Raw genomic sequence first — 115,343 nt, forward strand, 5'->3', positions numbered from 1 at the left:
CCGGCTGCGCCGGGGCAAGCTGCGCCGGGGCAAGCTGGGCCGCGGGAAGCGGCGCCGCAGCCGGGCGGTCCGCCGCAAGGCCGGGCGCCAGAGCCGCCGGACCCGGACGGCGGTGCGGCGGCGCAGAGGCGCCGGCAAGGCCCGCCGCATCGCGGCGCGAAGCGCCCGCGGCGGCGGACGCAAGCGCAGAAGCCGCAAGCGCTCCGCCCGGGCGTCGGTCTAGCGGACTTCTGCGCCGGAGCCGCCCGATTTCTATTATGGCAGGAGAGTGACCTATGAAAGTAATGACGATATTGGGCACACGGCCCGAGATCATCCGCTTGAGCGTCATTATTCCGCTCCTTGACCGCTATGCGGACCGTCATATTCTGGTGCACACCGGCCAGAACTTCGCCGCTTCGCTGAGCGGCATCTTCTTCACGGAACTGGGACTTCGCCAACCGGACTACATCTTGCAGGACCGGCAGTCCGGACTCGGCGGACAGATGGCCGCCATGTTCGGCGGACTGGAGCCGATTCTCGAACGGGAGCGGCCCGACCGCGTCCTGCTGCTCGGGGATACGAACAGCGCGCTCTGCGCGATTCTCGCCGAGCGGATGGGCATCCCGGTGCTTCACATGGAAGCGGGGAACCGCTGCTACGACCTGGAGGTGCCGGAGGAGAAGAACCGGCGCGTGATTGACGCCGTCTCGACGATCAACATGCCGTACACGCCCCAGAGCAAGAAGCATCTGGTCGCCGAGGGTTATCCCAGCCGCCGGATTGTGCTGACCGGCAATCCGATCTATGAAGTCATGCGGCATTATGCGCCGCAGATTGCCGGCAGCGATGTGCTGGCCCGGCTGGGCCTGAAGGCCGACGACTATTATCTCGTCACCGCGCACCGCGCGGAGAACGTCGACCGCCCTGAATCCCTGAAGCAGATTCTGGAGGGACTCAACCGGGTGGCCGAGGAGTCGGGGCGCCGGCTGATCTGCAGCATTCACCCCCGGACGAGGTCCCGGCTGGATGCGGAGCCGGCGCTTGCCATGCACCCGCTGGTTGAATTTCATGAACCGTTCGGCTTCTTTGATTTCGTGGCGCTGGAGCGGGACGCCCGCTGCGCGATCACCGACAGCGGCACGGTTCAGGAGGAATGCTGTCTGATGAATGTGCCGACCGTAACCATCCGGCGGACGACCGAGCGGCCCGAGACCGTCGACTGCGGGAGCAATGTGGTCTCCGGCGTGGAAGCCGGAGCCATTGCCCGCTGCGTCCGGCTTATGACATCGGTCAGCCGGGACTGGGAAGCGCCGGAGGGCTACAAGGACCGGGATGTCTCCTTGAAGGTAGTCAAATTTGTGCTTGGAGGGAACCTGCATGTTCAATAATCAGAGGATTTTGGTCACCGGCGGCACCGGTTCCTGGGGGCATGAGCTGATCCGCCAGTTGCTGCCGCAGAATCCGGAGGAAATTATTATCTTCTCGCGCAGCGAATCCGCCCAGGTGGCGATGAGCCGGGAATTCGAGGACAGCCGCCTGAGCTTCGTCATCGGGGATATCCGGGACCGCGAAGCGTTGACTATGGCCTGCCGGGGCGTCGACTATGTCTTTCACCTGGCGGCGCTGAAGCATGTGCCGGTATGCGAGGATCAGCCCTATGAAGCGCTCAAGACGAATGTCGTCGGCACCCAGAATGTCATTGAGGCAGCCGTGGCCGGCAAGGTCAAGAAGGTCATTTATATCTCTACCGACAAGGCGGCCAATCCCTCCAACTTCTACGGGATGACCAAAGCGATCGGCGAGAAGCTGATCGTGTATGCCAACCTGCTCGGCTCGGAGACGAAGTTCGTCACGGTGCGGGGCGGGAATGTGCTGGGAACGAACGGCAGCGTGATCCATCTGTTCAAGAAGCAGATTCAGGACAAATCCGAAGTGCGCATTACCGATTTCAAAATGACCCGCTTCTTCCTGACGCTCCGCGACGCGATCTCCCTGCTGTTCAAAGCCTCCGAGGTCAGCGTCGGCGGCGAAATCTTCGTGATGACGATGCCGACCTGCCGGATCGTCGATCTGGCCCAGGTGCTGATCGAGGCCTCCGGCAAGCCGGATGTGCAGATTACCCAGACGGGCATCCGGCCCGGCGAGAAGATCCATGAAATTCTGATGAGCGATTTCGAGAGCCAGACGACCATCGTCTACGACAGCCAGTATCTGGTCATTCTTCCGACGCTGGATATGCCGCATCTCAAAACCCGTTACAGCGGCTACGCCCCGGTCTCGTTCAGCAGCTTCAGCTCCGAGAACAATCTGATGAATCCGCAGGAGATCCGGGACATTCTGATCCGGGGAGGATTCCTGCAATGAAGCTGCTCATTCTCGGCGGGAACGGCATGGCGGGGCATATGCTGGTCGATTATTTCCGGAGCCGGGGGCGGTACAGCGTATTCTACACGACCCGGGACCGCGGAGATGCGGAAGGGCTGCTGCTCGATGCGGACGATACGGCGGCGGTCGAGCGCGCGGTCTCGCTTGTGGCTCCCCAGGTCATCCTTAACGCGCTCGGCGTCCTGAATCAGAGCGCCGAGCAGCGGCTGATCGATGCCTACCATATCAACGGCTTCCTCCCCCACCGGCTGCGGCGGGCGGCGGATGCGGCGGGAGCCCGGCTGATCCATATCAGCACGGACTGTGTATTTGAAGGCACGCGGGGATCGTACACGGAGGACGACATTCCGGACGGAACCTCGGCGTATGCCGTTACCAAGAAATTGGGCGAAGTCCGCGAACCGGGACATTTGACCATCCGCACCTCGATCATCGGGCCCGAGATCCGGCAGGGCGGCATCGGCCTGATGGGCTGGCTCCTCTCGCAGCGGGGCAACGTTCCGGGCTACCGCCGGGTTCTGTGGAACGGAGTGACCACGCTGGAGCTAGCCAAGGCGGCGGAGACCATGCTGGACTCTCCCGTATCCGGGCTGATCCATCTTGCGCATCCGCATCCGCTCAGCAAATATGAGTTGCTGCTGGCGATGCAGGCGGCGTTCGGGCTGAAAGAGATCTCCATCGTTCCCGACGACGGGCCGGTACAGGACCGGACGCTGGCCGCGACCCGTCCGGATGCCGTCTTCAAGCTGCCGTCTTACCCCGAGATGCTGGAGGAACTGGCGGCCTGGATGAAGAACTCCGGACGGCGGTACGCATGAACGGCGGGGAGGAGTCCTTCCGGGGCCGGCGGGTGCTGATTACCGGCGCAGGCGGCTTCAGCGGCCGCCATGCCGCAGCGCTGTTTGCTTCGTTCGGCGCCGAGGTAACGGCCGTCATCCGCCGGCCCGCTTCCCGGAGAAGCGGAGGTCTGCCGCCGTTTCCGCCGATGCCGCCCGGGGCGTCCGTGGCCGTCTGCGATCTGCAGAACCGTGCGGGTGTCCGGCTGCTGCTGGAGCGCTCCAGACCGGACTATATTCTTCATCTGGCGGGCCGCAACTCGGTTCCCGAATCGTGGCGCGATCCCGCAGGCTATCTGGAGAGCAACGTCATGGCCGCCGTCTATCTGCTGGAAGCCTTGGAATTCCTGCCGGAGACCCGTCTGCTCGTAGCGGGGTCCCGGCTCAAAGTCCGGCCGGAATCGGGAGAGGGGCCGCCGCATCCCTACAGTCTCAGCAAGACGCTGGAACAGTGGGCTTGCCTGGCCTGGGGCGATCTCTTCCACCGGCGGGTCTGGGTGGCCGAACCGTGCAATCTGATCGGCCCGGGTCCGTCGACCGGCTTCTGTTCGCTCCTGGCGGGCCATATCGCCCGCTGCGAGGCGGAAGGTCCGCAGCCGGCGTTTGCCATCTCTTCCCGCAGCGCGCGCCGGGACTTCCTGGATGTCCGCGACGCCGTCCGTGCCTATGCCGCCATCCTGGAGGGGGGAGAGCCGGGCACCGTCTACCGGATTGACAGCGGCGTATCACGAACGCTGGGGGAAATGGCGGACGGTCTGCTGAAACTCTCGAAGGCTGACGTTCCGGTCGTCTGCGAAGCGGGAGAATTCTCCAACGCAGCGCGCACCGGCAGCCCCCCTCCTTCCGGGACCGAAGAAGACCCGGGATTTGCGGGACACTCCTCCGCTTCCGCCGTCCGTCTCGGCTGGGGGGCCCGGGTTCCGCTGGAACAATCGCTGGAGGATCTTCTTAACTATCAGCGGCAATGGGTTCAACGACACAACGGGAGGGAAGAGCAGCCATGAACCCCAAGGTATCCGTTATTATCCCGTTCTACAATTGTCCGTATATCGGAGAGGCGCTGCAAAGCGCCCTCTCCCAATCTCTTCCGGCTTACGAGATTATCGTGGTCGATGACGGCAGCACCCTTTTTGCGGACCGTATCGATCCCTACCGATCCCGCATTCATTATCTGGGCAAAGCCAACGGGGGCACCGCGTCGGCGCTTAACCACGGCATTTCGATGGCCTCCGGCGACTATATCGCCTGGCTCAGCTCCGACGATGTCTTCTATCACGACAAGCTCAAATTCCAGTCTGCGTTCATGGAACAGCACGGCCTGCTGATCTCCTATACGAATTTTCACTACATCAATGAGCACTCCCAGTGCACGGAGATGAACGCGAGCGTCGTCTTCTCGAATCCGGCCGATTACCTGCGCTGCTTCCTTCAAGGCAATCCGATCAACGGATGCACGGTCATGATGAGACGGGAATTGTTCGGCGCCGTGGGACGCTTCGATGAGTCGCTTCCGTTCACCCACGATTATGATCTGTGGCTGCGATGCATCGTCCGCGGATGCGCGCCCGTCATGCTCAATCAGGCGCTGACCGGCTACCGGCGTCACAGCGGCATGGGTACGCTGCGCCATTACGATACGATTCTGGCAGAGGCCGCCGCCACGGCGGCGCGCTATGCCGATCCGCTGCGGCAGCTCGTCGCTGCCATAGGCGGGTGAGGGCGGTCCCCGGGCAGCTGCTGAAGGCAAGCGAGGAGGGATGCGTCATGTACCGGGAGATCGTCGTCCAAGACTTTCTGCCCCTCTTTCTGGAACAGCTGAAATTCTGCGACAGCATATTGGATATCGGATGCGGTACGGGCGTGCTGCTGGAACGCTATCAGGCTTCTCTGGTCATTGCGCTGGAGATTCACCGCCCTTATCTGGAGAACCGGCAGTTTGAAGCCCCGCATATTATTCCGGTTAACGCGAATGCAGCGGATATCGGGAGATTGTTTCTGCCCCGGACCTTCTCGGCGGTAACCTTCGTTGATTCGCTGGAGCATTTTCCGAAGGAGGAAGGCATGCGCCTCCTGGAGGCAGCGGCTGCTCTGGCAAGAAGCCGGGTGGTGGTATTCACGCCAAGAGGTTATTTTCCCCAATCGAATACGGATTACTATCATCTGAAGGGGGAGATCTATCAGGAGCACCGAAGCGGCTGGGAGGTGGAGGATTTCCTCCGGCTCGGCTTCGAGGTTACCGTGCTGAAGGGGTTTCATACGGCTTCCAACCTGGCGTTTCTCGATTCATTCGGAGCGGAGCATCCGCCGGTGGATGCCATACTGGCGAGCAGGGAGGTGCTGACATGAACGAAATGCCTCTGGTGTCCGTCGTCATTCCATTCTACAACTGCCCGTATGCGGTTCAGGCGGTGGAGAGCGTGCTCGGGCAGACCTATGCTCCAATCGAGATTCTGGTTGTGGATGACGCCTCGGAGCGGCATACGGAGCAGCTGGCTCCTTATCTGGACCGGATCCGGTATATCCGCAGAAGTGTCAACGGCGGGACCGCCGCCGCCCTGAACCGCGGAATTGAAGAGGCCAAGGGCTCCTATTTTGCCTGGCTCAGTTCGGATGACCGGTTCCATCCCGGCAAAATTGCGGCCCAGCTGGACGCCTTGCACCGTTCGGGACGGCGCTTTTGCCACACCGGATACGCCTATATCGACGGGAACGGCAACAGGCTTCCCGAAGGGGAGGTTATCCTTGCTTATCGCGACCGGAAGGAACTGATTGCCACGCTGATGAAGGGCTGCCCGGTCAATGGGAGCAGCGTGCTGATGGACATGGAGCTCTTCCGGAGAGTCGGACTCTTCGACGAGCGCTTTCGCTATACCCATGATTACGAGCTCTGGCTCCGCGTGCTGCCGCATTACGAGTGGGAGTACATCCCGGTTCCGCTTCTGGATTACCGGGTGCATTCCGAAATGGGCTCGAAGCGGCACGGAAGCGAGCAGGCCGCTGAAATCGGCATGATCCAGCAGAAATACCGCCGGGCCTTAAGCCGGCTGCTGCGCAGGGAGGGATACGCATGCGGATCGTCTTTCCGGTTCTGACACTGTGCCGGGGCGGAGCCCAGCGCATGCTGGCTGAGCTTACGAACCGTCTGTCGTACAGAGGGCATGAGGTGATTCTGCTCATGCCCCCTCAAGGAGTGGTGGAGTATCCGGTATCCAGCCCGATTCGGGTCACGGACGGAGCGCTGAAGGCCGAGGATTTCCCCAAGGCGGATCTCATCGTCTCCAATTTCTATACCACCGTGCCGCTGGCGGAAAGCGCAGCTGCGGCCGGCAAAGGCGTTCACGCCCGGCTAGCTCTCTGCTACGAGCCCGTCTTCCTGCCGGACAATACCCGTTCCTTCGCTTCCTACCATGCCACGCCGCATTTATTCGTGCTCTCTCGCTGGCAGCAGGAGATTGTCCGGCTTCACCACGGCATCAAGGGACGGATTGTTCCCATAGGCGTAGACGGCCTCTTCACCAATCTGGGATTGCGCACTCAGCCGGGACGGCGGCTGACCGTCTCGGCTATTGTCCGGAGGCCCGAGGGCGGATTCTCCGGACACCGGGAGCAGGAATATCTGCTCCGGGAACTGCGACGGATCAAGCATACCCGGCCCGACACCGAGGTCATGCTGATGATGCCTCCGGGGGAACTGGCGGAGTCTCCGGAACTTCAAGCGCTCAGCAGGGAGGAGAGCTTCACGGTAAGGACGCCTGCCGATGACCGGGAGCTCTGCTATCACTACAACGAGAGCCATATCTTCGTGAGCGCGAGCACGTACGACTCCGGTTCTTTGCCGGGACTGGAGGCCATGCGGTGCGGCGCTGCGCTGGTCTGCGTCTACTCGGGCGGCAATCTGGAGTACAGCCATACCCGGCGCAACTGCCTCATGTCCTACCGCTATGAGGAACGGCTTGGCGCCGACGTGCTTCGTCTGCTGGAGCAGCCGGGGCTGCGCAGCGAGCTTGCCGCCAGAGGGGAGCGGGATTCCCGGCGTTTCACTTGGGAGCGGAGCGCAGACTTGTTCGAGCGAGGCTTGCTGCAGGTGCTGGAAGAAGAGTCTGGGGGGTAAGGGACTATTGGTCCTTATCCCATATGTAGCAGACTGCTTCCGTTGCAGGAAGAAGAACCAAGACACCCTCAGGAGAAGCGGTCTGTTCAATGACAGGTGGCAACCCTGAGGGTGTTTTCTTCGAGTCAATGAGGTTTGTCGGAACCGGTTATTGTAATCTGTTTGGAAAAAAATAAAAACGGCCGTTCCAGGAAGCTTCTTCTTGGACGGCCGCTTTGCGTTTTGGCTTTTCCAGAATGCTGAATAACCGGCGTAATCCCGGCGGGCTAAGTGAAAATCCCGAAGGAATTCATCATCTCCCGAAAAGAATTCGCATACCGCGCGGGATGAAAGCCCGCTGCCAGTCTGGCGGGACCTTCGCGCGCAATCCTTTCGCGGAGCCCGTGATTGGCAATGAGTTCCGTCCCTTGGGCCACGGCGGCCTGAATATCCCCGAGCGGATAGAATTTGCCGGTACAGTCATGTTCGATGAAGCTTCGCACGCCGTCGGAGTCGGTGCTGAGCACCGGGCAGCCGCACAGAATGGCCTCAGCTACCGCATAACCGAAGCCTTCCATGACTGAAGTCGAGAGCAGAAATCCCCCGGAGTCGGCTACGCGGGAATAATAATGGGGCATGCCGGAATTCGGTATCCGGATGAACTCGGCGAGGCGGTCGCCCATGCCGCTCTCTGCCAGAGCCTGGCGGAACCGTTCGTTCTCGCCGTCCGCCGCAAGCTTCGGATCATGGAACATCCACAGATGCAGATCAGGCACGCGGGAGCGGAGCGCTGAAGCGACCGCCAGCAGCTCTCGCCAGTTCTTGTTCGGCTCCAGGCGGCCCACCCAGGCGAGCACGGGATCGCGGGGCCGCTCTCCCGGCACATAACGGAAGCGTTCGACGTCCAGCATGTTGGCAATGATGTACCGGTGTACACCGGGCAAATAGCGGTTGAAGAGATCAAACAAGTGATAGGTCGGCGGGAACAGGAGCGCATCGCAGTAAGCCTGCACGTAGGGGGCGGCGAGCTGGACGGCGACCTCGGCATCCGCCGGAGCTCCGAATCCCTGGGCTTCATAGATCAGAATGCCGCCGTACCCGAGTCTCCGCAGTCTTTCGGTTATCCTGTAGTCCGAGGTGACGATGATGGCGTCGTACTGCTCGCGGGCCAGCAGGTCAGACAGCAGAGCGTCATCCGAACCGAAGAAGACGGGATAGGGACAGGAGCCTGGCTCCGGGGCGTTCCCCCCGGGCAGCAGATAGAGGGTATGGGCTTCAATGCCGACTTGAGGCAGACTGACGCAGCGAAGCCGGTTAAGGGTCTCCACGCCTCCGCTCGCGATATAGAAAATGAACAGAACCTTCATGTTGTTCTCCTCCCGTCGGATCGCGGGTAAATCCTGCCGTCTACAGCATACGCAGCGCCGGAATGGATGGTGAGGAGCGGCGCAGGAGTTCCAATATTTTTTGGGATACAAGAGCAGGATGACGGTCATTCTAAGCTTGTTCACCGGCTTTATTGCCATGATCTTATTTATAAGGGATGGAGGATGATTATGCAGCATTCCCGAATTGGCATGACTCTCGCGGCCGCGCTGCTCCTGGGAACCGCAACCCTCGCCGGATGCGGCGGCAACGGATCGAAGAATGACGCGGGTATGAAGACGAACAGTGTCAAGACGAACAGTACGGAGGGAACTTCCAATCAGGGGCGCTTTCAGACCCGTTCGGCCCAAGGCATTCACAACATCGCCAACCTGAAAATGGACCGGGAGCTGTCCGACCGGGTATCGGCAATTCCCGGGGTTCGCTCAGCCCATGTGCTCATGGCCGGACGAACGGCTTATGTGGCTGTGACGGCCGATGAGAACTCCGGCAACTCCCGCCGTTCCGGCAATGGCGCATTGGACCGCGGAACGACCATGCGCGGCACGAATCTGAGTCCGGGAAGCAGCGGTTACGGGACGGGCAACGGCACCGGATACGGTACCGGCAGCGGCACTCTCTATAAGCCGCGCAGCTCGGCCGGCGCTCATCTGACCGATGACGGCCGGAGTATGACCGGAACTCCGGGTACTGGCGGCAGCCGCGGAGGCGGACTCGGCGGTGGAATGAACGGCAGCGGAGGTTACATGAACGGCATGACTGGAACGGACGGAACGGGGCCCGCCGGAGGAGCCGGAGATCTGCTGAACGGTACAGGCACAGTCGAATCGGGACGGGGCTACCACAGCATGGGAACCGGCCGCGGGGATACGGTGAACAAAGAGTTGAAGAACCGGATTGCCGAGACGGTCCGCAGCTACGACAGCAACATCGGGTCCGTCTATGTTTCGGCTAACCCCGATTTTGTGGAACGGGTGAACGGCTATGCGGATCAGGCCCGCGGCGGCCATCCGTTATCGGGCTTCGCGAATGAATTCCGTACGCTGGTGGAACGGATCTTCCCTACCCGGGAATAGGAAGGGATCTCAAGTCCATTGAAGACACCCGATAAAAGGGTTCCAGGTTCCCGTACAAGCGGGAACCTTTTTTATGGAAGGGAGCATCCTCCGATCCACACGTTCTTCAGTTCAAGCTCTTCATCCAGCAGCACCAGATCGGCGCGTTTGCCTGCTTCGATAGAGCCGATGTCATGATCGAGGCCGAGCGATGCAGCCGGGTTGAGGCTGGCCGCCAGGGAAGCGTCCCGAAGCGAAAGGCCTGCCTCCCGCACCAGATAGCGGAAGCCGCGAATCATAGTCAGCGTACTGCCGGCCAGCGTGCCGCTTCCATCGCGCAGCCGGGCGACTCCGTTCCTGACCCGAACAGGCAGATCGCCGATGGCATATTCGCCGTCGGGCAGGCCGGCTGCCGCCATGGCATCGGTAACAAGCAGCAGGCTTTCGGGCCCTTTCATTCTGGCCAGGATGCGAATGGCTGCCGGATGCACATGAATGCCGTCGGCAATGACTTCTGCCCGAATGCGCGGATCGGCGAGAACAGCGCCTGCTGCGCCGGGGCTGCGGTGATGCAGCGGCGTCATGGCATTGAACGTATGGACCGCATGGTTCAGCCCGGCGTCGGCAGCGGCCAGGACTTCTTCATAGGAAGCACCGGTATGACCGAGCGCAGCTGTAATGCCCTGCCGGCGCAGCCAGGCAATCGCCTCCAGCGCGCCTTCCCGTTCGGGGGCAAGGGTGACCTGCCGGATGAGTCCCGGGTGTCTTCGCTCCCATTCCTCCAGCCAGTCCAGACGCGCAAGCGAAATATGCGCGGGGTTCTGGGCGCCGGCCCAGTCGGGATGGATGAACGGTCCTTCCAGATGTACGCCGGCGATGACGGCTGCCAAGGGACTGCCGCCGTTCCGGCAAGCGGCGACTCCGGCAAGAACGGTATCCAGGGCATCCTTCGGGGCGGTCATGGTGGTAGCAAGGAGCGTGGTGGTGCCCATCGAGGCATGGAAGGCGGCAATCTCTTCAAGTTCCTGCTGACCGGCGGACATGAAATCATGCCCGGCTCCGCCGTGGACATGAACATCCACGAAGCCGGGAACAATAAGCCCGTTCCGGCATGCGGCCGCATCCGGCCAGTTCCGGCAGACCGGGGGGAGCTCTTCGGCCTTGCCGGCAAAGAGGATTCGGCTTCCCTGAAACGCCACGGCCCCGCTCTCGACAAGGCCGCCGGGTGTCAGCACCTGTCCGCGCAGCAGGGCTCCTTCCTCTGCCGGCATTCGGGACAAGGCATTTGTACCGCCGTTTAATGGATAGGAATTCATAGGCTCTCCTCCTTGTGCCGAATATATCGGATCGGATAACGGAATACAACCGAGGCGGATAAAAGCTTCATTGACAAGCGAAAAGCAACCTCCTAATATAGCTTGGTATCAAGGCTCCCCGTAATCCGGACGTTCCGGGCAGGAGGGCCATTACGTATCAGGCAGGGGGGGATCGGTATGAATCCGGAACCGGGAAGAAGCATTGGAGAAGGAGGCTGTGCGGAGGTCCGCGTCTGGGAACCCGGGCGGACCATTATCAAGCTGGCCAAGAGCAATACGAGCCGTTGGGCCATGGAAAGAGAATACCGCAATCAGCAGCAGGCGTGGAACCAGGGGCTGTCTGTGCCCAGGCCCTATGAACTGCTGGAGACCGACGGGAGACCGGGGATCATTTCGGATTATATCCAAGGCCAGCCGCTGATCGAGCGTCTGTTCGGGGCATGGAGCAAGGAGAAAGCACCGGGATACGATGAAGCTGTACCCGATTACGAGGGCTGGCGAATAACGGCAAGGCTGCTGGCCGAGCTGCACCGCGTTCCCGCTCCGCAAGGTCTGGCTTCGCAGAAAGAGAATTTCGCCTTCGCCATCCGAAATGCCCCCTATTTGACGGATGCGGAGAAGGAACGCGTGCTGGAGGAATTGAGAGCGCTTCCCGATTCGGACCGCTTTTGCCATGGGGACCCGAACCCGGGTAACATTCTGCTTCCGCCGGAAGGCCGTCCCGTGATCATCGACTGGATGGATGCTTCCTGCGGCCATCCCGGAGGAGATCTGGCCGAATATGTGGTCATGATCCGGTACGCGGTTCTGCCCCCGTTCCTGCCGGAGGAAGCGCACCGTCAGTTCGATGCCGTGCGGGAAGAGATGATCGACCAGTTCCATGAGGAATACGAAGCCTGCGGCGGGATTTCGCGCGCGGAGACGGAGCCTTGGCTGCTGCCCATAGCTGCCCGCAAGCTGAACGCGGACGCCATCTCGGAGGAAGAGAAGCAGCGGCTGATCGCGTTCATCCGCTCGAAGATCGGCGGAGATAATGCGGGCGAAGAAGGAGTCTGAAGCCAGGAAGATGAAGCCAGGAAGATGAAGCCTGGAAGCTAAGGTCTGAAAGATAAGGTCTGAAAGATAAAGTCTGAAATAAGAGGTCTGAAAGATAAAGTCCGGAACCTGAAATCCAATAAGACGTTTCTCCGGCGAACAGGAGAAACGTCTTATTGGCGTACCCGCCGTTATCTATGCGCCCGGGTCCAGGCTCCGGGCCTGCGAGGCGTCCGCTGCCGTCCGGCGTGCCCGTTCCGCCCGTCTCCGAAGCAGCGATTCTCCGAACAGGAGCAGAAGCAGGGCGGCCTGGGGAATCGCCGTCTCCCAGGTCGGGTACAGACCGAGCCAGCCGACGACCGGAAGCGAGTCCGAGACATGGGCCGGCGCATGTCCGGCCACCTGAAGCGCATGGATGCTCTCCCCGAGGAAGCGGAAGACGAGATAGTAGATCAGCAGTGCGGCGGTCCGGAAGAAGGCGCCAATCGGCAGCCGGGCGCTCAGCGCCAGAATCGCATAGCCGGCTGCCCCGAGCAGCGCAAGCGCCAGGACGATGCCAAGCAGCATCTGGGAGAGGTCCATCGAAGGCGCCATTCCGGCATAGAAGATCGCCGTCTCGGCCCCTTCGCGAAGGACGGCCAGCAGGGTAACGCCGAAGACGGTCCACAGGCTGCCGCCGGCCAGCGCCCCTTCCATGCGGCTGCCGACATAGCGGTTCCATGCCGCAGTGCCGGACTTGCCGTGCAGCCAGCGGCCGACGGCCAGCATCATCACGACTGCGGCGAGGCCAACGTAGCCTTCGATCGCTTCCCGGGCTCCTCCGGCGGCAGCGGATGCGACCAGGAGGGTCAGCCCCGAGGCCAGCGCCAGACTGGCCGCCAGACCGGCGGCCGCTCCGGACCATACCCAGCGCGCAGCCGCAGGACGGCCGCTGCGTCTCGCGAAGGCGAGCATGGCGGCCAGAACCAGAATCGCCTCCAGCCCTTCGCGCAGCAGCACGAGCGCCGCATCCCAGAACGTATACCGGGCCTCGCCGGACAGAGGGGCCAGTTCATCGCGCGTCGTCTTCATCGTGGCCAGCGCCCGGTCCAGCTTGGGCGGATCGGACAGCAGGTAGCCGGCCGCTTCGGCGCTCTCATTCTCGAGGCGAGTGTAAGCCGAAGGCGAAGAGATTTGTACGCGGCCCTCGACAGACGGCCAATCGGCAATGAACCGCTCCACGGAAGCGGCCGCTTCGGCTGCCCGGCCGGCTTCGGCATCCGTAATCGCCTGATCCAGATGGCCGATCAGCCCTTCAATGGAAGCGGCGGAAGACCGGCCGACTTCCGTCTCCGCGGCGGAAGGCTTCAGCCCCTTGCTGTAGCTCTCCAGCAGGCCGCGGAGCGCTTCCGCTTCCGCCAATGCGGCCTCCGCCCGGACAGGCTCGGCCTGAAGCGCGATCCGCAGCAGGCTCATCTTCGTCTCGAGCTGGCCGTAGACCGCAGCATTGTCCTGGCGGACGGCGCGCTCCACCGGCGCCCAGCCGTCGACGAGGCTGCGGTACGCCGCCTCCGCCGCGTCCCAGTCGGCGGCGCGCGCCGCGTCCCGCGCCTGCCCGGCCGCGGGAAGCAGCCCGGCCGCCGCTTTCGGCCCGGCGGCGGCCGTCTCTTCGCCGCCGGGCGCAGCGGCGGCACTGGCGTAGGCGTCCACGGCTCCGGCGAGCGTGGACAGCGCTTGGCGGGCGGCCGGACCGCCGCCCGCCGCCAGAGCGGACGACGCCGCTTCGAGCGCGGCGTCCACTTCCCCGGCCAGACCGGCGTGGGCCGGGTCCGCTTGGGCCTTCGCCTCGCCCCAGAGGCCGGCGAAGGTTGCAAGATCGGCGGCGGCCTCGTTCCACTCGCCGCCGCCTGCGGCCACGAGCGCGCTGCCGACCGGCGGGAACAGCGCGTCGAGCCGCGCCTGCGCCGCCTGGGCGGCCGCGGATCGGTCCGCGCTGCCGGCAGGCGGAAGTCCGGCAGCAGTCTGGGCTGAAGCCGCCGCAGGCTGCCTGCCCGGCGCCGCTTCCGCCGCAGCGGTTCCCGGCGCAGCCAGAAGCGCGCCGGCGGTCAGCGCGGCTACCAGCGCGCCGGCCTGGAGGCGGCGCTTGAGTGAGGTATAAATCATCGGGATGCCCCTTCCGTAAGCCAGAGTAGTAGAAATGTGCTTCATCCCAGCAGCGCCTGTCCCAGATAGGCGCCTTCCCGCACGCCCGGGAAGCAGGCGAACACGGCGCTGCCGACATGCGCTTGGTATTCATTCAGCTTGTCGCTGGCCGCAAGCCGCCGCTGAACGGCGACGAACTGCTTCTGCAGATCGCGCTGGAAGGAGATGAAGAGCAGTCCGGCGTCCAGCTGTCCGGTCTTCAGGCTCAATCCGCTGGAATAGGAGAAGGAGCGGCGCAGCATCTTGACCGATCCGTCGCCGCGGGCAAGCGCGGAGTGCGAATCGGCGGGAATCCGGAGGTTGCCGCTGCTGTCGGTCGCCTTCGGGTCCAGCGGATCGAATTCATGGGCCGAGCCGAGCGGCGCGCCGCTGGCCCGGTGCCGTCCGAAGGTCGCCTCCTGATCGGCAAGCGAGGAGCGGTCCCATATTTCCAGCCGCAGCCGGACCCGCCGGACCGCCATATAGGTTCCGCCCTGCATCCAGGCCGGTGCTTCGCCGCCGCACCAGACAATCTCGTTCATGGCCTGGGAATCGGAGATGTCCGGATTCCCGGTGCCGTCCTTGAAGCCGAGCAGATTGCGCGGCGTTCCGGCCCGGGGATCTGCCGTTCCGGTGCGCTGGAAGCCCTCTTGGGTCCAGCGGAGAACGGCGGTTCCCCGGGCAATGCGGGCCAAATTGCGGATGGCGTGGAAGGCGACCTGAAGATCGTCGGAGCAGGCCTGCACGCACAGATCGCCGCCGCACCACTCCGGTTCAAGCTGATCGCCGTTGAAGGCGGGAAGCTCCGCAAAGGTCGCCGGCCGGCTTCCGGCCAGGCCGAAGCGTCCGTCGAACAGCGAAGGCCCGGCTCCGAAGGTCAGCGTCAGCCGGGCGGGATTCAGGCCGTCCGCTTCGCCGGTATCGGTCGGAGGCACATGGGCCCGGTCGTTGGCGTCGCCGAGCAGCCGGCCGGCCGTTAGCGCAGCGGCCGCTTCCGTCCAGCTCTGCATCAGACGGCGGAGAGCGGGAAGGCCCGAAGCCGTGACATCAAAAGACGCGAAGCAGATGAAGCTCTGCGCCGGAGTGACAATTCCGGCCTGATGGCTGCCGTAGAACGGAAGGCTTGCATCTGATGTATCGGCGGGGCCGGGAGCTGCGGACGGGGACGCTTCCCGGGCCGCCAGCGCGCCGACTGCGCCGCCTCCGAGCAGCAGGCCAAGCCCCGAGGCGGCTGTAAGCCGCAGCATATCGCGGCGGCTTACAGGCTTGTTCAGCAGGGAAGGGCCGGCGGCCTCTTCGTCTGCAGGGCGGACCGGAGGCGAATCCGGCCCGGATAAGGGTGTTACATCAGGCGGTGACTTCCAGGGCTTGCGGCGCTTCATGGACTCACACTCCCAGAAGCCGCCCCATATTGGACAGCGGTTCGGCCAGCGCGTCGAGGTTCTGGCTGAGCTTGCGGACATCCTCATCCTGAAGCTGATCGTAAGAGACATAGCCGTCCCCGGATTTGAACGGCGCGAGCTCGTCCTTCAGGGCAGCGAACCGCTCTCCGATTGTCCGCTCCAGCTCGGGGTCCTTCTCGGCCAGCCGGGGCTTCAGCAGTTCATAGATTTTCTCGGCCCCTTCCACATTGGCGGCAAAATCATACAGATCGGTCCGCGAATACCGTTCCTCTTCTCCTGTAACCTTGGAGGTGGAGACCTCGTTCAGCAGCTCGACCGCTCCCGTCACCAGGAGAGAGGCGTCAATCGGCGCAGTTTCCACCTTGGCGCGGAGAAGCTGGGCGTCCTGAAGCAGCCGGTCGGCGTATGCTTCGCTTCCCTTGGTCGTGCCCCCCGTCCAGAGTCCCTTCTCGATCCGGTGGAAGCCGCGCCATTCGCTGTCCTCCACATCCCCTTCGCGGGCATCGATGCTGGGATCGAGATCCCCGAGGGCTTCGGCAATCGGTTCGATGCGCTCATAGTACATGCGGGTCGGGGCGTACAGCTTCTTCGCCTCCTCCAGCTTGCCGGCCTTCACGGCCGCGGCGAACGCCTCGGTTCCCTTGACGAACTCGTCGCACTGGGCGATGACGAAGCTGCGGTAATCGTTCACCGCCCGGGTGAAGTCCGGCGCTTCGGCTGAAGCCGGAAGGCCGGACGCCAGAGGCGCCGCAGACGGCGCGGCGGCAGGCGCAGCCGATTGCCCGGAAGTAGCACCGGACGCGTTATTGTCGGAGCAGCCGGACAGCAGCAGCACCCCGGCGAGCAGCCCGGCGGGCAGAGCAAAGCGGTAATTCATCATGACCAACATCCCCTTTGTCTATGTAATGAACCTATTATCAATGATAATGATTATCAGTGGGAAAATATGCCCTAATCATAAGACCGCCGTTACCTGCTGTCAACGAAAAAATGTGATTTCCGTCACATCCAAGCGTCCGCCCATTTCCTTGAAGCGACCGCACCATCCTTCTGCGCGGCTCATACTATGGATTTGACTGTATCCCTTAACCTTGTTAGACCAAACATTCCCGGGCAAGGAGGGGTGACACCACCATGAAGGGGCACGAACATCACAGCAAATTTCTGTTGACACATCGGGAGCGGGAAGTATTTGAACTCCTCGTCCAGGACAAAACGACAAGCGATATCGCCGGTCTGCTGTTCATCAGCGAGAAGACAGTCCGCAACCACATTTCCAACGTTATGCAAAAACTGAATGTCAAAGGCCGTTCGCAAGCGGTTGTCGAGCTGATTAAGCTTGGGGAACTGAAGATATAGCCGGCCTGCCTGGGGAAACACCGAGAGAAGCCTTCTTTTATCCTTCGGGATGAAGGGAGGTTTTTTATTGAGACAATAAAAAGACCGCAGCCATCCGGATCGTCCGGTGCTGCGGTCGGTATGGGAGTTAACCGTTAGTGGAGAATAACGGATTTGATTCGCGATTCTTCTTCGTAGGTCAAGCGCTTCGGTGCCGGAGCTTCGCGAAGACAGCGGGCGGCGTCATACTCGATCTTCATGTAATCTCCTTCTCCCGATACTAGAGCCGGCTGCAAATTGGTGATTGCCCAATTCTTGAATTCTTTCAGTCCTGCCAGCATAATATTCATCCCCCTTGGTGGTGCTGTAACGGCTTGCCGCCGTTTATTGATTACGCTTACATTATAGCATGATCGACTGATAAATAAAATAGATGTCCGCTATAAAAATACATTTTACCCCTGCGGATCGTGATAAAATGCACTAATGGTGCGCTATGGAAGGAGAAGTGTCCTTCCGCAGCGCACATTGTTGTGAAAGCCAGGCGACCGGCCGGATCGGCGCTCCCGCCTGCTGTCTAGAGCGGGAATGCCGTCTCGACGAGCCGGATTCCGCCCTGTGTCCGAAGGCTGTGCGGCATGCCCGGAGGAAGCCGCAGCGCATCGCCGGGACCGAGCGGGTGAACGCGCTTCTCCAGTACGGCTTCCCCGCTGCCGGAGGTGACGACCCAGACGTATTCGCACTGCGCCTCGCAGCGGAGCGGCAGGGTGCAGCCGGCGTGAACGGCAATCCGGCTGATCGTCGCCCTGCGGTCTTCTTCGCTCCCGCCGCGTTCCAGCACCCGCTGCCATCCCCACTGCCGCTCGGCGTACATCGGCGGCGCGTCTTCATTCAGCATCTCCTTGATCCGCGGGCTCGCCTCCTTGTCGGCCACGAGAATGCCGTCCGGACTCGCGGCGACGATCAGGCCGGAGGCTCCCAGCACTTTGACGGGAATATCCAGCTCATTGACGATATGCGTGCCGATGGAGTCGGCGCTGACCGTACCCGGGCCGCTGACCGTCTCCCGCATCTCCTCGGTCAGCGTATTCCAGGTGCCGAGGTCCTTCCACCGTCCTTCATAGGGAAGAACGGCCAAGGAGGAGAGACGCTCGGCAACCTCGTAGTCGAAGCTGATCTTCGGCAGCCCGGCGTACCGCCGGAGCAGCCCGGCGTAGTCGGCGGGCAGGCCGCGTTCCGCAAGCAGGCCGGTATAGAAGGAGAGGCGTCCGGCGAAGACGCCGCAGTTCCACAGCGCGCCTTCGCCGATCAGCCGCGCCGCTTCGGCGGCGGAAGGCTTCTCGGTGAACCGGCTGACGGTGCGGAGCGGACCGGTGTGTCCCCCGGTGTGTTCTCCGGCATGTTCATCTATAACGATATAGCCGTATTTCTCCGACGGATGGGTCGGATGTACGCCGACCAGGACAAGCGGATACCGGGAGGCAGCCAGTGCAGAGTCCAGGAGCGCAAGGGTGCGGAAGAAATCCCCGTCGACGCAGGGGTCGATCGGCATGATGACGACCGTCTCGTCGGGGGCGGCTCCCGGAAGACCGGCCGCATAGGCGGCGGCCAGCAGAATGGCGGCGAAGGTATCCCGCCGCTCGGGCTCGAGAATCAGCGGTGCGGCTGCGCCGATCTGGGCGGCGATCATTCCGGCCTGGTCGCGCCCGGTAAGGATGTGGGCGCTCTCCCGGAGACCGGCTTCGCCGACCTGCCGCCAGAGGCGCTGAAGCATGGATTCGCTGCCTCCCCCGGGGGCAGGCAGCACGCGCAGGAACTGCTTGGATCGCGAATCGTTGGACAGCGGCCACAGCCTTTTGCCGGAGCCGCCGGAGAGCAGCATCAGTTTCACGAGAGATTCCGCTCCTTCCGTCATCTTGAGCCCGGCAGCATGCGCCAAGCTTCATTCTGTATCGTATGCACGCCGCGCTGCGCCGTCTTCCGCAGGGGGCCAGATCCGGCTGGGCTCCTATGGACCGGGAAGCAGATATTTCAATTTGGAAATATACAAAAGGCATGGACAGGTGTAAAATGGCAAGGGTCAAAACGCGCGAGGCCGCGTTACTTACCCGATATGGAGGCTTGTGAAATGCTGAACACCAAACGACGCAATCCCTTAATCCTCGGACTGCCGCTTCTTGCGCTGGCCGGCTCGCTGCTGGCGGGGTGCGGCTCATCGGGCGGCAACTCCGCCGCAGACGCGGGGGCATCCGCTTCTCCCGCCGCTTCGGCAGGCACGGCTTCGGCAGCGCCCGCAGCGCTTACGACGCTGACGCTCGGCATGCTGCCGTCGATCGACGCCATTCCTTTTGTCATCGCTCATGAGCAGGGCTTCGACGCCGAGCACGGCGTGAACCTGGATATCCAGTCCTTCAAGAGCGCCAAAGACCGCGACGCCGCTTCGCAGGCCGGGAAGCTGGAGGGCTGGAGCGCCGATCTTGTGGCGATCTCCCTCTACAACCAGGCGGGGCTTGATGTGAAGATTGCCAGCACGACGACCGGCTCCTTCTCCCTTCTGACCGGCAACGACGCGATTCAGAGCGTGAAGGATCTCAAGGGCAAGACGGTCATCCTCTCCAAAAACACCTCGACCGAGTACACGGTCGCGACGATGCTGGCCCAGGCGGGCCTGACCGAGAAGGACATCACGGTCACCGAAGTGCCGCAGATTCCGACCCGGCTGGAGCTGCTCAAGAACGGGAAGGCGGACGCCGCCATTCTGCCTGAACCCTATGTCACAATCGGACAAGCGGCAGGACTGCGGGTGCTGAGTTCCACGGGAGAAGCGGGCATCAATCCGTTCGTTCTGGCTCTCCCCGGGAAGACCATCCGCGACAAAGCGGATGCCGTACACGGCATGTACGCCGCCTACAATGAAGCGGTTGATTATATGAAGTCCCACGACCAGAGCGAATATATCGACGTGGTGGTCCGTGAAGTCGGCTACCCGGAAGAGATGAAGAGCGAAATTAAGGTACCTTCATACGAACATGCCGTCCAGGCCGACGTGAAGCAGATCGAGCAGGCCTTTGCCTGGGCGCGTGAGAAGGGACTTCTGTCCAAGGAGACGAAGCCGGAGGAAGTGATCTCGGGTGTCGAGTTTGGTTCCAAATAAAATCCCGGCGGCAGGGCTTGCGGTCCGCGGCTTCACGGTGTCCTATCCCGGACGGGCGGAGGCGGTCGGACCGATCGCGCTGTCGGTCCCGCAAGGGGCGATATGCAGCGTAATCGGGCCGTCGGGCTGCGGCAAATCGACGCTGCTGCGCGCGGCCGCCGGACTGCTCGGCGCGTACGAAGGCGAGATCGCCTTCGGGGGGCAGCCGCTCGCGGGATCGGGCGCCGTCATCGGCCTTGTGCCGCAGAATTACGGCCTGCTGCCGTGGAAGACGGCTGAGGCCAATATTACGACGGCGCTCGGCATCGCAAGACCGGGCCTTGGCCGCCGGGAGAAGCGGGAAGCGGCGGCGCGCTGGCTCGGCCTTATGGGCATCGGCGAGCTGGCGGACCGCTATCCGGCCCGCATGAGCGGCGGGCAGCAGCAGCGCGTGGCCGTCGCCCGCGCCTTTGCGCTCGAGCCGGACCTCCTGCTGCTGGACGAGCCGTTCTCGGCACTCGACGCCCTGACCCGCGAAGCGCTGCAGGAACGCTTCCTGGCGAACTGGGCGGCGCATCCGGCGACGGCGCTCTTTGTCACCCATGATGTGGAGGAAGCGATTCTGCTCGGCGGGATCATCGCTGTTCTGCCCCCATCCGGCGCGGGAAGCCCTCTGCTGCTGGACAACCCCGTCGCGGGCCTTGTGCCCGGGGAGCGGCGGACCAGCGCCGTTTTTTTTGAAATGACCCGAACGGTACGAAAGGCTATGGCTGACCTATGGTGAAACGGCGAACTTCTTATCTCTTGAGTCTCCTCTATGTATTGGCGGGTCTTCACCTGCTGTGGTTCCTGCTCGCGCTCGCCGTCAACAAGCCGATTCTTCCCGGACCGGAGGACGTCTACCGGGCGCTCCTGCGGTTAGACCGGAGCGACATGCTGGAGAATGCGGGCTACAGCCTGTTCCGGGTATTCGCTGGAGTAGCGCTGGCCATGCTGGCGGGACTGCTGGTCGGCCTGCCGATGGGGCGTTCCGCGCGCTGGAACCGGCTGCTGGATCCCGTCGTCTATTTGACCTATCCCATTCCGAAGATTGCGCTGCTGCCTGTGGCCATGCTTCTTCTCGGACTGGGCGAGAGGTCCAAAATCGTGATGATTACGCTGATTCTCGTCTTCCCGGTCATCATATCCGTCCGCGACGGTATCCGGGCCATCCCGTCCGATGCCTATGACGTTCTGGCCAGCGTGGGCGCGGGAGCCGGGCAGAAATTCCGGCATGTGACACTGCCGGGCGCGCTTGCGGCAATTCTGAGCAGCATCCGGGTGTCGCTCGGGACGGCGTTCTCCGTGCTCTTCTTTACCGAAATCTACGGAACGGAGCACGGGCTCGGCTATTTCATTATGGATGCCTGGCAGCGGATTGATTATCCGGGCATGTATGCCGGAATTCTGCTGTTCAGTCTGGCCGGATTTATCTTGTTCCTTCTGGTGGATGTGCTGGAGGCCGTCTTCATGAAATGGCGCCGCTGACGCTTCCGGCCGGCCGAACCGGCGAAGCCTCCTTGTCAATATGCTAAAAATTTGGGACAATAGAGGAATGCCGGAGCGTCTGCGGCAGGAATTTGTTTTGGTGAAATGAGGACAAGAACAGCGATGAATAAACCATCCATATATGAATTGACGTTCGGGGAGCTGGCCGGTTGGCTGGAGGAGCGGGGACACCGCAAGTTCCGCGCCCTTCAGGTCTGGGACTGGCTCTATGTGAAACGCGCAACGGCGTTCGCGGCTATGGAGGATGTGAATCCGGATTGCCTCGGCGTTCTGGAAGAGCATTTTGCCATCGAGACGCTGACCGAGCACGTGAAGCAGGAGTCGCAGGACGGCACGGTCAAGTTCCTGTTCCGGCTTCGGGACGGCAATCTGATCGAGACGGTGCTGATGCGCCAGAAATACGGGCTGTCCGTCTGCGTCACCACGCAGGTCGGCTGCAACATCGGGTGCAGCTTCTGCGCCAGCGGCCTGCTGGCGAAGAGCCGGGATCTGACCAGCGGCGAGATCGTGGAACAGATTATGAAGGTCCAGCTTCATCTGGACCGCACCGAGCCGGGCAGCCGGGTCAGCCACATTGTCGTTATGGGGATCGGGGAACCGTTCGATAATTTCGAGAACATGGCCCGCTTCCTGGAGACGGTCAAGCATCAGAAGGGGCTGGCGATTGCAGGGCGGCATATTACAGTATCCACCAGCGGTCTGGCCGGCAAAATCGTCGAGTTCGCCGACCGCCGTTTCGGCGTCAACCTGGCGATCTCGCTGCATGCACCCAACAATGAGCTGCGGACGCGCATCATGAAGATCAACAAGGCGATTCCGATCGAGAAGCTGATGGAGGCGCTCGATTATTATCTGGAGAAGTCCAAGCGCCGCGTGACGCTGGAATACATCATGCTCCGCGGAGTCAATGACGGCCAGGAGCATGCGCTGGAGCTGGCCGAGCTGATCGGCAGCCGGCGTCCCCTCGTCAATGTCAATCTCATCCCGTATAACCCCGTGGATGAGCACAGCCAATATCAGCGCCCCGACCGGGAGACGGTCAGCGCCTTCTTCGATACGCTCAAGAAGCAGAAGGTGAGCGTCAGCAAGCGGCTGGAGCACGGCGTCGACATCGACGCGGCGTGCGGCCAGCTCCGCAGCAAGCAGATCAAGGCCTCCGCCCGGGCGTAAGTCCGGCGAAGAGACAAAGAAAAGAAGAGCCCGAACGAACCGCCTCGGCGGAACGTTCGGGCTCTTCTTGTAGGAACTCTGCGAACTGTGGACTGTACGAACGGAGGGAAGGACGGGCCTTCTTATTTATCCAGCTGCCGGTCCAGTTCCCCGACCGGATTCTCGCCCTCGTGCGAAGCTTCCGAGCGGCCGCTCATGAACCAGCCGAGGACGGCAATGAGCACGAGCACAACGTAGAAGGTGGCTTTCCACCAGGTGCTGTGGGCGAAATGCTCCGACAGCACGCCTAGCGAAGGATGCGCCAGCGTAATGACGGCCAGCTTGACGCCGACCCAGCCGACAATAATGAAGGCGGCCACTTCAAGGCCCGGACGGCTGTGCAGCAGCTTCACGAAGAAGGAAGCGGCGAAACGCATGATGACCAGCCCGATGAAACCGCCGGCGAAGATGACCAGGAACACTCCGCCGTCCAGCCCGCCGATGTCCGGCAGCCCGCTGGGCGGAAGCGCCACGGCCAGCGCCACGGCGGCCAGAATGGAGTCGATGGCGAAAGCGATGTCCGCCAGCTCGACCTTGAACACCGTGGACCAGAAACCGGCTTTCTTCTTGTCGACCGCGGCATCCGAGCCGCTCCCGGCCGCGGAGTCCGTGACGCCTTTGCGCGAAGCGGCGATTTTGCGGACGATATGGTTCACGGCTATGAAGAGCAGATAGAGCGCTCCGATTGCCTGCACCTGCCAGATATCCACCAGATAAGAGATGATGAACAAAGATGCGAACCGGAAGACGAAGGCGCCGAACAGTCCGTAGAAGAGCGCCTTCTTGCGCTCGGCCTCCGGAAGATGCTTGACCATAATCGCCAGCACCAGCGCGTTATCCGCGGCCAGCAGCCCCTCCAGTCCGACGAGCACCAGCAGTACCCAGCCGTACTCAAACAATAAACCCCAATCCATGTTAGATCCTCCCTTTTGACTTAGATTGCCCATAATCCAATAAAAAAGACCCGTACCACATCCCGCAGGCCCAATTGGGCCTGGCGGATATGGTAAAGGTCTCGCTAACAATTAAGGTTACATTGTCGGTAAAGCCGGAGAAGCGGAACTTCTCGTATTGACGACTTTACCTCACAGCTACTCCCCTTTACGGAGTCTATGAAGTTGGGGGCTCCCTTCGGAACCTAGAACGATCTTAGCGTATAGCAGGATTTATTGTCAATAGCCTGTCTGATTTCTCTTCCGGCCCCGCCGCCTCCTGCCGGGCGAAGAATTGGAAACGGAACCAAGGGAGGAGCGTGTTAACTAAAATAACATGAAATATGGCAAAAGTGTAAACTTCATCTTTTTTGGCTTCAAATAGCAATTCGTATAATTGACGGTTCGCAGGCTTGAAAATATCATGAAACTAAATAAAACACACCAAGAAATATTCAGGTAAGAAAAATTAACATGAATACATTCTACGTCAAGGAGGTGGGACCATGGCAATTCAGCCGTCATCATGCCGGACCGAGCCGCCGGAGGAGAGAGTCAGCCGGCATCCCTGCTACAGCGAGGAAGCGCATCGCTTCTTCGCCCGGATGCACCTGCCGGTCGCGCCTGCCTGCAACATCCAGTGCAGCTACTGCAACCGCAAGTTCGACTGCGTCAACGAGAGCAGGCCCGGCGTTGTCAGCGAGCTGCTGACGCCGGAAGAGGCCGAGCGCAAAGTCAAGGGAGTCGCCGCCCAGTTGATGCAGCTGTCGGTGGTCGGCATCGCGGGACCCGGCGATCCGCTGGCGAATGCGGAGCGGACCTTCGGGACCTTCAAGCGGGTGCACCGCGCACTGCCGGATGTGCTGACCTGCCTCAGTACGAACGGGCTGACGCTGCATAGGCATATCGACGAGATTGAAGAGCTGGGCATCGGGCATGTGACGATCACCATCAACGCCATCGACCCCGATATCGGGCGGGAAATTTATGCCTGGGTCTACGATGAGGGAGTGAGGTATGAAGGCAGGGAAGCGGCGGAGCTGCTGATAAGGAGACAGCTCGAAGGCCTGCAGGCGCTTGCCGGGCGCGGCGTGCTGGTGAAGGTGAATTCCATTCTGATTCCCGGTGTGAACGACGAGCATCTGGTGGACGTCTCCAGAAAGGTGAAGGAGCTTGGCGCCGCCGTTCACAACGTAACGCCGCTCATCATCGCGCCGGGCAGCCGGTACGCGGAGGAGGGCCGCCGCGCGCCGAAGCCGAAGGAGCTGCACCGGCTTCAGGAGCGGATCGGCACGGAGGGCATGAAGCTCATGCGGCACTGCCGCCAGTGCCGGGCCGATGCGATCGGTCTGTTGGGCCAGGACCGCAGCGCGGACTTCCGGCTGGAGGAGATGGCGGACGATCCGGCGGTGGATCACCGGGCCAGGGAGCAGTTCCAGCAGGAGCTGGACGGCAGGGTCCGCCAGCGGCAGGCTGCCCGCAGCGGGAGGAGGCCGCTTACGGACCAGAACCGGAAGACCCGGGTTGCCGTAGCCTCCAGAGGCGGCGACAAGGTCAATCAGCACTTCGGGCATGCGACGGAATTTCTGATCTATGACACCGATGGCGAAGCGGTCCGCTTCGTGGGCGTCCGCAAGATTCAGGCTTACTGCCACGGCACCGCCGACTGCAACGGCGACAAGGGAGAGACGCTGGCGGAGATCTGTTCCCTGCTCGGCGACTGCCGGATTCTTCTCAGCTCGGGCATCGGCGATGCCCCGAAGGCGGCATTGAACCGGGCGGGTATCCTGCCGCTGGTGCGCAAGGGAGAAATTGCGGCGGAGATACTCGACAGCGTCAAGTACAGTTCTTATTTTGAGCCAATCCAAATCACGAAGGGATGATTCTAAATGACGAAGAAATTGAGACAAATCGCTTTCTATGGCAAGGGCGGCATCGGCAAATCCACGACTTCCCAAAATACGCTGGCCCAGCTCGCGACGACGTTCGGCCAGAAAGTCATGATTGTCGGCTGTGATCCCAAGGCGGATTCCACCCGTCTGATTCTGAACACGAAAGCCCAGCAGACCGTGCTTCACCTGGCCGCCGAGATGGGATCGGTCGAGGATCTGGAGCTGGAAGATGTGGTCGCAGGCGGCTTCGGCGACATCCTCTGCGTCGAGTCGGGCGGTCCGGAACCGGGCGTCGGCTGTGCCGGCCGGGGGATCATTACTTCGATTAACTTCCTGGAGGAGCAGGGCGCCTATGACGGAATGGACTTCATCTCCTATGACGTTCTCGGCGACGTCGTATGCGGCGGGTTCGCCATGCCGATCCGCGAGAACAAAGCCCAGGAGATCTACATCGTCTGCTCGGGCGAAATGATGGCGATGTACGCGGCGAACAATATCGCCCGCGGGATTCTCAAGTACGCGCACAGCGGCGGAGTCCGGCTCGGAGGACTGATCTGCAACTCCCGCAACACCGACCGCGAAGAGGAACTGATCAAGGAGCTGGCCCGCCGGCTGAATACCCAGATGATTCATTTTGTGCCGCGGGACAATGTGGTGCAGCATGCCGAGCTGCGGCGAATGACGGTGACCCAGTACAATCCGGCCCATAACCAGGCCAATGAATACAAGCAGCTTGCCGAGAAGATTCTCCACAACGACCGGCTGACGATTCCGACTCCGATCGAGATGGATGAGTTGGAACAGCTGTTGATCGAGTTCGGGGTGGTGGAGGACGAAGAAGCCGCCATCAAGAAGCTGGAGGCGGCCGGGCAGTAGTTGACATCGTCTAACAACGATAATAGAGAGGTGAAGTGGAGATGAGCCTGGATATTGAAGCAAGCAAGAAGCTGGTAGGAGACATTCTGGAAGCTTACCCGGACAAGGCGAGGAAGGACCGGCAGAAGCATTTTCAGATCAATACGGAAGAGACGATGGAGTCGTGCAAATGCTCGCTGAAATCGAATATCAAATCCCGTCCCGGCGTCATGACGCCGCGAGGATGCTCCTATGCCGGGTCCAAGGGGGTCGTCTGGGGGCCGATCAAGGATATGGTTCACATCAGCCACGGTCCGATCGGCTGCGGCCAGTACAGCTGGGGAACGCGCCGCAACTATGCGAACGGAACGCTTGGAATCGACAACTTCACCGCTATGCAGATCACGAGCGATTTCTCGGAGACGGACATCGTCTTTGGGGGCGACAAGAAGCTGGAGACGATCTGCCGGGAGATCAAGGAGATGTTCCCGCTCGCCAAGGGCATCTCGGTGCAGTCGGAGTGTCCGGTCGGGCTGATCGGAGACGATATCGAGGCGGTGTCGAAGAAGATGTCGAAGGAGCTGGATCTTCCAATTGTTCCGGTCCGCTGCGAGGGCTTCCGGGGCGTCAGCCAGTCGCTGGGCCATCATATCGCCAACGATGCGATCCGCGATTTCATGCTCGGCAAGGCGGAGCTTCCGGAGACCGGTCCCTACGATGTAACGATTATCGGCGATTACAATATCGGCGGAGACGCCTGGGCCTCACGTATTCTGCTGGAGGAGATGGGCCTTCGCGTTATCGGCCAGTGGTCGGGCGACGGTACAATGAACGAGCTGATGACCGCCCATAAGTCCAAGCTGAACCTGATTCACTGCCACCGGTCCATGAATTATATGGTCGATCATATGGAGAAGGCCTATGGCATTCCGTGGATGGAATACAACTTCTTCGGACCGTCCAAGACCTATGAGAGCCTGCGGGCCATCGCCGCGCGGTTCGACGCCACGATCCAGGAGAACTGCGAGAAGGTGATCGCCCGCTACAAGCCGCAGATGGACGCGGTTATCGCCAAGTACCGGCCGCGGCTGGAGAGCAAGAAGGTGATGCTGCTGATCGGAGGCCTCCGTTCCCGCCACACCATCGGGGCTTATGAGGACCTCGGCATGGAGATTGTCGCCACCGGCTATGAGTTCGCGCACAAGGACGATTATGAACGGACCTTCCCCGACATGAAGGAAGGCTCTATCATTATGGACGATCCTACGGCTTATGAGCTGGAGGAACTGGCCCAGCGTCTCGATATCGACCTTATGGGCTCGGGAGTGAAGGAGAAATATGTGTACCACAAGATGGGCATCCCGTTCCGGCAGATGCACTCCTGGGATTACAGCGGGCCGTATCACGGGTTCGACGGCTTCAAGATTTTTGCCCGGGATATGGATATGACCGTGAACAGCCCGGTATGGGGCCTGATGGACCGGAAGAAGGCGCTGATTAAAGAGGAGGCGGGCTTATGAGCAAGGAACGGATCGATATCCCCGACTATAACTCGTTGTTCTCGGAGGAACGCTTTGCCGTCCAGCGCGAGAACAAGAAGCAGTTCGAGGCACCCTGCAGCGCGGAGGAGACGGCCGAAGCGCTGGCGTACTCCCGCTCTGCGGAGTATACCGAGAAGAACTTTGCGCGCCAGGCTGTCGTTATTAACCCCCACAAAGCCTGCCAGCCGCTCGGTTCGGTCATGGCGGCGCTCGGATTCGAGAAGACGCTGCCGTTCGTTCACGGCTCGCAGGGCTGCAATTCCTATTTCCGCAGCCATCTGAGCCGCCACTTCAAGGAACCGACGCCAGCCGTCTCCTCTTCCATGACGGAGGATGCCGCCGTCTTCGGTGGGATGAGCAATATGATCGACGGGCTGGAGAATGCCCGGGCGCTCTACAAGCCGGAGATGATCGCGGTGTGCACGACCTGCATGGCCGAGGTCATCGGCGACGACCTGTCGGCCTTTATCGGCAATGCCCGGCAGAAGGGGGCGATTCCGGAGGACTATCCGGTGACCTTCGCCAATACGCCAAGCTTCATCGGGTCCCATATTACCGGCTATGACTCCATGCTGAAGAATATCCTGAGCCAGCTCTATGAACGTTCCGGCCTTCAGGCCGCCCGGGGAACGGGCGGAGAGAGCGGAGAGAAGCTGAATGTGCTGCTCGGCTTCGAGCCCTACACGGCGAACTTCGCCGAAATAAGCCGTATTCTGGACGCCTTCGATACGAAGTACACGCTTCTTGGCGACCACAGCGGCAACTATGATTCGCCGGCGACCGGCGAATACGAATACTATTACGGCGGCACGAAGCTGGAGGATGTGCCGAAGGCCGCCTGCGCGCTCGGTTCGCTGAGTCTTCAGAAATACACGCTGCGCAGGACGGAGGAGTATATCAGCGGAACCTGGAAGCAGCCGGTGGCTGCCCTGTCTGCGCCGCTGGGCATCCGGGCCACCGACCGGCTGCTGGAGACGATCAGCGGTCTGACCGGTCTGCCGGTTCCGGTTTCGCTGACCGAGGAACGCGGCCGCGTCGTCGACGCTTACGCCGACAGCCATCCGTATCTGCACGGCAAGCGGGTAGCGCTGGTCGGCGATCCCGACTTTCTCATCGGCCTGATCGGCTTCTGTCTGGAGCTTGGAATGGAGCCTGTGCATGTGCTGTGTTCGAACGGGGACGTCGAATCCGGCGGGGTGAAGTTCAAGCAGGAGGCGGAAGAAATGCTGGCCTCCAGCCCTTACGGATCGGAAGCCGCCGTCTATGTCGGAAAGGACCTCTGGCATCTGCGTTCCCTGCTGATCCAGGACCCGGTCGATCTGGCCATCGGGAGTTCCCATCTGAAGTTCGCCGCACAGGATGCCAAGGTGCCGCTCGTGCGGATCGGCTTCCCGATCTTTGACCGCCATCACCTGCACCGCAGTCCGATTATCGGCTACCGGGGGGCGCTGAATCTCCTGACTCAGATTGCCAACACGGTATTGGAGGAGCTTGACCGGAATCACTCCGGGTTCAACTTCGATCTGGTACGCTGACCGCCGCCCGGTCAGAACCGCTTCACAGCGAAGGAGGGAATCATCCGATGGAGCCTATGCGCAAAGAAACGCCGGACGATCAGCCCTGCGGCAGCCGAGTGCCGAAATCGAAGCCCTGTCCCCGGCCGAGGCCGGGGGAAGCCGCCGGGGGGTGCTCCTTCGACGGGGCGCAGATTGCGCTGCTGCCGATTACGGATGCCGCCCATCTCGTCCACGGTCCCGCGGCCTGCGCCGGGAACAGCTGGGGGAGCCGGGGGTCCCTGACCAGCGGACCGGATTTGTCCCGGTACGGGCTGACGACGGACCTCGGGAACAACGAGATTATTTTTGGCGGAGAGAAGAAGCTGCGGGAGAGCATTGACTATATTGCCGGGCGGTTCGCGCCGCCGGCGATCTTTGTCTATTCCACCTGTGTCACCGCGCTGATCGGCGAAGACCTGGACGCGGTGTGCGGGGAGGCTTCCCGGCGGCTCGGACTGCCGGTCATACCGGTGAACAGCCCGGGCTTTGTCGGCAGCAAAAACCTGGGCAACCGGCTGGCGGGCGACGCCCTGCTCCAATACGTCATCGGCACGGAGGAACCGGATTCGGACCTTCCGCCCGGAATCAATCTGATCGGCGAATATAACATCGCCGGCGAGCTGTGGAGCATCGAGAAGCTGATGAATCAGGCGGGCATCCCGCTGACTGCCCGCATTACGGGCGATGCCCGGTATAAGGAAATTGCCTGCGCGCACCGGGCCAGGGCCAGCATGGTGGTGTGCAGCCGCGCGCTGCTTGGCCTGGCGCGGGGGATGGAGGAACGGTACGGCATTCCGTACTTCGAGGGCTCGTTCTACGGAGCGAAGGAGACCACCTATTCGCTCCGGCAGATGGCCTATCTGCTGAACGACCGGGAGATGGAACGGCGGGTGGACCGGCTGACCGAACGCGAGGAGGCCAGACTGGCGCATGACCTGAAGCCGTACCGCAAGGCGCTGAAGGGCAAGAGGGCGGTGCTGTACACCGGCGGTGTGAAGAGCTGGTCGGTCATTTCCGCGCTGAAGGAGCTCGGCGTGCAGGTGGTGGGCGTCGGCACGAACAAGAGCACGGACGATGATATAACCCGGATCGCAGACCGGGTGGGCGACGAGGCGGAGTATATCTCCGAAGGCGGGGCGCTTCGCATTCTGAAGACCGTGAAGGAACGGAAGGCGGATCTGATGATCGCCGGCGGACGCAATATGTATGTGGCGATGAAGGAGCGGATTCCGTTCGTGGATATTAACCAGGAGCGCCACCGGGCCTATGCCGGATATGAAGGGCTGCTTCGGCTCGCCAGGGAACTGACGGGCGCGCTGACCCATCCGATCTGGGAGCTGGCATCGGCTCCGGCGCCCTGGGAATGGGAGGAGAGCGGAGATGACCGTTAAGAGACGAGAGAAGCCGTTGTCCGTCAACCCGCTCCGGATCGGCCAGTCGCTCGGCGCTGTGCTCGCGCTTCAGGGCTGTTACCGCGCGCTGCCGATTATACACGGGGCCCAGGGCTGTTCCGCCTTTCCCAAGGCGCTGCTGACCCGGCATTTCCGCGAACCGATTGCCGTTCAGACCTCGGCGCTCCAGGAGATGGACGTCATCTTCGACGCGAACCGCAATCTCGAAGAAGCGCTGCACACCGTTCTGACGAAGCACCGGCCGGATATTGTCGGTATTATCGGGAGCGAGCTGACCGATGTGGCGGGCGCGGATTATGCCGGCATGCTGAAGCAGTACAAACGGGAGCGGAATATGCGCGGCGGACTGGCCTTTGCTGTGACGCTGCCGGATTTTGACGGCTCGATGGAGTCGGGCTTCGCGGCCGCCGTCGAAGCGATGATTGACGAGCTGATCCAGCAGGGCGGAATGCTCCGGGGACAGCGGAATCCGAATCCGCGGCAGATTACGCTGCTGCCGGGTGCTTCGATGACTCCGGGAGACGTCATGGAACTGAAGGAGATCGCCGGTTCCTACGGGTTCAAGGCTATTGCGCTGCCGGATGTATCGACTTCGCTGTCGGGCCATCTGCTGACCGGCTTCTCGCCGCTAACCCGCGGCGGCGTTCCGCTCGATTCCATGATGCAGAGCCTCCAGTCGGGCTTGACGCTTGCTTTTGGCGGCAGCATGGAACGCGCCGCCCGCCGTCTGCACAACGCGCTGGGCACTCCGTATAAGGTCTTCCCGGCTTCCATGGGGCTTCGGGCCACGGATCAGCTGATGGAGACGCTGCAGCAGATCAGCGGCGTCCCGGTGCCTGTCCGCTACCGCTGGGAGCGGGAGAATCTGCTGGATTGCATGCTGGACGCCCACTTCCAATTCGCCGGAACCTCCGCCGTCGCAGCGCTGGAGTGTGACCATCTCCGCTCCGTAGCCGGCTGGCTGGCCGAGCTTGGCGTCGAGCGGAGAGCGCTGGTGGTTCCCTGCGAGACGACGGCCGTGTCGGAGCTGGAGGAAGACGTATACGTTGGCGATCTGGACGATGCGGAGGCGCTGGGGGCGAGCGCCGATCTGTGGATCGGAAGCTCGCACGGCATGGCGGGCGCAGAGCGGATCGGCGCAGCTTTTATGGCGGCGGGATTTCCGGTCTGGAACGAACTGGGCGCATATATGAAGGTATCGGTCGGCTACCGGGGAGCGATGGAGTGGACGAACCGGGCCGGCAATTTCTTGATGCGAAGGGAGGCGCAGCGGCATGAAGGTAGCGTTCGCCACAGATGACGGCGTGCGGGTCAATGCGCATTTCGGGCAGAGCCCGATGTTTGCCGTCTACAATGTAACGAGAAGCGGCAGTGAGCGGGTCGGACTGCGGCGGGTGGACGGCGCGTCCCCGGAAGATGAGGCGGGGCGGATTGAAGGCCGGGTGGAAGCCGTGGCGGATTGCACGCTGATCTTCCTGATGCAGATCGGGGCGTCGGCGGCGGCCAGGGTGACCCGGCGCCAGATCATGCCGGTGAAGGTTCCGGCCGGAAGCCGGATCGACGAACAGGTGAAGCGGTTGTCCGAGATGCTCCAAGGCAAGCCGCCGATGTGGCTGGCGAAGGTGCTGATGCGGGAAGAGGCGCTGACGGCGGAAGGAGGGAGTCCGGAGAAATGAACCCTTCATTTGAACCTGTGACTCCGGCTTCTTCCGGCGGCATCCAAGATGGCGGAGCCGTTCAGCCGGAGAGCGGCAGTCCGGCCGGTTCGGCCGGCCGGCGTAAGCGGCCTGCGCCCGATCCGCTGCTCACGGACGCCCTGCTGGCGCGGCTGGGCGACCTGCTGGGCGCCGCCGATACGCTCGGCCGGTATGCTGCCCTGGGCGCGGAGGAGAAGATCAAGGCGTCCTTTCTGGCTTCGGCGGAAGACAAGGACGGCTCGGACTGGAGCTGCCTGGCCTCCGATGCGGTGCGGCGGCAGGTGCCGCTGCTGTTCCAGGCGGTAGCCGGTGTGCTGGAGGGCAGGTGCGGCTACCTGATGCAGAGCTCGGCGGAGATCAACCGGGAAGGGTTCGGCCGTGGCCTGGTGTACAGCGGCCGCGTCATTCTCGTGATCAAGAGTCTGCGCGCCGGATTTCCGTTCCCGTTCGTCTCGCTGGAGAAGACGCTGGCGTACGGAACGGCCTGTGTGCAGGAGGGGCTGGCTTTTCTGGACCGGTATAAGCGGATCGCCGAAGGCGGAGGGCTGCTTCACATGGAGGGCTGAAGGAAGCTGCCGGGAAGTTGAAGGCAGGATCCGGAAGGGTGAAGGGAGCCGCACCAAGAGCGCCCGGCGGACGTTTAAGAGGACGGGAGGAGAGACGAATGAGCGAAGCGGAATCAGCCGCGGCTGCGGCAGAAGACGGCCGGACCGCCACCGGCCGGGCAATATCCGAATACGCTTCCTCCTGCCCGGCGGAATCAGGCCCGGCGGAATCAGGCCCGGCGGTTCCCGCCCGGTACGCCCGCCAGCTTGCGCTGCTTGGCGCTTCGGGCCAGGAGGCGTTGAGGCGGGCCACGGTACTGGTGGCCGGAATCGGCGGTCTTGGCGGAACGGCGGCTCTGTATCTGGCCGCGGCGGGCATCGGCAAGCTGATCCTGGCCCATGAGGGCGTGATTGCCGAACCGGACCTGAACCGCCAGATTCTGATGGACACCGCCCATCTCGGACTGGAGCGGATGGAGACCGCCGTTTCGCATCTGCGGCGCCTCAATCCCGGGGTGGAGATTGAGGGCTACAATGCGCGGATTACGGAGGACCAGTCCCGCTCCTGGGTGGAGAGCGCCGACATTGTCATCGACGCCCGGTATGATTTTCCGGAGCGCTATATCTTGAACCGCCTCTGCGTTCAATCGCGCACACCGATGATCGAAGCCGCCATGTACGGCTTTGAAATCTCGCTGACCACCGTTGTTCCCGGCGAGACGCCTTGTCTCGAATGTCTCTATCCGCAGGGAATGCCGCCTTGGGAGCCCCTCGGATTTCCGGTTCTCGGGGCGACTTCCGGCATGGCAGGTTGTCTGGCCGCGCTGGAAGCCGTAAAATGGATAACAAGGGTAGGGACGACCTATATGAACGTGATGCACCGTTTCCATTCGCTCGACTTTACCTCCTACAGCGTCCGTCTCACCCGGAATCCGAATTGCGCTTGCTGCGTAGAAGGAGGCTGACCGTGAAGAAGCTCAGACTGTGCGATACGACGCTCAGGGACGGGGAACAGGCTGCGGGAGTTTCATTTACGAGGGCGGAGAAGCTGAACATTGCCCGGATGTTGTCAGAATGCGGCGTTGAGCAGGCGGAAGTGGGCATTCCGGCCATGGGCCGGAAAGAACAGGAGGATATCGCGGAGCTGGCAGCGCTGAATCTGCCGATGAAGCTGATGACCTGGAACCGGGCCGTCCCGGGCGATATCGACAAGGCGCGGGAGACGGGAGTAGCCTGGAGTCATATCTCCATTCCCGTCTCCGCCGTTCAGCTCCAAGGCAAGCTGGGTCTGACGCCCGCCGAGGGACTGAACAAGCTGCTGCGGGCGTGCGAATACGGGCTTCGGCGGGGAATGACGGTATCGGTAGGCATGGAGGATTCCTCCCGGGCCAGCCTGCCGTTCCTGGCGGAGCTGATCCGCGCGCTCTACAAGGAAGGCGTGCGCTGGTTCCGGTACGCCGATACGGTGTCCGCGCATCATCCCGGCCAGATGGCGGAGCGGATCGCCGCGCTTCTGGGCGAGGTTCCGGGAGACATCGAGCTGGAGGTGCACTGCCACAACGACTTTGGCCTGGCGGCGGCGGTAACCTTGAGCGGCATCGCCGCAGGAGCCACCTGGGCCAGCACCACGGTGGCCGGAATCGGAGAACGGACCGGCAATGCGGCCATGGAGGAAGTGGCGCTGGCCTGGCGCTGCCTCTACGGCGGCGAGACGACGGTCCGGGCAGAGCTGCTGAAGCCTCTGGCGGACTATGTGATCGCCGCTTCCGGGCGGAACGTCGGCGATGCCAAGCCGGTCGTCGGCCGGCTGGCGTTCACGCACGAGTCCGGCATTCATGTGGACGGGCTGATGAAGGACCCCGCCACGTATCAGATGCTGCCTCCGGGAGACGTCGGCCGGGAACACTGCTTCGTTCTCGGCAAGCATTCCGGAACGGCGGGAGTCGAGCATGCGCTTCGGCTCCTCGGGGCGCAAGCGGACGGGACGGAGTCGGCCCGGCTGCTGGAGCGTGTCCGGGATTATGCGGAGCGGCAGAAGGCGAACGTGCCCGAGCCGCTGCTGCTGGAATGGCTGGAGGAAGACCGCCTGTCCCAGAAGGACGCGGTGTGAAGGAACTTCGGACAGATCCGGTAATTCGATTACCGGGAAATCGGATGTCGAGCCGGCCGGTCAGGGTCTCCCTGTCGGCCGGCTTTTTGGTATAAACGGAAATCGCCGCAAAACGAAGAGGAACTGCCGTTATCCCCGCGCTGCTCTGTGGTAAAGATATAATAATGTGTCTTCGGCCGGCTTCGGCCGGACTGCGCCCAGAACTCAAGGAAAGCGGAGGACTCCTATGAATCCGAAATGGTGGAAGGAAAGCATCGTATACCAGATTTATCCGATCAGCTTCATGGACTCGAACGGGGACGGCATCGGCGATCTGCGCGGGATTGTCTCCCGGCTCGACTATCTCAAGGATCTTGGCGTGGACGTGATCTGGGTATGCCCGATCTATAAATCGCCGAACCATGACAACGGCTATGACATCAGCGATTACCGGGACATCATGAAGGAATTCGGAACGATGGACGATTTTGACCTGATGCTCCGGGAAATCCACGCCCGCGGCATGAAGCTGATGATGGATCTGGTGCTGAACCACACTTCTCACAAGCATCCCTGGTTCATCGAGTCCCGCAAGTCGAAGGACAACCCGAAGCGGGATTATTATATCTGGCGCAAAGGCAAGAACGGCGGACCCCCGAACAACTGGGAATCGTATTTCAGCGGTTCGGTCTGGGAATACGACGAAACGACGGATGAATATTATCTGCACCTCTACTCCCGGTTCCAGCCCGACCTGAATTGGGAGAATCCGAAGGTGATCGGAGAGCTGCATGACATGGTGGCCTGGTGGCTGCGTAAAGGCGTGGACGGCTTCCGCTTCGACGCCATCGCCCATATCGTCAAGGCCGTCGGCCTGCCCGACGCCCACAACCCGGACAACGCCAAGACGGTGCGCGCCTACGAGATGTTCTCGAATCTGGAGCATGTTCACACGCTGCTGCAGAACCTGAACGACAAGGTGCTGTATTACTACGACATTATGACGGTTGGCGAGACGTCCGGGCTCGGGCCGGAGCAGGCCCTCGATTATGTCGGGGACGGACGCAGGGAGCTGAACATGACGTTCCAGTTCGAGCATATGTTCCTGGATGCGGCTTCGGCGGGCAGCGGCAAGTGGGACGTGGTGCCGTGGAACCTGCTGGAGCTGAAGAAGATTATCAGCAACTGGCAGACGACGCTTCACAACCGGGGATGGAACGCCAACTATCTCTGCAACCATGACCAGCCCCGGTCCGTCTCCCGCTTCGGCGACGATGTGAAATTCCGGATCTCCTCCGCCAAAATGCTGGCAACCTTTCTGCTGACGCTTGAAGGCACGCCTTATATTTATCAGGGGGAAGAAATCGGAATGACGAATGTCTCCTTCGAGTCGATCGACGATTACCGCGATGTGGAGACCCTGAATTACTATGAAGAACGCCGCAACAGCGGCGTCCCGCATGAGGAAATCATGAAGTCGATTCATCTCAAAAGCCGGGACAACGCCCGGACGCCGATGCAGTGGAGCGCGGAGGAGAACGGAGGCTTCACCACGGGCGAGCCCTGGATCAGCGTCAACTCAAACTATGCGGAGATCAACGTCGATCAGGCGCTCCGGGACCCGGAATCGATCTATTATCACTATAAGAAGCTGATTGCGCTGCGCAAAGAGCATCTGGTCTTTGTGTACGGCGAATACAAGCTGCTCCTTCCGCTTCACATGGAGATTTATGCGTATACGCGGACTCTGGAAGACCAGCAGGCGCTGGTCGTTCTGAATTTCTTCGACCGGCACCCGGTGTTCGGGCTCCCGGCCGAACTGGACGCGGAAGGGTGGCAGCTGCTGATCAGCAACTGCCCGCAAGAGAAAGGCGAGGATCTGCGCAAGCTGCCGCTGCGGCCTTACGAGGCCCGGGTCTATCTGCGGAATCTGCCGAAGGCGGCAGGTACAGACGACACGGATGAAGACAAGGCCGGCGCAACGCAGGAGCGCCAGGAAGAGCAGAAGGAAGAGCAGAAGGAAGAAAGTAAAGAAGAACAGATGGAACAGCGGAAAGAAGAAAGCAAGGAAGAACGTAAGGAAGGCATGTCGTAAACGGACGCCGCTCTCCCTTTGCAAAACGGCGCGTCTATTCGGGGGCCGGATCAAGGCTGCAAGGCCTTGAGTCCGGCCTCCTTCGCGCCGGAAGGGATGAAACGTGATATTCGTGCTTGGTGTTTGCCGCTGTGCAGAGTACAATAAGCGTTAAACTTAGTGGATCTACATAGAGAGCGCGGCCAGGCGGACGGCGGCGGAAGGAGAGAACGGGATGAGCGAGTGGTATGAGGAGAGCTTTGGCGAGGACTATCTGATTGTATACCGGCACCGGGATTTCGGCGGCGCGCGGCGGGAAGTCGAGACGATGATCGGCTGGCTGGACCTGCCGCAGGGAGCGAAGGTGCTGGATCTGTGCTGCGGGATGGGCCGTCATTCGCTGGCGCTGGCGGAGGCCGGCTACGAGGTGACCGGCGTCGATCTGTCGGAAGCGCTGCTGCGCGAAGCGCGGGCGCAGGAGGGAGCGGACCGTGTGGCCTGGGTCCGGTCCGACATGCGGAAGCTGCCGCTTGGCGGCGGTTTTGACGCGGTAGTCAATCTGTTCACGTCCTTCGGCTACTTCGAGGAGGATGCGGAGCACCTGAAGGTGCTGGGAGAAATTCGGCGGATGCTGAAGCCGGGCGGGCGGTATATTATTGATTTCTTGAGCCCGGAATATGTGGCGGCGCATCTGGTGCCGCATTCGGTCCGGGAGGACGGCGAGACGCTGATCGACGAGCGGCGGCGGATCGGGGACGGTTATGTCAAGAAGGAGATTACGTTGACAGCGAGAGCCGGAGGCGAGCCCCGGCACTATCTGGAGCGGGTGAAGCTCTATGACCTGGAGAAATTCAGCGCCCTGATCAAGGAAGCGGGGCTTGTGATTGATCAGGTGCACGGAAGCTACGACGAGGAGGAATACCGGGGCGCGGAATCGCCGCGGATGATCTTCGTCGGAAGAAGGCCATAATGACGCGGCCGACGAAGCATCCGGAAGGAATGGAAGCCCGAGCGGGAGCGGGCCTGCCGCCGGCGCAGGGGGAACGTCCGGCTGCGCCGGCACCGGGTGAAGTGACCGCCGTGGCCGAGGGCATCCGGCGGCTGTCGGTGCCGATGCTTCCGCCGCTCCGGCAGGTGAACGCCTATCTGCTGGCGGAGCCGGACGGCGGCATCAGCGTGGTCGATCCCGGACCGCGCAGCCCGGAAGCCGAGGCGGTATGGGATTCGGCGCTGGCGAAGCTCGGCCTGGTCTGGCGGGATATCCGGCAGGTGATGGTGACCCACCATCACCCGGATCACTACGGCCTGGCGGGCCTGATGCAGTCGCGGAGCGGCGGCTGCCCGGTCTATATGTCCGCCCGGGCCGCCGCCGAGGCGGACCTGATGTGGGGCCCGGCGGCGGAGATGGACCGCCGCCTGCCGGCGTTCTTCCGGCGGCACGGCATGCCGGAAGAATGGACAAGCCGGCTCGCGGAGCATCTCGCCGGCTTCGTCCCCCAGGTCACGCCGCAGCCGGACGTGACCACAGATGCCCTTCCGCCCGAATTCGGCGGGCGGAAGTGGCGGGTGCTGGAGACCGGCGGGCATGCGCCGGGGCACCGGTCCTTCTTCAGCGAGGCCGACGGGCTGGTGCTGTGCGGCGACGCTGTGCTGCCGCGCATCTCGCCGAACGTCAGCCTGCTGCCGGGCAGCGACGCCCAGCCGCTGCTGCGCTACCTAGACGGCCTGCGCGAGCTGGGCTGTCTGCCGGCGCTGCTGGCGCTGCCCGGTCACCGCGAGCCGTTCCACGGCTTCGCGGAGCGGACGGCCAGCCTGCTGCGCCACCACGAGGAGCGCCTCGACGAGACCGAGGCGCTCCTGGCAGAAGGACCCCGCACCGGCTGGGAAGTGTGCGGGGGATTGTTCCCGCCGGGGCGCGCGGCGGGCATTCACCAGCTTCGCTTTGCGATGAGCGAGACGCTCGCGCATCTGGCCGAGCTGGTCCGCCGCGGCCGGGCGGAGCAGGCGGAAGGAGAGACTGTCTTTTTTCGCTTGGGATGACCGGATTCACTGATCTTCCATATCTTCCAGATTTGAATTGACATTCCAGCAAGCACATGATATGGTGAGTGGCATTAGGCATTCCGTCTTTAGAGACGGGGTGCCTTGATCTATTTTTATGGTGTTTTTACATTTAAAGTCATAAGGGGGTGTCCGTCGTCGGGAATTCAAAGGAGAAGAATTATTATATGTTCTTTCTGTGCCTGTCTTCGATTTCAACGGCTGTAATCGTCGTGGCAGCCCTTGTTTATATAGCGATGTACGCTGCCGGCAGAGGGTAGATCTGAAGCGGAGGGAGAGACGAAAAGGGAATACGGGCATGTCGCCGTTCGGCTGGCCGGTGGCTTCTCCGGCCAAGATCCGAGAATCGCCTGCGCCGAGATCAACGAGAAGGGCGAATTCAGCATTATCGACAGAGCTTAGCGCCCTGCTCTTTGCATCTCACAAGCAGCGTCAGGTATACTGGAGCAATATCAGCGTAAATGGAGGTCTGAGCGAGATGTCTTCAACTTTGAAAGTCGGTATTGTAGGGTACGGCAATCTGGGCCGAGGGGTTCGGATGGCCCTTGAACAGAATTCGGATATGGAACTGGTGGCGGTCTTTACGAGACGAGACCCGAAGACCATGGAGCATGAGGAAGGTCTGCGGTTCGAGCATGTCTCGGCCATGGAAGCTTATCGCGGCGAGATCGACGTGATGATTCTGTGCGGCGGGTCGGCGACCGATCTGCCCGAGCAGACTCCGGCTGCCGCTTCGCTGTTCAACACGGTGGACAGCTTTGACACCCATGCCAAAATCCCGGCGTTCTTCGGTGCCGTTGACGAAGCGGCCCGGAAATCGGGACAAGTGAGCGTCATCTCGACGGGCTGGGACCCCGGATTGTTCTCGATGAACCGGCTGCTGGCCGAAGCGATTCTGCCTCAAGGCAAGGAATACACGTTCTGGGGCAAGGGCGTCAGCCAAGGCCACTCCGACGCTATCCGACGGGTGCCGGGAGTTAAAGCGGGCGTTCAGTATACCGTTCCGGTGGAAGCGGTTATCGACCGGATTCGTTCCGGCGAGACGCCGGAGCTGGCCACCCGCGAGAAGCATACCCGCCATTGCTATGTCGTGGCTGAAGAGGGCGCGGATCTTGCCGCGATCGAGCGGGAGATTGTGACGATGCCGAATTACTTTGCGGATTACGACACGACCGTCACGTTCATCACGGAGGAAGAGCTGAAGCGCGAGCACAGCGGCATGCCGCACGGCGGGTTCGTGATCCGCAGCGGCGAGACGGGCGAAGGAACGAAGCAGCTTGTAGAGTTCGGACTGAAGCTGGAGAGCAATCCCGAGTTCACGGCCAGTGTGCTGGTAGCTTATGCGAGAGCTGCCGTCCGGTTGAACCGCGAGGGCGCAAGCGGCGCCAAGACGGTATTTGATATTCCGCTGGGCTACCTGAGCCCGAAGAGCACCGAAGAGCTGCGGAGAGAGCTGCTCTAATCGGGACCACCCCGGCCTAACCCGATCAGGATCAGGACAAGCGTATCCGGCGCAAAAGAACAGCCCGGCGCGGTCCAAGTCATCCTCTGACTTGGACCGCGCCGGGCTGTTTGGGCTGTGAGCGGGTCCGGGCCGCTATTCCTGCGGCTCCTCCCCGGTGACGGCCGCCTCATCCGCCCTGCTGCCCGCCTTCGGAGCAGAGGCGGCTTCCAGTTCTTCCGGCTGATGCGGGAGGCCCAGATCCTGCTCCCGCTCCGCCTGCTTGCGGTGAGCGATCCGGCTGCTTGCCGCGGCCGCGACAGCGCCGACGATATCATCGAGGAAGGTATGGACTTCCCCGGTGCTTTTGTCGTTCAGCCTCTCCAGTACGCCCGGCTTCAGCTTATCGACATACCCGTAATTGGTGAATCCGATGCTTCCATAGACGTTGACGATGGAGAACGCCAGAATCTCGTCCACGCCGTACAATCCCTCATCGTTCTCGATCATATCCTGAAGCGGCGGGAAGAGCTTGCCTTCCTCCGCCATGACATCCAGCTGGATGCCGGTCAGCACCGCGTTCTGCACTTCGCGCTTGCTGAGCACCATCTCGACATTGTGCACGCACTCTTCCATGGTCAGGGAAGGGTAATACTTCCGCTGCAGCAGCATGACAAGCTCTGCGATTTCTTCTACTCTCACTCCGCGTGTATGCAGCCAAGCCTTGGTCGCCTGCGCGACGGCTTTGCTGTTCAGACTGTATGGCATTTTGGCCTCACCCATGAATATCACCCCAGGTCGCGAATTAGTAGCGGTAGTCCGTAAGCAAATTGTACGTGTACCGGAAGTATTTGTCGAGCGGCGTTCCCTTATGCGCCGTTCCTTTGCTTGGCGGCGGTGAAAGGGCGTACGGTTTTTTGGAGACCGGCGGGTCTTTTTCATCCCGGGGGCTCGTATACATAGCAGTACAACCCGTACGAAACGGATGTAATGAAAGGGGCCAAGAGACCATGAATCATCGCAAGAAAATGATTGGCATTTCCGCCGCCTGTCTGCTGGCGGTGCCGCTGACCCTGTCGGGCTGCAGCCTGTTCGGATCGGAGAATGCCTCCGCCATTGACCCGCCGCCCGCAGAAGTGGAGGCGCAGATGCTCCAGACGGCGGGCGGAGGCGAGGCCGGCGTCTTCTCTTCCGCAGACGGAAGCGCTCCGGATTCCACGGTCGCCGCTGCGGGAACCGGGGAATCGGCAGCTCCGACCGCTGACGAGACCGGCGCCCTTCCGGCCAGCGCTTCCGTGACAGAGGACGGAAGCGGGGGACCGGCAAGCCCGGCCTCGAAGGAGGAGGAGCCGCGAACCGCTGTATATCTCCAGAACGACAGCGGCCTCTTGGCTCCGATTGCGCTCAAGCTGCCGGGTTCGGGAAGCGCGGATGCGCTGAAGCAGTCGCTGGAAGCTCTGGTCGAAGGCGGCGCTTATGCCGCTTCCCTGCCTCAAGGCTTCCACGGCGTTCTTCCTGCCGGCACTGTCATCAAGAATGTGAGCGTGGATAAAGGGACGGCTGTGGTCGAATTCGGGGGCAGCTTCACGGATTACCGCGCGGCGGATGAACGCAAGGTGCTGGAGGCGGTGGCCTGGACGCTTACGGGAGAAGACGGCGTCAGCGGCGTCCGGCTCATGCTGAACGGCAAGAACCTGACGGAAATGCCGCTGCTGAAGACGCCGCTGGACCGGCCGCTGACGCGCAGCCTCGGCATCAATCTGGAGAAGAAGGGAATGACGACGAATTCCAGCGCGGTCACCGTGTATTTTGCCTCGGTAACGCCGGAAGGCGAGTCCTACTATGTGCCGGTGACCCGGTATGTCGATCCCGGACACGATCCGCTTCAAGCCGCCATGCAGGAGCTGATTGCCGGTCCCGATGCGGGAGACGGTCTGGAGAGCGTCCTGACTTCGGGTACGAAGCTGGAGTCGGTCCGCAAAGAGCAGAACGGCGTCGTGAATGTGGCGCTGACGGACGATATGTTCGGCGACACCGACGCGGTTCCGGCGGAATTTCTGGAATCGGTCGTGCTGACGCTCTCCCAGAATGCCGACGATTCTCTGGTCCAAGTCCGCTTGAACGGCAAGGAGACGGTCAAAGGCAGCGACAACGTCGATTACGGCCAGCCGGTGTCGGCGCCGCAGTATATCAACGAGCTGGCGCTGTAGAACAGGCCGGCGGACCGCCCATTCCCCGAGGAATGGGCTTGTTCCGTTGGGCGGTCCGGATGGAAGAAGGTGCTTTTGCGTCCGCACTTTGGTAGAATGAACCGTGCATCACCAAGATCGCTAACGATAAGCAGGAGGCATAACCTATGAGAGCAAACGGGCGGAATGAGGAACGGATACGGCCGATCACGATTACGACCCAGGTCAATAAATACGCGGAAGGCTCGGTTCTGATCGAGATGGGAGACACGAAGGTAATCTGCACGGCGACCGTGGAAGAGAAAGTACCGCCGTTTCTGAAAGGGCAGGGCAAGGGCTGGGTCACAGCCGAATATTCCATGCTGCCCCGTGCAACAGGCACGCGCAACCAGCGGGAAGCGGCCCGCGGCAAGCTGACGGGACGGACGATGGAGATTCAGCGGCTGATCGGCCGGGCTCTTCGGTCGGTCGTCAATCTGCAGGCGCTCGGAGAGCGCAGCATCACGCTGGACTGCGACGTTATTCAAGCCGACGGGGGAACCCGGACGGCGTCGATCACCGGGGCGTTCGTGGCCTTGGTCTACGCCGTGGACCGGATTGCCGTCCAGCACAAGCTGCCGGTCTTCCCGATCACCGATTATCTGGCAGCTGTCAGCGTCGGCATTGTCGGCGGCACCCCGCTGCTGGATCTGTGCTATGAGGAAGACTCCAAGGCGGCTGTCGATATGAATGTCGTGATGACCGGCAGCGGCGAATTCGTCGAGCTGCAGGGCACCGGCGAAGAGCGTCCGTTCTCGCGCAGCGAGCTGAACCGGCTGCTGGAGCTCGGCGAATCCGGGGTGCTGGAACTGATTGAAGCCCAGCGCAGGGCGCTTGGAGCCTTGGAACTCAAAATCGGCTCAAACCGGCCGTCGCGGGAGGCGTGAAGCATGGAGAAACTCCGGAACCTTCTCATCGTAGCGACCCGCAATGAGGGCAAAGCCCGGGAGTTCCGCCATGCGCTGGAGCCGCTCGGACTGGAGGTTCGCAGCCTCGCCGACTATCCCGGTCTGCCCGAGGTGGAAGAGACCGGATCGACCTTCGCAGAGAATGCCCGGCTGAAGTCGAAGACGATTGCGGAGGCGCTGGGCCTGCCGGTGCTGGCCGACGATTCGGGGCTGTGCGTGGATGCGCTGGAGGGCCGGCCCGGCGTATACTCCGCCCGCTACAGCGGGGCCGGAGCGACCGACTCCTCCAACAATGCGAAGCTTCTCGGCGAGCTGGAGAAGCTGAAGCAGGGCGAAGATACGGACCAGCCTCTGCTGAGTCCGGCCCGCTTCGTCTGCGCCCTGTCGCTCTATGATCCCGCCGACGCAAGCGAACTGACGGCGGAAGGCTTCGTGGAGGGCTGGATCACTTCCGAGCCCGCCGGGGGCGGAGGCTTCGGATACGACCCGCTCTTCTACCTGCCGGAGTACGAGAAGACGATGGCGGAGCTTACGCTGGAGGAGAAGCAGGCGGTCAGCCACCGCGGCGCCGCACTGCGTGCGCTGACGGATAAGCGGGCCGGGCGCAGGGGTTAAGCCTGGCTGGCATGTGCGGCACGGCAGGCGGATATTTTTCAGGATTCCAAGAGAAGCTAAGGATGGGATGCGGCCGGGCAACCGGCCGCTTTTTTTGATGAAAGAACGGAAGCTTCGGACAACCTTTTGCACGGGAAGGCCGCTTGCGGTAAAGTAGGGGGGAGAGAAACCAACAGGCAAGGGAGTCGAAGCACAATGACGAATAAACCCGTTTCCCCTTATGTAGAAGCGCTTGGTCTTGAACCCCATGTAGAAGGCGGATGGCACCGGGAACTGTGGAAATCCTCGGTTCAGATTTCCCCGGAGCTGCTGGGCGAAGCTTATTCCGGTCCGCGTCCCGCGGCCTCTTCGATTTATTTCCTGCTGCATCCGGACGAGTTCTCCGAGTGGCATCAGGTGCTGTCGGACGAGCTGTGGCTGTGGCATGCCGGAAGCCCGCTGAGTCTTCGTCTCGGCGGAGACGGCGATCAGCCCGGCGAGGTGACGGAACTGGTGCTGGGCCTCGATACGGCGGCCGGACAGCAGCCGCAGGCGCTGGTGCCGGCCAAGGTCTGGCAGTCGGCCTATCCGCTCGGAGACGAGCCGGTGCTCGTCTCCTGTATCGTAGCGCCGGGCTTCCATTATGACGACTTCCGGCTGATCGGCAAGCCGAAGGCATGATTTTTTGGCGCGGAACTGCTTGAACGGACGGCAGCGGTGTTAAGGGATGGTAGGACAGACAGAACTAAATTCGAATTCGGGAGGACTACCCCTATGAGTACATTCAACGGGCCGTTTACCGGCGGACCTACATTAAACGACGGATTCACAATGCCTTGGCTGGGACTGGGCGTCTGGCAGGTCGGCGACGACGAGGCTGCAAGCGCGGTACGGACGGCCATTGAGCTGGGCTACCGCAGCATTGATACGGCGGCGGCCTACAAGAACGAGGCCGGCGTCGCGCAGGGCATTCGAGATTCGGGTGTGGCCCGGGAGGAGCTGTTCATCACCACCAAGCTGTGGAACAGCGATCAAGGCTACGAAGAAACGCTGAAGGCATTCGAGGAGAGCCGCCGGAAGCTGGGACTGGAGCAGCTTGATCTCTATCTGATCCACTGGCCGGTCAAGGACAAGTACCGCGAGAGCTGGAAGGCGCTTGTCCATCTCCAGAAGGAAGGGCTCGTCAAGTCCATCGGCGTCAGCAACTTCCAGCCGCACCATTTGAACGAAATCATCGAGGACACCGGCGTCGTTCCGGCCGTAGACCAGGTCGAGTTCCATCCGCTGCTGAGCCAGCGCGATCTGCTGGCTTATGCCAAGGAGCGGGGAATCCAGCTGGAAGCCTGGAGTCCGCTTATGCAGGGCCATCTGGACCTGCCGCTGCTTCAGGAGCTCGCCGCCAAATACGAGCGGACGCCGGCCCAGATTGTGCTGCGCTGGGATATCCAGCAGGGCGTTATCACCATTCCGAAGTCGGTACACGAGAAGCGCATCCGCGAGAATGCCGGCATCTTCGACTTCACGCTGAGCGACGAGGACGTTACGGCGATCGAAGGGCTGAACAAGAACAGCCGCTTCGGCCCGGACCCGGACAACTTCAATTTTTAAGCTATATTATTCCTGTTAACAAGCGGAGATGCCCGGCATCTCCGCTTGTTTTAGTGCAGGAATGTGTAAGTTCGGACGGTTTCCTTACAAATTCCTTAGATCCCTCCTTTACACTGGCTAAGCAGAAAGGGAGGATATTAAATGACGGATCTGATTTTGTACACCGAGAATTTATGTAAGAGCTACAACAGACAACCGGCTCTGGAGCATGTCTCGCTGGCGGTTCCCCGGAACTCGGTCTATGGGCTGCTCGGGCCTAACGGCGCGGGGAAGTCAACGACGCTGAAGATGATGGCGGGTATGCTGCGGCCGGATTCTGGGCGAATGGTCTATCAGGGCCACGACTGGAGCCGGAAGGATCTGAGCGAGATCGGCGTCTTGATTGAATCGCCTCCGCTGTATGAGAACCTGACGGCCCGGGAGAATCTCAAGGTGCGGACCCTGGCGCTGGGTCTGCCGGAATCGCGGATTGCCGAGACGCTGGCGCTAGTCGATCTGGCCCACACGGGGAAGAAGCGTGCCGGGCAGTTCTCCATGGGCATGAAGCAGCGGCTCGGCATCGCGATTGCGCTGCTGAATCATCCGAAGCTGCTCATCCTTGATGAACCGACGAACGGACTTGACCCGATCGGGATTCAAGAGCTGCGCGAATTGATCCGGTCTTTTCCCGCGCAAGGGATCACCGTCATTCTGTCAAGCCATATCCTCTCCGAAGTGGAGCAGGTGGTCGATCAGATCGGGATTATCGCCGGAGGACGGCTGGGTTACCAGGGCGCTGCGCCGTATGGCGCAGAGCTGGAGGCCTTGTTCATGCGGGTGGCTGCCGCGAACCGGGGGGCGGGTGACGTTCATGCTGATGCTGCGGCTTATTAGCGCGGAGCGCCTGAAATGGCGGCGCACCTTCATTCCTTGGCTGATCTGGATCGCACCGCTGTTCACGCTGGCGCTCTGCGGCATTCTCATGGGCGGACGGTATTTTCAGACAGGGGCCTATAACTGGTGGTACACGATGCTGCTTCCCGGAGCATTGACCCTGACCTGTTCACTCGCCATGCAAAAGGACACGCAGATGAAGTGCCGCGCTCTGCTCGCGCTGCCCCTTCACCCGCAGTCCCACTGGTCCGCCAAGACCGCCGCTGTCACCGGCTGGCTCCTGTTCACCAGCCTGCTGTTCTTCGTCGGCATCTCAACCGGCGGCTGGCTGTTCGGCTCTTCCATACCGCTGACGGACAGCGCGGCCGGCAGTCTGCTGATCTTCCTGACCCTTCTGTGGCAGATCCCGCTGTGTCTGTTCCTGTCCGCACGCCGGGGACTATTCGCCGCCGTACTGGTAAATATGGCCTTGAACGTTGCAGGCGTGGTCACGTTTGACATAGGAGGGCTGTGGGATTTCATGCCCTATACGATTACGTTCCGGCTGATGTGCCCGGTGCTCGGCATTCTGCCGAATGGGCTGCCGGTTCCGTCGGACAGTCCATGGAACAGCACGAACATGATTTTGCCGAGTGCGCTGGTCTCGCTCGCCTGGTTCGCCTTGCTCTTCTTCCTTACCGGGCGGAGCTTCAGCAAGCAGGAGGCGAAGTAGCATGGCTTCTTTGTCCGCACTCTTCAAGGCCGACCTGCTCAAGACCCGGCGCACGCCCTTCCTGCTCCTTCATCTGCTGGCTCCGCTCCTCGCGGCTGCGGTCTTCCTGGCCTATTACTCCTACTCGCCGTGGAGCGCTGCCGACAAGGTGCAGGCGTATCTTCAAGTACTGGGCTGCGCGATGCCCACCCTGATTGCCCTGATCTGTTCCATGATGGCCGAGCAGGAGGCGGCGGGGCAGTTTCAGGGGATGCTGGCGCTTCCTGCCCTGCGGATCAAGGTCTATGCCAGCAAGCTGCTGCTGCTGCTGGTCTATGGTCTCGGCGCTGTCCTGGCAGCCGTCGCCTTGTTCGGCATCGGGTTTCGCGAGCTGCTGGGAGAGGACAGCCTGGGAATGGCCTTTTACTGGAGCGGGGCCGGTCTTCTGTTCGGGTGCAATATGTTTCTCTATCTGCTGCACAGCTACATCAGCCTGCGGCTCGGCCGCGGACCGTCCATCGGAATCGGAATCGGAGGAAGTCTGACGGCAGCCCTGATGCTGACCGGTTTGGGCGAGGGGATTTGGCCGTATGTGCCTTTTGCCTGGGGTGTCCGCCTGATTTCGGTCTGGACGCTTCACTGGGCAGGAACTTCGCTTCCTCTTCGCGAATTGCAGGCAGATGCCGGAATTGCCGGATGTATCCTTGCAACGTTAACGGCTGCCGTCCTGTCCGGCTTCTGGTTTAATCGCTGGGAAGGGCGGACGGCTGATCGTTAGGCCAGACTGCTTAGAAACCGGGGGGAACCGTATATGACCCAAATACTCGCTGTCGACGACGAACCCGCCATCTTGGCGCTGATCGAGAGGGCTTTGAGCGCCGATGGCCATCTCGTCACCACACTCCGCGATCCGGCCCTGGTGCGCGGGCTGAATCTGGGAATCTATGACCTGATCCTGCTCGATGTAATGATGCCCGGCATTGACGGATTTACGCTATGCCGGGAGATCCGCACAGCGGTGGATTGCCCGATTCTGTTCCTGACGGCGAAGACGCTGGAGAGCGATCTGATGTACGGCCTGGGGCTGGGAGCGGACGAGTATCTTCTGAAGCCCTTCGGAATCGGGGCTCTGCGGGCACGGATCAACGCCCACCTCAGACGGGAGCGGCGGGAGCGGCGGAGGGTGCTCTGTTTGGATCACGTTCATTTCAATCTCTCGGGGAAAGAACTGTTCGTCTGCGGCCGGAAGGTGCCCCTGACTAAGAGCGAATACGAAATCTGCGAATTCCTGGCGCGGAACCGGGGACAGGTCTTCTCCAAAGAGCATATCTATGAGGCGGTCTTCGGCTTTGAGGGCGAGAGCGACAGCAGCGCCATTACAGAGCACATCAAGAACATCCGCGCCAAGCTGAACCAAGCGGACATCGAAGCCATCGGGACGGTCTGGGGGATTGGTTACAAGTGGAAGCTGTAGCAAAAGTGTCAAAGATGCGCCTGCGCACCTTTTTTCTGCAATACCTTCTCTTCCTCAGCGCGGGCACCATCCTGCTGCTCCTCCTCTTGCTGGGGTTGTTCACGGCCGCGTTCTCCTTCAATGTAGTGCTGCCCGCCAACTACGCGGAGAAGGAGATTGCCTTCGCCAAGGAGCAGCTTGCAAGCGGCAGCCTTGGGTCCGGCTTCGCGCCGAAGCTGGCGGATTATGCCGTATTTACCGCGGAAGGCAAGCGGCTGTCCGGCAGTCTGAGCGAACGGGAGGCAAGCCGCGCCTGGAAGATCGCCCGTGAGGGCAAGAGCCGGGACTCGCACTTCTATACCGCTGTTCGAAGCGGAGAGGCCTATTGGATCTTCCGGTATAGCCTGACGCCGCAGTACGATTCGCCCTGGCTGCGCAGTCACCTGCCGAATCCGCAGCTTCTGGGCATTCTGCTCTTCATCCTCGGGATTCTGCTGCTGGCCGCCGTTCTCGCGGCCCGGTTCGGCCGGAAGCTGACGCAGAAGATGGCCGGTCTCCAGGAAGCTACGGATCATATTCGGCGCGAGAATCTGGAGTTCTCCGCGAAGCCGAGCGGCATCCGGGAGATTGATGAAGTGCTGGCTTCTCTGGAGCAGATGAAGGACGCTCTGCGCGCTTCCTTGACCCGGCAGTGGGAGCTGGAGCGTACCCGGCGCGAGCAGATCTCCGCGCTGGCGCACGACATCAAGACCCCGCTGACGATCATCCGGGGCAATGCAGAGCTGCTGCAGGAGATGACCCGGGACGAGGTTCAGCGGGAATGCAACGGGTACATCCTGAAGAGCGCGGAGGACATCGAAGCCTTCGTGCAGGAGGTCATCGATTTGTCCGGCATGCAGTCCACCGCCGTACAGAGAACGGCGCCGGTACGTCTTCGGGACTTCCTTGAAGAGCTGGAGAACCCGCTGCGGGCTCTGTGCGCGGGCAAGAACATGGCAGCGCAGGTTCGTGTTCAGGAGGCGCTGCCCGAGCGCATTCCGATGAATAAGGACCTGCTTCTGCGGGGCATCGTCAATGTGATCGCCAATGCCGTCGAGCACACCCCTTCGCAGGGGAGCGTAACCCTGGAGGTCCGAAGCGATGGGGCCGCCGTATTCTTCACCGTTACGGATACCGGCTGCGGCTTCTCCCCGGCCGAATTGCGGGAAGCCGCAGCGCAGTTCTATATGGGCGACCGGAGCCGGGCGTCCGGCCGCCACCACGGCATGGGCCTCAGCATCACGGAATCCGCCGCGCAGCAGCACGGAGGGAAGCTGTTGCTTGAGAATACCCCTGCCGGCGGGGCGAAGGTGACCGTGAGCGTGGCGGTTGGAGCGGTGAATAAGACGAATACCAGTTCCCCGCCCCCGCGCCCGGGCAGCTAGGATAGGCTGCATTCCATCAGGCTGCCGGGTTGGCAGCCCATAGCCGGACATAGCGAAACCCGCTGATTAAGCGGGTTTTTAATCGGTCATTTAGCGTTTACTCATCTAAGTCATTTAATCGTAACGTTATACGTCCGCAGCCAGAGGTCCACCTGGGCAAGATAGGCAAAGAGCTGCGGGCCGCTCATCAACTGGCCGAACCAGGGCAGGTTGCTGGAGGATTCGGGCGAAGCGGCGATTTCCCGGATCTGGGCGGCATCGACAAGCTGCAGCAGAGGGGAAGACGGATCGTCGAGCACCGCCAAGGCCCGGCTCCGTACGGCGCTTAAATAATTGGGATTATGCGTCTTGGGGTAAGGGCTCTTCTTCCGGTAGAGGACGTCGTCAGGCAGGATGCCTTCGAGCGCTTTGCGCAGAATGCCTTTCTCCCGGCCTCCGACCGTCTTGATTTCCCAGGGAATATTGAATACATACTGAACGAGCCGGTGGTCGCAGTAAGGAACGCGGACTTCCAGGCCAACGCCCATGCTCATCCGGTCCTTGCGGTCGAGAAGCGTCGGCATGAACCGGGTGATGTTGAGGTAGGACATGACGCGCATCTGCGCCTGCTTGGGGTTCTCTCCGGCAAGCTTCGGTACCTCGGCGACGGCATCGCTGTAGCGGTCGCCGAGATATTCCAGCGGCCGAATCCACTCCCGCAGTTCCGGCGAGAGCAGGCTCTCGCGCATCTTCGGAGCGACCGACCAGGGAAAAGTGCCGGAATTCAGCGCTTCTTCCCGGTGAAACCACGGATAGCCGCCGAAGATTTCGTCGGCCGCTTCGCCGGAGATGGCAACGGTGGCGTCCTTCTTGATCTCGCGGCAGAACAGATACAGCGAGGAGTCGACGTCCGTCATGCCGGGCAGATCGCGCGCGTAGAGCGCGCTGTCCAGCGCCTGCACCAGCTCGGGGGTGTCGAATGCGACATTATGATGGTTCGTTCCGAGCTCTTCGACCATTCGCTTGATCCAGGGGCCGTCCGCGCCGGGCTGGAAGGCATGGCTGCGGAAATGCTTGTCGTTATCGACGTAATCGACGGAATACGTATCGATCATGCCCTGGCCGGTGCGCTTGTAGTAGGCGACGGCCAGCGCCGAGAGCGCGCTCGAATCCAGCCCGCCGGAGAGCAGCGTGCAGACCGGGACATCGGAGACAAGCTGGCGTTCCAGCGTGTCGATCAGCAGTTCGCGGACACGGGCGGCCGTCTCTTCGGCGCTGTCGGTATGCACTTCGCTCTGCAGGCTCCAGTACGGGTAGAGCTTCAGACCGGAACGGCTGTAAATCATGGCATGGCCGGGCCGCAGCTCGGCGATGTCTTTGTACACGCCGTGCCCGGGCGTCCGGGCCGGTCCGACGATGAAGATTTCGGCCAGACCTTCCGGCCCGACGGCCGGCTGCACCGTGGGATGCTGAAGCAGCGCCTTCGGCTCGGAACCGAAGACGAGCGTATCCTCCGACTTGCTGTAGAAGAGCGGCTTGACGCCGAGCCGGTCTCGGGCGAAGAAGACCTGTTCCTTCGGACCGTCCCATACCGCGAACGCAAAGATGCCGTTCAGCTTATCCACACAGCCCGGGCCCCACTCCATGTAGGCATGGAGCAGCACTTCGGTATCGCAGGTCGTGCGGAAGACGTGGCCCCGGCGCTTCAGCTCGCTGCCAAGTCCGGAGGCGTTATATAATTCGCCGTTATACACAATGGCATACGTCCGGTCTTCATCGCGGGCGATCATCGGCTGGGACCCGTTCTCGGGGTCGATGACGCTCAAGCGCCGGTGACCCAGAGCCACAGGGCCGGAGATCCAGGTTCCCGCCGCGTCGGGTCCGCGATTCGCCAGGGTTTCAGTCATTTGGACAAGGAGCTGCGACTGGTTCGTCAGATCGCTGCGCCACTCGATAAATCCGGTTATTCCGCACATGACGGTTCATCCTCTCTAGGCCAATTAATACAGATATATGTACCAGGCGGTCATAAAATGTATGTCCATGGGATGCCCGAGAGAAGAGAAGCGCACGGCCTTATACGGAACGCTGCGTGGAGGAAGGCTGCGGACTCCGGCCCAGCCCCGTATCCGCCCGGCGCAGCTCGGTGCTGAGCAGGCCCGCCAGGAAGCAGAGCAGGAACAGCGCTCCGGCAATCGCATAGCATTTTGCGGTCCCGATATGATCGGCCAGAATGCCGACGGCTCCGTAGGTGACCGGGATGGAGAGGCTGAACCCCATGCTGCTGATGCTGTTCACTCTGCCGCGCAGCGGCGGAGGAATAAGAATCTGGAACAAGGTGCTCATGGGTATGACCGAGAAGGTGACTCCGAAGCCCAGCAGAAGATTGCCGAGGCACGCCAGCCAGAAGCCCGGAGCGGCGGCGATCAGCAGAGAGGCCGCGCCCTGGCAGCCGAGGCCCAGCACGAAGGCCAGCCCGGCGCGGCGCGGCGAACGGATTCCCGTGAGCAGGCCGCCGAGCAGCAGACCGGCTCCGATGCAGGCATCGAACAGTCCAAGCTCGGTTGTTCCGCCGTGGAAAGTGTTCTTAATCAGCATGGGCGGCAGCACATTGCTCGGACCGAGCGCGATATTGGTCGCCGTCCCCAGAGCGATCAGCAGCATCAGCACCTTTTGGGAGCGGAGCCATTGCCATCCTTCCCGGATTTCGGCCAACATCGAACGGGCGCCGCCCGTTCTCCGTTCCTCGGTGGTTATGTTGTAGGGGATCATTCGGATGAACAGCAGCGAGACCAGAAAGCTGGCCGAATTGATCAGGACCGCTCCGCCGTTCCCGATAACAGCAATCAGCATGCCGCCGAAGACCGTGCCGAGGATGCGCGTAATCTGCTGGGAAATAGACATCAGCGAGTTGGCCGTCATGAAATGCGCTCTGTCTGAAATGAGTTCGGGAAGCCGCGAGCTCTGCGAGGTGGCGAACAGATGAGCCAGAATGGAAAGGGCTGCGGTAATAAGATGAACATGAAAGATCCGAAGCTGTCCGGTCAGCATGAGTATCCACAGGCAAGCCGTCAAGAGCCCCTGGCCGAGATCGGCAAGCTGCATGAGACGCTGTTGGTTCCGGCGGTCCACCCAGGCTCCGATGAACAGCCCGAGCAGCATCTGGGGCAGGAACTTGGTGACCAGCACGAGTCCTACCTGCAGAGCCGACCCTGTCATGGAGTAGATCAGCCAGCTGATGACCAGGTTATAGAGCGAATCTCCGAGAAAAGAAATACTGCGCGCCGTCCACAGATGTCTGAATGGAACGTTGCTCTTCAGCAAGCCGGCATATCCGGGCTTCGTCAGCGCCGCGGTCTTCATACAGGCGCCGCCTTTCGGGAGAGAGGAACGCCGGCGTCCGCCGGGCGCAGAAAGCGGTGTCTGACGCTGTGTTCCCAGAGCTTCACCGCAAATGCGCTGTCGCCCCGTTGGCGCAGCAGCCGGGACAGGCTTGTCCCTGGCTCAAAAGCCTCCAGAAATCCAATCATCGGCTCGGGGAACGGAAACGCCGTTCCGTCCAGCCGGATAAAATATGCCGCTGCTTCCGAAGCGGCAGGCTGCGGTCCGCGGTTCATTCTGCGATTCTCGAGCGCCTCATTTACGGTTCGGGCATTCAGCGAACCTCCGGCTGCCTCGGAGTCCGAATGAACCGCCAGGACGTCCGGATCCTGCACCAAGGCGGACAATCGGGCGCCTTCTCTGCCGCGGACAATGACTCCGTTCAGAGAGAGGATGCGGTCCCGGTCCATTTCGCCCTCCCTCGCTTCCCTCAACACTTGATTGATCCGGGGGCCGAACCGCTCATGATAGAAGAGCGTATGCGGAGTATCGATGCCGCCGGTCCAGGGGCGCTCGTAGCAGGGGCCCTTCAAGGACTGCAGAGCGGAGAAAATCTGCTTGCGGGAGGATGCCGAGCTGGAGGAGTTCTCCTCGTCAATTTCTTTATAGAACAGTCTCCAGGCAATATCCTCGCCGTGGTAAGGCCTGACCTGTTCAATGCCGAAGCGTTCCGGCTCCTTGGCGACAATGGCGCCCTTCGTCAGCGTAAATTGGCCCAGCCCGCCGAATGTCCACAGCTCCCGGTTCTCTCTCAAGAAGTCGATGGAGCCCATGGCATCCTCCAGCTTCTCGGTCGGAAAGCCCGTAAAGCCCATAATCTGCACCCCGATTCCGGCTTCGGAGAAGATCCGGATCGTATCCTGGAGACGGTCTGCCTTTGTTCCTTTGTTGATCAGGTTCAGAATGCGCTGATTGCCGGACTCGAATCCGACGGATACCGCGACGCAGCCGCTCTGCCGCAGCAGCCTGCATTTGTCCGGGGTCCAGTATTCCTCAAGCCGGATTTCGGCGCTCCAGATCAGCTTCAGTCCTTCTTCCACAATCCGTTCGGCCAGCCGAAGCAGCAGACTCGGCGCCAGCACATCGACAGAGAAATAGATGTAGGGGTAGCTCTTCGTAATCTCGCGAAGATCGCGCATGATGAGATCGGCGTTCAGCTGCCGCCATGCGCTCGTCGGAGAATCAAAGTTGAGCCCATAATCGCAGAACGTGCATTTATTCCAGTAGCAGCCGCGGGAAGGGGAGTAGTAGACGAAGGGGAACGGAGACAAATATTGGTTCCAGGGCAGCTGACTGTAATCGGGAACGGAGAGCTGCTCCAGCCGCTCGTAGGCGATATGAACGTTCTGCGGCGGGACAGACTGCGGAAGCCGGGGGTTCAGGATCACGTTGTCGATCGGGGACAGCGTTCCCCCGGCCTCCAGCATGTTCAGAATCCCGACAAATGCGGTTTCGCCCTCGCCCAGAATGCAGGCGTCGGCATTGTCAAATATATCAAAGAACGCATTGCGGTCGTTTATATGCTTCCAGTGATCGGACACCGCCGTTCCTCCCAGTACAACGGTAATGTCCGGTACACTTGCTTTTAGAATTTGGGCCAGCTTGAGGGCAAAAGGAATCTGCGCGACATAAGTCACGCTGATGCCGGCCAGCCGGTAGTGTCCCTGCCTGAATGCAGGCGCCAGCACCTCATGAAAGTAGCGGTGATAAGGAGCTGTAATCCGGTTGATGACCTCCGCATTCATCAGGTCTCCCGAATGGAACAGGTTGTACAGCCAGTGGCTGCGAAGCGAGAAACCGTTGAACTGGCCGGGAAATCCGAGCATCGACAGCGCGTCCATCCAGAGCATGACGGCCTCCACCGCATAGGAATACTGCGTATAATCGAAGAAGCGTTCTCGGTCTCTCAGGATGCCGATGGCTTCGGGAAGCATGTCTTCAAAAGGGAAAGAGGCGGTCTTCAGGCCGTAGAACAGCTCTAGCTCTTCGGCAGCTGAACGGTTGACGGAGCCGGACAGCGTCCCGACGCGTTCCCGGATATGCTCCATGCTCTCCCGGATGTGCAACGGCTCGGCGGTATGCAGCCAGGCCTCGATATTGGCGTCCACGATGTCGATATCCGTATATCCGAAGCTGCGGGCGTAGCTCTCCAAGTAGCACAGACTGTGGTAGCCGGAGGTCGGATCGCTGACGGGCGGATACAGCAGCAGCGTTTTGGGCAAGACAATCCCCTCCCTGATTGGAAAATACCTCCCCGTAAACGGGGAGGCGAGATGTGCGGGTCCAGATCACTACTATTGGATAATGACAATGTTGGAAGGGGGCGCCGGCTGCACTTCGCGCTCTTCGGTTACCTCCAGGATATGTGTCAGCATCTCCAGTTCTTCGCGGCTCATCGTATCACCTCCAAAATGTATAATTAATCCAATTCTATCTTTCCTGTTCTTGAGCTTGTATGAGAATCCGCACATTTTCCGAATAGATTGGAATAAATTAGCGCATGATGGTTATTGGACTCACCAAGCATAAAATGAGCGTGCTTAGCCTAAGAATAGAAGAGGACCCTGACAGGCAAGGAGGAAGATAACGTTGTATTACATTAAAGACGCCAAAATCCGCAGAATGCTGGATTACGACGGAGCGCCTTGCGCGGAAGTAGGCGTTCTCCCGGGAGCGGCCGGCGATCCGGCGCTGCTGGTGTACATTGTGGAAGACCGCCGCGAGGACGGCTTCGAGATTATCCGGATTCTGACCAATGACGCCGCTCTGGATACCGATTGGTACGACAACAACATGCACGACGCCTTTGTCGATGTGACAGCCAGCGCTTTTACAGGAAGTCCAATCATGACGCCCGAGGAAGAGCGTTCCAAGTTCCAGCGTGAGCTGTTGATCTTCGGCGATTTGAAAAAACAGCTTGGCGAACATTTCCGCAGCTATCCGTAACGCGAAGCGTGCCGCGGCGGGGACAGCCGTTCCCGCCGATTCTTTTGCCCGCCCGAGGCTTGAAAGTAAGCGCCATTCCGTTATATAATAATAACGCCTGCGGCAATACATACCTGTGTCCCAGTAGCTCAGTTGGATAGAGCATACGCCTTCTAAGCGTACGGTCGGGGGTTCGAATCCCTCCTGGGACGTAGACAAGAAGCCTTCCTTCGGGAAGGCTTCTTTGCGTTGTCTGAGGGATTAGTTCGGGAAAGAGCGGAACGGGCGGCTGTCTACAGTCGTTCGGGTGCAGGCAAGCCGATAACCTCGAGCGCATCTTTGAGCGTAGCGGCAAAACGTGCGGTAAGCCACAGCCGATATCTTGCTGTCGCCGATTCTGCTCTCAGGATCGGGCAAGCCGTGTAGAACTGATTGAAATGGGTCGCCAACTGATAAGCATAAGAACAGAGCATCTGCGGGGCCAGCGCGGCGGACGCACGTTCCAGCGCATCCGGCCATCCTGCGATAGAGCGTATCAGCAGGCGCTCGGCTTGCTCCGGTTCTTCAGGCATGGATTCGGGAGGCTCCATAGGATTCGGGGAGCTGATAGGCTGACCCTTGGACAGCACATTGGAAGCGCGGGCATGGGCGTACATCAGATAAACCCCTGTGTTGCCTGCCATTTCTGTCGCCTGCTTCATGTCGAACACAATCTCTGTATCGAGGCTGAAGCGAAGCAGATAATAACGGATTGCGGCTGCGGCGATCGTGCGGGAAGAAAGTCCCTCCCCGGAGCCCCGGCTATCCGGAAGCGCCGACTCCATCCGGTCCAGCAGTTCGCTGATCTTGATGCCGATCCCTTGACGGCCGGACATCACGTAGGAGGATCGTCCGTCCGATATGTCGATCCCGAGTTCCGCTGCCGTAGCCGGGCTCAGCGATACCACCCCGTAAGAAGCGTGGTGCAGGCGCTCGGCCTGACTCCCGTAACCCATGGCTTGGAGCGCCCCGCGTATTACCTGCTGCGGATATTCCTGCCGCACGTCGATGACATTAACAACCGCATCAGCCTTGCCGAATAGACCCGGCTCACCTGAAGGATCTGTAGAAGACACGCCTCCAACGAATTCCGAGTACCGGAGTTCATGGTCCAGCAGGCCGAATTTCCACAGATGATAAGCGATATCTTTGGCCGTATAGGTCAAAATTCCGTTAGAACGGACCAGAACCTTATCTGTCAGATGCGGACTGCATGCAGCAGAGGCGCTTTCGTCCCCAACCCTAAGAACCCAGCAGCCGGCTTGCGGTCCTTCACGTTCAAGAACAAACTTCGAAGTCTTCTTCAGCTGCTTGAATGCGGCGTCCCACAGGCCCTCGCGCACAATGGCGCTCTCCCAGACGAGCACATCATAGCGGATGCCAAACCTCTTCATCTCAGCCAAATGTTCACGGATAATCTTCTCGGCGACCAGCGCACCGAACCAGGCGGTGTTATTGTCTCCTGCTTCCAGATCGTGCAGAATCTCGGAACGTCTGTTCAGCAGTTCGGGATGCTGCTCATAGGTCTGATTGATTGCGGCATAGAGGTTCCAGCAGAAATCGCCGAACCGGGATTGGGGACTATCCAGTGGAATTTCCATTAGTCCCACGACCGTGTCGGCAAGCTGGTTGCCCAGGTCGTCAACATAATAATGAACCTCGACCTCACTCCCGGTCCGGCGCAGAAGCCGGGCAAGCGTGTCTCCGATGCAGGAATTTCGCAAATGACCGATATGCATGGATTTATTCGGGTTCACACTGGTGTGCTCCACGATAGTTTTGCCGGCCCGGCCTGAAAACACGGAGGACGGAGCCCGGCGAGCCCATGCCTTCCAATCTATATATACGTTCAGGAAGCCGGGAGAAGCGATCTCAATTCGATCAATGAGCGGAAGGATTTGTTTCGTTCCCCATAAGCCTTCGCATTCTGCCTTAATCAGCGCCGCGAGCTCCATCGGAGGTCTGCGCAGCTTCCCGGCCAGCTGCATGGCGATGTTGCTGGAATAATCTCCGTGCAGCGGGTTGGCGGGCTGTTCCATCCGCACCGCAATATCCAGACCATCCAGACGGTTCAGGCGGCGAAGCGCCTGCTCCGTCCCTGTTTGAATAACAGCCTCGATCTCTTGTCTCTGCATTCCTGATTCCTCCCGAAATAGAAAAGTCCCCGTCTCTGATAAGAGACGAGGACGGGGCTCGCGGTACCACTCTACTTGCAGGCGAAGAGGCCTGCCGCTTCCCAGATAACGGTCTGCTGCCGGGGTCATCTACTTGGGCATCCGGCGTAGCGCCGTCTCCGCTGTTCAATAGCCCGCCTCCCGGGTGCGCTTCGCCGCACGGATCGTACCGGTTCACACCTGCTCCGGCTCGCTGGGACTGATCCTGCTTCCACGGTTACTCTCCCGATCATCAGCTTGAATATAATTATGTATCAGTATAGCGGAATTTCCGGATCATGCAAGGCCGGCATCCATGCCGAACGCTTCACGAAATCATAGAATAGGGCAAGCCGTTTATCGGAAGCGGCGGAAATCGGAGGTGATTTCAAGTGCCGGAGTATTCAACGGGTCCGATCGACAACCCGCTGACAGACGCGTCCCGCACCACCGCGCAGCTGACGGTTCGCCTGCTCAATGCCCACCCGTCAGCCGCAGCGGGCGTCCTGATCGAGGGGTATATCCTCGGACCGACCCATACGCTTTACGTCAGCGAATACATTGCACTGGCTCCGAACCAGGCGAGTGTGCGCACGTACTACGCCAATTTCGACGGACTGGAATACCGGTTCACGGTGAATGAGGAAGCCGGGGACCGGGTGCGGATTTTTGCCGGAGGTATCGGCCCGGACGGGGGATTAAATGCGGTGCATCGGGTGCTGGTCCGTGAACTGCGGGCAAACGGATAAGCGTCCTATACGAACAAGAAAGCGGGGAGAAAATATGGCACTCTATTCGACGGGACCTATTGAGAACGGGGCCAATGCCCTTACCGGGCTGAGACCAACGCAGCAGGTAACCGTCCGTATGGATAACAGCGACGGGCTGGAGACGCTGACTACGCATGTGCGAGGGTATTATATAACCGGCGTTCGCGTGCTCTATGTGGACGAACTGGTGGCTGCCCCGCCGGGGGGATCGGTGACCCGGACCTATTATGCCAATCTGGACGCACTGGAGTTCGAATTCGAGACAACGGCGGGAGCGGCCGGGGCAGATCCGGTCAAAATTTCGTTCTGGGGCAAAAATTCAGGCGGGCAGCTGGTCGATGCCCATCGGCTGGTAGCCGGCGAACTATTTAGCGATTATGGCATCACGGGCCCGGCCGGCCCGACTGGTCCGACCGGAGCGACGGGGGCTCCGGGAGATGTCGGCCCGACAGGCGCAACGGGCCCGACCGGCCCGACGGGGGCGACTGGAGATGTCGGCCCGGCAGGCGCAACAGGCCCGACGGGTCCAACCGGCGTGACCGGAGACATTGGCCCGGCAGGCGCAACGGGCCCGACCGGACCGACGGGGGCGACGGGAGATGTCGGTCCGGCAGGCGCAACGGGCCCGACTGGCCCGACCGGCCCGACGGGGGCGACCGGAGACATTGGCCCGGCAGGCCCGACGGGTCCAACCGGCGCGACCGGTCTCGAAGGCGATACCGGCCCGACCGGCCCGACCGGTCCGACCGGTCCGACGGGAGATACCGGTCCTGCCGGTCCGGCCGGAGCTACAGGGATTCCCGGAGACGGAGCGGTCATCCCGTTTGCTTCAGGGCTGCCGACGGCTCTGACCACGGTGCTCGGAGGACTGCTGAATACCTCCAGTCTGGTCGGCTTCGGAAGCAATGTTACCGGCATTTCTACGGCGGGGGGCGTCATTGATTTGACCGGAGCGGGCGGAACGCTGCTCAACTTCGCTTTTTCCGTTCCGCGGGACGGTACGGTCACCTCGCTCGCCGCTTATTTCAGCACGACGGCAAGCCTGGCTCTGGTGGGCAGCACAGTCACGATTACCGCCCAGCTCTACCGGTCCGGGGTTCCGGACAACACCTTTACGGCTGTGCCGGGCGCTGTTGTAACGCTGACGCCTCCTCTGACCGGAATCGTGGGCACAGGCAGCATTTCCAGCGGAGTGACCAGCGGACTTAGCATTCCGGTGACCGCCGGGGAGCGTCTGCTGCTTGTATTCAGCGCCAATGTTACCGCCGGACTGGATGTGGCTTCGACAGTCGCCGGATATGCAAGCGCCGGCCTCTCGATCTCCTAGCGAAAGACGGGACTGCCATGCCAACTATAAGTCTGTGCATGATTGTCCGGGACGAGGAGAAGGCGCTGGCTCGCTGCCTCTCTTCCGTTCTGGGGGTTGCCGACGAGATGATTGTGGTCGATACGGGCTCCGAGGACCGTACGAAGGAAGTGGCGGCCCGCTTCGGCGCCCGCGTCTGCACCTTTGAATGGAGGGACGATTTTGCCGCTGCGCGGAATTATGCCTTCAGTCTCGCATCCTGCGAGTATCTGTTCTGGCTGGATGCCGACGATATTCTGAAAGAGCGGGACCGGGAGCGCATGATGGAGCTGAAGGCCGCGCTTCCTCCCGGCTGCCGCCGCGTAACCATGCCCTATCATCTGGCCTTCGACAGCAGCGGAAATGTCGTCTACAGTCTGCGCCGCAACCGGCTGGTCCGGCGGGAATGCGGATTTCAGTGGATCGGAGCGGTCCATGAGTATCTGGCGGCGGACGGACCGGGACTGGACAGCGAAGTGTGCGTCACCCATCTCAAGGAGAAGGGCCACTCCGACCGCAATCTCCGCATCTACCGGGAACGGGCGGAGCGGGGCGAAGCTTTTACTCCGAGAGATGTCTACTATTACGCCAATGAGCTGAGGGATCACGGACAGTGGAGGGAAGCGGCCGGACAGTATGAGCGTTTTCTTGACGGCGGCCAGGGATGGGTGGAGGACAATATCCAGGCGGGTCTGAAGCTTGCGGAATGCCGGATGAAGCTCGATGACCGACCGGGCGGATTTCGGGCGTTGTGCGGGACGCTGCTTCACGATGTCCCCCGCCCGGAGAACTGCTGCGCGCTTGGCCATTTTTTCTGGGAAGAACAGCGATTCGGGCAGGCCATCTACTGGTACGAACAGGCGCTGACGGCCCGGCGTCCGGAGAATGGGATGGGAATACAGAACGCGGCGGCGTCTACCTGGCTGCCTCATCTTCAGCTCTGTCTCTGCCATCACCGTCTGGGAGACCTTCGCAGGGCTCATTGGCATAATGAACAGGCGTTGGCGTATGCGCCCTCTCACCCAAGCCTGCTGCACAACCGCCGATACTTCCGGGAGAAGCTTGGACCAGACGGAGACTGTCCGGGGGAAAAGTCAGGAGGGGCCGGGAAGATTTAAGCGGACGGACAGAGGTGGAGAGGCAACGGCCCGCCCGTTTGTCTGCTCCTGCCTTCTTGCCGGGATTGGGAGAAGCTTGTACGTGTATCGCAAAAGAAGCCTTGGCGGATTGCTCCGTCAAGGCTTCTATGGCGTGCGGCGGCAGGGGATGGGCCGGCTCCTGACTTTTGCCGTCCGGCTGTCGCATCTTCTCCCCGGGACCGGTACCGCGCTGTCCGGGTTGCCGCTACAGACCGTCCCGGCATCCGTTACTCGGACTGCCCGGCCGTCCGTGCAGGGGGCTACAGCGACAGCAGGTCCCGTATTTCCTGCTCGCCAAGTGCGGCGAGATCCTCGGAGCCCGGCTGAACGAGCGCGTCGATCAGATCCCTTTTGCGCTGCTGCAGTTCGAACATCTTGTCCTCGACCGTTCCCTGGGCCAGCATGCGGATGACCTGCACCACCCGCTTCTGACCCATCCGGTGAGCGCGGCCTGCGGCCTGCTCTTCAACAGCGGGGTTCCACCACAGATCATAAAGAATGACCGTGTCGGCTCCCGTGAGATTCAGTCCGGTGCCCCCTGCCTTCAGCGAGATGAGAAAAAACTCCGATTCTCCGCGATTATAGCGCTCCGAGAGCCGGACCCGTTCCTCCGGCGGCGTCGAGCCGTCGAGATAGAAGAACGGAACAGCGCGCCGGGCCAGCTCCCGGCGGATGAGATCCAGCATCTCCGTGAACTGGGAGAAGATCAGGGCCCTTTTGCCTGCGCTTCGGCATTCCTCCACAATCTCCAGCAGCTGATCGAATTTGGCGGAACCGCCTTTATAGCCATCGACGAAGAGCGCGGGATGGCAGCAGAGCTGGCGCAGGCGGGTCAGTCCGGCCAGCACGCGGATGCGGTTGACGCCGAATTCGTCGCGCGTCAGCGCTTTGAGCGTCTCTTTCTGAAGCCGGGCCAGATAGGCGAGATAGAGCTTCTTCTGCTCGGGATACAGCACCGAGGTCTGAACGGACTCAATCCGCTCCGGCAGCTCGGTCAGCACCTCGCTGCGAAGCCGCCGGAGCAGGAACGGCCGCGCCTTGCGGGCGATAGCTTCCCGGGGCATTCCGTGATACGCCTGCTTGTCCGGGAACAGCCCCGGAAACACCGCCCCGAAGATCGACCACAGCTCCTCCTTCGCATTCTCGACCGGCGTCCCCGTCAGTCCGAAGCGGTGCGCGGCGGAGAGCTGCTTGACCGCCTGCGCCGTCTGGGTCGCAGCGTTCTTGATGAACTGGGCCTCATCCAGCAGGAGCGTGTGGAAGCGGCGTTCCCGGTACTTGCGGATGTCGCGGCGCAGCAGCGGATACGACACAATCAGCACGTCCGCGCCGTCGGCGTTGGCTAGCAACCGTTCCCGTTCCGCCGGCGAGCCGTCAATGACCGCGGCTTTCAGACCGGGAGCGAACCGGGCCAGCTCGGCCAGCCAGTTGTAGACCAGCGAAGCGGGCGCAACGACCAGCGAAGGAGGGAGCGCGCTGTCCGCATCCTTGGCGGCTCGGGCGGGTTCCCTTGCGTCGGCCCCGTTACCGCCCTTGGTATCTCCGCCCTTGCCATCCCCTTCTTCGTCCCCGCTGCTGTTCTCGGGCCGATGCTCCGACAGCAGGAAGGCGATAGCCTGGATCGTCTTCCCCAGTCCCATATCGTCGGCCAGCACGCCGCCGAACCGGTAGCGCGCCAGCGTCTTCAGCCAGCGGAAGCCGGTGCGCTGATAATCCCGGAGCACAGGCGCCAGCGAGGACGGAAGCGGATCGGCGCCGTCCTCCGGATGGCGAATCTCATGAAGCAGCCGGCGCAGCCCGGCGTCGGGCCGGACAACGGCGGCGAATTCGCCGTTCTCCTGCAAGTGTCCGGCCAGCGGCAGCAGCGCATTTACCGGCAGATGGAGCTTCGCGGCTTCCTGAAGATCGGCGGCGCGGACGCCCGCTTCATTCATGAAGGCCAGCAGGGACCGGAAGGCCTCGCCGGTCAGCGGCGCGAGAGCTCCCGACTTCAGCCGGTAGTAACGGCGCTTCTCCTCCAGCGCAGCCAGCACCTCCGCGATTTCCTGCCGGGGGATTCCCTCCAGCTCGAAGGCGCATTCCAGCCAGTCGGTCTTGTCTTCCCAGCTCATGCGGATGCGCGGGGGAGCGGAGGGAATCCGAATCCGCTCCTTGACGGCCGTTGTGGCATAGACCTCCAGCAGCGGCTCCAGCAGAGGGACGGTATCATGCAGGAAGTCGAACTCGGCCTCCTCGCCGCTCATGATAAAGCCGCTCTCCGTGCGCAGAACCGCCTCCTGGTCCATCAGCGCGAGAATCCGTTCCTCGGCTTCCGTGTCCCGCACCACAATCGGGCTCCCGTCCTGCCGCGGTTCCTGCTCCTCCAGCGGATTGAAGACATAATCGCCGTACTGGAATTCCAGCCCGGCGAGCAGCCGCTCCCGGACCCGGTCCAGGTACAGCCTAGCCCGCAGCGGCGTACGGAGAATGCGCCGGGCGAGCGAATCGTCGATCTCCACGCGTCCCAAGAGAGACAAGCCCGGCACCACCGTATCCATAAAAGCTCCCGTCTGGCTCTCTGCGATCCGGATGCCGTCCCAGCCCGCCGAGTCGTTCAGACGCATCAGGGCGGCCAGGCGCTCGGCCCCTCCGGCCGCGAGGCGGATCAGCCGCCCCCCGGCGAGAGCGCAGCCATAGGCGGGCAGGGGAATTACCTGCTCCAGCCCGTCCATTTCCAGCCGGCAGGCGGCGTCTTCCGCGTCTCCCCGCAGGCGGAAGACGAGAGGAAGCGGTCCCCCTCCCGGGCGGAAGGGTTCGGTTGTCCCGTCCGGCTGTTCCACGAAGACGGAGGGCGCCGCCGCAAGCCGGGGAAGCAAGCCCTCCCAGAGCGCCGGAGGGATCGGCAGCGAGCCGGTGTCCGGCGCAGGAAGAGCCCGGTACAGCTTCTCGTCCTGCATGACGCCGAGCAGGCCGCGGATAACTTCGTCGTCCGCGGGAGAGAAGCAGTGGCGGACCGGCTCATAGCGGAAGGAACGGGTCGGCACACAGCGCTCGCCGCGCCGGATGCGTTCAAGGAAGCCCCGGATATCCCGCACCTCCGCCGGACGCTGCGTCCCCGCGCTCATTCCGGCTGCAAGCAGGTTCTCTCCCGCCGCGCCGGGAATCCATTCAAGCCTCCATTCCACCTTCAGCTCCTGCCGGTTCTCGGCATAGACGCCCGCCCGGCTCGGACGGGGAACGGAACGGCCGAAGACCTCCATCAGCCCGCCGACGAGCAGGCGGTCGCGGTCGGCGGCATGTCCGTCCGGAGCAGAGGAGACTTCTGCGGGGGATTCCGCGGAGCCCATACCGGGGCGTCTGACCGGTTGTTCCGGCTCTCCGCCGTCCGTCTCCAGCACGGCGACGAGCAGGGCGGCAATATGGCGGCAGTAAGCGCCGCTGCGGGCATAGTCACCGCAGGTGCATTCGGCCTGCACGCTGCCGTCTTCGTCAATCTCCGCCGCGACCTCGTGGATGCCGTGTTCCTTGACGCGCCCTTCATAGCGCGTAACCGCTGGATGGGAAGAGGAGGGGGCGTCTTCCCGCTGCTCATTCCGCCGCCGCGTCAGGCGGACATTCCCTTCCTTCCATAAGCTTCTCCCGGCTGCGGCCGCCCCGGGACCGCAGAGCAGGGCAATAACCCGCTCCGGAACCGTCAGAGCGCGGCTCATGCTCTGCTCTCCGGCCGGCCCGCTGCCGGCCGAACGCCCCGCAGGTCTTCGCCGGCGGGACTTGTGTGCTTCCCGTTCATGATTCATAACCTCCGTTGAATGTGGGATGTTACCCTCCAGTATACGACGGACGGGACGCGCGCCCAAGTTCAAGACGGATTTCGGGGAAGAACCCGTCATTTTACACGGCCTTAATAAGACGCCTCCCAAGCGCCTCCGCCGCCCGGATTCCGGCTGCGAACTTCATGTTCGCTGAACATTTCCGGGCAACGGCGTTGACAATCGGATCGGACAATAAGAGAAGCAGTTATCCATGCGAAAAGGGTGAATCCACTTGAAAAAAAGTCAATGGTTGTGCGCGGCGGCCGCTTCGGCGCTGATTCTCTCCCAAGGAGCCGGAAGCGTTCATGCGGCCGGCGCCAAGACGCAGGCTGTACCCGCTGCGGCGAAGACGATGGCCGCCTTGGCCGTCAAAGAAGGAACGGTCTCCTGGACGGTGAACGGCCGGACCGTGGCTCTCCAGACCATCGACGCCGGAGGCTATAAGCTGTACGCGGCAGGACAGGTGGCGGCGGCGCTCGGCGCCAGACTGACTGCGGGCGGAAGCGGCCTTGCGGCGGTAAGCAGCGACGGCATACATACGGTAGTGCTTAAGACGGGCTCCTCAGCCTATACCGTGGACGGGCAAGCCCGCACCTTCAGCGCCGCTCCCGTATCCCACAAAGGCCGGATCTATGTTCAGCTCGGATCGCTGGTGAACGGTCTCGGCGGCGAGGTGCTGGCTTCGGAGGCGAAGCTGCTGTCTGCCGCCCGGCCGCAGGGCGAATTCGATACCCTTCGGGGAGCGGCCGACTCCGTAATCGCCACACGCGAAGATGCCACGGGCACCGAAGTGTACCGCTTCAGCCCGGTTCCGGGAAGCTACTCGCTCCTGACCGCTGACGAGCGCGCGGCCGACTTTACGGTGTCACCCGATGGCCGGTTCGGAGCTTTCACGGATGATACCGGCCAGCTCAGCCTCATTAATCTGGCGACCGGCGCCATCTCTCCGGCCGGGACGGATACCAGCGTCAAGACGGATCTGTTCTGGTCGGCGGACGGCAGCCGCATCTATGTCATCCAGGGCGACAAGCAGGAGAAGCTGGCAGCGGTGGACGCTTCGACCGGCGCCCTGACTGAGCTTCTTGCCGACAAGGTGGAGAACAAGTCGGAGCTGCGGGTATCGGCGGACGGAACGAGAGCGGTCTACATCGTCAACCTTACGGGTACCGCCAAGAACGACGCCGACAGCACGGAAGCTTCGCTGACCATCGATTACAGCCAGGCCGGCGAGCAGCTCTACAGCCTGGACCTGACGAAGAAGGACGCGAAGCCGGTGCAGCTTACCAACACGCCGGACAACAAGCTCTTCCCCGAGCTTCTGGCGGACGGAAGCGTCGTCTATCTGAGCGCGGATGCCGAAGGCAGCGATCCCAATGTGCTGAAACGGATCAAGCCCGGGGGAGCCGCCGAGGCGGTGCGTCTGGATATGGAGCCTTCCTGGATGGCGGGCTACGGCGGCGGGCTGATCGTGTCCGGCACGGCAGCGGACGGAACCTCCCGCATTTATACGGTTACAGCGGGCGGAACCGCCTCCGAACTGCTGCGAACCTCGAAGAGCATCGACGAAGTGGCCGTATCCCCGGGAGGCGGCGTATCGCTGGTGAGCGGCGGCAAGCTCTGGTTCGTACAGAACGGCAAAGCCGTGCAGCTGACCCGTTAACTTTCAATTATTCGACATTATACCGGCAAGAAGCCGAAAGGAGAATTCATCCATGAATCTGTTCAAAAAGCTCACCGTTACGGCCCTGACCGCCGTAATCACCGTTACCGCTTCCCTGGCCGGCTCGGCCATGGCGGCCGACAGCCTCAAGGGCAAAATCACCATCAACGGTTCGACCGCCCTGCTGCCGCTGACGCTTCAGGCCGCCAAAGAATTTCAGAAGCTCCATCCGAAGGTCAAGATTGCGGCTTCCGGCAAAGGCTCGGTAACCGGCCCGCAGGCCGTCAAGAAGGGCATCGCCGACATCGGAGCCTGCGACTGGGATGCCAGCATGGATGTGCCGGGCTTCAAGGCGTTCGACGGACAGGTGGCGAACAAAGTCGCAGTCATCCCGTTTGCAACGATCGTCAACAAGAGTGTTGGCGTGGACAATCTGACGACCGAGCAGCTTAAAGGCATTTACGCCGGCAAAATCACCAACTGGAAAGAGGTCGGAGGCTCCGACGCCGACATCGTTGTGGTCACCCGGGCCTTCGGCTCCGGCACCCGCGTCAACTACCAGGCCAAGGCGCTGGGCGGCGGCGACATCGTCAAGAAAGACAAGAATTACAAAGAAGTCGGCTCGAGCGGCGACATGAAGACCGCCATTGCCACCACTCCGAATGCCATCGGCTACATCGACCTCGTCTATGTAACGGGAAGCGACATCAAGGCCGTCAAGTTCAACGGCGTTGCCGCCACGGCGGACAATGTCATCAACGGCAGCTACAAGATCTGGGCATACGGCTACTATATGACCCAAGGTCAGCCGACCGGTGCTGCCAAGGCGTTCATCGAATACGTGCAGAGCGGCAAATTCCAGAACGGCTCCCTGAAGAAGCTGAAATTCATTCCGATCTCGGCCATGAAATAAGGGTATTCCGGGACCCATACATCAATCAATGACACGGCCAGCCCCGTTCATGCGGGGCTGGCCGTTTATGGAGGGACAACACTATGGAATCACAGACCATCGGTACCCCGGCCCCGGGCCGAGAAGCGTCCGCCGCGGCCGGCCGGGCCCGAGACCGGCGCCATGCGCGCCGGCTGATCGCCAACCGGCTGTCGGGGTATTATTTTCGCGGAAGCATCCTTGCCTTGTGTCTGGTGCTGGGGCTGGTGATTGTCTTTATCGGCCGGACGGCGCTCCTGCTCTTCGGGCAGATTTCGCCGGCGGATTTCTTCTTCTCCTTCAACTGGACGCCTGAAGAGGATGCTTTTGGGGCGGCCTCCTTTATCCTGAATACCGTATTGCTGACGCTGCTTACGCTGGCCATCGCGGTCCCGGTCTCGGTTGGCATGGCCGTGCTGACCGCGGAGATTGCGCCGAAGTGGCTGAAAGCCTTCATCCGGCCGACGCTGGACCTCCTGGTTGGCATTCCGTCCATCGTCTACGGGTACCTGGGCCTCACCGTGCTCCTGCCCTTCCTCCGCCATATCAGCGGTGAGAGCCTGGCTGACGGACTGCTCGCGGCAGCGCTCGTACTGGCGCTGATGGTGCTGCCCACCATCACCCGCGTCAGCGACGACGCCATTACCCTGGTGCCGCGCAAATACCGCGACGCTGCCTATGCGCTCGGTTCCACCCGCATCCAGACGATCTTCCGGATCGTCGTTCCGGCAGCGGGGCGCGGCATTCTCTCCGCCGTTATCCTCGGTATGACCCGGGCCATCGGGGAGACGATGGCGGTGGTGATGGTCATCGGCAATACGCCGCAGCTTGCCCGGACGCTGTTCACGCCGGCCTCGGTGCTGACCAGCAATATCGTCATGCAGATTTCGAACGTCGAGTTCGATTCGACATGGAATTATGCGCTTCATATGATGGCGTTCCTGCTGCTGCTGATTTCCTTTGCCATGATCATGATTGTCCGTATTCTGGGAAGAAAGAGAGGCGAGGCCAAATGAAGAACCTCCTCACGGCTCAACCGCGTACGCGCCGGGCGGCGAGAATGGACCGGATGGCAACGGGGGCGCTGTATGGGCTGGGAGCGCTTGTCCTGCTGCTCGTCTTCTGGCTGCTGGCCGCCATTCTGAGCAAGGGTCTGCCCGGACTCCGCCTGTCCTTTCTCCTGGGGCAGCCCGAGGAGATCGATCCCGGCGGCGGCATCGGACCGGTCCTGTTCAATTCCTTCTATATTCTGCTCCTGTCGCTGCTGATTTCGGTGCCGATCGGCGTCGGCGCGGGAATCTACATGGCGGAGTATGCGCCGGACAACAAGCTGACGGCCTTTCTGCGCATGTGCGTGGAATCCCTCGCTTCGGTTCCTTCCATCGTATTCGGGATGCTGGGTCTCGCCATCTTTGCCGAGTATTTCGGCATTGGTCTGACGATTCTCGGCGCAGGCGTAAGTCTGGCAATGCTGAATCTGCCGATGCTGACCCGGGTGACGGAGGAGGCGATGCGGGCCGTTCCGGACGAACTGCGGGAAGCGGGACACGCGCTCGGAATGACGAAATTCTATATCATCCGCCGGATTCTGCTGCCGGTGGCTATGCCTGCCGTGGTGACCGGCATCTGTCTTGTCGCGGGCCGGGCGTTCGGCGAATCCGCCGTTATTATCCTGACTGCGGGTCTCAGCACTTCCGGCGAGATGTGGGACTTTAATCTGTTCTCTCCGGGCGAGACGCTGGCCGTTCATCTCTGGTATGTCCAGTCGGAAGCCATTGTGGAGGATGCCCGGCAGATCGCGGATAAGTCGGCAGCCGTGCTCGTCTTATTCGTACTGCTGATCAATCTTGCCTTCCGTCTGCCCATGTGGCGGGCCAAACGCCGTCAGGGCGGCTGATTCTGCATTCAGTCCGGCGACCGCTCCCGGACCCATTGCTGGAACAGAGCATAATCCGTCTCTACCTGATCGGCGTAGAGGGAGGCCCAGCGGGACAGGTAGCGGGCCATCGCCTTGCCGTCGGGACCCATGGCCCCGGCAATCTCCTCCTCGCTGTGATAGGGGAGCAGCCCTTCGGCGATATCCGAATCGGCGCGGGCGTGCAGCTTAGCCGTCAGCCGGCCCATGTGAACCACCGTCTTCTCCATATCCTCGAACGATTCGATATCTTCCAGCTTCAGCCGCTTCTTATACGCTGAGCGTTCGCGGACGTAGAAGTCCCGCCCGTCCAGGGAGAAATAGCCGAGGTACGGATCGGCACGGTGGTGCATGGCCCGCTGGGTCGCCGTCACCCGCTCCCCCTGATGGCTGAAGCGGAGCCAGAACGATTCCGGATAGGGAAGGAAGTAGGCTGGAATCGGGATGCGGACCTCTTTGGCCTCCAGTACCCGCTCGCCGCTTCCGTCCTTGTCGCGGGTTCCTTCCGGCGCAATGAGGAGGTAGTAGCGGGACAATCCGATCGAAGCGGTTCCCGATCCTTCCTTGATCGCGGCATCCTTGATGATTCCGGCGTGTTCGCGCGATTGCAGCGTCTCCAGGTAGGAGGGCCAGGCCGTTTCCAGCAGCGCCCGTTCGGCGGCTGACGGCTCCTTCAGCTCTTCATTGTCCACAAAAGCGCGCTCCTCCTGCAGCGACGCCGTCACCTGCTCCAGGAAATGCGCGGCGCGGCGTTTCTCCAGCTTGCGCAGCAGCCTTTTGACCGGGCCTCGGGCATTGTCCTCGTCCAGCTGATAGCGCCCGGGCTCCTTTTTGCCGTCGCAGAAGTCATGGATCCGCTCATAATACGCTTCCATATAGAGTTCCGCGCATTCCTCTTCCTGTTCCCGGCTCCAGCCCAGCTGGCGGCAGACCAGCGCAATGCTGACGGACATCCGCAAGAGATCGTACAGGTAAGAGCCGAGATAGCCCTCATCAAAATCATTCACATCATACACAAGCGCTCCGTTCTCGTTCCGAAAAGCGCCAAAGTTCTCGAAGTGCAGGTCGCCCTGAATCCATGTGGGCCGTTCCGGCGACGAGTGGTAGGGGAAATACTGCTGCGTCGCGTCGTAGTAGAACAGATAAGCGCTTCCTCTATAGAATGAATAGGGGCTCGCCAACATCTTGGCGTATTTCTCACGTCGTTTGCATGCTTCGAGTCCCATGATCTTCCCGTCGAATTCCTCCAAAACGGCCTCCAGCGTCATTCGGCGCAGTTCGCCGCGGGTCTTCACAACGCCTTCGGCTATGTTTCTATTGATCATCCTTGCCGCTCCCTTGACCTTCTGTCAGCCGGCGGATCTCTTCGGACGCCAGTCCGGTCAATTCGGCGACCAGAGCGGGCTCCATGCCTTTTGCCAGCATTTTCAGAGCCACGGTCTTGGCCTTGCCGGCCGCTCCCTGCTCAAGTCCTTCTTTCAGTCCTTCCCGACGGGCCCCGTTAATCATTGAGGCTTCGTCATGTAAAAATTTTTGCCGGGCCTCGTACTGCATTCTAGCCTCCGAATCCTGGCTGAGATATTTCAACGTTTCAAACGCCTTTTGAATGGCTGCTTCATTCTCCATTTCCCGCGCCTCCCAACTTGAAATGTCGCCCTCCCGCAAAAAGGTCAGCCACTTGGCGAGCGTCTTCCCCGAATGGCCTGCGGCGTCTGCCTTCAGCTTCGGCAGCTCCAGCATGTGGACTTCGATATCATCCGTCAGCGGCAGTCCGCTGCGGTCTTCCCTCAGATGGAACACACTGTGGCAGGCTGTTGTCCCGCCCAGCAGCTTGTAATTCAGCAAGTTGATTGTGACGCATTTGCCGAGCGAACGATAGCCCTGCCCTTCGGCGAGCTGACCTGAATAGCGCCGGCTCCAATAATAGAGCGTCCGCTTTTCTATATCGTACTTGTTGAACAGCTGCATTTCAATGTCGATCAGCCGTCCGTCCGCCGCCCTGGCGAAGACGTCGAAGATCGACTGTTTATCGAGCGGGGCATCCTTGTCGGTGTATGGATTCAGCAGCACGATTTCGGTCAACGGGGCCTCTCCGGCATCCGCGAAGATCGCATTGAGAAAATCCAGCAGCACATCCTTATTGTTCTCGCTGCCGAATATCCGTTTGAATACGAAATCTACCTTCGGGTCAAGCAGTTCCACTTTGTCAGCTCCTACATTCATCGCAAATCCTCCCTAACAGCTTCGTGAAAACAACGCAAAAAGCACCGCATAATATCGGCTGATGACCGAAGTTATGCGGTGCTTCCGCGTGTGAATAAACGGATTATAACTGAATCAATGAAGGAGAGTAAAGACTTATCGTCTCCGTCGGGATACGTCCCAGGAGGGATTCGAACCCCCGACCGTACGCTTAGAAGGCGTATGCTCTATCCGGCTGAGCTACTGGGACAAAAAGCAAGCAAAAATTATTCTAGCACAAAGCAGCAGGAAAGACAATCTGTTTTTTCGCATAATCGAGCGGGTATGCTATAATCAACTGCTTGAGAGGAATTAGCGACGGACCGCTGTAAGGAGGAACCCCATGAATAAATTCCGGTCCACGGAGAAAGAGAACATCGTTCTGTTTCCCAAGACGCTGGATTATTATCAGATTCAACTGACGGTGATGCTGGAGAGCGAACGATATGGGGAAGCGATGGAGCTGCTGCATTTCCTGCTGCAATGCCAAGGTCAGGATGAACGGCACTATGAAGAATGGGGATCGCTGCTGGAGTGGCTGGAGGCAGCTTTTCCGGAGGCTGCGGGCGGGCGGGTGCCCGGGCAGCCCGAACCTCATGAGGAAGAGCCCGGCGAGCAGCAAATGGCCAGGAGTCTCGCGCTTGCCAAGCAGGAAGAGGACCGTGAGTATACGTCTAAGCTTCTGCACCGGGTTATGAACGAGCCGCTGTCGGAGTCCACGGTGCTTGCGCTGGAGCAGCTCGCCCATCTCGAAGGAGGGGAAGTGGACGAAGCGCTGACCGGCTGGATTCAGCGTCCGGGCATCCATCCCCTGCTCCAGTTCCGTACGCTTCAGACGCTGCGGCGCCGGGGCGTGCAGGGGATGGTCCGCCTTGAACGGGAGGCCGGACCCGTTGAGGTGGAGATCGAATATGTGCCTTTGCAGAACGAGGATTTCCCGCCGGCGGTTGCCCAGGTGCTGGAACGCGTAGCGGAGCAGACGGAGACGCATGAACCGACGCTGTACTATTTTGCCCAGGAGCTGTGGAGCCAATATGTAATGTCGGTGTACGGCTCGGAGGAGTACCGGTCCATGGTGGCCGGAGACGATACTCTGCTCGACCTCTGGGCAGGGGCGCTGCACCAGATCGTCTCGGAGAGCCTGAGCGGAGACCGCCGCGAAGAGGAGACGCGCTCCATGTACGGAATTACGGAGAGCATGCGGTTCCAATTTGAGCAGGCGTATCGCTCCATTGGCGGTTTCGTGAAATCTTCGATGCGGTTCTAGGTGTCTCCGACCGGCTTGCGACTTGAAAAGTCAAATAATGTTGGATATAATATGGTGGTTATTCTGTGCGTAATAGCTTGGAAATGAGCGAATCATGTGAACCTATTTGGAGGGGAAAGTATATCATGAAAGCAACCTGGGAAAAAATAGAGAAGAACCTCGGCGTTCTTGATGTTGAAGTTGATGCCGAGCGCGTCAAGGAGGCGCTGGACAAGGCCTTCAATAAAGTAGTCAAGAAAGCGAACGTGCCTGGCTTCCGCAAAGGCAAAGTGCCTCGCCCGATCTTTGAATCCCGCTTCGGCGTAGAGAGTCTGTACCAGGACGCCATCGACATCCTGCTGCCGGAAGCTTACAGAGAAGCCGTCGATCAGACCGACATCTTCCCTGTAGACCGTCCGGAAGTGGACATCGAGCAGTTCGGCAAAGGCCAGTCCTTCAAGTTCAAGGCCAAGGTAACAGTTAAGCCTGAAGTGAAGCTCGGCGAGTACAAGGGTCTGGAAGTTCCGGTCCGCAAAGCCGAAGTAACCGAAGAGGAACTCGGTGCGGAACTGAAGCGGCTGCAGGAACGCCATGCCGAGCTGTCCGTCATCGAAGACGAGCCTGCCAAGCTTGGCGACATCGCCGTCATCGACTTCGACGGCTATGTAGACGGCGAAGCTTTTGAAGGCGGGAAGGCTGAACGCCATTCCCTGGAGCTGGGCAGCAACTCCTTCATCCCGGGCTTTGAAGATCAGGTGGTCGGCATGTCTACCGGCGACTTCAAGGATGTTGAAGTGACTTTCCCAGAGACCTACCATGCTGAAGAACTGGCAGGCAAGGCTGCCGTGTTCAAAGTGAAGCTGCATGAAATCAAGCGCAAAGTTCTGCCTGAACTGGACGACGAGTTCGCCAAGGACGTCTCCGAGTTCGATACGCTGGAAGAATATAAGGCGGATCTGAAGAAGCAGCTGGAATCCCGCAAGGAGCAGGAACTGAAGGGCGAGCGCGAGAACGCCGTTGTCGAGCGCGCGGCTGAAGGCGCCGAAGTGGAAATTCCGGATGCCATGATCGACAGCGAAGTGGAGAACATGGTTCGCGACTTCGATACCCGTCTTCGCCAGCAGGGCATGAACATGGATATGTTCCTGAGCTTCTCCGGCCAGACCCGCGAAGATCTGGAGAGCCAGATGAAGGGCGACGCCGAGAAGCGCGTTCGCAACAACCTGGTGCTGGAAGTCATCGCGAAGCAAGAGAACATCACCGCTTCCGACGAAGAAGTGGAAGAGGAACTGTCGGCAATGGCCGAAGCTTACAGACGTTCCGCTGAAGAAATCCGCAGCATCCTGGCAGCCAACGGCTCCCTGGGAAGCCTGAAGGAAGAAATCACTCTGCGCAAGACAATCGACTTCCTCGTGGAGAACAGCGTAGCAGTTGAGGCTCCGGCAGAAGAAGCGAGCAAGGAAGAAGCCAGCGCCGAGTAAGCGCTGATCTATACGCGTTCTCATCAGAACGGTCCCTGTGCATGGGGCCACATACTTGAGCGATAAGGCACGTATATTCTTTTACGTGCCTTATTTTTTCGGCTATCCGTCCCCGGAGGCTGCCGCGGACCCGGCCCGGAGGCGGACTTGAGCGAAAAATGACATCGCGACTTGAACGTGTTAAAATATTTCCGAAAAGGCAAGACTATTCCGTATAGAGAAAAGAGGTTGGTGACATGAGTCTAGTACCAATGGTTGTGGAATCGACAAACCGGGGGGAACGGTCTTACGATATTTACTCCAGGCTGCTCAAGGACCGTATCATTTTTCTGAGCAATGCGATTGACGATGATGTTGCCAATCTGGTCATTGCCCAATTGCTGTTCCTCGCTGCAGAAGATCCCGAGAAGGACATCCATCTCTACATCAATTCGCCCGGTGGTTCTGTGACTGCGGGCATGGGTATATATGATACGATGCAATACATCAAACCGGATGTATCCACGATTTGCGTGGGTATGGCGGCGAGCATGGGTTCGCTTCTGCTGACGGCGGGAGCGAAGGGCAAGCGTTACGCGCTTGCCAACAGCGAAGTGATGATTCACCAGCCGCTTGGCGGTGTCCAGGGTCAGGCTTCGGACATCTGGATTCACGCCGACTGGATTCTGAAGACCCGTCAGAAGCTGAATCAGATCTACGTGGAACGTACAGGTCAGCCCCTTGAGAAGATTGAACGCGATACGGATCGCGACAATTTCATGAGTGCGGAAGAAGCGATGGCTTACGGCCTGATTGACCAGGTTCTCACTTCACCGATTAAATCCTGAAGGGGTGGTAGAATTGTTTAAATTCAACGACGAAAAGGGACAGCTGAAATGCTCGTTCTGCGGCAAGTCGCAGGAGCAGGTTCGCAAGCTTGTCGCGGGCCCCGGCGTTTATATATGCGATGAGTGCATCGAGTTATGCACGGAGATTGTAGAAGAAGAGCTCGGTCATGAAGAGGAGCTGGACCTGAAAGATATTCCGAAGCCGAAGGAAATCCGCGACATCCTTGACCAGTATGTTATTGGCCAGGAACAGGCGAAGAAATCGCTGTCGGTAGCGGTATATAACCACTACAAGCGGATCAACTCCCAGAGCAAGGTAGAGGACGTCGAACTGACGAAGAGCAACATTCTGCTGCTCGGCCCGACCGGTTCCGGCAAGACGCTGCTTGCGCAGACCATGGCGAAGATCATCAACGTTCCTTTTGCGATCGCGGATGCAACTTCCCTGACGGAAGCAGGGTACGTGGGCGAGGATGTAGAGAACATTCTACTGAAGCTGATTCAGGCCGCCGACTACGACGTAGAGAAAGCCGAACGCGGCATCATCTATATTGATGAAATCGATAAAGTGGCCCGCAAATCCGAGAATCCGTCCATTACCCGCGACGTGTCGGGCGAGGGCGTGCAGCAGGCGCTGCTGAAGATTCTTGAAGGCACGGTAGCGTCGGTACCTCCGCAGGGCGGCCGCAAGCACCCTCATCAGGAATTCATCCAGATTGATACGACCAATATTCTGTTCATCGTCGGCGGAGCGTTCGACGGTCTGGAACAGATTATCAAGCGCCGGATCGGCAAGAAAGTGATCGGATTCAACGCAGGCGAAGGCGGCCAGGCCGACCTGAAGCCGGGCGAATACCTGTCGATGGTTTTGCCGGAGGATCTGCTGAAATTCGGTCTGATCCCCGAGTTTGTCGGCCGTCTGCCGGTTATCTCGACGCTGGAGCCGCTTGACGAGAAGACGCTGGTCCGCATTCTCTCCGAACCGAAGAATGCGCTGACGAAGCAGTACGTCAAGATGCTGGAGATGGACAACGTGGCGCTGCGCTTCGAACCGCAGGCTCTGGAAGCCATCGCCAGAGAAGCGATCAAGCGCAATACAGGCGCACGCGGTCTTCGCGCCATCATTGAGAGCATTATGCTCGACGTGATGTATGAGGTGCCTTCCCGCGATGACATTAAGGAATGCGTCATTACGGAACAGGTAGTCCAAGACAAGGCGCTGCCCGAGCTGAACCTGAAGAAAGACAAGAAGAAGGAAGAAAGCGCGTAAGCGAACCGCATAGAAACTTAACAGATCCCCGTTCGGGGGCGCGGATGCGAACGGCATTCCGCAGCCTTTCCGGCCGGGGCTGTTGCACAATTATAGACCTTAGCCTCCACCTCTTAAATGATAGGTGGGGCTTTGGCGTTATGGGGGAGAGCATTCATGTTTCTGAGACATCAGACGCGCCCGGTCAATGTGGGCGGAGTCATTATCGGAGGCAACAACGAAGTAGCGATTCAGAGTATGTGTACAACGAAGACGGCGGATGTAGAGGCAACTGTAGCCGAAATTCTGCGTCTGGAAGAAGCCGGCTGCCAGATCGTGCGCGTCACGGTTAACAATGAAGAGGCGGCTGCGGCGATCAAGGAAATCAAGAAGCGTATTCATATCCCGCTGGTTGCGGATATCCATTTCAATTACAAGCTGGCGCTGGCTGCGATTGAGAACGGAATCGACAAGGTTCGCATCAACCCGGGCAATATCGGCCGCCGGGAGAAGGTGGAAGCGGTCGTGAAGGCCTGCAAGGACAAGGGCATCCCGATCCGGATCGGCGTCAATGCCGGTTCGCTGGAGAACCATCTGCTGGAGAAGTACGGCTACCCAACCGCCGATGCCATGGTCGAGAGCGCTCTGTATCATATCGGCATTCTGGAAGAACTCGATTTCCATGATATTATCGTATCCCTGAAAGCCTCGGACGTTCCGATGGCGATCGAGGCCTACCGCAAGGCGGCCGAGGTCATTCCGTATCCGCTGCATCTGGGCATTACGGAGTCCGGCACGCTGTTCGCCGGTACAGTGAAGAGTTCGGCAGGCATCGGCGCGCTGCTGTCGATGGGCATCGGAAGCACGGTACGCATCTCGCTGAGCGCCGATCCGGTGGAAGAGGTCAAGGTCGCCCGCGAGCTGCTGAAGACGTTCGGTCTGATCTCCAATGCAGCCACGCTGATCTCCTGCCCGACTTGCGGACGGCTGGATATCGACCTCTTCTCCATTGCCAATGAAGTGGAAGAGTACATCTCCAAGCTGAAGGTGCCGATCAAGGTATCGGTGCTCGGCTGCGCGGTCAACGGGCCCGGGGAAGCGCGGGAAGCCGATATCGGCATCGCCGGCGCCCGCGGCGAAGGATTGCTGTTCCGCTACGGCCAGATGATCCGCAAAGTTCCGGAAGCGGAGCTTCTGAGCGAGCTGAAGAAGGAGATTGACCATATTGTTGCCCACTTCGAGGCAACGGGCGAAATTCCGGGACGCAAAGAGCATGCCGCGGGCCTGGCTCCGGCGCAGACCGGAAGCTTCTGAGCAGAACACGCGGTTCACGAATAAGCAAGACGGCCTTGGTCCTGAATGATAGAGGACAAGGCCGTTTTGCTTGTCATAGAGAGCGGCGGCCGTGCGCCGCCGGACTCCTCTTCCGCGCCGACGCCGCCGTTGCCGAAAGAGCAGGCTTTTTGCCGGCAAAGTTTAGCTCCTGCCGAAACGGCTATACTACCTAGTAGCGATAGCCGAAAGAAACGGGAGGTAAAGAGATGGAATTGAGCTTATTGCTGATGGTCGTGCAGCTGTTCTTTGCGACGGTCATCGGCGTTTATTTCTGGAACCAGCTGCGCGGGCAGAAGACGAACAAGACGGCGGTAGAGCGGGAGTCGCGGAAGGAGCTGGAGAAGCTGCGCAAGATGCGCGCCGTCTCGCTGACCAAACCGCTGGCCGAGAGGACACGTCCGTCCGGCATTCAGGACATTGTCGGGCAGAAGGATGGTCTCAAGGCACTGAAGGCCGCGCTGTGCAGCGCGAATCCGCAGCATGTCCTTATCTACGGACCGCCGGGGGTAGGCAAGACCGCTGCCGCTCGGGTGGTGATGGAGGAAGCGAAGAAGAATCCGCAGTCGCCGTTCAAGGCGGACGCGAGGTTCACCGAAATCGACGCTACGACGGCCCGGTTCGACGAGCGCGGAATTGCCGATCCGCTGATCGGCTCGGTGCATGATCCGATCTATCAGGGCGCAGGCGCGATGGGAGTAGCCGGAGTGCCGCAGCCCAAGCCCGGTGCCGTAACGAAGGCGCACGGAGGAATTCTGTTCCTTGATGAGATCGGGGAACTGCACCCGATTCAGATGAACAAGCTGCTGAAGGTGCTGGAAGACCGGAAAGTGCTGCTGGAGAGCGCCTACTACAATTCGGAGGACAGCAATACCCCGGCGTATATTCACGATATCTTTCAGAACGGCCTTCCTGCCGACTTCCGGCTCGTCGGCGCCACAACCCGGTCGCCGCAGGAAATTTCGCCTGCGCTCCGGTCGCGCTGCATGGAGATCTACTTCCGGCCTCTGCTGCCGGAGGAGATCGCCCTGATTGCCCGGGATGCCATCCAGAAGATTGGCCTAAGGCCCAACTCCGCTGCGGTTGAAGTGGTTCAGCAGTACGCGACCAACGGCCGGGAAGCGGTCAATATGATCCAGCTTGCCGCCGGCCTTGCATTCACCGAGGGACGGGATACGCTCGCTGCGGCCGATCTGGAGTGGGTGGCGGGCAGCAGTCAGCTTCCGCTGCGCAGCGAGCGGCGGGTGCCGTCGGAGCCGCAGGTGGGAGTAGTCAACGGCCTGGCAGTCTATGGACCCGGGATGGGGATGCTGCTGGAGATTGAGGTGTCAGCCGTTCCGGCTGAGGACGGCAAAGGGCGTCTCCATATTACGGGCGTCGTCGACGAAGAAGAGATAGGCGGAGGGTCCCGGACCATCCGGCGCAAGAGCATGGCCAAGGGATCGGTGGAGAATGTGCTGACGGTGCTCCGGGGAATGGGGCTGGCCCCCGACCGGTACGATGTTCACGTCAACTTCCCGGGAGGGACGCCGATCGACGGCCCGTCGGCGGGAATTGCGATGGCGGCGGCCATCGCTTCCGCCATTCGCCGGCTTCCTGTTGACAACACGGTGGCCATGACCGGAGAACTGGGCATCCACGGCCGGGTCAAGCCGGTCGGCGGCGTTGTTGCCAAGGTGGAAGCTGCCTTCCAGGCGGGAGCGACGACGGTGCTGATTCCCAAGGAGAACTGGCAGTCGCTCTTTGCCGATCTTTCCCCGCTGCGGGTTGTGCCGGTGGAGACGATTGAGGAAGTATTCCTGCACCTCTTCGGAGAACCTATGCGGGAGGTCCGGCTGCCGGCAGCGGCGGGAGAGACCTTCTCTTCGCCGGCTTCGGTGCTGAAAGCCGATGCTTCCGGGGAGAGCACCGCACTGTAGTCCCGGCGGCGTCCCGGTTCATAAGCGGTTCCTTGGTTGGAACCGTTGGTGTTTTATGTAACCTTTTGATAAAATACAAGGAAGCAATAAATAGTCGATTCAATTTGAACGGGAGCCGTTGGAGGTGTGAAAGCGATGGGTGCAAAACCAGGCAAGGGTCGTCGTTTTCCTTTACTGCCGCTTCGCGGTCTTCTTGTGTATCCCAGCATGGTGCTTCATCTGGATGTGGGTCGCGAGAAGTCGGTCAGAGCGCTGGAGAAGGCGATGGTCGAAGACAACTTAATCCTCCTCTGTTCTCAATCGGAAGTGAATATTGAGGAGCCGGGACAAGAAGACATCTTCCGTATCGGAACTGTCGCGAACGTCCGGCAAATGCTGAAGCTGCCTAACGGAACAATCCGCGTGCTGGTGGAAGGCGTGGAGCGGGCCGAGATCATTCATTATACCGATAACGAGGAGTACCATGAGGTTCTGGCCCGCGAGCTTCATGAAGAAGCGGCGGACGGCCAGGAGAGCGACGCGCTGATGCGCACCGTTCTGAACCAGTTCGAGCATTATATTACCCTCTCCAAAAAAGTGACGCCGGAGACGCTGGCCGCTGTCTCGGATATTGAGGAGCCGGGCCGGCTGGCCGATGTCATTACCAGCCATCTGGCGCTGAAGATCAAGGATAAGCAGGAGATTCTGGAGACCATTGATGTCCGCCGGCGGCTGGAGAGGCTGCTCGACATGCTCAACAACGAGCGCGAGGTGCTGGAGCTGGAGCGCAAGATCAACCAGCGGGTCAAGAAGCAGATGGAGAAGACGCAGAAGGAATACTATCTCCGCGAGCAGATGAAGGCGATTCAGAAGGAGCTCGGGGACAAGGAAGGCCGTGCCGGCGAAGCCGAAGAACTGCGGGAGCAGGCTGAAGAGAAGAATCTGCCGGAGAAGGTCAAGGAGAAGATTGACAAGGAGATCGACCGTCTGGAGAAGATGCCGTCCAGTTCGGCGGAAGGCGGCGTGATCCGCAATTACGTCGATTGGCTGCTCGGTCTGCCGTGGAACGACTGGACCGAGGATGATCTGGACATCGCCAAGGCGGAGCAGGTGCTGGATGCCGATCATTACGGGCTGGAGAAGCCGAAGGAGCGGGTCCTGGAATATCTGGCCGTCCAGAAGCTGGTCAAGAAGCTCAAAGGACCGATTCTCTGTCTGGTAGGACCGCCGGGAGTCGGCAAAACCTCGCTGGCGCGGTCGATCGCCCGCTCCCTTGGCCGCAAGTTCGTCCGTATTTCGCTGGGCGGCGTCCGAGACGAAGCCGAGATTCGCGGCCATCGCCGGACTTACGTCGGAGCGATGCCGGGCCGGATCATTCAGGGGATGAAGACGGCAGGATCGCTGAATCCCGTCTTCCTGCTCGATGAGATCGACAAGATGGCATCGGATTTCCGGGGCGACCCTTCGGCCGCGCTCCTGGAGGTGCTGGACCCGGAACAGAACAACACGTTCAGCGATCATTTTGTTGAACTGCCGTTCGACCTCTCCAATGTCATGTTCATTACAACGGCGAATGCGGTCCACAACATTCCGCGTCCGCTGCTCGACCGGATGGAGATGCTCTATATCCCCGGATACACGGAGCTTGAGAAGCTTCAGATCGCGGAGCGCTATCTGCTGCCGAAGCAGAAGAAGAATCACGGTCTGGAGTCCGGACAGCTGGAAGTCGGCGAAGAAGCGCTGCTGAGGGTGATCCGGGAGTACACCCGGGAATCGGGCGTGCGGGGACTGGAACAGCAGATTGCGGCGCTGTGCCGCAAGGCGGCCAAGCGAATCGTCTCCAGCGAGGAAGAGACGGTTGTCCGGATTGCGCCGGAAGAGGTCAAGGATTATCTCGGTTCCCCGAAATACCGGTACGGCGTGGCCGAACTGGAGGACCAGATCGGGACGGTAACCGGATTGGCCTGGACGGAAGTCGGCGGAGATACGCTGCTGATCGAGGTCACGGTAGTTCCCGGCAGCGGGAAGCTGACTCTGACGGGACAGCTCGGGGATGTCATGAAGGAATCGGCGCAGGCTGCCTTCAGCTACACCCGTTCGCGAGCGGAGGAGCTTGGCATCCCGTCCGATTTCTACGAGAAGAACGATATTCATATTCATATTCCCGAGGGTGCGATACCGAAGGATGGACCTTCGGCGGGCATTACCATTGCAACGGCCCTGATCTCCGCTCTCACCAAGCGCCATGTATCCAAGGATGTGGCGATGACGGGCGAGATTACGCTTCGCGGGCGGGTGCTGCCGATCGGCGGACTGAAGGAAAAGTCGCTTGCCGCGCACCGCGCCGGCTACAAGAAGATCCTGCTGCCCAAAGACAATGAACGCGATCTGAAAGACATCCCGGACAGCGTCAAGCATGATGTGCAGTTCGTTCCCGTATCCCATATGGATCAGGTTCTGCTGCATGCGCTCGTCGAGAAGAGCGGGCTGCTCGGCGCAGAAAGACAGATGCCGAGTCTGCATTAACCGCATAACGGAAAGGAACCTCTATGAAAGTTACGAGTGCCGAATTTCGGATCAGTGCCGTAGGGCCTGGCCAATACCCGGAAGACGGCCTGCCGGAGATCGCCCTTGCCGGGCGGTCGAACGTGGGCAAGTCTTCCCTCATCAACCGGATGATTAACCGCAAGAACTTGGCAAGAACCAGCTCCACACCGGGCAAGACGCAGCATATGAACTATTATCTGATCAATGAGAGGCTGTACCTCGTCGATTTTCCGGGTTACGGATACGCCAAGGTCTCCAAGACCCAGCGGGCCGCCTGGGGACGCATGGTCGAGAAGTATTTGAGCGAGCGGGAGACGCTGAAGCTGGTGCTGCTGGTCGTAGACCTTCGCCATCCGCCGTCTGCCGACGATAAGATGATGTTCGACTGGCTGAGACATTACAGCATTTCTTTCTGTGTGGTGGCCACCAAAGCCGACAAGATTCCGAAGACGCGCTGGCCCAAGCACATCAAGATTATGAAGGAAGCGCTGGGCGTTCTGCCGGGAGACCGCTTCCTGTCGTTCTCCTCGGAGCTGGGACTCGGCAAGGAGGAACTCTGGACACTGATTCAGGAAGCGGCGCTTTCTCCGGAGAATGAGACGGAGCCGGCGGCGGATACAGCAACGGACACAGGAACAGTCACAGGAACAGTCACAGGAACAGAGACCCAGACGCAAGCGGAGACGGCCTCCGGCGAAGAATAAGCTGGCGGTCCTAGCAGGGACAACGAAGAGAAGAGCAGTCCTTCTTACGGGAAGGATTGCTTTTTTTTGCGGGAATTCCCCAGTTTATAATGATTCTAATTTCATATATAATTCAAAAAGAGGACAAAGTTGCGGGATATTCATGTGATATACTTAACATGACCTTTTACAAATTGACAGACGATGATCAATACATCGTTTTTTGGTTTATAATAAAGCATTGAATTCGTTCCAGCGGCAATGAATTCATACTGGATCAGGAAGGTGAACTTGCACATGCACATTGTCGTCGTTGGCCTGAATTACCGTACGGCGCCCGTGGAGATTAGAGAACAGTTCGCTTTTGCGGATCAGGAACTTCCGGCGGCGCTCCGTCAGCTGATGGGGGTCAAGAGCGTACTGGAAGGTGTCATTGTGGCGACCTGCAACCGTACGGAAATTTATGTGGTGGTCGACCGGCTGCATATGTGCGGATACTTTATCCGCAGCTTTATTGAGCAGTGGTTCGGCGTCAAGAGCGAGCAGTTCGCCCAACATATGTATATTTATGAAGACGACCGCGCCGTCGAGCATCTGCTGCGGGTGACCTGCGGACTGGACTCGATGGTGATTGGAGAGACCCAGATTCTTGGACAGGTGCGCAGCGCGTTCCTGAAGGCCCAGGAGGAGAAGGCGACCGCTTCCTGGTTCAACCGGCTGTTCAAGCAGGCGGTGACGCTCGGCAAACGGGCCCACAGCGAGACGTCGATCGGCGAGAGCGCCGTATCGGTCAGCTATGCGGCTACCGAGCTGGGCAAGCGGATCTTCGGTTCCTTCTCCGGCAAGAAAGCTCTCATCCTTGGAGCGGGCAAAATGAGCGAACTTACGATCAAGCATCTCTACGCGGGAGGCGCCGCCGAAGTGGTCGTCGCCAACCGGACGCTTGCCCGGGCGGCGGAACTGGCCGAGAAGTTCAACGGCCGGCCCTGCACGATGGAGCAGGGATTCGAGTACCTGCGCGAAGCCGATATTGTCATCAGCTCCACAGGAGCGGAAGGGTATGTGCTTCATGCGGACCGGATTGCGGACATCATGAAGGGCCGTCCGGCACGGCCGCTGTTCATGATCGATATTGCGGTTCCCCGCGATATTGATCCGGCAGCGGGTGAAGTGCCCGGCGTCTTCCTGTATGATATCGACGATCTCGAAGGCATTGTCGAGAGCAATCTCGAGATGCGGCGGACCGAAGCGGTGAAGATCGAGCGCATGATCGCCGAAGAGGCCGCCGACTTCCGGCATTGGCTGAAGACGCTCGGCGTACAGCCGGTGATCCGCGCGCTTCAGGATAAGGGCAACCATATCCATGAGGAGACGATGAACAGCCTGTTCAACAAGCTGCCTGAACTGGACGAGCATCAGCGCAAGGTGATCCGGCGGCTGACCAAGAGCATTGTCAACCAGATGATGCATGAGCCGATCAATGCCATCAAGGAAATGTCGGGCGGCAAGCACGGCAATGAAGCGATTGATTATTTTACCCGAATCTTTGCGCTTGGAGAGCAGGACGGTTCCGAGGCTTCGGAAGAGAGCGACAGGGCCGCTGCGCTCCGCGCCCAAGGAACGGGTTCAGGCGCTGCGGCGCTGCCCGTTACTCTGGCGCCTGCCGGCCTGTAGGGCGGTGGGATGGCCAGTGACATTGAATGAAGTGTATGATACCGCGCTTACGGTGTATGCCCTGGGCCTGCTGTTTGTATTCACGGACTGCTTGAGAAGAAGCCCGGGCTTACAACGGGCGGGCGCAGGGCTTCTTGTTGTCACAGCGGTGTTTCAACTGACCGGCCTCGGCTATCGCTGGAAGGAGAACGGGGGATTGCCGATCTACACGCCTTATGACTTCCTGTTCGGCTTCTCCACGGTGATTGTGCTCGTATCGCTGGCGCTTGCCTGGAGACGGCGCTCGGAATTCACGGTGCTGCTGCTGAGCGTGGCGGGCTACAGCGCTTTTCTGCTCAACCGGGTATGGCTGACGGCCGAAGATCATACGCTGCAGAGCTGGAGCGCCGTTCACGGCTGGCTGGCGGTACATATTATATTGGCCAATCTGAGCTTCGCGGCGCTGACGCTGGGAGCAGTCTTTGCTCTCATGTACCTCTTCCTGCATGCCCGGCTCAAGAAGAAACGCTGGGACGACCGCGTCCGCCGGCTGCCGAGCCTCGAACTGCTGGACCGTTATACGTACGGCTCGGTGCTGGCCGGAACGCCGCTGCTGGCGGTGTCCCTGCTGGCCGCGGGGTTCTCGATCGTATCGGAGGGGCGTCTGCCGCTGCTGCGCGATCTCAAGGTGTGGACGACGCTGATCGGCTTCGGCGTTTTTGCGGCGTACCTGCCGGTGAAGCGCAGAGGCCGGATCGGCGGGGTGGCGATGGCCCGCTGGGCGGCGGCCGGCTACGGCTTTATCATTTTGAATTTTCTGCTGAATTCCTGGTCGAATTTTCACCAGTGGGGCGGGGAGTGAACGCATGGCGGTCTATTTGCCGATTATGTTGGACTGCCGGGGCCGGCGCTGTCTGGTCGTGGGAGGCGGAGCGGTCGCTGTCCGCAAAATCAGGAGCCTGCTGGAAGCGCAGGCTCTGGTGACGGTGGTAAGCCCCGCGCTTGCGCCGGGGCTGGAAGAGCTTGCCGCCGCGGGCGCCGTCGATTGGAGACGGCGCGCGTTCGCGCCGGGAGACACGGCGGGCGCCTGGCTGGTGTTCGCGGCGACCGGCGACCGGGAGGTCAACGCCGCGGCAGTCCGCGAGGCGAAGGCCGCGGGCATACCGGTCAGCGCCGCGGACGATCCGGAAGCGGGCGATTTCATCAGCCCGGCGGTGGTGCGGCGCGGCCGTCTGACGGTCGCGGTGTCCACTTCGGGAGCCGGGCCGGGAGCCGCGGCGGGCATCGCCGCCGCGCTGGAGGACTTTCTGGGCGAGGGCTACGAGCCCTACCTCGACTGGCTGCACCGGATGCGAAGCGAGATCAAGCGCCGTGAGCCCCGGCCGGAAATCCGGCGGAAGCTGCTGCGAAAGCTGGCTTCGCCGGAAGAATTTGAAGCGTTACAAGGAAGAGACTGGATGGCAGAAGAGTGGAGTCCGGAGCAGATTGAGGCCTGGATGACCGAGAATCGGGAGGAATAGCATGCGCAAGATTGTGGTAGGCAGCAGACAAAGCGCGCTCGCGCTGACGCAGACGGGCCAGGTCATTGCCGATCTGGAACGGCTGGCCGCCGAGCACGGAATGGAAGTGGCTTTTGAAGTTCACAAGATCATAACCAAGGGCGACCGCATTCTGGATGTAACGCTGTCCAAGGTGGGAGGCAAGGGCTTGTTCGTCAAAGAGATTGAACAGGCGATGCTGGACCGCAGAATTGATATGGCGGTCCACAGCATGAAGGATATGCCGTCCGAGCTGCCGGAGGGGCTGATGAACGGGGCGGTGCCCGAGCGCGTCGATCCCCGGGATTGTCTGATCTCCCGGGAGGGGCTGACGCTTGCGCAGCTTCCTTCCGGATCGCGGGTTGGCACCAGCAGTCTGCGCCGGTCGAGCCAGCTTGCCTCGCTGCGGCCGGATCTGCGGATCGAGCCGGTCCGGGGCAATATCGACTCCCGGCTGGGCAAGCTGGCCAGCGGAGAATACGACGCCATCCTGCTGGCCGCTGCCGGTCTGCACCGGATGGGGTGGCTCGACCGGGTGACGGAATATTTGGCTCTGTCGCTCTGCATCCCGGCCGTCGGCCAGGGTTCGCTCGGCATCGAGTGCCGGGAAGACGACGCCGAGCTGCGGAAGCTGCTTGCGCTCTATAACGATCCGGCAACGGCGGTCACGGTAGAAGCGGAGCGCGCTTTCCTGGGCGCGTTGAACGGCGGCTGTCAGGTGCCGATCGGCGCGCATGCGGTGCTGGAGAAGACGGGTGCGGCGGGCGGAAGCATGACGCTGACCGGGATGGTTGGCACGCCCGACGGAGGAACCATTCTGAGAGAAAGCCGCATCGGGGATGATCCGATACGGCTGGGACTAGAGGTGGCGGCGGCGCTTAGAGCGCAGGGAGCGGAAGCGATTCTGGCAGAAGCAAGGGGATGAGAGAAGATGACGGGACGAGTCTATCTGGTGGGAGCGGGGCCCGGGGATGCCCGGCTGATTACGTTGAAAGGGCTGGAGTGCATTCGGAAGAGCGACGTGCTGGTCTATGACCGTCTGGCCAGCCCCAGACTGCTGAAATGGATGAAGCCCGGCGGAGAGAAAATCTATGTCGGCAAAACGACCAACCGGCACACGATGAAGCAGGAGGAGATCAACCGCCTGCTCGTGGAGCTGGCGCTTCAGGGCAAGACGGTGACCCGGCTGAAAGGCGGGGACCCGACCATCTTCGGCCGGGTGGGCGAAGAAGCCGAGCTGCTCCGGCAGCACGGGGTGCCTTACGAAATCGTGCCGGGCGTTACTTCGGCGATCGCGGTGCCGGCCTATGCCGGCATCCCGGTGACGCACCGGGATTATGCGTCGTCCCTGTCGATTATCACCGGCCACGAAAGCCCGGACAAGCTGGACCAGGCCATCCATTGGGATAAGCTGACGCAGGCGACGGGAACGCTGATCTTCATGATGGGGGTGGCCAAGATCGGCTACATCAGTTCCAATCTGATCAAGCACGGCCGCCCGCCGGAGACGCCGGTGGCGCTTGTGCGCTGGGGCACCCGCGCTGAGCAGGAGACGCTTGTAGGCACGCTGGCAGATATTGAGGCCAAGGTGACGGCGTTGAACTTCCAGTCGCCGGCCGTGATTGTGGTCGGTGAAGTGGTCGGCCAGCGCGAGAAGCTGCAATGGGCGGAAGCGCTGCCGCTCTTCGGCAGACGTATTCTGGTGACCCGTTCTCGGTCCCAGGCGAGCGAACTGGTGGAGCGGATTGAAGAGCTTGGCGGGGAGCCTTACGAATTTCCGGTCATCGAGACGGTGCCGCCGCGCAGCGAAGAGCGGATTGCCGCTCTCCGCGAGGCGCTGTCCGCGCTTCATACCTATGACTGGGTCTTCTTCACAAGTGTGAACGGCGTAGAGTTCTTCTTCCGCCATCTGGCCGAGCTGCGGGTGGATGTGCGCGGGCTTGCCCGCGCCCGCATCGCGGCGGTCGGCCCGGCAACGGCGGCGGCGCTGGCGGAGCGCGGCCTGCTGGCCGAGGAGCTTCCCGGGCGTTTTCAGGCCGAAGGGCTCCTGGAGACATTCGGCCCGGACCTCGTGCCGGGACAGAAGGTTCTGCTCCCGCGCGGCGATCTGGCCCGGAACTGGCTGCCCGAGAAGCTGGCCGAGCTCGGACTCTCCGTTACGGAGGCGCAGACCTATGAGACCGTTCCGGTTGCGGAAGACGACGAGGAGCTAAGGAAGCTGCTGCAGGAGGGGGGCATTCATGCCGTGACCTTCACCAGTTCTTCGACGGTGCGCAATCTGCTGGAGGCGCTGCGCGGCATGGGGTTCGAGGAACCGGCGCGCGCGCTGGACGGCGCAGCGGTCGCCTGCATCGGTCCGGTGACGGCCGCAACCGCCGAGGAGGCGGGGCTCTCGCCGAAGCTGCTCGCGAAGGAAGCGACGATTGTCTCGCTTGTGGAGGAGCTGTGCCGCTGGAATGCCGAGACGCGGAAGCCGTGAATGCTTAAAGGAATACCGGATAAGGCAAAGGGATTTTTGCGGCTGGACTGCAAAAATCCCTTTGCCGCTTCTGCAGACAGCCGGCGTCGTCACATTCTCTCGGAAACCGATCCGCTTGTGAACCGGAACCGGAACATGCTACAATACAAGAACAAATGTTCTTGTCTGGGAGGGCGGATATGCCGAGAATATATGAACACATGAACGTCAAGACCGGCATGACTCCGGTGAAGGAAGAGCGAATGCCGTTTGGCTGGTCCATCAATCCGTACCGCGGCTGCGCGCACGGGTGCAGCTTCTGCTTTGCCCGGGGATTTCAGCATTTTATGAATCTCGGCGCGGACGATGAATTTCAGAATCACATCCTGCTGAAAACGAACGCTCCCGAGGCGCTGGAGGCACAGCTTGCCAAGCTCGCGGTGCGTCATCGCTACGATCTCGGCGAGATGCGGCGGCGGCTCGGCCAGGTCATGATTGGAACCGTAACGGACCCGTACCAGCCGGTTGAGGGCCGAATGAAGCTGACCCGCCGCTGTCTGGAGGTGCTGGCCCGCTACGGCGTTGGCGTTTCGGTCACGACGCGCTCGCCGCTGATTCTGCGCGATCTCGACCTGCTGCGCCGGATGGACGGGGTCTCCGTCAACATCAGTATGAACACCTTGGATGCGAAGCTGACGCGGAGGCTGGAGCCGGAAGCGCCTCTCCCGGCCAAGCGCCTGGAGACGCTGAAGGCGCTCAGCGAAGCGGGTATTCGCACAAGCGTGTTCATCGCGCCGATCCTTCCCTTGCTGACCGACGGTCCGAAGGATCTGGAGGAGCTGTTCGCAGCCGCCGCGGAGCGGGGGGCCGGGTCTTTCATGACCTCGGCGCTGCGGCTGTCTCCGGAGGTCAAGCGCGGGTATTTCCGGTCGCTGGCTGAACACTATCCGGACCGGCTGGACGGGTACCGGGAGCTGTATGCGGGCGGCGCCTACGCTTCCGATGAATACCGGGAGAAGCTGCGCCGCCTGACCGATGAGCTGAGCCGGAAGTACACGCCGTCTGAGCCGCTCTACAAGCCGGCGGACGAAGAGGAAGCGCCTTCCGGTATCCGGCCGGGCTCCCCGGCTCCCGGAGAAGCCTGCGGCGAACCGGCTTATCCGCCGGAGCAGCTCTCTTTCTTCTGACCGGGACAGCGTAGACGTCCGGCCGGCCGCCCGGCTTTTGCCGGAGACCGGTCTGGAGTAGAATAAGAGGGAGTGGACAGCTTGGTAACGGCAGAGACTTTTCCGAAACGGAGGGTTGAAGGATGAAGAAGCGGAAATTGGGCGCATCCGGGCTGGAGGTATCCGCCCTGGGGCTCGGCTGCATGGGCATGTCGGATTTCTACGGAAGCCGGAATGACGAAGAATCGATTCGGACCATCCATCTGGCGCTGGACCGGGGATTGAACTTTCTCGATACGGCGGACATGTACGGCGTAGGCCGGAATGAGGAGCTGGTCGGCCGAGCCATCAGAGGACGGCGGGGCGACGTCGTGCTGGCCACAAAATTCGGCAATGTGAGGGCGGAAGACGGCACTCCCCTGGGCGTGTGCGGGCGTCCGGAATATGTGAAGAAGGCTTGCGACGACAGTCTGCGCCGTCTCGGCGTGGATTACATCGACCTCTATTACCAGCACCGGGTGGACCCGGATACGCCGATTGAAGAGACGGTCGGAGCGATGGCCGATCTGGTCCGGGCGGGCAAGGTCCGCTGCCTCGGTCTGTCGGAGGCGTCGGCCGATACCATCGGACGTGCGCTCGGCGTCCATCCGATTGCGGCGCTGCAGACGGAATATTCACTCTGGAGCCGGGATGTCGAAGACCGGATTCTGCCTTTTTGCCGTGAGCATGGGGTGAGTTTCGTTGCTTACAGCCCGCTGGGCCGCGGTTTCCTGACCGGGCAGATCAAGTCGTTCGAGGATCTGGAGCCGGATGACTACCGGCGGATGTCGCCCCGCTTCCAGGGCGAGAATTTCATCAAGAATCTCGAACTGGTCGAGCGCATCCACGAGATTGCACGCGAGAAGGGCTGCTCGTCTTCCCAGCTGGCGCTGGCCTGGCTGCTGTCGCGCGGCGAGGATGTCGTGCCGATTCCCGGAACGAAGCGCCGCCGCTATCTGGAGGAGAATCTGGAAGCCCTCGATGTGCTTCTCACTCCCGAAGAGCTGCTCCGGATTGAGGAGGCGGCGCCTCAGGGCTTTGCCTCTGGCGAACGCTATCCCCAGGCTTCGATGAAGCTGTTGAACCAGTAAGGGCAGACCGCAGGGGCTGCGGCAAGCCGCAAGCACCTGAACCTGCAACAATCTTGAAACTTGCAGGTACCAGAGTCTGCAAGCACCAGAGCCTGCAAGCACCTGAACCTGCAACGATCTGAAACTTGCAGGCACCAGAGTCTGCAAGCACCGGAGGCCGTAAGCACCTGGACCTGCAGAGCGCCTGAATCCGCCTCAAGAACCCGAATCCGCAGCTGGCTTGCCCTGCGGCGGGTTTCTTGTGTTTTGCGCGGAATTGGGACAGTATAGAGAGTGCATAACGATTAGGAGGAACCTGAGATGAGTTTTCCGATAGTACGGCATCGCCGCCTGCGCGGCTCGGCCGGAATCCGCGGCATGGTCCGCGAGACCGTATTGAATCCGCTGGATTTGATCCAGCCGATCTTTGTCACTTTTGGCACCGGCGTGAAGAATGAGATCAGCTCCATGCCCGGCGTGTTCCATTTCTCGCTCGATACGCTGAAGGAAGAAGTCGATGAAATTGCTTCCCTCGGAATACCTGCCGTCCTGCTGTTCGGCGTTCCCGAGACGAAGGATGCCGTAGGCTCGTCGGCCTACGCCGACGAAGGAATCGTACAGGAAGCGACCCGGCTGATCAAGAGCTGGTACCCCGAACTGATTGTCATCGCCGACACCTGCCTGTGCGAATTCACGGACCACGGCCACTGCGGCATGGTTCATACCCATACCGCTGCCGACGGAACGGTAACGGGCGACGTCATGAATGACGCTTCGCTCGCTCTTCTGGCGCGGACTGCGGTCTCCCAGGCCAAGGCGGGCGCCGATATCATCGCGCCTTCGAACATGATGGACGGCTTCGTGCAGGCGATCCGTTCCGGCCTTGACGAGGCCGGCTATGAGCACGTGCCGATCATGTCCTACTCGGTCAAGTATGCGTCCGCCTATTACGGACCGTTCCGCGAGGCCGCCGATTCAGCGCCGCAGTTCGGCGACCGCAAGACGTACCAGATGGACCCCGCGAATCTGCGGGAGGCGATCCGCGAAGCGGAGACCGATGTTCTGGAGGGCGCGGACATGCTGATGGTGAAGCCTGCCCTTGCTTACCTGGATGTGGTCCGGGTCATCCGTGACCAGTTCGACCTGCCCCTGGTCGCCTACAATGTGAGCGGCGAGTATTCAATGGTCAAGGCGGCTGCTCAGGCCGGCTGGATCAACGAGAAAGTAATTGTGCTGGAGACGCTGACAGGCATGAAGCGCGCCGGCGCCGACATGATTATTACCTATCACGCCAAAGACGCGGTTCGCTGGCTGCGCGAGTAGGGGACGCTCCCTGCCGGGGAGCGGAGGAACTTACAACATAAAGGAGTGGCGACTTATGGCCAAGGAACGAACAGTGCGCCGGGAAGAAGCTTCCCGGGCCGCTTTTGAAGAAGCGAAGCAGTATATCCCCGGCGGGGTGAACAGCCCGGTTCGGGCGTTCAAATCGGTCGGCCTGACACCGGTCTATGTGGACCGGGGAAGCGGATCGCGGATCTGCGACATCGACGGGAACGAGTTCATCGACTACGTGCTGTCCTGGGGCCCGCTGATTATGGGACACGCCCACCCCGAGGTGGTGGATGCACTGCAGCGGACGGCCGCCAAGGGAACGAGCTTCGGCGCTCCGACGCTGCTGGAGACGGAAATGGCAAAGACGGTTGCAGAACGGGTCGCTTCGGTCGATATCGTGCGAATGGTCAATTCCGGAACGGAAGCGACCATGAGCGCCATCCGGCTGGCGCGCGGATATACCGGCCGCAACAAAATCCTGAAATTTGAAGGCTCCTACCATGGGCACGGCGACAGCCTGCTCATCAAAGCCGGCTCGGGCGTAGCTACGCTCGGCCTGCCGGACAGTCCGGGAGTGCCGGAAGGAATCGCCGCCAATACCATTGCCGTCCCGTATAATGACCTGGAATCGGTGCGGGCGGCCTTTGAGCGGTTCGGCGACGACATCGCCGCCGTCATCGTGGAGCCGGTGGCGGGCAATATGGGAGTCGTGCCGCCCCGGCCGGGCTTCCTGGAAGGCCTGCGCGAGCTGACGGCCGGAGCGGGCGCCCTGCTGATCTTCGACGAGGTCATGACCGGCTTCCGGGTCGGATACGGCTGCGCACAGGGAAGATTCGGCATTACGCCGGACCTGACCTGCTTCGGCAAGGTCATCGGCGGCGGCCTTCCCGTCGGCGCCTACGGCGGACGGCGGGACATTATGGAGAGAATCGCGCCGAGCGGTCCGATCTACCAGGCCGGGACGCTGAGCGGCAATCCGCTGGCGATGGCGGCCGGATATACGACCCTCAAGCTGCTGACGCCGGAAGTCTATGACCGGCTGGAGGTTCTGGGGGCCCGTCTGGAAGAGGGGCTTGCAGCCAATGCCCGGGAGACCGGCATTCCGCTGACCGTCAACCGCGTCGGCTCCATGGTCTGCCCGTTCTTCACGGAAGGACCGGTTACCGACTATGACTCCGCGAAGAGCAGCGATCAGGCGCGCTTCCGGGCCTATTTCGGCGAAATGCTGAACCGCGGAATCAATGTGCCGCCTTCCCAGTTCGAAGGCATGTTCCTGTCCGCCGCCCATACCGAGCAGGACATCGACGACACGCTGGAAGCGCACCGGGCCGCGCTGAAATCGCTGTGAGCGGGGCGGTGCCGGCAAGCTGGACCCGGCGCGGCGAGTGGCTGGAGGCCATGCCCGGCAAGCCGGTCGCAGGTGCGTCCGAGCCGGCCCTGGCGGCCGAAGACTGGCTGCGGAACGCCGCCAAGGTCCCGGAGAAGCTGCTGGCCCGCCTGCTTCGCGAAGGCGGCGTGCAGTGGCGGGGCGACCGGCTGCGCGTCGCTTTTTTTCCGCCCCGGGAGCCGGGCCTGGCCCCCGACTGGTGCGGACTGGACGTCCTCTATGAGGACGACTTCTGTCTGGTCGCGCTCAAGCCCGCGGGGATGAATGTCCATCCCGACGGAAGCGGACGGGAGGAGCCGACGCTGGACGGAGCGGTAGCGGGACATTATGCCATGACCGGACAGGCCTGCGCCGTCCGCCACATCCACCGGCTGGATAAGGATACGTCCGGACCGGTGCTGTACGCCAAGAATGAGCTGGCCCAGCTTGTGCTGGATGAGGCGATGGCCGCGAAGATGATCTCCCGGCGCTATGCCGCGCTGGTATACGGCGAAGTGCCGGATACCCTCCAGGTCATCGACGAGCCGATCGGCCGCGACCGCCACCATTCGGGCCGCCGCCGGGTATCTCCTTCGGGCCAGAACGCGGTAACCCGGATCACCGGCCTGGAGAAGTACCGGGGCGCCAGTCTGGTTCGTCTGGAGTTGGAGACGGGACGGACGCACCAGATCCGCGTGCACTTCAGCCATCTGGGCTTCCCGCTGATCGGAGACTTGCTGTACGGAGGCGGCCCGGTTCCTGGACGGCCCCGCGCCGGCGCCGCCGTGAAGCGGCAGGCGCTTCACGGCGAATCGCTGGTCTTTCCCCATCCGTGGACGCGGGAGAAGACAGAGGTTGTCTGCCCGTGGCCGGAGGATCTGGAGCGCCTGCGGCGCGACCTGGAAGCGGGCGGACCGCCTGCAGGGCGCTAGGAAGCCCGCCACAAGGAACAAGAGCAGCACAAAGCCCGAGAGTCGCACGGCAGAAGCCGGCGACTTTCGGGCTTTTAGTTTTGGAGATGAATGCAGTTCCGGAGATAAAGTCAGCTCAGCTTGATTTCCAGCAGCTCGTACGTAATCACGCCAACCGGCGCTTCGACGCGGATCGCATCTCCCGCCTTCTTGCCCATCAGCTCCTTGCCGAGCGGACTCTCATAGGACAGTTTGTTGTTGGAGACATCGGCTTCCGCCGGGCTGACAATCCGGTATTCGATCCGTTCGTTGAATTCCACATCGTTCAGAACGACCGTGGAACCGACGCTTACAGCAGAGACATCCAGACTGTCGGCGCTGACCACACGGGCGTTCTTGAGCATATTCTCAAGCGTCTTGATGCGGGTCTCCATGAACGCCTGATCGTCCTTGGCGGAATGATATTCGCTGTTCTCCTTCAGGTCGCCGTAGCTGATCGCCAGCTTCAGCCGCTGGGACAATTCTTTGCGGCCCGCTCCCTTCAACTGCTTCAATTCTTCTTCCAGCTGGGCGTAGCCTTCCGGTGTCAGGATGATCTGATCTTCTTTGCTTGCCATTCCTTGGTACCCCCGTTACTCGTATTTATCTCTATTGTACCTCAAATGCCGCCGGTTTTAAAAATGAAACCCGAGATTCGCCCTGCCCGGCAGGAATGGGACGCCGATCGGGGCATATACATGGGAAGAGCGTGATTATGGGCCCGGCCCCCGGACAGGTTCGGGACGAGACAGGGCCAAGAAGGAGGATATTTCCCGTGTTTGACCAGTCGAACGGCTTGCGGTTTGATATTTATGAACGTGTTCAGCTGCCACAAGACCTGCCGGGAATCGCCGAGCTGGAGGAAGTGGAGCTGGTGCCGGATATCCGGGTGGTACCCAAAGGCAGTCAGGCCGAGCTCTACGGCCGCCTTGTGCTGACGGGTCTGTACCGAAGCGAAGATGACCGAACCCAGCGTCTGGAGCATTTCATCCCGGTGGAAATTACCGTGCCGCTGACCCGGGTCGGCTCGATCGAAGAGGTCGGTGTGGAGATCGACAATTTCGATATCGACCTGCTGTCAATGCGCACCGTCAACCTGACGGGAGTCCTGTCGCTGCGCGGCGTCGGAGAGCCGGCGGGAATGCCGGCCTGGCAGAAGGAAGAATACACGGTCGCCTATGCGCCTTCCGGGTCAGCGTCCGACCAGCGGGCAGAGCCTGCATCGCCGGCAGAGGAAGAGTCGCTGTACGAGAACTCGCTGTGGACGTATGGCGAAGGGCTGAGCGAGGAGAGCGAGCCGGAGCGCGACTCGGAAGAACCGCAGGCGTACGAACCGGAGACCGGCTTCTACCCGGGGCTTCAGAACGAACCGGAGCTGACGGTGGCCGCGCTCGGCCTGGATAAGAAGGACGAGAGCGTAACCTTCCGTGAAAAATGCGAATCGGAGCCGGTCGAAGCCGCTCCGGAAGAAGGTTGGGCGGCGCTTAGCCAGGCGGCGCCGCGGGAGGCGGCTGCGCCGGCGGCTACGCTGGCGGACGGCGAAGAAGCAGCCGGCGTACGGGAGCCTGAAGCGGAGGAGCCGGCCGCCGCGGAATGGGCGGACGCCGCCTCTTCCGCTCCTTGGGCGACGCCGCTTGAAGCTGCGGCTCCGCTGGACCCCGAAGCGGCGGAAGACGCCGCCGCATTCCCCCCGGAAGAGAAGCCCGACCTGAAGGTGGCGCTCGGAAGCAAGAAGGAAGCGTCCGGCGACGGAGGCGCTGCGGTTACCTTCTCCTCCCTGCTCTCGTCCAGCCGCAACCTCGGCGAGCGGACCGGAAACCCGGACCCGGAAGAGAAAGAGGAGCAGGGTGCGGCGGCGGGCGCGGCATCCGGCGAGCCGGAATGGAAGAGCCGGTTCATTCGGAGTCTGGAGGGGACGGAGCCTTTTCGCAGGGTCCGCCTGTGCATTGTTCAGCGGGAAGAGACGTTGGACAGCATCGCCGAGAAATACCGGATCAGCGCGAGAGAGCTAACGCTCTACAACCGCCTGGCGTCCGGAGCGGTGGAAGAAGGACAAATCCTGTATATTCCCTGAACAAAAGAAGAGCGGGCGGAAGATCAGGCGGGTACGCGTATAAGCGGCCGCCTGATTTTTTGTTGAGTTTGCATATCTGTAGTATATGTATTATTATTAATAATACTTAATGCGGCGAACATGGCCAAAGGAGGCTCGCGTATCATGATTATCAGGCTGGATTTCAAAAGCGAGGTGCCCATTTACCAGCAGCTCCGCAACGCGGTCGTCATTGCCATCGGCACCGGGGAACTGGAGCCGGGCGAGAAGCTGCCGGCGATCCGGCAGCTGGCCGGTGAACTCGGCATCAATGCGATGACGGTCAACAAGGCTTACGCCATGCTGAAGGCGGAAGGCTTCCTGCGCGTGGACCGGCGGCACGGAGCCAGCGTGGCGGCCGCTTCGTCCGGCGGACCGGAGGAACGGGAGAAACTGCAGCGCGCTCTACAGCTTGTCATCAGCGAAGCGCGGCTGCACGGAATCGGCCGTCAGGAATTTATGGACGTCTGCACCGGAATCTTCGCCGCCATGAAGCCCGCGGGCCGGGCAGACGAGTAGGAGGGAACCGATGTTATTTGCACTTATTCTCGGCGGAGCCGGACTGATCGTATATCTGGCCGCCGCCGCTTCTTACGGCAAGACCGAGAAGGTTCCGGGCGGTGCCGTCATTCTCGGGACCGGAATTCCCTCGGGCAATACCGGAGACCCCGAGCTGGACGAGATTCGCCGGCTCTATGGCGGGAGGAACCGGCGGTTGAACGTGACCGGGCTGACACTGCTGCTGGCGCTGCTGGCCGTCCTGTCCTTCACGCCGCTTGCGGATTATGCGTCGGCTGCCTTTCTGGGAATGCTGGCCTGGACTTCCGTGATGTGCCTGATGCGCTACAGGCTGTACTTGTCCGCGCACCGGAGCAGCGCGGAGCTCAAGCGCAGACGGGGCTGGACGCTCGGGGAGGCCCGGGTGGTCTATGCCGATACGAAGCTCGCGCTGATGAAGAACCGGGGATCGCTATCTCCCTGGCTGCACGCCATACCGCTTGGGCTGGCGCTGGCTGCGGTCCGGTCGGGGCTGGGCGATTCCGATTCCGCGCTGCCGGCCGTCGCTTGTACGGCGATGGGCACTTCGCTTCTGTATTTCGTTCTCGCGCTGGCTTTCCGGCGCATGAAGGCGAAGGTGTACAGCCGCAACAGGGAATGGAATGAAGCGCTGAACATTTCGGTCCGGCGCGCCTATTCCGCGCTGTGGCTGGCGCTCTCCCTGCTGGACAGCGGCCTGGCTGCAGCTCTGACCCTGCTTGCGCCGAGGGAAGAACCGGCTCTTGCCGTGTGGTGGACCGTCTTCGCGGTTCTTCAGACGCTCGTTCCGCTGGGATTTATCTGCGGGGTCGCCCGGTATATGGGCCGGGAGAAGCGGGATGGACTGGAGATGGACGACGCCCCGCTCGCCACGGACGACGATGCTCTATGGATCAACGGCATGACGTATTACAATCCGGATGACCGGAGCGTCATGGTTGCGAAGCGGACGGGCATCGGCACCACCTTCAATATGGCGACCCGGGCCGGGCGGGTGAGCACCCGCATTGCCATCCTGCTGGGCGCCCTGGTGCTGGCCGGCGTCAGCGCTCTCGTAGTCTGGGAGGACTTCAGCGAGCCGCGTCTGAACCTGACTGCGTCCGGTACGGTCGAGATCCGAAGCACGATGTACAACTTCGATTTTCCGGCCTCGGACATCCGGGAAGTCGCCCTGGTCGACAAGCTGCCGGGCGGTACGAAGACGAACGGTTCCGCGACCTCGCAGTATGCGCGCGGAATATTCCGTCTGAAGGGATACGGCCCAACCCGGCTGTACGTCTATAAGGAAACGCCGCCCTATCTGATGATCCGGCTGGCGGATGGCTACAAGCAGCAGCGGGTCGTGTTCAACGAGAAGGACCCGGCGCAGACCCGCCGTCTGTACGAGAAGCTTCGGGCGGCCGAGACTCCTCCGGTTGACTAGCCCAAGCGCAGACGGTATTATGGGAATAAGCATATCTTACAATCCAAGGCAGTACGTGAAAGACTGGGAACGGGAAGAGTAGACGGCAGACCCTACAGAGAGCGGAACGGCAGGCGCTGGAAGTTCCGCAGGAAGTCAGGCCGGCGAAGTCGCCCCGGAGTCGTTCGATTGAGACGGGAGCGAAGAGGTTCCCGGGTAGGTCGAGCCGGATGCAGGCCGTTATCCTGGTTGAGTGTCGCGCCCCGCCCGCAGCTGACTGGTCAGCCGGGACGGATGACGGCCGGAAGAACTTCCGCCGCGCGCGAAACAAAGGTGGTACCGCGAAAGAATGGCCTTTCGTCCTTTGAGGACGAAAGGCCTTTTTGTATGCTTCGGGACAGATCCGGTTCTTGCAGGCTCTCCCCCGTCACATTCATAATGCAATGGAGGTCAACACAAATGGCAGAGAATCAACCGGCAACGCTCGACATGCCGACGACTTACGATCCGAAGGCAGCCGAGCAGAAATGGTACACGTACTGGCAGGAGGGCGGCTATTTCCGCGCGGGACGCATCCCCGAAGCGAAGCCGTTCACCATTGTTATCCCGCCCCCTAACGTAACGGGCATGCTGCATATCGGCCATGCGCTCGACTTTACGCTCCAGGATATTCTGATCCGCACGAAGCGGATGCAGGGTTATGATGCGCTCTGGCTGCCCGGCGCCGATCATGCGGGGATTGCCACCCAGACGAAGGTGGAGCAGAAGCTGCGCGAGCAGGGCGTCAGCCGCTATGATCTGGGCCGCGAGAAATTCCTGGAACAGGTATGGTCCTGGAAGGAGCAGTACGCCGGCACGATCCGCGAACAGTGGGCGAAGATGGGCCTGTCGCTGGATTACTCCAGAGAGCGATTCACGCTGGATGAAGGTCTGTCGCAGGCGGTTCGGGAAGTCTTCGTCCGCTTGTTCGAGAAGGGCCTGATCTACCGCGGCAAACGGATTATCAACTGGGACCCGGCCGCCCGGACGGCACTGTCGGACATTGAGGTGGAGTACAAGGAAGTGAACGGCCATCTGTATCATCTGCGCTATCCGCTGGCGGACGGCAGCGGCTCCATTACGGTAGCGACGACCCGCCCCGAGACGATGCTCGGCGATACGGCGGTGGCGGTTCATCCGGAAGACGAGCGCTATAAGAACATGGTCGGCAAAATGCTGAAGCTGCCGGTAATCGGCCGCGAAATTCCGGTGATCGCCGACGAGTACGTCGAGAAGGACTTTGGCAGCGGCGCGGTGAAGATTACGCCGGCCCACGACCCGAACGACTTTGAAGTCGGCCAGCGCCATCATCTCCCGCAGATCGTCGTCATGGACGAGACCGGTACGATGAATGCGGAAGCCGGACCGTACCAAGGGCTCGACCGCGCGGACTGCCGCAAGCGCATCGTGGCCGATCTCAAGGAGCAGGGCGTTCTCGTAAATATCGAGGACCATGTGCACCAGGTCGGACACAGCGAGCGCTCCGGCGCCGTTGTCGAGCCGTATCTCTCGACGCAGTGGTTCGTGGCCATGGAGCCGCTGGCCGAGGCCGCCATCCGGAGCCAGAAAGACGGCAGCGGCGTGAACTTTGTGCCGGACCGTTTTGAGAAGATCTACCTGCACTGGATCGAGAATGTCCGCGACTGGTGCATCTCCCGCCAGCTCTGGTGGGGGCACCGCATTCCGGCCTGGTACTCCGAATCGACCGGCGAGATGGTCGTCGCCCGCACGGAGGAAGAGGCCAGAGCGAAGAGCGGCCTGACCGACCTCCGCCAGGATGAGGATGTGCTCGACACCTGGTTCAGCTCCGCCCTGTGGCCGTTCTCGACGCTGGGCTGGCCGGACGAGGAAGCCGCCGACTTCAAGCGCTATTATCCGACCGATGTCCTGGTTACCGGATATGACATCATCTACTTCTGGGTGGCCCGGATGATCTTCACGGCGCTGGAGTTCACCGGCGAGAAGCCGTTCCGCGATGTGCTGATTCACGGTCTTGTCCGCGACGCGGAAGGACGCAAAATGTCCAAATCGCTCGGCAACGGCGTCGATCCGCTTGAAGTCATCGAGAAATACGGAGCCGATGCGATGCGCTTCATGATCTCGACGGGCAGCACGCCGGGACAGGATCTGCGCTTCCGCTGGGAGAAAGTCGAGCAGGCGCGGAATTTTGCCAACAAGATCTGGAACGCTTCGCGCTTCGCGCTGATGAATCTGGAGGGCGTAACGTATGACCGGATCGACATTTCCGGCGAGCTTGGAACGGCGGACCGCTGGATCCTTCACCGGCTGAACGAAACTTCGCGGGATGTTTCGCGTCTAATAGACGCCTATGACTTTGGCGAGACCGGCCGTCTGCTCTACAACTTCATCTGGGACGATCTGTGCGACTGGTACATCGAATTCGCCAAGCTCTCACTCTACGGGGAAGATGCGGCGGCCAAGGCCAAGACCCAATCGGTGCTGGCTTACGTGCTGGACCGGACGCTCCGTCTGATTCATCCGTTCATGCCGTACATCTCCGAAGAGATCTGGCAGCATCTGCCGCATGACGGCGAGACGATTGCGCTGGCCGCCTGGCCGGTATTCGACGAAACGCTGGCAAGCGACGCGGCGGTGGCCGAGATGAACCTGCTGATGGACATGATCCGCAGCGTTCGCAATATCCGGGCCGAAGTGAATGTGCCGATGAGCAAGAAGGTGGAGCTGATCGTCAAGGCTGCCGACGAGGACACGCTGGGCATTATCCGGCGCAACGCCGGCTCCATCAGCCGGTTCGCCAATACGTCTTCTTTTGAGGCGGGACTGAACCCGGCCGTACCGGACAAAATGATGTCCGGCGTCGTAACCGGCGCCGAGCTGCTGCTGCCGCTGGCCGGTCTGATCGACATCGACCAGGAGATCAAGCGTCTCGAGAAGGAAGCGCAGACGCTGACCTCGGAAGTGGAGCGCGTAGACAAGAAGCTGTCCAATCCCGGCTTTGTCGCCAAGGCTCCGGCCAAGGTGATTGAGGAGGAGAAGGCCAAGCAGGCCGACTACGCCGCCAAGCGGGACAAAGTGCTGGCCCGCATCGCCGAGCTGAGAGGATAAGAGACCTATGGAACACAGAGATCAAGGGGCGGGCTTGACCGTCCCTGCCTTTACTTACAATGAAGCGGTCGAATGGATCAACGGGCTGATTCCGTTCGGCATCCGCCCGGGACTGGAGCGGATCGAACGGTTGATGGAAGCCCTCGGCCACCCGCACCGCCGGCTGAAATTCATTCATGTGGCGGGAACGAACGGCAAAGGTTCGACCTGCGCGTTCCTGACCTCCGCGCTGCTGCGGTCGGGATATGCGGTCGGCACCTACACCTCCCCGTATATTACGAAATTCACGAACCGTTTCCAGTTCAACGGGGAAGACATTCCCGAAGAGACGCTTGCGCAGCTGGCTTCGCGGCTGCGGCCGCTGGTCGAGGAGATTGCCTTGACCGAGCTCGGTTCTCCGACCATGTTCGAGGTCTCGACGGCTCTGGCGATTCTCTACTACGCCGAAGTCTGCTATCCCGACGTCGTCGTATGGGAGACAGGCCTGGGGGGAAGGCTGGATGTTACCAACATCGTGACCCCAATTGTCTCAATCATTACCAACGTCGGCTACGACCACACGGATGTGCTGGGCGATACCCTGACGGCCATCGCAGGCGAGAAGGCGGGCATTATTAAGCCCGGCGTCCCTGCCGTCAGTTGCGTGGACCAGCCGGAGGCCGTCGCCGTGCTCAAGGCCCGCGCGGCCGAGTGCCGTTCGACGCTCTATCTTGCCGGCGAGCAGTTCTCCTATGAGACGGAGGACTACCGGGAAGGCAGCCGGGAGCAGCAGTTCAGCTTCAACGGACCGTTCCGTTCGCTGAAGCTGGCCATCGGCCTGAAGGGCGAGCATCAGGTCGCCAACGCAGCTGGCGCGATGATGGCGCTGGAGGTGCTGCGTCAGTACTTGGCTTTCATGCTGGAGGACGAGGATGTGCTCGCGGGCTTCCGCGAGGCGTCCTGGGCCGGAAGGCTGGAAGAGATCGAGGGAACGCCGCGAGTCGTGCTCGACGGCGCCCACAATCCCGAGGGGGCGGCGAGCCTTGCGGCGAGCCTCCCGCGTTTTTACCGTTACAATCGACTAAATTTGATGATGGGTATGCTGGCTAACAAGCATCATGAGTCCTACTTCAAGCATATACTTCCTATAGTGGATACGCTTATCCTGACCGAACCGGATTTCCGGAAGAAAATGGACGCCGAGCAGCTTCGGGCAATCGCGGAGAGTCTGCGGGAGAAGTATGCCAAGGAGAACTTGAACATCGTGGTGGAGCCGGACTGGCAGGCAGCGCTGGCGGACCTGCGGTCCCGGACCGGCGGGGACGATCTGGCTGTCGTCACAGGTACGCTCTATCTGATATCCGATGTGCGCGGCGCGCTTTTGCGGCAACCCGATTCTGAAAAAGGCTGGTGACTGACTGTTGAATACTACGGAACGCGTTCATTTTATAGGAATCGGCGGCTACGGGATGAGCGCCATCGCCAGAGTGATGCTGGAGATGGGCTATACGGTTACGGGATCGGACGTGGCGGCGCAGGAATTGACGGAGAAGCTGATCCAGAAGGGCGCCAAGGTCTATATCGGCCATGAAGCCGAGCAGGTGCAGGGCGCCGATCTGGTCGTGTACTCGACCGCTCTTCCGAAGGACAATGTGGAACGGGTGGAGGCCGAACGGCTGAATATCCCGATTCTTCACCGCTCGCAGATGCTGGCGCGGCTGCTCAACGAACGCAAGGGCGTTGCGGTTGCGGGAGCGCACGGCAAGACGACAACGTCGTCCATGATCGCGCTGGTCATGGAGGAGTGCGGCGTGGATCCCACTTATATTATCGGCGGAGAGATCATGAACGTCGGCACGAACGCCAAGGCGGGACAGGGCGAATTCGTGGTGGCGGAAGCCGACGAGAGCGACGGCTCTTTCCTTCAGTACCATCCGTGGCTGGGCATTGTGACCAATATTGAGCCCGACCATCTGGAGAATTACGGCGGCGACTTCGAGCAGCTCAAGAAAGCCTATGTGCAATTCCTGAACCAGCTGCGCGAGGACGGAACAGCCGTGGTCTGCGCGGATGATCCGACGGTGGCTTCCCTGCTGCCGCAGGTGAAGGCATCGGTGGTCAGCTACGGCATTGATTCGCAGACGGCCGATTACACGGCCGAAGACATTCAGCTTGGAGACCGCCAGGTCTCCTTCACGATGAAGCACGGAGCGGAGGCGCTCGGCGAAATCCGGCTGTCCGTTCCGGGCAGACATAATGTGTACAATGCCATGGCAACGGTCATTGTCTGCCTGAAGGCAGGGATTCCGTTCGCCGACATTGCCGGGGCGATTATCCGGTTCAACGGGGCGAAACGCCGTTTCCAGGTGCTGGGGGAAGTGGACGATATTCTCGTTATCGACGACTACGCCCATCACCCGACGGAGATTCAGGCAACCATCAGCGCCGCCAAGGCAACCGGCAAACGGATCATCGCCGTCTTCCAACCGCAGCGCTATACGCGCACCTTCTTCCTGCTGGATGCGTTCAGCCGGGCCTTCGGCGAAGCGGACGAGGTCATCATTACGGATATTTACTCGCCTGCGGGCGAGAAACAGATTGAAGGCGTCAGCTCGGGCAAGCTGGTGGAATTGATTATCGCCAACAGCAATCCCGGAGCCCGGCATCTGCCTGCCAAGGAGGACGTCCTGGCCGATCTGAAGGACCGGATCGCTCCCGGCGATCTGGTGCTCACGATGGGAGCGGGCGACATCTGGAAGGTCGGCTATCAGCTGGCCGATCACCTGAAGCAGCGCGCAGGCTCCCGGTAGACGGGACGAACGAGCCGCTGCAGGCGGAACTAGACGATAAATAGACGTTGAGCAGACAGGCGCAGCTTCCCCGGAAGCTGCGCCTGTCTGTCTTGGCTTCACCTGAAGAGGCAGAAGGCAGCTGCCGAAACATTGAAATGCAAAAAAACGGAAGATTTCTTTCCCGGAATCGGTTAATATTGGACTATCGTCCTTTTGCGAACGCTTACGAACCGATGGTGATACATGATGGATTTTGAGGTCGATATTCGGACCCTTCTGCTTACGCTCGTTCTGGGCAATCTTTTTACGCTGCTGCTGATCACTTCCTACCGGCGCCGCTATCCTACCGAAGGAATCGGAACCTGGTTCGTCGTGGCCAAGTGGCTGCAATCGCTCTGCTGGTTCCTGCTGCTTCTCCGGGGACGGATTCCCGATATGCCGTTCATTCCGATCAGCAACGCCGCCATGCTCGGCGGCGGAGGACTGGAGATTGTCTCGCTGCTGTCCATCAAGGGCTGCTTCGGCCCTGCGGTCCGGCGCTATTATATTGCACTCTCGGTCTTCAGCGTCATTCTGTACGGAGGCGTCTATATAGTGCACAATCAGGAGAATTTGCGGATTGCCGCAGCTTCCTTTGCCGCCATGCTGTTCGTGGTTTATCCGGCCGTCCGTTTCGGACTGGGCCGGGAGGGATCCCCGCTTCAGCGGGCGATCGGTCTGCTCTATGGCGGAATGGTCGTTATTTTTGCGGCTCGGAGCGTGTCGGCTCTGCAGAACGGGCCCTCGCAGACCGTATTTACGCCGGGCCATGTGTCCAATCTGTATTATCTCGGCATGTTCCTGCTGATGAATCTCGGAACAGCGGCATTTGTCCTGCTCTCCCGGGAGCAGTCGCTGGATGAACTGAAGCGGATGGCCATGTTCGATGAACTGACCGGGCTTCTGAACCGGCGCTCGTTCCTGGAGCTCGCCCAGCCTGCGCTGGACCGTGCCCGCCGAATGCGCGAGACGATCTCTTTTATTCTGATGGATATCGACCATTTCAAACAGGTCAACGATGTATATGGCCATGCGGCGGGAGACCGGGTGCTGCGCGAGTTCGCAGCCGCAGCCGGCGGGGCGCTGATGGGAGAAGGGCTGCTGGGCCGTTACGGCGGGGAGGAGTTCGCCGTTCTTCTGCCCGGCCTGGACGAAGGAAGCAGCGACGAGACGATCGGACGGCTGAATGCGGCGATCGGAGGGCTGTCAGTAGAGGGGGTACCGCTTCGCTATTCGGTCAGCATCGGTGTCATCACTCTGATTCCGGGCAGCGCGGCTACCCTTGATTATCTGTACCGGCTGAGCGATACGGCGTTGTATCAGGCCAAACGAGAAGGCCGCAACCGCGTGGTCCGCGTCGAACCCGGATGCGGCGGCAGTTAGCCGCTTCCCCCCTGTCTGGGGCGGAAGCGGCCTTTTTGGGGAGGAAGGCGTGCCGGGCCTGTCATATTTCTCTATCGTCTATCATATCATCTCTTAACGAACGAAATCATTATGGGAGGGGATCAGGATGAGCAGCGGAAGGATGACATTCCGGTTCGATGAAGGAAGAGACAAGCCGGGGAACGAACCCGTTCGCGCGGACAGGCCGGTGCCGGTAGAGGGGCCGATGCAGACGGACAAGCCGATGCAGACGGACAAGCCGGACAGATGGGGCAGAGCGGCGGCTCCGGCTGCGGCGCAAGCGGGCAGCTTCAGCGAAGCGGGAGACCGGAAGCCGGCACGCTGGGCCCGCCCTCCGGAGAGAACGGAGCTTGAGGAAGAGGGGGAATCCCGCTCCAGGACGGCCGCAGCCCAGCCGGTTCTGGCCTCCTTGCGCCGCCGGATGCCGGGCAGAGAGACGGAACGGCCGCAGGTGCCGCCCCGGCCCTGGTGGGAGCCGGAGCCCCGGGAGCCGCGGGAGCTTCTGCCCGTGCAGGACCGCTGGCCGGAAGAAGAGGAAGAGCGTCCGGCGGGAAGCTATGCCGATTTTGATTACGGGTCTCCTCTCGCGGGAGCCGAAGATCCCCCTTATTCCGACTCGCCCTACTCGCATGCGGATGCCGGAGACCCGGGAAGAGGGAGCGGCTACCGTTCCCGCCCTCCCGCTTCCTGGTGGCGGTTCCCGCTGCTTGTCGCCGGAGCGATCGGCATTGGGCTGGTGCTGGGCTATGCGGCGCTGTCGCTGCTCGGCGGCGCGGATGCCGGCGGAGCGGAAGACGCCGGCAACGCGGCCAAGCCCGGAGCGGTGGGGGTAACCCCGGCCGCAGCGGCCGATCCGATACCGGCCCAGCGGTACTATCTGCTCCAGTACGGCGTGTTCAGCTCGCCGTCGGGAGCGGAGCAGGCCCGCGGGGAGCTGGCGGCCGCCGGGCTGGCCGCCGCCGTCGATTCCTCAGACGGCAACCGGGTGTACGCGGGGCTGTCCCCGGACCGCGAGCAAGCCAAGCGTCTGGGGCTTGCCCTGAAAGACCGGGGCATCGAGCTGTATGTGCGGGAAGTGGCGCTGCCTTCGTCGGGAGCGCTCGCTTCCGGCGCGGATTCGTCCGCTCTCAGCGGATACTTCGCCGCTTCCGGCGATCTGCTCGCCCGGCTGAGCGCCTTGTCGGCTTCTCTGCTGAGCGGCGGAACGGCCGACCAGTCCGGCATCTCCGATCTGCATCTTCGCTGGTCGGAGGCGGCCAAGGCCTTGGAGGCCGGCTTGCCGGAGTCCGCCCGGACAGAGACAGCGGAGATCGGAGGCGCCGTTGCCCGGGCCGTGGCGGCGCTGAGCGAGTATGACAAGAGCGGAGCGGACGGGCTGCTGTGGGAGGTCCAGAACTCCATGCTGACGATGATGACCGGGGAGAAACGGCTGCTGGAGCTCCTCTCGGCGTCTTCGCCGGATACGGGTTCGGCTTCTGTCTCCGGCCTGTAGAGATAGACGATTCGGGCTTGTCGGCCATGCTCCCACCGGCTGCGCTTTACCTCGCGCAGCGCTGATTGGACATTGTGCCGGCAAGCCCTTTCCCTTTATAATGAGGGGGTGTCATTTCAGGGCGGGGGATATTGAAATGAAAAAGAAAAATGCGGGTACGCTGATCCTGTTCATCATTCTGGGCTGGTTGGCCGGGGCCTGGGCGTCCCGGCTGCTGGAACCGGTTCAGGGGCTGGAATTCCTGACGCGTTCGAAGATGCTGGAGTGGAATCCGAGGGCCGATCTCGATATTATTGCCTACGATATCGCCATCCGCTTCAAGCTTGGTCTGCTCAGTCTGGCGGGCATTATCGCAGCCGTCTGGCTGTACCGGAGAAAATAAGGAGGGATGGCCGGATGTTAAACGGCGTACAGCGGCCGGAACGAATGCTGCTGCTTGCTTCGGGCTCGCCCCGGAGACGGGAACTGCTGGCGCTGCTGAATTTGCCCTTTGAGGTGATTCCAAGCGATGCCGACGAGACCACGCCGGAGGGCTGGTCTCCGGAAGAGATCGTCACGGCGCTCGCCGTCCGCAAGGCGGAGGCAGTGGCCGCCGGCTCTGCCGGAAGAGAGGCCGTTGTAATCGGCAGCGATACCATCGTCGTTCTGGATGGGAAGGTGCTCGGCAAGCCTGCGGACGAGACCGAGGCGGCAGCCATGCTTAGCCGCCTGTCGGGCCGCACGCACGAAGTGTTCACGGGCGTCGCCTGCATCGGCCTGCCGGAGGGCAAGATCCGCACCGGCTTCACCCGTGCCCGGGTGAGCATGCGGAACATCGACGGGCGGGAGATCGCCGCCTATGTCGCAACCGGAGAACCGATGGACAAGGCCGGAGCCTACGCGGTCCAGGGACTCGCGGCCGTGTTCATCGAGCGTATCGAGGGCGATTATCACGGCATCGTCGGGCTGCCGATTTATCTGCTGCACGGACTGCTGCAGGAATTCGGAATCAGCGCGCTGGCTTGAAGCGGCTCCTCGCTGCAAATATGGACGGCTGTCTCCCCGCAAGGGGATGACAGCCGTCTTATTTTTGGCCTATTCCGTACAGGGAGGATCCGACTCGATTGTGGGGGGCGGTCATGGTATAATGGGCAGGGATTATCCGAATACGCGTGAAGCCTGTCAGGATATGGCGGAATTTACCGGCCCCCTCAGGTTGACAAGGCGTTTCAAGCTGGTATTGTTTAAAAGGGAAACCAGGAAAGCAGTCTCTCGTTTTCGTACAGAGTGGAGACATGCCGTCCCCGACAGTGCGGTGGTCCATCGCATGTGCTGTACGCCGGGCGGCTTTTCATTGAAGGGAAGATACCGGGATGGAAACGACAACGATTATGCTGCGGGACCTCCCCCATGAAGAACGACCGAGAGAGCGCATGATGCAATATGGGGCGGAAGCACTCAGCCAGGCGGAACTGCTGGCCATTCTGCTGCGCACAGGGACACGCCGGGAATCGGCGATCGCGGTGGCGCAGCGCATTTTGGGACAGGCCGGAGGCCTGCGGAAGCTGGCGGATCTCGGAGTCGAGGAATTGACCGGGATCAAGGGAATCGGCCCGGCCAAGGCGGTGCAGTTGAAGGCAGCCATCGAGCTGGGACGGCGCATGGCGGGTTCGCGTCTGGGCGAGCCGGTGACGATCCGCAGCCCGCAAGACGCGGCTGATCTGCTAAGCGAACAGCTCCGCTATCTTCAGAAGGAACATTTTGTATGCCTGTTTCTGAATACGAAGAATCACGTCATTGCGCAGGAGACGCTGTCCATGGGCAGCCTGAACGCATCGATCGTGCATCCGCGCGAGGTCTATCGGGCGGCTATCAAATACAGCAGCGCTTCCATTGTATGCGCGCACAATCATCCGAGCGGCGATCCCGCTCCGAGTCCGGAGGACATCGCGCTGACGCGGCGGCTGTTCCAGGCGGGAGAGATCGTCGGCATTGATCTGCTTGACCATCTGATTATCGGGGACGGCAGCTTTGTGAGTCTGAAAGAAAAGGGAATTATCTAGCGAACGACTATAGCCAAAAAATGAAGCATACCCATAGGGAAAGGGAGTTTACAGCATGTTAGGTGGTTTCACGAAGGATTTGGGAATTGATTTGGGGACGGCGAACACGCTGGTCTACGTACGCGGGAAGGGCATTGTCGTCCGCGAACCTTCCGTCGTCGCGATCCGCACCGATACGAAGACGATTGAAGCCGTAGGCGAATCCGCCAAAAAGATGATCGGTCGTACCCCCGGCAATATCCGGGCGATCCGTCCGATGAAGGACGGCGTCATTGCCGATTTCGATACAACGGCTACCATGATTAAATATTTCATCCGCCAGGCGCAGAAGCAGCGCTCCATGTTCCAGCGTCACCCTAATGTCATGATCTGCGTGCCATCCGGGATTACCGCTGTGGAACAGCGGGCGGTTGAGGATGCGACGAAGCAGGCAGGCGCGCGCGAAGCCTACATAATCGAGGAGCCGTTCGCGGCGGCGATCGGCGCCGACCTTCCGGTCTGGGAGCCGACGGGCAGCATGGTCGTCGATATCGGCGGCGGCACTACGGAAGTCGCCGTGATTTCGCTCGGCGGCATCGTGACGAGCCGGTCCGTGCGCGTAGCCGGCGACGAGATGGACGAGTCGATCATCCAGTACATCAAGCGCCAGTACAACCTGATGATCGGGGAACGTACGGCTGAACAGCTGAAAATGGACATCGGTTCGGCCCTGCCGCTCGATCCGGCGGAGAACATGGAGATTCGCGGCCGTGATCTGGTAACGGGTCTGCCGAAGACGATTACCATCACTTCGGACGAAATCAGCGAAGCGCTTGCCGATACGGTCGGCGCCATGATTGAAGCCGTCAAGGTCACGCTGGAGAAATGTCCGCCGGAGCTCGCCGCCGACATTATGGACCGCGGCATCGTGCTTACGGGCGGCGGCGCTCTGCTCCGCAACCTCGACAAGCTGCTGGCCCGCGAGACGGGGATGCCGGTTATCGTCGCCGAGAATCCGCTGGACTGCGTCGCCGTCGGCACAGGCAAGGCGCTGGAGAATATCCACCGGTTCAAATCCCGCGGCGGCATGTCCCTCCGTTCCAAGCGATAGAGCGCGTGAATGAAATCCAGTCTTAGAGGGTGTTGAAGTGTTCAAGCTGCTCGGCAATAAAAGATTGTTCATTATGCTGATGACGCTGGTCCTGTTCATCGTGGTGATGGGTTTCTCGCTCGGCACCCGCAAGTCGCTGTCCTGGCCCGAAAATTTCGTCCGCGATACGACCGGCTTTGTGCAAAGTCTGTTCTACAAGCCCGCTGGAGCTATAGCGGGCTTCTTTGAAGACGTTGGGAATCTGAAAGACATGGCGGAAGAGAATGAGAGACTCAAGATTGTGGTTGCCCAGTATGCGCGGGACAAGGTCAACTACAATTTGATTAAGGCTCAGAATCAAGAGTACGAGAAGTTGCTGCGGTTTACTAAAGCTCAGGAGAACAAATACAATTATGAGTACCATTACGCTCAGGTAGTCAGCATTACGACGGAACCAGGCAATAGCACGCTTGTAATTGATCTGGGCTCCCGCGACGGGGTCAAACCGAACATGTCGGTCATCTCGGAGAAGGGGATGGTCGGAATCGTGAGCCAGGTCAGCAAGTTCACCTCTACCGTCAAGCTGGTGACGATGATGGACAGCAGCGACCCGAACTCGCAGCCGCCCATCGCTGCAACGGCCGTAGGCAAAGTGGACAAAACGTTTGGCATGATTGAAAATTATGATCCGGAGACCGACCGTCTCATTATGACGCGAATCGACGCGAACGACCCGATCGCCAAGGGGGATCAAGTCGTATCTTCCGGCATTGGCGGCGTCTATCCGCGCGGACTCATTATCGGTACTGTTGAGAGTGTCAAAACCAGCGATTACGGCCTCACCCGCACCGCTATTATTGACCCTGCCGCGAAGTATGAGGACTGGAAGCAGTTGCTTGTCGTCTTCACGCCCGAGGAGGGTCAGGAGTGAGCGGGCGCAAATCGGTCTGTATCCTGCTTCTGTTTCTGCTGTTCATCCTGGAAGGAACTCTCCTTCCCTGGTTGATTCCGGATGTCTGGGAACCCCGGATTGCAGCCGATCTGGTATTCGTCGTCCTGCTGTTCGTAACCGTCTATCATCACCGGCATACCGCTCTTATTCTGGGTCTCACCTTCGGCATGCTTCATGATCTGGTGTTCTACGGGCGGATGCTCGGCGCCCATTCGCTCGCTGTAGGGGTATCCGCTTATCTGATCGGCCTTATCTTTCAGATGCCGCGGGCGCCCTTGCCTGTCATGATGACAATTGTTCTCTTGGGTACCTGGCTGAAAGACAGTCTGCTGTTCGGCATATATAGAGTGTTCAAGCTCAACAGCCAGCCGTACGATTGGGCGCTGCTGCATCATATTCTGCCGACCATGCTGTTTCATTTCGCCGTTGGTCTCCTTCTCTACATCCCCGTCCGCAAAGAATTGGAGAAGCTTGGAAGATACGTCCGCAAGGAAGAGAATGTCTGATGGGGACACTGGCGATTTTTGCCGCCAAGCAGGAACTTTGCGTTGCGGAGACGAATGAGTGGATGTAAGGAAGGAGGGGCGTATGACAGTTAAATCCAAGCATATCAGGATCAAGGGCATCAAGGACGGCCTGGTCTTCCTGTTAGACGACAAGTGTCCCTTTGAGGAACTGCTCGACGAGCTTCGGTACAAGCTGGAGCATAGTCATCAGCATATTTTGACCGGTCCGATCGTTCATGTCGATGTTCGGATGGGAGAGAGAACGGTAACCGACGAGGAGAAGGAGTCTGTGCTGGACATTCTGCGCCGGCCCGGCAATCTTCTCATCCGCTCCGTGGAATGCGTAGAGACGAAGCCGGATGAAGAACTGCCGGTGATGGCGGTCATGAGCGGGATTCTGCGGTCCGGCCAGGTGCTGACGCACCGCGGCGATCTCCTCTTCCTGGGAGACGTCAATCCTGGCGGATCGATCTTTTGTACAGGCGATATCCTGATTCTGGGCGCCCTCCGGGGCATGGCCCATGCCGGTACGGAAGGCAACGAGAATGCCATTATCGCCGCTTCGCTGATGGCGCCGACCCAGCTGCGCATCGCCGATATTATCAGCCGTCCCCCCGACGAGTGGGAGACCCGAGAGAGCAGTATGGAATTCGCTTCCCTGGCGGAAGGTGTGATGCAGATCGATAAGATCCATCATATCGTCAGGAAGCGTCCCGAGCTAAATGTGTTCAAAGGAGTGTAGACCTCCATGGGAGAAGCGATCGTAGTTACGTCCGGCAAGGGCGGGGTCGGCAAGACGACCACGACGGCCAATATCGGCACAGCCCTGGCGCTGCAGGGCAAGAAGGTATGTCTGGTGGATACGGATATCGGGCTGCGCAATCTCGATGTCGTAATGGGACTGGAGAACCGGATTATTTATGATCTTGTCGATGTCGCCGAGGGACGCTGCCGCCTGAACCAGGCGCTCGTCAAGGACAAGCGCTTCGACGAGCTGTATATGCTGCCTGCTGCCCAGACGAAGGACAAGACCTCCGTCAGTCCGGAGCAGGTGCGCGATATTGTGCTGGAGCTTAAGAAAGAGTACGAGTATGTGCTGATTGATTGTCCGGCAGGCATCGAGCACGGGTTTCGCAATGCCATCGCCGGAGCCGACAAGGCCATTGTCGTCACCACTCCCGAGAATGCGGCTGTCCGGGATGCCGACCGGGTAATCGGTCTCCTGGAACAGTCGGATGTGGAGTCGCCCCGGCTGGTCGTCAATCGCATTCGGCCGGGTCTCATGAAATCGGGAGACATGCTGGATATCGAGGATATTCTGCAGGTGCTCAACATCGACCTGATCGGCATTGTCCCCGACGATGAACTGGTTATCAAGGCGGCGAACAGCGGCGAACCGACGGTAATGAATCCCGACTCGAATGCGGCGATTGCATATCGGAATATCGCCCGCCGCATTCTTGGGGATGCCGTTCCGCTGATGCAGCTTGACCGCAAGCCCGGCGCCTTCAAGAAGCTGAAGAAGTTCTTCGGGCTCGGCTGATGGTTTGCTGTGCCCGGGTAATTATGAGTTATGGAACTATGGAATTTCGAAATCACGAAATTACGAAATCACGAAATCACGGAACCCTTCTCCGCTGCCCTGCGGAGAAGGGTTTTTTGCTGTCCACTGTTGGTCTGATTGGTGGTTCCGGCCCACTTCCTTCCCTTCGTTCTGCCGGACTGTCCCCCCACATAGGATAGTAGTAAACAAGCCTGCCGGAGGGATTCGATATGGGCATTAAGCTGGAGTGGCCGGATTACCGCGGGGAAGGCAGAGAGCCCGATCCAGAAGAAATATGGAAGAGGCAGCAGCTAAGCTGGAAAAGAGATTCAGGCGGGACAGGCTTCAGAAGATTGTGGCGGGGTACAATCCGCCGGACTGTAGTCAGCGCCGTCATCTTAGGGCTGATTTGGGGATTCTATGCCGCGCAGCCGTCCTGGGGGACGGAAGCCCGCCGGTATATCGGCTCGGCGCTGAATCAGGATATGGATTTTACAGCCGCCAGAGACTGGTA

100 protein-coding genes and 2 tRNA genes (1 of these 102 running past the window's edge) are annotated in these 115,343 nt (G+C 60.9%); 84 read left to right on the plus strand and 18 right to left on the minus strand.

Annotated features, from left to right (window positions below):
• The 9 genes from RBI05_RS12625 to RBI05_RS12665 all read left to right on the plus strand — a co-directional run.
• On the plus strand, window positions 1-223 hold a 223-nt coding region (locus RBI05_RS12625), incomplete at its 5' end, for a hypothetical protein (RefSeq protein ID WP_310551357.1).
• 52 nt (window positions 224-275) lie between these two features.
• Complete coding sequence (wecB, locus tag RBI05_RS12630; RefSeq protein WP_150459900.1) at window positions 276-1,370, plus strand: non-hydrolyzing UDP-N-acetylglucosamine 2-epimerase; 1,095 nt, start codon at window positions 276-278, stop codon at window positions 1,368-1,370.
• A complete protein-coding gene (locus RBI05_RS12635; RefSeq protein ID WP_310551358.1) occupies window positions 1,360-2,346 on the plus strand; it encodes a polysaccharide biosynthesis protein in 987 nt (328 codons plus the stop codon). Before wecB ends, RBI05_RS12635 begins: the two co-directional genes overlap by 11 nt.
• Window positions 2,343-3,185, plus strand: coding sequence for a sugar nucleotide-binding protein (locus tag RBI05_RS12640; protein ID WP_310551359.1), 843 nt, complete (start codon window positions 2,343-2,345; stop codon window positions 3,183-3,185). Before RBI05_RS12635 ends, RBI05_RS12640 begins: the two co-directional genes overlap by 4 nt.
• Window positions 3,182-4,207 carry an NAD-dependent epimerase/dehydratase family protein gene (locus tag RBI05_RS12645; protein ID WP_310551360.1) on the plus strand — a complete coding sequence of 342 codons (1,026 nt, stop codon included), beginning with the start codon at window positions 3,182-3,184 and terminating at the stop codon, window positions 4,205-4,207. Before RBI05_RS12640 ends, RBI05_RS12645 begins: the two co-directional genes overlap by 4 nt.
• A complete protein-coding gene (locus RBI05_RS12650) occupies window positions 4,204-4,920 on the plus strand; it encodes a glycosyltransferase (protein ID WP_150459896.1) in 717 nt (238 codons plus the stop codon). Before RBI05_RS12645 ends, RBI05_RS12650 begins: the two co-directional genes overlap by 4 nt.
• Window positions 4,921-4,967: 47 nt before the next feature.
• A complete protein-coding gene (locus RBI05_RS12655; protein WP_150459895.1) occupies window positions 4,968-5,549 on the plus strand; it encodes a class I SAM-dependent methyltransferase in 582 nt (193 codons plus the stop codon).
• Window positions 5,546-6,295: a glycosyltransferase family 2 protein gene (locus tag RBI05_RS12660; protein WP_310551361.1), complete on the plus strand. Its 750-nt coding sequence runs from the start codon at window positions 5,546-5,548 to the stop codon at window positions 6,293-6,295. The genes RBI05_RS12655 and RBI05_RS12660 overlap by 4 nt, the downstream gene beginning before the upstream one ends.
• The gene (locus RBI05_RS12665) at window positions 6,271-7,314 is read left to right on the plus strand and encodes a glycosyltransferase family 4 protein (protein ID WP_310551362.1); all 1,044 of its coding nucleotides are present in this window, start codon (window positions 6,271-6,273) and stop codon (window positions 7,312-7,314) included. The genes RBI05_RS12660 and RBI05_RS12665 overlap by 25 nt, the downstream gene beginning before the upstream one ends.
• Window positions 7,315-7,580: 266 nt before the next feature.
• Here the strand turns inward: RBI05_RS12665 and RBI05_RS12670 are convergent, their stop codons facing one another.
• Entirely contained in the window at window positions 7,581-8,660 is a 1,080-nt protein-coding gene (locus tag RBI05_RS12670; RefSeq protein ID WP_310551363.1) for a glycosyltransferase family 4 protein, read from the minus strand.
• A 189-nt stretch (window positions 8,661-8,849) separates the two neighbouring features.
• On the opposite strand from RBI05_RS12670, the gene RBI05_RS12675 reads away from it, so the two are divergent.
• Window positions 8,850-9,755, plus strand: a complete 906-nt coding sequence (locus RBI05_RS12675; protein WP_310551364.1) for a YhcN/YlaJ family sporulation lipoprotein — start codon at window positions 8,850-8,852, stop codon at window positions 9,753-9,755.
• 71 nt (window positions 9,756-9,826) lie between these two features.
• On the opposite strand, the gene nagA is transcribed toward RBI05_RS12675, so the two are convergent.
• The gene (gene nagA / locus RBI05_RS12680; protein WP_310551437.1) at window positions 9,827-11,005 is read right to left on the minus strand and encodes an N-acetylglucosamine-6-phosphate deacetylase; all 1,179 of its coding nucleotides are present in this window, start codon (window positions 11,003-11,005) and stop codon (window positions 9,827-9,829) included.
• Window positions 11,006-11,227: 222 nt separating this feature from the next.
• Between nagA and RBI05_RS12685 the strand changes: the two genes are divergently transcribed.
• Window positions 11,228-12,106 carry a phosphotransferase family protein gene (locus RBI05_RS12685; RefSeq protein ID WP_310551365.1) on the plus strand — a complete coding sequence of 293 codons (879 nt, stop codon included), beginning with the start codon at window positions 11,228-11,230 and terminating at the stop codon, window positions 12,104-12,106.
• A 174-nt stretch (window positions 12,107-12,280) separates the two neighbouring features.
• Here RBI05_RS12685 and RBI05_RS12690 read toward each other — a convergent pair whose 3' ends face one another.
• The 3 genes from RBI05_RS12690 to efeO are packed head-to-tail and all read right to left on the minus strand — an operon-like array spanning window position 12,281 to window position 16,525.
• Window positions 12,281-14,227, minus strand: a complete 1,947-nt coding sequence (locus RBI05_RS12690) for an FTR1 family iron permease (RefSeq protein WP_310551366.1) — start codon at window positions 14,225-14,227, stop codon at window positions 12,281-12,283.
• Between the two features lie 41 nt (window positions 14,228-14,268).
• Entirely contained in the window at window positions 14,269-15,627 is a 1,359-nt protein-coding gene (gene efeB / locus RBI05_RS12695; RefSeq protein WP_310551367.1) for an iron uptake transporter deferrochelatase/peroxidase subunit, read from the minus strand.
• A gap of 4 nt (window positions 15,628-15,631) precedes the next feature.
• A complete protein-coding gene (efeO, locus tag RBI05_RS12700; protein ID WP_310551438.1) occupies window positions 15,632-16,525 on the minus strand; it encodes an iron uptake system protein EfeO in 894 nt (297 codons plus the stop codon).
• A 257-nt stretch (window positions 16,526-16,782) separates the two neighbouring features.
• On the opposite strand from efeO, the gene RBI05_RS12705 reads away from it, so the two are divergent.
• Window positions 16,783-17,007, plus strand: a complete 225-nt coding sequence (locus RBI05_RS12705) for a helix-turn-helix domain-containing protein (protein ID WP_150458961.1) — start codon at window positions 16,783-16,785, stop codon at window positions 17,005-17,007.
• A gap of 134 nt (window positions 17,008-17,141) precedes the next feature.
• Here the strand turns inward: RBI05_RS12705 and RBI05_RS12710 are convergent, their stop codons facing one another.
• A complete protein-coding gene (locus RBI05_RS12710; protein ID WP_150458962.1) occupies window positions 17,142-17,327 on the minus strand; it encodes a hypothetical protein in 186 nt (61 codons plus the stop codon).
• Window positions 17,328-17,563: 236 nt separating this feature from the next.
• Entirely contained in the window at window positions 17,564-18,868 is a 1,305-nt protein-coding gene (locus tag RBI05_RS12715; protein WP_310551439.1) for a sugar phosphate nucleotidyltransferase, read from the minus strand.
• A 246-nt stretch (window positions 18,869-19,114) separates the two neighbouring features.
• On the opposite strand from RBI05_RS12715, the gene RBI05_RS12720 reads away from it, so the two are divergent.
• The 4 genes from RBI05_RS12720 to rlmN all read left to right on the plus strand — a co-directional run bounded on the left by RBI05_RS12720 (window position 19,115) and on the right by rlmN (window position 22,837).
• A complete protein-coding gene (locus RBI05_RS12720; RefSeq protein ID WP_310551368.1) occupies window positions 19,115-20,140 on the plus strand; it encodes an ABC transporter substrate-binding protein in 1,026 nt (341 codons plus the stop codon).
• The gene (locus RBI05_RS12725; protein WP_310551369.1) at window positions 20,118-20,903 is read left to right on the plus strand and encodes an ABC transporter ATP-binding protein; all 786 of its coding nucleotides are present in this window, start codon (window positions 20,118-20,120) and stop codon (window positions 20,901-20,903) included. Before RBI05_RS12720 ends, RBI05_RS12725 begins: the two co-directional genes overlap by 23 nt.
• Window positions 20,897-21,646 carry an ABC transporter permease gene (locus RBI05_RS12730; RefSeq protein ID WP_310551370.1) on the plus strand — a complete coding sequence of 250 codons (750 nt, stop codon included), beginning with the start codon at window positions 20,897-20,899 and terminating at the stop codon, window positions 21,644-21,646. The genes RBI05_RS12725 and RBI05_RS12730 overlap by 7 nt, the downstream gene beginning before the upstream one ends.
• Window positions 21,647-21,769: 123 nt before the next feature.
• A complete protein-coding gene (rlmN, locus tag RBI05_RS12735) occupies window positions 21,770-22,837 on the plus strand; it encodes a 23S rRNA (adenine(2503)-C(2))-methyltransferase RlmN (RefSeq protein ID WP_150458967.1) in 1,068 nt (355 codons plus the stop codon).
• Between the two features lie 122 nt (window positions 22,838-22,959).
• On the opposite strand, the gene RBI05_RS12740 is transcribed toward rlmN, so the two are convergent.
• Entirely contained in the window at window positions 22,960-23,790 is an 831-nt protein-coding gene (locus tag RBI05_RS12740) for a TerC family protein (protein WP_150458968.1), read from the minus strand.
• A gap of 524 nt (window positions 23,791-24,314) precedes the next feature.
• On the opposite strand from RBI05_RS12740, the gene nifB reads away from it, so the two are divergent.
• The 14 genes from nifB to RBI05_RS12810 all read left to right on the plus strand — a co-directional run bounded on the left by nifB (window position 24,315) and on the right by RBI05_RS12810 (window position 40,992).
• Window positions 24,315-25,691, plus strand: a complete 1,377-nt coding sequence (gene nifB, locus RBI05_RS12745) for a nitrogenase cofactor biosynthesis protein NifB (protein ID WP_310551371.1) — start codon at window positions 24,315-24,317, stop codon at window positions 25,689-25,691.
• Between the two features lie 6 nt (window positions 25,692-25,697).
• Complete coding sequence (gene nifH, locus RBI05_RS12750) at window positions 25,698-26,576, plus strand: nitrogenase iron protein (RefSeq protein ID WP_150458970.1); 879 nt, start codon at window positions 25,698-25,700, stop codon at window positions 26,574-26,576.
• Between the two features lie 41 nt (window positions 26,577-26,617).
• Window positions 26,618-28,075, plus strand: a complete 1,458-nt coding sequence (nifD, locus tag RBI05_RS12755; RefSeq protein WP_310551372.1) for a nitrogenase molybdenum-iron protein alpha chain — start codon at window positions 26,618-26,620, stop codon at window positions 28,073-28,075.
• On the plus strand, window positions 28,072-29,631 hold the full coding sequence (nifK, locus tag RBI05_RS12760) for a nitrogenase molybdenum-iron protein subunit beta (protein WP_310551373.1): 1,560 nt from the start codon (window positions 28,072-28,074) through the stop codon (window positions 29,629-29,631). Before nifD ends, nifK begins: the two co-directional genes overlap by 4 nt.
• A gap of 47 nt (window positions 29,632-29,678) precedes the next feature.
• The gene (gene nifE / locus RBI05_RS12765; RefSeq protein ID WP_310551374.1) at window positions 29,679-31,043 is read left to right on the plus strand and encodes a nitrogenase iron-molybdenum cofactor biosynthesis protein NifE; all 1,365 of its coding nucleotides are present in this window, start codon (window positions 29,679-29,681) and stop codon (window positions 31,041-31,043) included.
• Window positions 31,033-32,364 (plus strand): nitrogenase iron-molybdenum cofactor biosynthesis protein NifN, encoded by a 1,332-nt coding sequence (gene nifN / locus RBI05_RS12770; protein WP_310551375.1) that lies wholly within the window; start codon window positions 31,033-31,035, stop codon window positions 32,362-32,364. The genes nifE and nifN overlap by 11 nt, the downstream gene beginning before the upstream one ends.
• Window positions 32,339-32,740: a nitrogen fixation protein NifX gene (gene nifX / locus RBI05_RS12775; RefSeq protein ID WP_310551376.1), complete on the plus strand. Its 402-nt coding sequence runs from the start codon at window positions 32,339-32,341 to the stop codon at window positions 32,738-32,740. Before nifN ends, nifX begins: the two co-directional genes overlap by 26 nt.
• On the plus strand, window positions 32,737-33,327 hold the full coding sequence (locus RBI05_RS12780) for a DUF269 domain-containing protein (protein WP_310551377.1): 591 nt from the start codon (window positions 32,737-32,739) through the stop codon (window positions 33,325-33,327). Before nifX ends, RBI05_RS12780 begins: the two co-directional genes overlap by 4 nt.
• A 98-nt stretch (window positions 33,328-33,425) precedes the next feature.
• Window positions 33,426-34,271, plus strand: coding sequence for a HesA/MoeB/ThiF family protein (locus tag RBI05_RS12785; protein WP_310551378.1), 846 nt, complete (start codon window positions 33,426-33,428; stop codon window positions 34,269-34,271).
• A 2-nt stretch (window positions 34,272-34,273) separates the two neighbouring features.
• Entirely contained in the window at window positions 34,274-35,416 is a 1,143-nt protein-coding gene (locus RBI05_RS12790; RefSeq protein ID WP_310551379.1) for a homocitrate synthase/isopropylmalate synthase family protein, read from the plus strand.
• A gap of 226 nt (window positions 35,417-35,642) precedes the next feature.
• Window positions 35,643-37,490 carry a glycoside hydrolase family 13 protein gene (locus RBI05_RS12795; protein WP_310551380.1) on the plus strand — a complete coding sequence of 616 codons (1,848 nt, stop codon included), beginning with the start codon at window positions 35,643-35,645 and terminating at the stop codon, window positions 37,488-37,490.
• 214 nt (window positions 37,491-37,704) lie between these two features.
• Window positions 37,705-38,439, plus strand: coding sequence for a class I SAM-dependent methyltransferase (locus RBI05_RS12800; RefSeq protein WP_310551381.1), 735 nt, complete (start codon window positions 37,705-37,707; stop codon window positions 38,437-38,439).
• Complete coding sequence (locus RBI05_RS12805; protein ID WP_310551382.1) at window positions 38,439-39,509, plus strand: MBL fold metallo-hydrolase; 1,071 nt, start codon at window positions 38,439-38,441, stop codon at window positions 39,507-39,509. Before RBI05_RS12800 ends, RBI05_RS12805 begins: the two co-directional genes overlap by 1 nt.
• 499 nt (window positions 39,510-40,008) lie before the next feature.
• A complete protein-coding gene (locus tag RBI05_RS12810) occupies window positions 40,009-40,992 on the plus strand; it encodes a diaminopimelate dehydrogenase (RefSeq protein ID WP_310551383.1) in 984 nt (327 codons plus the stop codon).
• A gap of 135 nt (window positions 40,993-41,127) precedes the next feature.
• Here RBI05_RS12810 and RBI05_RS12815 read toward each other — a convergent pair whose 3' ends face one another.
• Window positions 41,128-41,754 carry a phosphatidylglycerophosphatase A family protein gene (locus tag RBI05_RS12815; protein WP_310551384.1) on the minus strand — a complete coding sequence of 209 codons (627 nt, stop codon included), beginning with the start codon at window positions 41,752-41,754 and terminating at the stop codon, window positions 41,128-41,130.
• A 227-nt stretch (window positions 41,755-41,981) separates the two neighbouring features.
• On the opposite strand from RBI05_RS12815, the gene RBI05_RS12820 reads away from it, so the two are divergent.
• From RBI05_RS12820 to RBI05_RS12865, 10 genes are all read left to right on the plus strand, one after another.
• Window positions 41,982-43,181 carry a GerMN domain-containing protein gene (locus tag RBI05_RS12820; protein WP_310551385.1) on the plus strand — a complete coding sequence of 400 codons (1,200 nt, stop codon included), beginning with the start codon at window positions 41,982-41,984 and terminating at the stop codon, window positions 43,179-43,181.
• 146 nt (window positions 43,182-43,327) lie between these two features.
• Window positions 43,328-44,086, plus strand: coding sequence for a ribonuclease PH (rph, locus tag RBI05_RS12825; protein WP_310551386.1), 759 nt, complete (start codon window positions 43,328-43,330; stop codon window positions 44,084-44,086).
• 3 nt (window positions 44,087-44,089) lie between these two features.
• A complete protein-coding gene (locus RBI05_RS12830; protein ID WP_310551387.1) occupies window positions 44,090-44,722 on the plus strand; it encodes an XTP/dITP diphosphatase in 633 nt (210 codons plus the stop codon).
• Window positions 44,723-44,917: 195 nt separating this feature from the next.
• Window positions 44,918-45,382 (plus strand): cupin domain-containing protein, encoded by a 465-nt coding sequence (locus tag RBI05_RS12835; RefSeq protein WP_310551388.1) that lies wholly within the window; start codon window positions 44,918-44,920, stop codon window positions 45,380-45,382.
• Window positions 45,383-45,475: 93 nt separating this feature from the next.
• Window positions 45,476-46,309 carry an aldo/keto reductase gene (locus tag RBI05_RS12840; RefSeq protein WP_150458987.1) on the plus strand — a complete coding sequence of 278 codons (834 nt, stop codon included), beginning with the start codon at window positions 45,476-45,478 and terminating at the stop codon, window positions 46,307-46,309.
• A 141-nt stretch (window positions 46,310-46,450) separates the two neighbouring features.
• Complete coding sequence (locus RBI05_RS12845) at window positions 46,451-47,182, plus strand: lantibiotic protection ABC transporter ATP-binding protein (RefSeq protein ID WP_310551389.1); 732 nt, start codon at window positions 46,451-46,453, stop codon at window positions 47,180-47,182.
• The gene (locus RBI05_RS12850; protein ID WP_310551390.1) at window positions 47,160-47,894 is read left to right on the plus strand and encodes a lantibiotic immunity ABC transporter MutE/EpiE family permease subunit; all 735 of its coding nucleotides are present in this window, start codon (window positions 47,160-47,162) and stop codon (window positions 47,892-47,894) included. Before RBI05_RS12845 ends, RBI05_RS12850 begins: the two co-directional genes overlap by 23 nt.
• Before the next feature lies 1 nt (window position 47,895).
• A complete protein-coding gene (locus RBI05_RS12855; RefSeq protein ID WP_310551391.1) occupies window positions 47,896-48,651 on the plus strand; it encodes a lantibiotic immunity ABC transporter MutG family permease subunit in 756 nt (251 codons plus the stop codon).
• 33 nt (window positions 48,652-48,684) lie between these two features.
• Complete coding sequence (locus RBI05_RS12860) at window positions 48,685-49,347, plus strand: response regulator transcription factor (protein WP_310551392.1); 663 nt, start codon at window positions 48,685-48,687, stop codon at window positions 49,345-49,347.
• A gap of 14 nt (window positions 49,348-49,361) precedes the next feature.
• Window positions 49,362-50,750, plus strand: a complete 1,389-nt coding sequence (locus RBI05_RS12865) for a HAMP domain-containing sensor histidine kinase (RefSeq protein WP_310551440.1) — start codon at window positions 49,362-49,364, stop codon at window positions 50,748-50,750.
• Window positions 50,751-50,860: 110 nt separating this feature from the next.
• On the opposite strand, the gene asnB is transcribed toward RBI05_RS12865, so the two are convergent.
• The 3 genes from asnB to RBI05_RS12880 all read right to left on the minus strand — a co-directional run bounded on the left by asnB (window position 50,861) and on the right by RBI05_RS12880 (window position 56,332).
• Window positions 50,861-52,705 (minus strand): asparagine synthase (glutamine-hydrolyzing), encoded by a 1,845-nt coding sequence (gene asnB / locus RBI05_RS12870; protein WP_310551393.1) that lies wholly within the window; start codon window positions 52,703-52,705, stop codon window positions 50,861-50,863.
• Window positions 52,706-52,805: 100 nt separating this feature from the next.
• Window positions 52,806-54,092 carry an MFS transporter gene (locus tag RBI05_RS12875; RefSeq protein ID WP_310551394.1) on the minus strand — a complete coding sequence of 429 codons (1,287 nt, stop codon included), beginning with the start codon at window positions 54,090-54,092 and terminating at the stop codon, window positions 52,806-52,808.
• Window positions 54,089-56,332: a B12-binding domain-containing radical SAM protein gene (locus RBI05_RS12880; RefSeq protein ID WP_310551395.1), complete on the minus strand. Its 2,244-nt coding sequence runs from the start codon at window positions 56,330-56,332 to the stop codon at window positions 54,089-54,091. The genes RBI05_RS12875 and RBI05_RS12880 overlap by 4 nt, the downstream gene beginning before the upstream one ends.
• 367 nt (window positions 56,333-56,699) lie before the next feature.
• Between RBI05_RS12880 and RBI05_RS12885 the strand changes: the two genes are divergently transcribed.
• Window positions 56,700-57,056, plus strand: a complete 357-nt coding sequence (locus RBI05_RS12885; protein WP_150458995.1) for a hypothetical protein — start codon at window positions 56,700-56,702, stop codon at window positions 57,054-57,056.
• A 117-nt stretch (window positions 57,057-57,173) separates the two neighbouring features.
• Window positions 57,174-57,247 (plus strand) — tRNA-Arg (locus RBI05_RS12890).
• Window positions 57,248-57,328: 81 nt separating this feature from the next.
• Here RBI05_RS12890 and RBI05_RS12895 read toward each other — a convergent pair.
• On the minus strand, window positions 57,329-59,209 hold the full coding sequence (locus tag RBI05_RS12895; RefSeq protein WP_310551396.1) for an arginine--tRNA ligase: 1,881 nt from the start codon (window positions 59,207-59,209) through the stop codon (window positions 57,329-57,331).
• 410 nt (window positions 59,210-59,619) lie between these two features.
• On the opposite strand from RBI05_RS12895, the gene RBI05_RS12900 reads away from it, so the two are divergent.
• Genes RBI05_RS12900 through RBI05_RS12910 form a run of 3 tightly spaced genes read left to right on the plus strand, consistent with a single transcriptional unit; the run spans window position 59,620 to window position 62,460 of the window.
• On the plus strand, window positions 59,620-59,976 hold the full coding sequence (locus RBI05_RS12900; protein ID WP_310551397.1) for a hypothetical protein: 357 nt from the start codon (window positions 59,620-59,622) through the stop codon (window positions 59,974-59,976).
• 34 nt (window positions 59,977-60,010) lie between these two features.
• Entirely contained in the window at window positions 60,011-61,324 is a 1,314-nt protein-coding gene (locus RBI05_RS12905; protein ID WP_310551398.1) for an exosporium glycoprotein BclB-related protein, read from the plus strand.
• 17 nt (window positions 61,325-61,341) lie between these two features.
• The gene (locus RBI05_RS12910) at window positions 61,342-62,460 is read left to right on the plus strand and encodes a glycosyltransferase family 2 protein (protein ID WP_310551399.1); all 1,119 of its coding nucleotides are present in this window, start codon (window positions 61,342-61,344) and stop codon (window positions 62,458-62,460) included.
• Between the two features lie 281 nt (window positions 62,461-62,741).
• Here the strand turns inward: RBI05_RS12910 and RBI05_RS12915 are convergent, their stop codons facing one another.
• Window positions 62,742-66,257 (minus strand): DEAD/DEAH box helicase, encoded by a 3,516-nt coding sequence (locus tag RBI05_RS12915; protein WP_310551400.1) that lies wholly within the window; start codon window positions 66,255-66,257, stop codon window positions 62,742-62,744.
• 247 nt (window positions 66,258-66,504) lie between these two features.
• Here RBI05_RS12915 and RBI05_RS12920 point away from each other — a divergent pair, with 247 nt between their 5' ends.
• The 4 genes from RBI05_RS12920 (at window position 66,505) to pstA (ending at window position 70,760) form a co-directional block, all read left to right on the plus strand.
• Complete coding sequence (locus RBI05_RS12920; RefSeq protein WP_310551401.1) at window positions 66,505-67,932, plus strand: LpqB family beta-propeller domain-containing protein; 1,428 nt, start codon at window positions 66,505-66,507, stop codon at window positions 67,930-67,932.
• A gap of 52 nt (window positions 67,933-67,984) precedes the next feature.
• Window positions 67,985-68,845 (plus strand): phosphate ABC transporter substrate-binding protein, encoded by an 861-nt coding sequence (locus tag RBI05_RS12925; protein ID WP_150459001.1) that lies wholly within the window; start codon window positions 67,985-67,987, stop codon window positions 68,843-68,845.
• 83 nt (window positions 68,846-68,928) lie between these two features.
• A complete protein-coding gene (gene pstC / locus RBI05_RS12930) occupies window positions 68,929-69,879 on the plus strand; it encodes a phosphate ABC transporter permease subunit PstC (protein ID WP_310551402.1) in 951 nt (316 codons plus the stop codon).
• The gene (gene pstA / locus RBI05_RS12935) at window positions 69,876-70,760 is read left to right on the plus strand and encodes a phosphate ABC transporter permease PstA (protein WP_310551403.1); all 885 of its coding nucleotides are present in this window, start codon (window positions 69,876-69,878) and stop codon (window positions 70,758-70,760) included. Before pstC ends, pstA begins: the two co-directional genes overlap by 4 nt.
• Before the next feature lie 8 nt (window positions 70,761-70,768).
• Here the strand turns inward: pstA and RBI05_RS12940 are convergent, their stop codons facing one another.
• The 3 genes from RBI05_RS12940 to RBI05_RS12950 all read right to left on the minus strand — a co-directional run bounded on the left by RBI05_RS12940 (window position 70,769) and on the right by RBI05_RS12950 (window position 73,230).
• Window positions 70,769-72,103 (minus strand): DUF2252 domain-containing protein, encoded by a 1,335-nt coding sequence (locus RBI05_RS12940; protein WP_310551404.1) that lies wholly within the window; start codon window positions 72,101-72,103, stop codon window positions 70,769-70,771.
• Window positions 72,093-73,001: an Rpn family recombination-promoting nuclease/putative transposase gene (locus tag RBI05_RS12945; RefSeq protein WP_310551405.1), complete on the minus strand. Its 909-nt coding sequence runs from the start codon at window positions 72,999-73,001 to the stop codon at window positions 72,093-72,095. The genes RBI05_RS12940 and RBI05_RS12945 overlap by 11 nt, the downstream gene beginning before the upstream one ends.
• A gap of 155 nt (window positions 73,002-73,156) precedes the next feature.
• A tRNA-Arg gene (locus tag RBI05_RS12950) sits at window positions 73,157-73,230 on the minus strand.
• Window positions 73,231-73,362: 132 nt separating this feature from the next.
• Here RBI05_RS12950 and RBI05_RS12955 point away from each other — a divergent pair.
• The 18 genes from RBI05_RS12955 (at window position 73,363) to RBI05_RS13040 (ending at window position 95,836) form a co-directional block, all read left to right on the plus strand.
• Entirely contained in the window at window positions 73,363-74,286 is a 924-nt protein-coding gene (locus RBI05_RS12955; RefSeq protein WP_310551406.1) for a hypothetical protein, read from the plus strand.
• A 125-nt stretch (window positions 74,287-74,411) separates the two neighbouring features.
• Complete coding sequence (gene tig / locus RBI05_RS12960; protein WP_310551407.1) at window positions 74,412-75,746, plus strand: trigger factor; 1,335 nt, start codon at window positions 74,412-74,414, stop codon at window positions 75,744-75,746.
• 236 nt (window positions 75,747-75,982) lie between these two features.
• Window positions 75,983-76,573, plus strand: a complete 591-nt coding sequence (gene clpP, locus RBI05_RS12965; protein ID WP_150459007.1) for an ATP-dependent Clp endopeptidase proteolytic subunit ClpP — start codon at window positions 75,983-75,985, stop codon at window positions 76,571-76,573.
• A 13-nt stretch (window positions 76,574-76,586) separates the two neighbouring features.
• Complete coding sequence (gene clpX, locus RBI05_RS12970; protein WP_150459008.1) at window positions 76,587-77,843, plus strand: ATP-dependent protease ATP-binding subunit ClpX; 1,257 nt, start codon at window positions 76,587-76,589, stop codon at window positions 77,841-77,843.
• Between the two features lie 156 nt (window positions 77,844-77,999).
• Entirely contained in the window at window positions 78,000-79,136 is a 1,137-nt protein-coding gene (gene ispG / locus RBI05_RS12975) for a flavodoxin-dependent (E)-4-hydroxy-3-methylbut-2-enyl-diphosphate synthase (RefSeq protein ID WP_150459009.1), read from the plus strand.
• Window positions 79,137-79,363: 227 nt separating this feature from the next.
• The gene (lonB, locus tag RBI05_RS12980) at window positions 79,364-81,073 is read left to right on the plus strand and encodes an ATP-dependent protease LonB (protein ID WP_310551408.1); all 1,710 of its coding nucleotides are present in this window, start codon (window positions 79,364-79,366) and stop codon (window positions 81,071-81,073) included.
• A 135-nt stretch (window positions 81,074-81,208) separates the two neighbouring features.
• Window positions 81,209-83,578, plus strand: a complete 2,370-nt coding sequence (lon, locus tag RBI05_RS12985) for an endopeptidase La (RefSeq protein WP_310551409.1) — start codon at window positions 81,209-81,211, stop codon at window positions 83,576-83,578.
• A 23-nt stretch (window positions 83,579-83,601) separates the two neighbouring features.
• Entirely contained in the window at window positions 83,602-84,303 is a 702-nt protein-coding gene (gene yihA / locus RBI05_RS12990; RefSeq protein WP_310551410.1) for a ribosome biogenesis GTP-binding protein YihA/YsxC, read from the plus strand.
• Between the two features lie 276 nt (window positions 84,304-84,579).
• Window positions 84,580-85,956, plus strand: coding sequence for a glutamyl-tRNA reductase (gene hemA / locus RBI05_RS12995; RefSeq protein ID WP_310551441.1), 1,377 nt, complete (start codon window positions 84,580-84,582; stop codon window positions 85,954-85,956).
• 16 nt (window positions 85,957-85,972) lie between these two features.
• Window positions 85,973-86,797, plus strand: a complete 825-nt coding sequence (gene ccsA / locus RBI05_RS13000; RefSeq protein WP_310551411.1) for a cytochrome c biogenesis protein CcsA — start codon at window positions 85,973-85,975, stop codon at window positions 86,795-86,797.
• 4 nt (window positions 86,798-86,801) lie between these two features.
• Window positions 86,802-87,455, plus strand: coding sequence for a precorrin-2 dehydrogenase/sirohydrochlorin ferrochelatase family protein (locus RBI05_RS13005; RefSeq protein ID WP_310551412.1), 654 nt, complete (start codon window positions 86,802-86,804; stop codon window positions 87,453-87,455).
• A gap of 1 nt (window position 87,456) precedes the next feature.
• Window positions 87,457-88,398: a hydroxymethylbilane synthase gene (gene hemC / locus RBI05_RS13010; protein ID WP_310551413.1), complete on the plus strand. Its 942-nt coding sequence runs from the start codon at window positions 87,457-87,459 to the stop codon at window positions 88,396-88,398.
• A gap of 6 nt (window positions 88,399-88,404) precedes the next feature.
• Window positions 88,405-89,952 carry a uroporphyrinogen-III C-methyltransferase gene (gene cobA, locus RBI05_RS13015; RefSeq protein ID WP_310551414.1) on the plus strand — a complete coding sequence of 516 codons (1,548 nt, stop codon included), beginning with the start codon at window positions 88,405-88,407 and terminating at the stop codon, window positions 89,950-89,952.
• Window positions 89,953-90,131: 179 nt separating this feature from the next.
• Window positions 90,132-91,118 carry an SPL family radical SAM protein gene (locus RBI05_RS13020; RefSeq protein ID WP_310551415.1) on the plus strand — a complete coding sequence of 329 codons (987 nt, stop codon included), beginning with the start codon at window positions 90,132-90,134 and terminating at the stop codon, window positions 91,116-91,118.
• Between the two features lie 122 nt (window positions 91,119-91,240).
• Window positions 91,241-92,227 (plus strand): aldo/keto reductase, encoded by a 987-nt coding sequence (locus RBI05_RS13025; protein ID WP_150459018.1) that lies wholly within the window; start codon window positions 91,241-91,243, stop codon window positions 92,225-92,227.
• Window positions 92,228-92,527: 300 nt separating this feature from the next.
• Window positions 92,528-93,529: a porphobilinogen synthase gene (hemB, locus tag RBI05_RS13030; RefSeq protein ID WP_150459019.1), complete on the plus strand. Its 1,002-nt coding sequence runs from the start codon at window positions 92,528-92,530 to the stop codon at window positions 93,527-93,529.
• A 55-nt stretch (window positions 93,530-93,584) separates the two neighbouring features.
• The gene (gene hemL, locus RBI05_RS13035; RefSeq protein WP_150459020.1) at window positions 93,585-94,886 is read left to right on the plus strand and encodes a glutamate-1-semialdehyde 2,1-aminomutase; all 1,302 of its coding nucleotides are present in this window, start codon (window positions 93,585-93,587) and stop codon (window positions 94,884-94,886) included.
• Window positions 94,887-94,936: 50 nt separating this feature from the next.
• A complete protein-coding gene (locus RBI05_RS13040) occupies window positions 94,937-95,836 on the plus strand; it encodes an RluA family pseudouridine synthase (protein WP_310551442.1) in 900 nt (299 codons plus the stop codon).
• 110 nt (window positions 95,837-95,946) lie between these two features.
• Here the strand turns inward: RBI05_RS13040 and greA are convergent, their stop codons facing one another.
• Window positions 95,947-96,432, minus strand: coding sequence for a transcription elongation factor GreA (greA, locus tag RBI05_RS13045; RefSeq protein ID WP_150459021.1), 486 nt, complete (start codon window positions 96,430-96,432; stop codon window positions 95,947-95,949).
• 197 nt (window positions 96,433-96,629) lie between these two features.
• Here greA and RBI05_RS13050 point away from each other — a divergent pair, with 197 nt between their 5' ends.
• From RBI05_RS13050 to RBI05_RS13130, 17 genes are all read left to right on the plus strand, one after another.
• The gene (locus tag RBI05_RS13050; RefSeq protein WP_310551416.1) at window positions 96,630-97,928 is read left to right on the plus strand and encodes a LysM peptidoglycan-binding domain-containing protein; all 1,299 of its coding nucleotides are present in this window, start codon (window positions 96,630-96,632) and stop codon (window positions 97,926-97,928) included.
• 144 nt (window positions 97,929-98,072) lie between these two features.
• Window positions 98,073-98,465, plus strand: a complete 393-nt coding sequence (locus RBI05_RS13055; protein WP_150459023.1) for a GntR family transcriptional regulator — start codon at window positions 98,073-98,075, stop codon at window positions 98,463-98,465.
• Window positions 98,466-98,475: 10 nt separating this feature from the next.
• Window positions 98,476-99,906, plus strand: coding sequence for a DUF5808 domain-containing protein (locus RBI05_RS13060; protein WP_310551417.1), 1,431 nt, complete (start codon window positions 98,476-98,478; stop codon window positions 99,904-99,906).
• A 438-nt stretch (window positions 99,907-100,344) separates the two neighbouring features.
• Entirely contained in the window at window positions 100,345-103,011 is a 2,667-nt protein-coding gene (locus RBI05_RS13065; RefSeq protein WP_310551418.1) for a valine--tRNA ligase, read from the plus strand.
• 7 nt (window positions 103,012-103,018) lie between these two features.
• Entirely contained in the window at window positions 103,019-104,404 is a 1,386-nt protein-coding gene (locus RBI05_RS13070; protein ID WP_310551419.1) for a bifunctional folylpolyglutamate synthase/dihydrofolate synthase, read from the plus strand.
• 7 nt (window positions 104,405-104,411) lie between these two features.
• Complete coding sequence (gene murC / locus RBI05_RS13075; RefSeq protein ID WP_150459027.1) at window positions 104,412-105,800, plus strand: UDP-N-acetylmuramate--L-alanine ligase; 1,389 nt, start codon at window positions 104,412-104,414, stop codon at window positions 105,798-105,800.
• A 225-nt stretch (window positions 105,801-106,025) separates the two neighbouring features.
• Window positions 106,026-107,204: a GGDEF domain-containing protein gene (locus RBI05_RS13080; RefSeq protein WP_310551420.1), complete on the plus strand. Its 1,179-nt coding sequence runs from the start codon at window positions 106,026-106,028 to the stop codon at window positions 107,202-107,204.
• 127 nt (window positions 107,205-107,331) lie between these two features.
• Window positions 107,332-108,717 (plus strand): SPOR domain-containing protein, encoded by a 1,386-nt coding sequence (locus RBI05_RS13085; RefSeq protein WP_310551421.1) that lies wholly within the window; start codon window positions 107,332-107,334, stop codon window positions 108,715-108,717.
• A gap of 136 nt (window positions 108,718-108,853) precedes the next feature.
• Window positions 108,854-109,099 carry a DUF4321 domain-containing protein gene (locus RBI05_RS13090; protein WP_150459030.1) on the plus strand — a complete coding sequence of 82 codons (246 nt, stop codon included), beginning with the start codon at window positions 108,854-108,856 and terminating at the stop codon, window positions 109,097-109,099.
• 14 nt (window positions 109,100-109,113) lie between these two features.
• The gene (locus tag RBI05_RS13095) at window positions 109,114-109,722 is read left to right on the plus strand and encodes a Maf family protein (RefSeq protein ID WP_310551422.1); all 609 of its coding nucleotides are present in this window, start codon (window positions 109,114-109,116) and stop codon (window positions 109,720-109,722) included.
• 347 nt (window positions 109,723-110,069) lie between these two features.
• Window positions 110,070-110,759, plus strand: coding sequence for a RadC family protein (radC, locus tag RBI05_RS13100; RefSeq protein WP_150459032.1), 690 nt, complete (start codon window positions 110,070-110,072; stop codon window positions 110,757-110,759).
• A gap of 55 nt (window positions 110,760-110,814) precedes the next feature.
• Window positions 110,815-111,849, plus strand: a complete 1,035-nt coding sequence (locus RBI05_RS13105) for a rod shape-determining protein (RefSeq protein ID WP_150459034.1) — start codon at window positions 110,815-110,817, stop codon at window positions 111,847-111,849.
• Window positions 111,850-111,886: 37 nt separating this feature from the next.
• Window positions 111,887-112,759 carry a rod shape-determining protein MreC gene (gene mreC / locus RBI05_RS13110; RefSeq protein WP_310551423.1) on the plus strand — a complete coding sequence of 291 codons (873 nt, stop codon included), beginning with the start codon at window positions 111,887-111,889 and terminating at the stop codon, window positions 112,757-112,759.
• Entirely contained in the window at window positions 112,756-113,286 is a 531-nt protein-coding gene (gene mreD / locus RBI05_RS13115; RefSeq protein WP_310551424.1) for a rod shape-determining protein MreD, read from the plus strand. The genes mreC and mreD overlap by 4 nt, the downstream gene beginning before the upstream one ends.
• Before the next feature lie 82 nt (window positions 113,287-113,368).
• A complete protein-coding gene (locus RBI05_RS13120; RefSeq protein WP_310551425.1) occupies window positions 113,369-114,028 on the plus strand; it encodes a septum site-determining protein MinC in 660 nt (219 codons plus the stop codon).
• A 6-nt stretch (window positions 114,029-114,034) separates the two neighbouring features.
• The gene (gene minD, locus RBI05_RS13125) at window positions 114,035-114,829 is read left to right on the plus strand and encodes a septum site-determining protein MinD (RefSeq protein WP_310551426.1); all 795 of its coding nucleotides are present in this window, start codon (window positions 114,035-114,037) and stop codon (window positions 114,827-114,829) included.
• A 230-nt stretch (window positions 114,830-115,059) separates the two neighbouring features.
• Window positions 115,060-115,343: the 5' portion of a M23 family metallopeptidase gene (locus RBI05_RS13130; RefSeq protein ID WP_310551427.1), read on the plus strand. Its footprint extends 469 nt past the window's final position; the window shows 284 of its 753 coding nt (coding positions 1-284); the start codon lies at window positions 115,060-115,062; the stop codon falls past the right edge of the window.

Source organism: Paenibacillus glufosinatiresistens (genome assembly GCF_031470375.1).
Lineage (GTDB): Bacteria > Bacillota > Bacilli > Paenibacillales > Paenibacillaceae > Paenibacillus_AQ > Paenibacillus_AQ glufosinatiresistens.

Bases quoted from the DNA above. Each gene is read 5' to 3' on its own strand.
- clpP (WP_150459007.1), top strand. From the start codon at position 75,983: ATGAGTCTAGTACCAATGGTTGTGGAATCGACAAACCGGGGGGAACGG.
- lonB (WP_310551408.1), top strand. From the start codon at position 79,364: ATGGAATTGAGCTTATTGCTGATGGTCGTGCAGCTGTTCTTTGCGACG.
- RBI05_RS12910 (WP_310551399.1), top strand. From the start codon at position 61,342: ATGCCAACTATAAGTCTGTGCATGATTGTCCGGGACGAGGAGAAGGCG.
- lon (WP_310551409.1), top strand. From the start codon at position 81,209: ATGGGTGCAAAACCAGGCAAGGGTCGTCGTTTTCCTTTACTGCCGCTT.
- RBI05_RS12780 (WP_310551377.1), top strand. From the start codon at position 32,737: ATGAACCCTTCATTTGAACCTGTGACTCCGGCTTCTTCCGGCGGCATC.
- RBI05_RS13040 (WP_310551442.1), top strand. From the start codon at position 94,937: ATGCCCGGCAAGCCGGTCGCAGGTGCGTCCGAGCCGGCCCTGGCGGCC.
- nifE (WP_310551374.1), top strand. From the start codon at position 29,679: ATGGAGCCTATGCGCAAAGAAACGCCGGACGATCAGCCCTGCGGCAGC.
- hemA (WP_310551441.1), top strand. From the start codon at position 84,580: ATGCACATTGTCGTCGTTGGCCTGAATTACCGTACGGCGCCCGTGGAG.
- RBI05_RS12730 (WP_310551370.1), top strand. From the start codon at position 20,897: ATGGTGAAACGGCGAACTTCTTATCTCTTGAGTCTCCTCTATGTATTG.
- RBI05_RS12875 (WP_310551394.1), bottom strand. From the start codon at position 54,092: ATGAAGACCGCGGCGCTGACGAAGCCCGGATATGCCGGCTTGCTGAAG.
- nifD (WP_310551372.1), top strand. From the start codon at position 26,618: ATGAGCCTGGATATTGAAGCAAGCAAGAAGCTGGTAGGAGACATTCTG.
- RBI05_RS12810 (WP_310551383.1), top strand. From the start codon at position 40,009: ATGTCTTCAACTTTGAAAGTCGGTATTGTAGGGTACGGCAATCTGGGC.
- RBI05_RS12925 (WP_150459001.1), top strand. From the start codon at position 67,985: ATGAATCTGTTCAAAAAGCTCACCGTTACGGCCCTGACCGCCGTAATC.
- RBI05_RS13090 (WP_150459030.1), top strand. From the start codon at position 108,854: ATGAAAAAGAAAAATGCGGGTACGCTGATCCTGTTCATCATTCTGGGC.
- RBI05_RS12845 (WP_310551389.1), top strand. From the start codon at position 46,451: ATGACGGATCTGATTTTGTACACCGAGAATTTATGTAAGAGCTACAAC.
- efeO (WP_310551438.1), bottom strand. From the start codon at position 16,525: ATGAATTACCGCTTTGCTCTGCCCGCCGGGCTGCTCGCCGGGGTGCTG.
- hemC (WP_310551413.1), top strand. From the start codon at position 87,457: ATGCGCAAGATTGTGGTAGGCAGCAGACAAAGCGCGCTCGCGCTGACG.
- RBI05_RS12830 (WP_310551387.1), top strand. From the start codon at position 44,090: ATGGAGAAACTCCGGAACCTTCTCATCGTAGCGACCCGCAATGAGGGC.
- RBI05_RS13070 (WP_310551419.1), top strand. From the start codon at position 103,019: ATGGAACACAGAGATCAAGGGGCGGGCTTGACCGTCCCTGCCTTTACT.
- RBI05_RS13105 (WP_150459034.1), top strand. From the start codon at position 110,815: ATGTTAGGTGGTTTCACGAAGGATTTGGGAATTGATTTGGGGACGGCG.
- RBI05_RS13005 (WP_310551412.1), top strand. From the start codon at position 86,802: ATGGCGGTCTATTTGCCGATTATGTTGGACTGCCGGGGCCGGCGCTGT.
- RBI05_RS12650 (WP_150459896.1), top strand. From the start codon at position 4,204: ATGAACCCCAAGGTATCCGTTATTATCCCGTTCTACAATTGTCCGTAT.
- RBI05_RS13055 (WP_150459023.1), top strand. From the start codon at position 98,073: ATGATTATCAGGCTGGATTTCAAAAGCGAGGTGCCCATTTACCAGCAG.
- RBI05_RS12905 (WP_310551398.1), top strand. From the start codon at position 60,011: ATGGCACTCTATTCGACGGGACCTATTGAGAACGGGGCCAATGCCCTT.
- minD (WP_310551426.1), top strand. From the start codon at position 114,035: ATGGGAGAAGCGATCGTAGTTACGTCCGGCAAGGGCGGGGTCGGCAAG.
- RBI05_RS13120 (WP_310551425.1), top strand. From the start codon at position 113,369: ATGACAGTTAAATCCAAGCATATCAGGATCAAGGGCATCAAGGACGGC.
- RBI05_RS12895 (WP_310551396.1), bottom strand. From the start codon at position 59,209: ATGCAGAGACAAGAGATCGAGGCTGTTATTCAAACAGGGACGGAGCAG.
- RBI05_RS13080 (WP_310551420.1), top strand. From the start codon at position 106,026: ATGATGGATTTTGAGGTCGATATTCGGACCCTTCTGCTTACGCTCGTT.
- nifB (WP_310551371.1), top strand. From the start codon at position 24,315: ATGGCAATTCAGCCGTCATCATGCCGGACCGAGCCGCCGGAGGAGAGA.
- RBI05_RS12645 (WP_310551360.1), top strand. From the start codon at position 3,182: ATGAACGGCGGGGAGGAGTCCTTCCGGGGCCGGCGGGTGCTGATTACC.
- tig (WP_310551407.1), top strand. From the start codon at position 74,412: ATGAAAGCAACCTGGGAAAAAATAGAGAAGAACCTCGGCGTTCTTGAT.
- RBI05_RS12720 (WP_310551368.1), top strand. From the start codon at position 19,115: ATGCTGAACACCAAACGACGCAATCCCTTAATCCTCGGACTGCCGCTT.
- rph (WP_310551386.1), top strand. From the start codon at position 43,328: ATGAGAGCAAACGGGCGGAATGAGGAACGGATACGGCCGATCACGATT.
- RBI05_RS12715 (WP_310551439.1), bottom strand. From the start codon at position 18,868: ATGCTGCTCTCCGGCGGCTCCGGCAAAAGGCTGTGGCCGCTGTCCAAC.
- RBI05_RS12940 (WP_310551404.1), bottom strand. From the start codon at position 72,103: ATGATCAATAGAAACATAGCCGAAGGCGTTGTGAAGACCCGCGGCGAA.
- RBI05_RS12795 (WP_310551380.1), top strand. From the start codon at position 35,643: ATGAATCCGAAATGGTGGAAGGAAAGCATCGTATACCAGATTTATCCG.
- RBI05_RS12675 (WP_310551364.1), top strand. From the start codon at position 8,850: ATGCAGCATTCCCGAATTGGCATGACTCTCGCGGCCGCGCTGCTCCTG.
- RBI05_RS12850 (WP_310551390.1), top strand. From the start codon at position 47,160: ATGCTGATGCTGCGGCTTATTAGCGCGGAGCGCCTGAAATGGCGGCGC.
- RBI05_RS13020 (WP_310551415.1), top strand. From the start codon at position 90,132: ATGCCGAGAATATATGAACACATGAACGTCAAGACCGGCATGACTCCG.
- RBI05_RS12660 (WP_310551361.1), top strand. From the start codon at position 5,546: ATGAACGAAATGCCTCTGGTGTCCGTCGTCATTCCATTCTACAACTGC.
- RBI05_RS12705 (WP_150458961.1), top strand. From the start codon at position 16,783: ATGAAGGGGCACGAACATCACAGCAAATTTCTGTTGACACATCGGGAG.
- nifN (WP_310551375.1), top strand. From the start codon at position 31,033: ATGACCGTTAAGAGACGAGAGAAGCCGTTGTCCGTCAACCCGCTCCGG.
- RBI05_RS13065 (WP_310551418.1), top strand. From the start codon at position 100,345: ATGGCAGAGAATCAACCGGCAACGCTCGACATGCCGACGACTTACGAT.
- RBI05_RS12685 (WP_310551365.1), top strand. From the start codon at position 11,228: ATGAATCCGGAACCGGGAAGAAGCATTGGAGAAGGAGGCTGTGCGGAG.
- cobA (WP_310551414.1), top strand. From the start codon at position 88,405: ATGACGGGACGAGTCTATCTGGTGGGAGCGGGGCCCGGGGATGCCCGG.
- RBI05_RS12865 (WP_310551440.1), top strand. From the start codon at position 49,362: ATGCGCCTGCGCACCTTTTTTCTGCAATACCTTCTCTTCCTCAGCGCG.
- RBI05_RS12785 (WP_310551378.1), top strand. From the start codon at position 33,426: ATGAGCGAAGCGGAATCAGCCGCGGCTGCGGCAGAAGACGGCCGGACC.
- ispG (WP_150459009.1), top strand. From the start codon at position 78,000: ATGTTTCTGAGACATCAGACGCGCCCGGTCAATGTGGGCGGAGTCATT.
- RBI05_RS12820 (WP_310551385.1), top strand. From the start codon at position 41,982: ATGAATCATCGCAAGAAAATGATTGGCATTTCCGCCGCCTGTCTGCTG.
- RBI05_RS12640 (WP_310551359.1), top strand. From the start codon at position 2,343: ATGAAGCTGCTCATTCTCGGCGGGAACGGCATGGCGGGGCATATGCTG.
- RBI05_RS12635 (WP_310551358.1), top strand. From the start codon at position 1,360: ATGTTCAATAATCAGAGGATTTTGGTCACCGGCGGCACCGGTTCCTGG.
- RBI05_RS12840 (WP_150458987.1), top strand. From the start codon at position 45,476: ATGAGTACATTCAACGGGCCGTTTACCGGCGGACCTACATTAAACGAC.
- asnB (WP_310551393.1), bottom strand. From the start codon at position 52,705: ATGTGCGGAATAACCGGATTTATCGAGTGGCGCAGCGATCTGACGAAC.
- RBI05_RS12800 (WP_310551381.1), top strand. From the start codon at position 37,705: ATGAGCGAGTGGTATGAGGAGAGCTTTGGCGAGGACTATCTGATTGTA.
- hemL (WP_150459020.1), top strand. From the start codon at position 93,585: ATGGCCAAGGAACGAACAGTGCGCCGGGAAGAAGCTTCCCGGGCCGCT.
- efeB (WP_310551367.1), bottom strand. From the start codon at position 15,627: ATGAAGCGCCGCAAGCCCTGGAAGTCACCGCCTGATGTAACACCCTTA.
- yihA (WP_310551410.1), top strand. From the start codon at position 83,602: ATGAAAGTTACGAGTGCCGAATTTCGGATCAGTGCCGTAGGGCCTGGC.
- RBI05_RS12855 (WP_310551391.1), top strand. From the start codon at position 47,896: ATGGCTTCTTTGTCCGCACTCTTCAAGGCCGACCTGCTCAAGACCCGG.
- RBI05_RS12665 (WP_310551362.1), top strand. From the start codon at position 6,271: ATGCGGATCGTCTTTCCGGTTCTGACACTGTGCCGGGGCGGAGCCCAG.
- nagA (WP_310551437.1), bottom strand. From the start codon at position 11,005: ATGCCGGCAGAGGAAGGAGCCCTGCTGCGCGGACAGGTGCTGACACCC.
- nifK (WP_310551373.1), top strand. From the start codon at position 28,072: ATGAGCAAGGAACGGATCGATATCCCCGACTATAACTCGTTGTTCTCG.
- wecB (WP_150459900.1), top strand. From the start codon at position 276: ATGAAAGTAATGACGATATTGGGCACACGGCCCGAGATCATCCGCTTG.
- pstC (WP_310551402.1), top strand. From the start codon at position 68,929: ATGGAATCACAGACCATCGGTACCCCGGCCCCGGGCCGAGAAGCGTCC.
- nifH (WP_150458970.1), top strand. From the start codon at position 25,698: ATGACGAAGAAATTGAGACAAATCGCTTTCTATGGCAAGGGCGGCATC.
- RBI05_RS12835 (WP_310551388.1), top strand. From the start codon at position 44,918: ATGACGAATAAACCCGTTTCCCCTTATGTAGAAGCGCTTGGTCTTGAA.
- RBI05_RS12670 (WP_310551363.1), bottom strand. From the start codon at position 8,660: ATGAAGGTTCTGTTCATTTTCTATATCGCGAGCGGAGGCGTGGAGACC.
- RBI05_RS13025 (WP_150459018.1), top strand. From the start codon at position 91,241: ATGAAGAAGCGGAAATTGGGCGCATCCGGGCTGGAGGTATCCGCCCTG.
- RBI05_RS12805 (WP_310551382.1), top strand. From the start codon at position 38,439: ATGACGCGGCCGACGAAGCATCCGGAAGGAATGGAAGCCCGAGCGGGA.
- RBI05_RS12915 (WP_310551400.1), bottom strand. From the start codon at position 66,257: ATGAATCATGAACGGGAAGCACACAAGTCCCGCCGGCGAAGACCTGCG.
- greA (WP_150459021.1), bottom strand. From the start codon at position 96,432: ATGGCAAGCAAAGAAGATCAGATCATCCTGACACCGGAAGGCTACGCC.
- RBI05_RS13060 (WP_310551417.1), top strand. From the start codon at position 98,476: ATGTTATTTGCACTTATTCTCGGCGGAGCCGGACTGATCGTATATCTG.
- radC (WP_150459032.1), top strand. From the start codon at position 110,070: ATGGAAACGACAACGATTATGCTGCGGGACCTCCCCCATGAAGAACGA.
- RBI05_RS12655 (WP_150459895.1), top strand. From the start codon at position 4,968: ATGTACCGGGAGATCGTCGTCCAAGACTTTCTGCCCCTCTTTCTGGAA.
- RBI05_RS12740 (WP_150458968.1), bottom strand. From the start codon at position 23,790: ATGGATTGGGGTTTATTGTTTGAGTACGGCTGGGTACTGCTGGTGCTC.
- RBI05_RS12860 (WP_310551392.1), top strand. From the start codon at position 48,685: ATGACCCAAATACTCGCTGTCGACGACGAACCCGCCATCTTGGCGCTG.
- RBI05_RS13095 (WP_310551422.1), top strand. From the start codon at position 109,114: ATGTTAAACGGCGTACAGCGGCCGGAACGAATGCTGCTGCTTGCTTCG.
- RBI05_RS12710 (WP_150458962.1), bottom strand. From the start codon at position 17,327: ATGCTGGCAGGACTGAAAGAATTCAAGAATTGGGCAATCACCAATTTG.
- RBI05_RS12945 (WP_310551405.1), bottom strand. From the start codon at position 73,001: ATGAATGTAGGAGCTGACAAAGTGGAACTGCTTGACCCGAAGGTAGAT.
- nifX (WP_310551376.1), top strand. From the start codon at position 32,339: ATGAAGGTAGCGTTCGCCACAGATGACGGCGTGCGGGTCAATGCGCAT.
- RBI05_RS12690 (WP_310551366.1), bottom strand. From the start codon at position 14,227: ATGATTTATACCTCACTCAAGCGCCGCCTCCAGGCCGGCGCGCTGGTA.
- RBI05_RS12815 (WP_310551384.1), bottom strand. From the start codon at position 41,754: ATGGGTGAGGCCAAAATGCCATACAGTCTGAACAGCAAAGCCGTCGCG.
- pstA (WP_310551403.1), top strand. From the start codon at position 69,876: ATGAAGAACCTCCTCACGGCTCAACCGCGTACGCGCCGGGCGGCGAGA.
- RBI05_RS12955 (WP_310551406.1), top strand. From the start codon at position 73,363: ATGAATAAATTCCGGTCCACGGAGAAAGAGAACATCGTTCTGTTTCCC.
- rlmN (WP_150458967.1), top strand. From the start codon at position 21,770: ATGAATAAACCATCCATATATGAATTGACGTTCGGGGAGCTGGCCGGT.
- hemB (WP_150459019.1), top strand. From the start codon at position 92,528: ATGAGTTTTCCGATAGTACGGCATCGCCGCCTGCGCGGCTCGGCCGGA.
- RBI05_RS13085 (WP_310551421.1), top strand. From the start codon at position 107,332: ATGAGCAGCGGAAGGATGACATTCCGGTTCGATGAAGGAAGAGACAAG.